The sequence below is a fragment of the Brevibacterium sp. UCMA 11754 genome (genome assembly GCF_021532275.1).
Taxonomy (GTDB): domain Bacteria; phylum Actinomycetota; class Actinomycetes; order Actinomycetales; family Brevibacteriaceae; genus Brevibacterium.
The window spans coordinates 1-113992 of the sequence record NZ_JACBOT010000013.1; the positions used below are offsets into that span (position 1 = coordinate 1).

General features: G+C 62.5%; 109 protein-coding genes, 1 pseudogene and 1 riboswitch (1 of these 111 cut by a window edge). Of the genes and pseudogenes, 42 read left to right on the forward strand and 68 right to left on the reverse strand.

What is annotated here, in order from left to right:
* Positions 1-453 (reverse strand): M48 metallopeptidase family protein (locus tag HX613_RS07475; protein WP_235344763.1); only part of this gene is annotated, 453 nt, incomplete at its 3' end.
* 516 nt (positions 454-969) lie between these two features.
* On the opposite strand from HX613_RS07475, the gene HX613_RS07480 reads away from it, so the two are divergent.
* Complete coding sequence (locus tag HX613_RS07480; RefSeq protein ID WP_235344764.1) at positions 970-1872, forward strand: hypothetical protein; 903 nt, start codon at positions 970-972, stop codon at positions 1870-1872.
* Here HX613_RS07480 and HX613_RS07485 read toward each other — a convergent pair.
* Both HX613_RS07485 and nudC read right to left on the reverse strand, forming a co-directional pair.
* Entirely contained in the window at positions 1849-3888 is a 2040-nt protein-coding gene (locus HX613_RS07485) for an ATP-dependent DNA helicase UvrD2 (RefSeq protein ID WP_235344765.1), read from the reverse strand. The genes HX613_RS07480 and HX613_RS07485 overlap by 24 nt on opposite strands.
* Complete coding sequence (nudC, locus tag HX613_RS07490; RefSeq protein ID WP_235344766.1) at positions 3885-4862, reverse strand: NAD(+) diphosphatase; 978 nt, start codon at positions 4860-4862, stop codon at positions 3885-3887. Before nudC ends, HX613_RS07485 begins: the two co-directional genes overlap by 4 nt.
* Before the next feature lie 105 nt (positions 4863-4967).
* On the opposite strand from nudC, the gene HX613_RS07495 reads away from it, so the two are divergent.
* Positions 4968-6128: an aminoglycoside phosphotransferase gene (locus tag HX613_RS07495; protein WP_235344767.1), complete on the forward strand. Its 1161-nt coding sequence runs from the start codon at positions 4968-4970 to the stop codon at positions 6126-6128.
* Positions 6129-6189: 61 nt separating this feature from the next.
* On the opposite strand, the gene HX613_RS07500 is transcribed toward HX613_RS07495, so the two are convergent.
* Together HX613_RS07500 and HX613_RS07505 are read right to left on the reverse strand one after the other, a co-directional pair.
* A complete protein-coding gene (locus HX613_RS07500; protein WP_235344768.1) occupies positions 6190-9375 on the reverse strand; it encodes an ATP-dependent helicase in 3186 nt (1061 codons plus the stop codon).
* A complete protein-coding gene (locus HX613_RS07505; RefSeq protein ID WP_235344769.1) occupies positions 9375-12668 on the reverse strand; it encodes a PD-(D/E)XK nuclease family protein in 3294 nt (1097 codons plus the stop codon). Before HX613_RS07505 ends, HX613_RS07500 begins: the two co-directional genes overlap by 1 nt.
* Before the next feature lie 97 nt (positions 12669-12765).
* Between HX613_RS07505 and HX613_RS07510 the strand changes: the two genes are divergently transcribed.
* Positions 12766-13359: a TetR/AcrR family transcriptional regulator gene (locus HX613_RS07510; RefSeq protein WP_235344770.1), complete on the forward strand. Its 594-nt coding sequence runs from the start codon at positions 12766-12768 to the stop codon at positions 13357-13359.
* A 91-nt stretch (positions 13360-13450) separates the two neighbouring features.
* Positions 13451-13672: a DUF3107 domain-containing protein gene (locus tag HX613_RS07515; protein ID WP_235344771.1), complete on the forward strand. Its 222-nt coding sequence runs from the start codon at positions 13451-13453 to the stop codon at positions 13670-13672.
* Positions 13673-13798: 126 nt separating this feature from the next.
* Here the strand turns inward: HX613_RS07515 and HX613_RS07520 are convergent, their stop codons facing one another.
* Positions 13799-14431, reverse strand: a complete 633-nt coding sequence (locus HX613_RS07520; RefSeq protein WP_143921393.1) for a ferritin-like fold-containing protein — start codon at positions 14429-14431, stop codon at positions 13799-13801.
* 61 nt (positions 14432-14492) lie between these two features.
* Here HX613_RS07520 and HX613_RS07525 point away from each other — a divergent pair, with 61 nt between their 5' ends.
* A complete protein-coding gene (locus HX613_RS07525) occupies positions 14493-15962 on the forward strand; it encodes a DEAD/DEAH box helicase (protein WP_235344772.1) in 1470 nt (489 codons plus the stop codon).
* A gap of 134 nt (positions 15963-16096) precedes the next feature.
* Positions 16097-17203 carry an acyltransferase gene (locus HX613_RS07530; protein ID WP_268826707.1) on the forward strand — a complete coding sequence of 369 codons (1107 nt, stop codon included), beginning with the start codon at positions 16097-16099 and terminating at the stop codon, positions 17201-17203.
* A gap of 37 nt (positions 17204-17240) precedes the next feature.
* On the opposite strand, the gene HX613_RS07535 is transcribed toward HX613_RS07530, so the two are convergent.
* Complete coding sequence (locus HX613_RS07535; protein ID WP_235344774.1) at positions 17241-18098, reverse strand: PHP domain-containing protein; 858 nt, start codon at positions 18096-18098, stop codon at positions 17241-17243.
* Positions 18099-18177: 79 nt separating this feature from the next.
* Here HX613_RS07535 and HX613_RS07540 point away from each other — a divergent pair, with 79 nt between their 5' ends.
* Entirely contained in the window at positions 18178-19692 is a 1515-nt protein-coding gene (locus HX613_RS07540) for an aminopeptidase P family protein (RefSeq protein WP_235344775.1), read from the forward strand.
* A complete protein-coding gene (locus HX613_RS07545) occupies positions 19689-20765 on the forward strand; it encodes a P1 family peptidase (protein WP_235344776.1) in 1077 nt (358 codons plus the stop codon). Before HX613_RS07540 ends, HX613_RS07545 begins: the two co-directional genes overlap by 4 nt.
* 147 nt (positions 20766-20912) lie before the next feature.
* Here HX613_RS07545 and HX613_RS07550 read toward each other — a convergent pair whose 3' ends face one another.
* Entirely contained in the window at positions 20913-22841 is a 1929-nt protein-coding gene (locus tag HX613_RS07550; RefSeq protein ID WP_235344777.1) for a calcineurin-like phosphoesterase family protein, read from the reverse strand.
* A 189-nt stretch (positions 22842-23030) separates the two neighbouring features.
* Between HX613_RS07550 and HX613_RS07555 the strand changes: the two genes are divergently transcribed.
* Genes HX613_RS07555 through HX613_RS07565 form a run of 3 tightly spaced genes read left to right on the forward strand, consistent with a single transcriptional unit; the run spans position 23031 to position 26009 of the window.
* A complete protein-coding gene (locus HX613_RS07555) occupies positions 23031-24305 on the forward strand; it encodes a magnesium transporter MgtE N-terminal domain-containing protein (protein WP_198395470.1) in 1275 nt (424 codons plus the stop codon).
* 2 nt (positions 24306-24307) lie between these two features.
* Positions 24308-24841, forward strand: a complete 534-nt coding sequence (locus HX613_RS07560) for a DUF1003 domain-containing protein (RefSeq protein ID WP_143921385.1) — start codon at positions 24308-24310, stop codon at positions 24839-24841.
* Positions 24842-24884: 43 nt separating this feature from the next.
* Positions 24885-26009, forward strand: a complete 1125-nt coding sequence (locus tag HX613_RS07565; RefSeq protein ID WP_235344778.1) for an Mrp/NBP35 family ATP-binding protein — start codon at positions 24885-24887, stop codon at positions 26007-26009.
* A 64-nt stretch (positions 26010-26073) separates the two neighbouring features.
* On the opposite strand, the gene HX613_RS07570 is transcribed toward HX613_RS07565, so the two are convergent.
* The gene (locus tag HX613_RS07570) at positions 26074-26538 is read right to left on the reverse strand and encodes a twin-arginine translocase TatA/TatE family subunit (protein ID WP_235344779.1); all 465 of its coding nucleotides are present in this window, start codon (positions 26536-26538) and stop codon (positions 26074-26076) included.
* Between the two features lie 61 nt (positions 26539-26599).
* Between HX613_RS07570 and HX613_RS07575 the strand changes: the two genes are divergently transcribed.
* Positions 26600-26956 (forward strand): MGMT family protein, encoded by a 357-nt coding sequence (locus HX613_RS07575; protein ID WP_235344780.1) that lies wholly within the window; start codon positions 26600-26602, stop codon positions 26954-26956.
* A gap of 36 nt (positions 26957-26992) precedes the next feature.
* Positions 26993-27631 carry an O-methyltransferase gene (locus tag HX613_RS07580; RefSeq protein ID WP_198395466.1) on the forward strand — a complete coding sequence of 213 codons (639 nt, stop codon included), beginning with the start codon at positions 26993-26995 and terminating at the stop codon, positions 27629-27631.
* Between the two features lie 85 nt (positions 27632-27716).
* Here the strand turns inward: HX613_RS07580 and HX613_RS07585 are convergent, their stop codons facing one another.
* From HX613_RS07585 to dapE, 6 genes are all read right to left on the reverse strand, one after another.
* The gene (locus HX613_RS07585) at positions 27717-27887 is read right to left on the reverse strand and encodes a DUF3117 domain-containing protein (protein WP_009881711.1); all 171 of its coding nucleotides are present in this window, start codon (positions 27885-27887) and stop codon (positions 27717-27719) included.
* Positions 27888-28018: 131 nt separating this feature from the next.
* Positions 28019-29254, reverse strand: coding sequence for a hypothetical protein (locus HX613_RS07590; protein WP_235344781.1), 1236 nt, complete (start codon positions 29252-29254; stop codon positions 28019-28021).
* Positions 29251-29520, reverse strand: a complete 270-nt coding sequence (locus HX613_RS07595) for a DivIVA domain-containing protein (protein ID WP_235344782.1) — start codon at positions 29518-29520, stop codon at positions 29251-29253. The genes HX613_RS07590 and HX613_RS07595 overlap by 4 nt, the downstream gene beginning before the upstream one ends.
* Positions 29521-29551: 31 nt before the next feature.
* Positions 29552-30451 carry a dihydropteroate synthase gene (folP, locus tag HX613_RS07600; RefSeq protein WP_235344783.1) on the reverse strand — a complete coding sequence of 300 codons (900 nt, stop codon included), beginning with the start codon at positions 30449-30451 and terminating at the stop codon, positions 29552-29554.
* Complete coding sequence (locus tag HX613_RS07605; RefSeq protein ID WP_235344784.1) at positions 30448-31326, reverse strand: TIGR00730 family Rossman fold protein; 879 nt, start codon at positions 31324-31326, stop codon at positions 30448-30450. The genes folP and HX613_RS07605 overlap by 4 nt, the downstream gene beginning before the upstream one ends.
* A gap of 6 nt (positions 31327-31332) precedes the next feature.
* Positions 31333-32499: a succinyl-diaminopimelate desuccinylase gene (gene dapE / locus HX613_RS07610; protein WP_235344785.1), complete on the reverse strand. Its 1167-nt coding sequence runs from the start codon at positions 32497-32499 to the stop codon at positions 31333-31335.
* Positions 32500-32542: 43 nt separating this feature from the next.
* Between dapE and dapD the strand changes: the two genes are divergently transcribed.
* Positions 32543-33487: a 2,3,4,5-tetrahydropyridine-2,6-dicarboxylate N-succinyltransferase gene (dapD, locus tag HX613_RS07615; protein ID WP_204233808.1), complete on the forward strand. Its 945-nt coding sequence runs from the start codon at positions 32543-32545 to the stop codon at positions 33485-33487.
* A 317-nt stretch (positions 33488-33804) separates the two neighbouring features.
* Here the strand turns inward: dapD and HX613_RS07620 are convergent, their stop codons facing one another.
* The 3 genes from HX613_RS07620 to fdxA all read right to left on the reverse strand — a co-directional run bounded on the left by HX613_RS07620 (position 33805) and on the right by fdxA (position 36741).
* Positions 33805-35088 carry a citrate synthase gene (locus tag HX613_RS07620; RefSeq protein ID WP_235344786.1) on the reverse strand — a complete coding sequence of 428 codons (1284 nt, stop codon included), beginning with the start codon at positions 35086-35088 and terminating at the stop codon, positions 33805-33807.
* Between the two features lie 204 nt (positions 35089-35292).
* Complete coding sequence (gene dapC / locus HX613_RS07625) at positions 35293-36414, reverse strand: succinyldiaminopimelate transaminase (protein WP_235344787.1); 1122 nt, start codon at positions 36412-36414, stop codon at positions 35293-35295.
* A 3-nt stretch (positions 36415-36417) separates the two neighbouring features.
* On the reverse strand, positions 36418-36741 hold the full coding sequence (gene fdxA / locus HX613_RS07630) for a ferredoxin (protein WP_143921374.1): 324 nt from the start codon (positions 36739-36741) through the stop codon (positions 36418-36420).
* A 200-nt stretch (positions 36742-36941) separates the two neighbouring features.
* Between fdxA and HX613_RS07635 the strand changes: the two genes are divergently transcribed.
* Complete coding sequence (locus HX613_RS07635; protein ID WP_235344788.1) at positions 36942-38015, forward strand: GNAT family N-acetyltransferase; 1074 nt, start codon at positions 36942-36944, stop codon at positions 38013-38015.
* Positions 38016-38021: 6 nt separating this feature from the next.
* Here HX613_RS07635 and HX613_RS07640 read toward each other — a convergent pair whose 3' ends face one another.
* The 7 genes from HX613_RS07640 to HX613_RS07670 all read right to left on the reverse strand — a co-directional run bounded on the left by HX613_RS07640 (position 38022) and on the right by HX613_RS07670 (position 49580).
* Positions 38022-39779 (reverse strand): VanW family protein, encoded by a 1758-nt coding sequence (locus HX613_RS07640; RefSeq protein WP_235344789.1) that lies wholly within the window; start codon positions 39777-39779, stop codon positions 38022-38024.
* Between the two features lie 13 nt (positions 39780-39792).
* Entirely contained in the window at positions 39793-41145 is a 1353-nt protein-coding gene (locus HX613_RS07645) for a PIG-L family deacetylase (protein WP_235344790.1), read from the reverse strand.
* Between the two features lie 40 nt (positions 41146-41185).
* A complete protein-coding gene (gene typA, locus HX613_RS07650) occupies positions 41186-43096 on the reverse strand; it encodes a translational GTPase TypA (protein ID WP_235344791.1) in 1911 nt (636 codons plus the stop codon).
* A gap of 227 nt (positions 43097-43323) precedes the next feature.
* A complete protein-coding gene (locus HX613_RS07655; RefSeq protein ID WP_235344792.1) occupies positions 43324-45273 on the reverse strand; it encodes an ABC transporter ATP-binding protein in 1950 nt (649 codons plus the stop codon).
* Positions 45273-46331, reverse strand: coding sequence for an ABC transporter permease (locus tag HX613_RS07660; protein ID WP_235344793.1), 1059 nt, complete (start codon positions 46329-46331; stop codon positions 45273-45275). Before HX613_RS07660 ends, HX613_RS07655 begins: the two co-directional genes overlap by 1 nt.
* Positions 46328-47872, reverse strand: coding sequence for an ABC transporter permease (locus HX613_RS07665; protein WP_235344794.1), 1545 nt, complete (start codon positions 47870-47872; stop codon positions 46328-46330). Before HX613_RS07665 ends, HX613_RS07660 begins: the two co-directional genes overlap by 4 nt.
* A 100-nt stretch (positions 47873-47972) precedes the next feature.
* Positions 47973-49580, reverse strand: coding sequence for an ABC transporter family substrate-binding protein (locus HX613_RS07670; RefSeq protein ID WP_235344795.1), 1608 nt, complete (start codon positions 49578-49580; stop codon positions 47973-47975).
* A gap of 452 nt (positions 49581-50032) precedes the next feature.
* Here HX613_RS07670 and HX613_RS07675 point away from each other — a divergent pair, with 452 nt between their 5' ends.
* Positions 50033-50620, forward strand: coding sequence for a hypothetical protein (locus HX613_RS07675; protein WP_235344796.1), 588 nt, complete (start codon positions 50033-50035; stop codon positions 50618-50620).
* A gap of 34 nt (positions 50621-50654) precedes the next feature.
* Here HX613_RS07675 and HX613_RS07680 read toward each other — a convergent pair whose 3' ends face one another.
* The 5 genes from HX613_RS07680 to HX613_RS07700 form a co-directional block, all read right to left on the reverse strand.
* Entirely contained in the window at positions 50655-51311 is a 657-nt protein-coding gene (locus HX613_RS07680; RefSeq protein WP_235344797.1) for an MBL fold metallo-hydrolase, read from the reverse strand.
* 7 nt (positions 51312-51318) lie between these two features.
* Positions 51319-52389, reverse strand: a complete 1071-nt coding sequence (locus HX613_RS07685) for an NADH:flavin oxidoreductase/NADH oxidase (RefSeq protein ID WP_235344798.1) — start codon at positions 52387-52389, stop codon at positions 51319-51321.
* 29 nt (positions 52390-52418) lie between these two features.
* On the reverse strand, positions 52419-54014 hold the full coding sequence (locus tag HX613_RS07690) for an SLC13 family permease (RefSeq protein WP_235344799.1): 1596 nt from the start codon (positions 54012-54014) through the stop codon (positions 52419-52421).
* A 42-nt stretch (positions 54015-54056) separates the two neighbouring features.
* Complete coding sequence (locus HX613_RS07695; protein WP_235344800.1) at positions 54057-54824, reverse strand: alpha/beta fold hydrolase; 768 nt, start codon at positions 54822-54824, stop codon at positions 54057-54059.
* Positions 54825-54887: 63 nt separating this feature from the next.
* Positions 54888-55529, reverse strand: a complete 642-nt coding sequence (locus HX613_RS07700) for a thymidine kinase (RefSeq protein ID WP_096162928.1) — start codon at positions 55527-55529, stop codon at positions 54888-54890.
* A gap of 140 nt (positions 55530-55669) precedes the next feature.
* Here HX613_RS07700 and HX613_RS07705 point away from each other — a divergent pair, with 140 nt between their 5' ends.
* The 3 genes from HX613_RS07705 to HX613_RS07715 all read left to right on the forward strand — a co-directional run bounded on the left by HX613_RS07705 (position 55670) and on the right by HX613_RS07715 (position 59102).
* Positions 55670-57898: an NADP-dependent isocitrate dehydrogenase gene (locus HX613_RS07705; protein ID WP_235344801.1), complete on the forward strand. Its 2229-nt coding sequence runs from the start codon at positions 55670-55672 to the stop codon at positions 57896-57898.
* Between the two features lie 67 nt (positions 57899-57965).
* Positions 57966-58454, forward strand: a complete 489-nt coding sequence (locus HX613_RS07710; protein WP_235344802.1) for a LapA family protein — start codon at positions 57966-57968, stop codon at positions 58452-58454.
* Between the two features lie 3 nt (positions 58455-58457).
* On the forward strand, positions 58458-59102 hold the full coding sequence (locus tag HX613_RS07715) for a 4'-phosphopantetheinyl transferase family protein (RefSeq protein WP_235344803.1): 645 nt from the start codon (positions 58458-58460) through the stop codon (positions 59100-59102).
* 59 nt (positions 59103-59161) lie between these two features.
* Here the strand turns inward: HX613_RS07715 and HX613_RS07720 are convergent, their stop codons facing one another.
* A complete protein-coding gene (locus HX613_RS07720; protein ID WP_235344804.1) occupies positions 59162-59569 on the reverse strand; it encodes a hypothetical protein in 408 nt (135 codons plus the stop codon).
* Entirely contained in the window at positions 59566-60993 is a 1428-nt protein-coding gene (pdxR, locus tag HX613_RS07725; protein WP_235344805.1) for a MocR-like pyridoxine biosynthesis transcription factor PdxR, read from the reverse strand. Before pdxR ends, HX613_RS07720 begins: the two co-directional genes overlap by 4 nt.
* A 144-nt stretch (positions 60994-61137) precedes the next feature.
* Here pdxR and pdxS point away from each other — a divergent pair, with 144 nt between their 5' ends.
* Genes pdxS through HX613_RS07740 form a run of 3 tightly spaced genes read left to right on the forward strand, consistent with a single transcriptional unit; the run spans position 61138 to position 64191 of the window.
* Positions 61138-62019: a pyridoxal 5'-phosphate synthase lyase subunit PdxS gene (pdxS, locus tag HX613_RS07730; protein ID WP_235344806.1), complete on the forward strand. Its 882-nt coding sequence runs from the start codon at positions 61138-61140 to the stop codon at positions 62017-62019.
* Positions 62016-62597 (forward strand): pyridoxal 5'-phosphate synthase glutaminase subunit PdxT, encoded by a 582-nt coding sequence (pdxT, locus tag HX613_RS07735; protein ID WP_235344807.1) that lies wholly within the window; start codon positions 62016-62018, stop codon positions 62595-62597. Before pdxS ends, pdxT begins: the two co-directional genes overlap by 4 nt.
* Positions 62598-62607: 10 nt before the next feature.
* Positions 62608-64191 (forward strand): helicase HerA-like domain-containing protein, encoded by a 1584-nt coding sequence (locus tag HX613_RS07740; protein WP_235344808.1) that lies wholly within the window; start codon positions 62608-62610, stop codon positions 64189-64191.
* A gap of 29 nt (positions 64192-64220) precedes the next feature.
* Here HX613_RS07740 and HX613_RS07745 read toward each other — a convergent pair whose 3' ends face one another.
* The 7 genes from HX613_RS07745 to HX613_RS07775 all read right to left on the reverse strand — a co-directional run bounded on the left by HX613_RS07745 (position 64221) and on the right by HX613_RS07775 (position 70675).
* Positions 64221-65171 carry a diacylglycerol/lipid kinase family protein gene (locus HX613_RS07745; RefSeq protein ID WP_235344809.1) on the reverse strand — a complete coding sequence of 317 codons (951 nt, stop codon included), beginning with the start codon at positions 65169-65171 and terminating at the stop codon, positions 64221-64223.
* A 7-nt stretch (positions 65172-65178) separates the two neighbouring features.
* A complete protein-coding gene (locus HX613_RS07750) occupies positions 65179-66261 on the reverse strand; it encodes a winged helix DNA-binding domain-containing protein (RefSeq protein ID WP_235344810.1) in 1083 nt (360 codons plus the stop codon).
* 54 nt (positions 66262-66315) lie between these two features.
* Positions 66316-67623 (reverse strand): carboxylesterase family protein, encoded by a 1308-nt coding sequence (locus tag HX613_RS07755; RefSeq protein WP_235344811.1) that lies wholly within the window; start codon positions 67621-67623, stop codon positions 66316-66318.
* A 10-nt stretch (positions 67624-67633) separates the two neighbouring features.
* Entirely contained in the window at positions 67634-68143 is a 510-nt protein-coding gene (locus tag HX613_RS07760; RefSeq protein WP_235344812.1) for a phosphoribosyltransferase, read from the reverse strand.
* A 59-nt stretch (positions 68144-68202) separates the two neighbouring features.
* A complete protein-coding gene (locus HX613_RS07765; RefSeq protein WP_235344813.1) occupies positions 68203-68676 on the reverse strand; it encodes a DUF2087 domain-containing protein in 474 nt (157 codons plus the stop codon).
* Positions 68677-68719: 43 nt separating this feature from the next.
* Positions 68720-69922, reverse strand: a complete 1203-nt coding sequence (locus tag HX613_RS07770) for an IS110 family transposase (protein WP_235344814.1) — start codon at positions 69920-69922, stop codon at positions 68720-68722.
* A 393-nt stretch (positions 69923-70315) separates the two neighbouring features.
* Positions 70316-70675: a YchJ family protein gene (locus HX613_RS07775; protein WP_235344815.1), complete on the reverse strand. Its 360-nt coding sequence runs from the start codon at positions 70673-70675 to the stop codon at positions 70316-70318.
* 76 nt (positions 70676-70751) lie between these two features.
* Between HX613_RS07775 and HX613_RS07780 the strand changes: the two genes are divergently transcribed.
* The 4 genes from HX613_RS07780 (at position 70752) to HX613_RS07795 (ending at position 74266) form a co-directional block, all read left to right on the forward strand.
* Positions 70752-71330 carry an HhH-GPD-type base excision DNA repair protein gene (locus tag HX613_RS07780; protein ID WP_235344816.1) on the forward strand — a complete coding sequence of 193 codons (579 nt, stop codon included), beginning with the start codon at positions 70752-70754 and terminating at the stop codon, positions 71328-71330.
* A 133-nt stretch (positions 71331-71463) separates the two neighbouring features.
* Entirely contained in the window at positions 71464-72105 is a 642-nt protein-coding gene (locus tag HX613_RS07785) for a hypothetical protein (protein ID WP_235344817.1), read from the forward strand.
* 374 nt (positions 72106-72479) lie between these two features.
* Positions 72480-72971, forward strand: a complete 492-nt coding sequence (locus tag HX613_RS07790) for a hypothetical protein (RefSeq protein WP_235344859.1) — start codon at positions 72480-72482, stop codon at positions 72969-72971.
* Between the two features lie 56 nt (positions 72972-73027).
* The gene (locus HX613_RS07795) at positions 73028-74266 is read left to right on the forward strand and encodes an NAD(P)-binding domain-containing protein (protein WP_235344818.1); all 1239 of its coding nucleotides are present in this window, start codon (positions 73028-73030) and stop codon (positions 74264-74266) included.
* Here the strand turns inward: HX613_RS07795 and HX613_RS07800 are convergent.
* Positions 74236-74904, reverse strand: a complete 669-nt coding sequence (locus HX613_RS07800; protein WP_235344819.1) for a hypothetical protein — start codon at positions 74902-74904, stop codon at positions 74236-74238. The genes HX613_RS07795 and HX613_RS07800 overlap by 31 nt on opposite strands.
* Before the next feature lie 114 nt (positions 74905-75018).
* Here HX613_RS07800 and HX613_RS07805 point away from each other — a divergent pair, with 114 nt between their 5' ends.
* Positions 75019-75735: a PIG-L deacetylase family protein gene (locus HX613_RS07805; RefSeq protein WP_235344820.1), complete on the forward strand. Its 717-nt coding sequence runs from the start codon at positions 75019-75021 to the stop codon at positions 75733-75735.
* 38 nt (positions 75736-75773) lie between these two features.
* On the opposite strand, the gene tpx is transcribed toward HX613_RS07805, so the two are convergent.
* The 6 genes from tpx to HX613_RS07835 form a co-directional block, all read right to left on the reverse strand.
* Positions 75774-76274, reverse strand: coding sequence for a thiol peroxidase (tpx, locus tag HX613_RS07810; protein WP_235344821.1), 501 nt, complete (start codon positions 76272-76274; stop codon positions 75774-75776).
* A gap of 79 nt (positions 76275-76353) precedes the next feature.
* On the reverse strand, positions 76354-78576 hold the full coding sequence (locus tag HX613_RS07815; RefSeq protein ID WP_235344822.1) for a bifunctional metallophosphatase/5'-nucleotidase: 2223 nt from the start codon (positions 78574-78576) through the stop codon (positions 76354-76356).
* A gap of 100 nt (positions 78577-78676) precedes the next feature.
* Positions 78677-79648 carry a DUF368 domain-containing protein gene (locus tag HX613_RS07820; protein ID WP_235344823.1) on the reverse strand — a complete coding sequence of 324 codons (972 nt, stop codon included), beginning with the start codon at positions 79646-79648 and terminating at the stop codon, positions 78677-78679.
* Positions 79649-79718: 70 nt separating this feature from the next.
* Positions 79719-80237 (reverse strand): DinB family protein, encoded by a 519-nt coding sequence (locus HX613_RS07825; protein WP_235344824.1) that lies wholly within the window; start codon positions 80235-80237, stop codon positions 79719-79721.
* 2 nt (positions 80238-80239) lie between these two features.
* Positions 80240-80626: a VOC family protein gene (locus HX613_RS07830; RefSeq protein WP_235344825.1), complete on the reverse strand. Its 387-nt coding sequence runs from the start codon at positions 80624-80626 to the stop codon at positions 80240-80242.
* 92 nt (positions 80627-80718) lie between these two features.
* Positions 80719-81552 carry a thioesterase family protein gene (locus HX613_RS07835; RefSeq protein WP_235344826.1) on the reverse strand — a complete coding sequence of 278 codons (834 nt, stop codon included), beginning with the start codon at positions 81550-81552 and terminating at the stop codon, positions 80719-80721.
* Between the two features lie 39 nt (positions 81553-81591).
* Between HX613_RS07835 and HX613_RS22575 the strand changes: the two genes are divergently transcribed.
* Positions 81592-82254, forward strand: a complete 663-nt coding sequence (locus tag HX613_RS22575) for a GNAT family N-acetyltransferase (protein WP_235344827.1) — start codon at positions 81592-81594, stop codon at positions 82252-82254.
* A 91-nt stretch (positions 82255-82345) separates the two neighbouring features.
* Here HX613_RS22575 and HX613_RS07845 read toward each other — a convergent pair whose 3' ends face one another.
* The gene (locus HX613_RS07845; RefSeq protein WP_235344828.1) at positions 82346-84547 is read right to left on the reverse strand and encodes a S1 family peptidase; all 2202 of its coding nucleotides are present in this window, start codon (positions 84545-84547) and stop codon (positions 82346-82348) included.
* A 286-nt stretch (positions 84548-84833) separates the two neighbouring features.
* Positions 84834-86744, reverse strand: coding sequence for an LPXTG cell wall anchor domain-containing protein (locus HX613_RS07850; protein ID WP_235344829.1), 1911 nt, complete (start codon positions 86742-86744; stop codon positions 84834-84836).
* 238 nt (positions 86745-86982) lie between these two features.
* On the opposite strand from HX613_RS07850, the gene HX613_RS07855 reads away from it, so the two are divergent.
* Genes HX613_RS07855 through HX613_RS07865 form a run of 3 tightly spaced genes read left to right on the forward strand, consistent with a single transcriptional unit; the run spans position 86983 to position 88889 of the window.
* Positions 86983-87447 carry an META domain-containing protein gene (locus tag HX613_RS07855; protein WP_235344830.1) on the forward strand — a complete coding sequence of 155 codons (465 nt, stop codon included), beginning with the start codon at positions 86983-86985 and terminating at the stop codon, positions 87445-87447.
* Positions 87444-87764: an META domain-containing protein gene (locus HX613_RS07860; RefSeq protein ID WP_235344831.1), complete on the forward strand. Its 321-nt coding sequence runs from the start codon at positions 87444-87446 to the stop codon at positions 87762-87764. The genes HX613_RS07855 and HX613_RS07860 overlap by 4 nt, the downstream gene beginning before the upstream one ends.
* The gene (locus HX613_RS07865) at positions 87765-88889 is read left to right on the forward strand and encodes a DUF808 domain-containing protein (RefSeq protein ID WP_235344832.1); all 1125 of its coding nucleotides are present in this window, start codon (positions 87765-87767) and stop codon (positions 88887-88889) included.
* 3 nt (positions 88890-88892) lie between these two features.
* On the opposite strand, the gene HX613_RS07870 is transcribed toward HX613_RS07865, so the two are convergent.
* The 8 genes from HX613_RS07870 to HX613_RS07905 all read right to left on the reverse strand — a co-directional run bounded on the left by HX613_RS07870 (position 88893) and on the right by HX613_RS07905 (position 95908).
* Positions 88893-89840, reverse strand: a complete 948-nt coding sequence (locus tag HX613_RS07870; RefSeq protein WP_235344833.1) for an ABC transporter substrate-binding protein — start codon at positions 89838-89840, stop codon at positions 88893-88895.
* 69 nt (positions 89841-89909) lie between these two features.
* Entirely contained in the window at positions 89910-90788 is an 879-nt protein-coding gene (locus HX613_RS07875) for an ABC transporter ATP-binding protein (RefSeq protein ID WP_235344834.1), read from the reverse strand.
* Positions 90785-91891 carry a FecCD family ABC transporter permease gene (locus HX613_RS07880; RefSeq protein ID WP_235344835.1) on the reverse strand — a complete coding sequence of 369 codons (1107 nt, stop codon included), beginning with the start codon at positions 91889-91891 and terminating at the stop codon, positions 90785-90787. The genes HX613_RS07875 and HX613_RS07880 overlap by 4 nt, the downstream gene beginning before the upstream one ends.
* On the reverse strand, positions 91888-92955 hold the full coding sequence (locus tag HX613_RS07885; protein ID WP_235344836.1) for an iron chelate uptake ABC transporter family permease subunit: 1068 nt from the start codon (positions 92953-92955) through the stop codon (positions 91888-91890). The genes HX613_RS07880 and HX613_RS07885 overlap by 4 nt, the downstream gene beginning before the upstream one ends.
* A gap of 85 nt (positions 92956-93040) precedes the next feature.
* On the reverse strand, positions 93041-93535 hold the full coding sequence (locus HX613_RS07890; protein WP_235344837.1) for a SufE family protein: 495 nt from the start codon (positions 93533-93535) through the stop codon (positions 93041-93043).
* Positions 93535-94443 carry a sulfurtransferase gene (locus HX613_RS07895; protein WP_235344838.1) on the reverse strand — a complete coding sequence of 303 codons (909 nt, stop codon included), beginning with the start codon at positions 94441-94443 and terminating at the stop codon, positions 93535-93537. Before HX613_RS07895 ends, HX613_RS07890 begins: the two co-directional genes overlap by 1 nt.
* A gap of 150 nt (positions 94444-94593) precedes the next feature.
* Positions 94594-95382: an alpha/beta fold hydrolase gene (locus HX613_RS07900; RefSeq protein WP_235344839.1), complete on the reverse strand. Its 789-nt coding sequence runs from the start codon at positions 95380-95382 to the stop codon at positions 94594-94596.
* A 31-nt stretch (positions 95383-95413) separates the two neighbouring features.
* Positions 95414-95908, reverse strand: coding sequence for an SRPBCC domain-containing protein (locus HX613_RS07905; RefSeq protein ID WP_235344840.1), 495 nt, complete (start codon positions 95906-95908; stop codon positions 95414-95416).
* Positions 95909-95969: 61 nt separating this feature from the next.
* Here HX613_RS07905 and HX613_RS07910 point away from each other — a divergent pair, with 61 nt between their 5' ends.
* Positions 95970-96428: an NUDIX hydrolase gene (locus HX613_RS07910; protein ID WP_235344841.1), complete on the forward strand. Its 459-nt coding sequence runs from the start codon at positions 95970-95972 to the stop codon at positions 96426-96428.
* A 47-nt stretch (positions 96429-96475) separates the two neighbouring features.
* Here the strand turns inward: HX613_RS07910 and HX613_RS07915 are convergent, their stop codons facing one another.
* From HX613_RS07915 to HX613_RS07925, 3 genes are all read right to left on the reverse strand, one after another.
* Positions 96476-97432, reverse strand: a complete 957-nt coding sequence (locus tag HX613_RS07915) for an iron-siderophore ABC transporter substrate-binding protein (protein ID WP_235344842.1) — start codon at positions 97430-97432, stop codon at positions 96476-96478.
* A 114-nt stretch (positions 97433-97546) separates the two neighbouring features.
* The gene (locus HX613_RS07920) at positions 97547-99046 is read right to left on the reverse strand and encodes an amino acid permease (RefSeq protein ID WP_235344843.1); all 1500 of its coding nucleotides are present in this window, start codon (positions 99044-99046) and stop codon (positions 97547-97549) included.
* A 61-nt stretch (positions 99047-99107) separates the two neighbouring features.
* Positions 99108-100346, reverse strand: coding sequence for an alpha-hydroxy acid oxidase (locus HX613_RS07925; RefSeq protein ID WP_235344844.1), 1239 nt, complete (start codon positions 100344-100346; stop codon positions 99108-99110).
* Between the two features lie 197 nt (positions 100347-100543).
* Between HX613_RS07925 and HX613_RS07930 the strand changes: the two genes are divergently transcribed.
* Positions 100544-101761, forward strand: a complete 1218-nt coding sequence (locus HX613_RS07930) for a Fic family protein (protein WP_235344845.1) — start codon at positions 100544-100546, stop codon at positions 101759-101761.
* 65 nt (positions 101762-101826) lie between these two features.
* Here the strand turns inward: HX613_RS07930 and HX613_RS07935 are convergent, their stop codons facing one another.
* On the reverse strand, positions 101827-102513 hold the full coding sequence (locus HX613_RS07935) for a response regulator transcription factor (protein ID WP_268826709.1): 687 nt from the start codon (positions 102511-102513) through the stop codon (positions 101827-101829).
* A 7-nt stretch (positions 102514-102520) separates the two neighbouring features.
* Positions 102521-103669: a sensor histidine kinase gene (locus HX613_RS07940; RefSeq protein WP_235344846.1), complete on the reverse strand. Its 1149-nt coding sequence runs from the start codon at positions 103667-103669 to the stop codon at positions 102521-102523.
* Between the two features lie 152 nt (positions 103670-103821).
* On the opposite strand from HX613_RS07940, the gene HX613_RS07945 reads away from it, so the two are divergent.
* Both HX613_RS07945 and HX613_RS07950 read left to right on the forward strand, forming a co-directional pair.
* A complete protein-coding gene (locus tag HX613_RS07945) occupies positions 103822-104490 on the forward strand; it encodes a DedA family protein (protein ID WP_235344847.1) in 669 nt (222 codons plus the stop codon).
* Between the two features lie 5 nt (positions 104491-104495).
* A complete protein-coding gene (locus HX613_RS07950; protein ID WP_235344848.1) occupies positions 104496-105110 on the forward strand; it encodes a histone deacetylase in 615 nt (204 codons plus the stop codon).
* On the opposite strand, the gene HX613_RS07955 is transcribed toward HX613_RS07950, so the two are convergent.
* Both HX613_RS07955 and thiE read right to left on the reverse strand, forming a co-directional pair.
* Positions 105064-106035, reverse strand: a complete 972-nt coding sequence (locus tag HX613_RS07955; RefSeq protein WP_235344849.1) for a ketopantoate reductase family protein — start codon at positions 106033-106035, stop codon at positions 105064-105066. The two genes, HX613_RS07950 and HX613_RS07955, sit on opposite strands and share 47 nt — an antisense overlap.
* A 36-nt stretch (positions 106036-106071) precedes the next feature.
* Positions 106072-106752: a thiamine phosphate synthase gene (thiE, locus tag HX613_RS07960; protein WP_235344858.1), complete on the reverse strand. Its 681-nt coding sequence runs from the start codon at positions 106750-106752 to the stop codon at positions 106072-106074.
* 23 nt (positions 106753-106775) lie between these two features.
* Positions 106776-106878: riboswitch (TPP riboswitch) on the forward strand.
* Here thiE and HX613_RS22090 point away from each other — a divergent pair.
* The 5 genes from HX613_RS22090 (at position 106869) to moeB (ending at position 110286) form a co-directional block, all read left to right on the forward strand.
* Positions 106869-107342, forward strand: coding sequence for an FAD-dependent oxidoreductase (locus HX613_RS22090; protein WP_328284927.1), 474 nt, complete (start codon positions 106869-106871; stop codon positions 107340-107342). It overlaps the preceding riboswitch by 10 nt.
* Positions 107276-108055, forward strand: a complete 780-nt coding sequence (locus HX613_RS22095) for an FAD-dependent oxidoreductase (RefSeq protein WP_328284928.1) — start codon at positions 107276-107278, stop codon at positions 108053-108055. The genes HX613_RS22090 and HX613_RS22095 overlap by 67 nt, the downstream gene beginning before the upstream one ends.
* Complete coding sequence (gene thiS, locus HX613_RS07970; protein WP_235344850.1) at positions 108052-108300, forward strand: sulfur carrier protein ThiS; 249 nt, start codon at positions 108052-108054, stop codon at positions 108298-108300. Before HX613_RS22095 ends, thiS begins: the two co-directional genes overlap by 4 nt.
* A 1-nt stretch (position 108301) precedes the next feature.
* Positions 108302-109069, forward strand: a complete 768-nt coding sequence (locus HX613_RS07975) for a thiazole synthase (protein WP_235344851.1) — start codon at positions 108302-108304, stop codon at positions 109067-109069.
* A complete protein-coding gene (gene moeB / locus HX613_RS07980; RefSeq protein WP_235344852.1) occupies positions 109066-110286 on the forward strand; it encodes a molybdopterin-synthase adenylyltransferase MoeB in 1221 nt (406 codons plus the stop codon). Before HX613_RS07975 ends, moeB begins: the two co-directional genes overlap by 4 nt.
* Here the strand turns inward: moeB and HX613_RS07985 are convergent.
* Positions 110224-110607 carry a hypothetical protein gene (locus HX613_RS07985; protein WP_235344853.1) on the reverse strand — a complete coding sequence of 128 codons (384 nt, stop codon included), beginning with the start codon at positions 110605-110607 and terminating at the stop codon, positions 110224-110226. The two genes, moeB and HX613_RS07985, sit on opposite strands and share 63 nt — an antisense overlap.
* Positions 110608-110796: 189 nt before the next feature.
* Here HX613_RS07985 and HX613_RS07990 point away from each other — a divergent pair, with 189 nt between their 5' ends.
* Positions 110797-111468, forward strand: a complete 672-nt coding sequence (locus tag HX613_RS07990; RefSeq protein WP_235344854.1) for a mismatch-specific DNA-glycosylase — start codon at positions 110797-110799, stop codon at positions 111466-111468.
* 84 nt (positions 111469-111552) lie between these two features.
* Here the strand turns inward: HX613_RS07990 and HX613_RS07995 are convergent, their stop codons facing one another.
* Positions 111553-112236, reverse strand: a complete 684-nt coding sequence (locus tag HX613_RS07995) for a mismatch-specific DNA-glycosylase (RefSeq protein ID WP_235344855.1) — start codon at positions 112234-112236, stop codon at positions 111553-111555.
* A 70-nt stretch (positions 112237-112306) separates the two neighbouring features.
* Here HX613_RS07995 and HX613_RS08000 point away from each other — a divergent pair, with 70 nt between their 5' ends.
* Complete coding sequence (locus HX613_RS08000) at positions 112307-112693, forward strand: SRPBCC family protein (RefSeq protein ID WP_235344856.1); 387 nt, start codon at positions 112307-112309, stop codon at positions 112691-112693.
* A gap of 53 nt (positions 112694-112746) precedes the next feature.
* Here the strand turns inward: HX613_RS08000 and HX613_RS22985 are convergent, their stop codons facing one another.
* The 3 genes and pseudogenes from HX613_RS22985 to HX613_RS08010 all read right to left on the reverse strand — a co-directional run.
* Positions 112747-113094, reverse strand: coding sequence for a rhodanese-like domain-containing protein (locus HX613_RS22985; RefSeq protein WP_442862594.1), 348 nt, complete (start codon positions 113092-113094; stop codon positions 112747-112749).
* Positions 113095-113263: 169 nt separating this feature from the next.
* Positions 113264-113967, reverse strand: a pseudogene (locus tag HX613_RS22990) (HesA/MoeB/ThiF family protein); the annotation flags it as partial.
* On the reverse strand, positions 113964-113992 hold the end of the coding sequence (locus HX613_RS08010; RefSeq protein WP_235344851.1) for a thiazole synthase. It continues 739 nt past the right edge of the window; only the last 29 of its 768 coding nucleotides appear in the window; its start codon lies beyond the right edge, outside the window; it ends in the stop codon at positions 113964-113966. The pseudogene HX613_RS22990 and the gene HX613_RS08010, both read right to left, overlap by 4 nt.

Below are 113992 nucleotides of genomic sequence, written 5' to 3' on the forward strand. Positions count from 1 at the left end.
CCTGGAATGCGGGCCGATCTCCAGATGGGCAAGTTCATGGACGATGACTGTCTCCAACACCCAACGAGGCACTGTCTGCAGACGGTGGGAAACCCTGATGTCGCCTGACGACGTCGTCGTCGATGCCCATCGACTGATGTTCTGATTCGTCACCCACCTGATCGACTGCGGACGCAGACGACCGTCGAAATAGCGCTGGCTCATCTCCTCCGCCAGATCGACGAGGTCAGCCGCCGAAGAATGGTCCCTGGCGGCAAGCCTATTGAAGAGATCGGTCAACGACCGAATGTTGTGCTCCACGCTGTATCTCACAGGCGTGCTGAGAACGTACGTATCCACTTCCTTCGAGACCGAGATGGTCTTCTTCCGGCGTGCCGAGCGGCGCACTTCGATCTCTCCGCGGGCAATCGCCCGCAGCACGTCCTCTTCGGTCCATCGCTGTTGAGTTGCCACAGACCCATCATAGGAAATTCAACGGACATTATTTCGTTCGTCTCTAGTTGTGAGTTTCCTGAGTATCGATATTCTGCACTGCCTGCCGGGCTGTCCACAGGCCGAATTGCCCGCCATGAGCACCAGGTGCGGAAGTGACCTACGCTTTCACTCTCCACGGAGCAGCTCCCCCAATCATTCAAGGTGCCTTTTCTCCACAGCTCACGGCGAGATATCCACAGGTTATCCACACGCTGTTGACTCGTCTGTGCATGAACCGACATTGACGGGGCGGCAAATGAAGAATAGGTTCTATGATTGACCCCGGAAAACCCGGAGATGCGTGCGGAAGGGGAAGCTGCACGAGTTTCCGCGAGCGCCTGGGGCACAAAGCGGTTGAGGGCACGTCGGAATGCATTTTCCGGCCTGTCCTCAACTGTTTTCCACAGGGTTTTCCACAGTTCCATCTCGGCCATAGCGGATGTCGTCCACCTTCACTACTGTGGAAGTTCGAGGCGTTCGAGGCGAGGTGGAGACATGTTCCGAATTTTTCCCAGTGTGCCGATCACATGGCGTTCACCATCGTGCGTGCAGTTCGGCGTCGATGATCCTGTCCTCATCGACGGTCTCCTGCCCGCGGATGTCGCTCTCGTCGAGGAGCTGCGGATGGGTGTCGGTTCAGCCCAGTACTACTCTCGAGCTCAGGATCTCGGTGCCGACCTGGGCCGGGCGAGTTCGCTGATCACACTGCTCGATGAAGCAGGCGTCATGGTTCCCGACGATGCCGATGCCGTGATAACGACGAAGAGTTCGCCGCTGTTGGCGACTGCGCAGATCTTCGCCCTCTCGCCTGATCGTGTATCCAGGGTCCTCGGAGATTCGCCGATTCTGGTGGTGGGGCCGCTGAGAGCCGTCACAGAACAGTATCTCTCAGCCTCCGGTTTCGCCATCGCAGAACAGCATCGCGTCGAGGACCTCGATCTGCTGTCCTCACCGCTGGTGATCACAACCTCGTACCTCGTCCCAGACATTCACACTGCCACTTGGCTCACGGATCGCGAGGTCCCGCATTGCCAGGTTGTGATCGGGGAATACTCTCTCGAGATCAGCGGTCTCATCCGGCCCGGGACGACGCCGTGCGCCGTGTGTGAGTGCCTGCGGAGGAAAGACTGCGATGGATCCTGGCTGGACCAGTACCCCCACGTTCGAGCCCTCCCAGACCGCGAGAGTCTCAGCGATCCCTTGTCACGTGGGCTGGGCGCACTCAATGCCGTCCAGATCCTCAGACGATCTCTGCTGCGCCCAGACACCGAGGCGGTGCGCAGAAGCGTCTCTCTGGCCACAGGTATCGGCACAGACGAGGCTCTGTCGTTCCATCCTCGCTGCCAGTGCCGCGTTTCCGTCCCCGACTTCGACCTAATCGACGAGCAGGCTCAGTAACCCTGACCCATAGAGTTCGAGCTTGGTGGCGCCGACTCCAGGGATCTTCGCCAACGATGTCATGTCCTGCGGTCTGATCTCTGCGATCGCGGAGATCGATGTGTCGGTGAGGACGAGATAGGGAGGCAGTCCCTGTTCCAAACCGACACGGGCACGCCATCGTCGCAGTCTGTCGAGGAGTTCGAGGTCGATGTCGGCAGGGCAGTTCGCACACCTGGACAGGGCTCGGTCAACCTGGGATACGAGCACCTTGCCACACGATCTGCAGCGATTCATCGCCACCGAGGTTGCAGTCCGACGGCCCTGACCCACCGTTTGATCGACTCGCCCGAGTTCGCTGAGGAATCGGGACGGCTTACGCGGTCGCTGCTTGGAGTCATGGCGAGACTGTGACCAGTTCAAGCTGAGGTCACGGCCCGCACGAGTCAGCGCCACATAGAACAGACGCCGCTCCTCAGCGACCGTTCGCGGCGTCTGGGCGTAGCTGATGGGCAACAGGCCCTCACTGAGTCCGACGAGGTGCACACTGTCCCATTCAAGACCTTTGGCCGCGTGAAATGAGGCCAGGGTGACACCCTCGATATCAGGGGCGAATTGGTGTTCGGCTCGATCGCTGAGGTCTGCGAGAAACGTTTCCAATGGCACCGGGAGCTCAGATCCTGACTGATGGGTCTCCGCCAGATCGACCAGGGCCTTCAGAGATTCCCATTTCTGTCTGCTTGCCCCTGCCGCGGGTGGTTTGCTCGAGTATCCCAGGGACACCAGCACCTCGGCGACGACCTCCGGCAGGGGCCTGCCGCTCGAGGTGGCGCGGGCCGCTTTCAGCATGAGGACGGCCTCTTTGACCTCCTTGCGCGCGAAGTACCTCTCCCCGCCTCGCAGAACATACGGGATTCCGGCTGCTGCCAGAGCCTGCTCATAAGCCGGACTCTGTCCATTCGTACGGAACAGAACCGCGATGTTTCGCGGACGGCGGCCGGCATTGATCTCGGCAGAGATGGCCTTGACGACCCCGGCGGCTTCAGCGTCATCGTTCGGATACTCGGTCATCGCCGGCTGCTGTCCCTCGGGATTGTCTGTGCGCAGGGTCAGCGCCGAGCGGGATGTGTGCCGAAGCAGATTGTTCGCCGTCGACACAATCGCCTTCGTCGACCGATAGTTGCGGACCAGCTGGATCGTCGTCGACGTCGGCAGTGAGGCGTCTAGGGTCCTCAGCAGTGAAGAATCTGCTCCGGCGAACGAATAGATCGTCTGGGCCGGGTCACCGACTACGCAGAGGTTGTCCCGTGGCCCCAGCCAGCGCGAGAGCACATCATATTGGAGGGGTGAGACGTCTTGGAACTCGTCGACGACGAAGTGTCGGTACTGATCACGAATGTCTGCTGCGATAGCCGGGTATTCTGCGAGAACTCCGTCCAGAACGAGCAGAACGTCTTCGAAGTCCATCAACCGGCCGCGTGTCTTCGCTTCGCTGTATGCCTCGAAGATGCGCACCATGTCTTCGACGCCCAATTGTCCGGGAAGATCGCGTGCGGCGGCTTGAGTGGCATAGTCATCGACACCGAGGAGGGACGCGGCAGCGAATTCGAGTTCAGAGGCCACATCTCGATTCAGCTCCCGGCTGGTCTCGATCCCCATGCTCTGCAGCACTGAACCGAGGATCCCCGCCTTGTTGTCAATGATTCGGGGGAAGTCGCCGGTCGCAAATCGATCCCAGAAGAAGCGCAGCTGCCGAAGAGCTGCCGAGTGAAAGGTTCGGGCCTGGACAGCGGGAACCCCGAGGTCGCGCAGACGAGAGCGCATCTCTCCTGCCGCCTTGGCGGTGAAGGTCAGAGCCAGAACGTGGTTGGGAGGGAACACCTCGGTGGCAATGCCGTAGGCGATGCGATGGGTCATAGCACGGGTCTTGCCCGTCCCGGCTCCGGCCAGGACGATCACCGGTGTGGAGAACTGGGTGGCGACCTCTTTCTGCTCCTCGTCGAGAGCGTCGAGCAGCGCTGCGGCCTGAGCGTTCAAATGTTGTCCAACCAGCTGTAGAGGAGCTGCCCTGCGATCGAGACGAGTCCAGGCGCCCGGACCGTGCCGCGTTCGATGGCTGTGCGCAGTTCCTCACGCGTGAACCAGGTCAGGGTGGCGATCTCAGCCTCGTCGGCAGCGAATTCGAGGCTCGGAGCTTCAGCTGAGAAGCCGAGCATGAGTGAGCACGGGAACGGCCAGGGTTGGGATCCGAGGTACTTCGGGTCCACAACTTCGACGTGGGCCTCTTCGAACACTTCACGAATGACTGCGTGTTCCAAGGTCTCACCGGGTTCGACGAATCCGGCCAGCAGGGAGTAGCGGTCGACTTCCCACGCCGCATTGTTTCCCAGCAACACTCTTTCGACACCGGCCTCGTCCGTGTTGATGATGAGGACGATCACAGCCGGGTCGGTGCGAGGGAAGTGTTCGCTGCCGTTGTCTGGGTCTGTTCTCACCCAGCCGCCGAGGGTGGGACGGGTCGGTTGCCCCGTGCGGGGCGAGAACTGGTGGGCTCTGTGCCAATTGCCCAGGCCCACGATCTCGCATGCCAGGGACACCTGCATGTCATCGAGGGACTCGGCCAGCTGACGCAGCGGCATCCACACAGGCTCGGCGCTGTCGATGCCCTCCCCCGGAGCGGTCAGCAGATCTGTGGCGTCGCGGGCACGCGAAGTCGCCAGCCAGGTGTCGAGTTGGCTGCGACCGGAATCGTCAAGGGAGACCCCGATGTACCGGTTTCCTTCGTCATCGCGGCCGAGGTAGATCTCTGTCTGCCCCTCCGGAACCATTCCGGGATCGGTGATGAACAGGCCCCCGGCCGCCACGAGGAGCGACCCACGATGTTCGAACACGGGTTCTGCTCCGCTGGCCCACAGCTCCTGCAGGTCACCGTCCTGACCACGAGAGAGATGGTCTCGATCGATCCCATGGCGGGCCAGACTGATCGGCTTCACGAGTGGCAGTGGCTTCATGCCCTCCACGATAGCTCAGGGCCCTGACTCAGGAAGTGTGGGTGCTGACACGCTCAACAGCCGAATCTCCGGTCTCCGGCGGCGCCAGACGGTAGATTGGGGAGGGTGAATACCAAGGCGCTCAAGTTGGCAGCTGTCGCGGCGACGATGCTCGAAGACTTTACCCCGACGCAGTGGGTCCCCCTGCCGTCACTGGGGTTGGGAGTCAGAGTGCTGCTTGACGATGGTCAGCAGCAGTTGGTTGCGACGGCACAGACGAGTCTCGATCGATCCGCAGACACCGGTTCGGCCGCTGAAGCTGCTCGAATCTACGACACGATGTACCCGCATGCCGGATTCACCTGGCCCCATCTGCGCGCCATCATCGAGGTTGAGGCCGACTACTTCGATACTTCTGCACCCATCACGGTGACTCTCATCGAACCCTTGCCCGGTGCCCCCGTAGGCGATCAGGCCATCGCTGACATCGCCCGGGCGAGCTCGTTGGCACAGGCCCTGGCTACCCTGCATTCGGCGGCTCCGGAATCGATATCCGAGGCGGGGTTCCCCGTCGAAGACCCGTCTCGTTTCCAGTTTCAGATCTTGGAGCGCCTCGATCAGGCCGCAGCCACGGGCCGGGTGCCGGCGGATCTGCTCCAGCATTGGGAGGAGGAGTTCGAGAAGGTCTCCCTGTGGCGCTTCCTCGCCACCCCCATCCATGGAGCGATCGACGAGACGAGCGTCTACACCGATCAGGAGCGGGTGCTCGCGCTGTCGGGAATCGAACGTCTGCGGGTCTCCGATCCTGCCATCGATCTGGCCGCAGCCTCTGCGCTCATCGACCCTGCCGCTGTCCCGACCTTCTTCAGTGAGTACAGAAACTCACGTCCTCGCGCCGACGAACATGTGATCACTCGTGCCGAACTCTTGGCCGAGTTCGCCGTCCTCGACTGGCTCCTCGAAGCAGTGGATTCCGGCGATGAGGAGGCTGTACAGGACGCAGGTGAACTGCTGTCCTCGTTCAATGACGTCCTCTTCGCGAAGGACACTGCAGCCCCCAACGCCGCTTCCCCTGGTCCGACAGCCGCAAGCTCCGACCACGGCTCAGCTCCAGAAGCGGATGTGCTGCCGGAAGAGCGCGAGTCGGAGTCGGAGAGCAAGCTGCAGTCCGATGCGGGGCTGGAGGCCGAGAACGCCATCGACGAGGCGCCCGAGCCGGACGACGCTCAAACAGATGACGTTGAACCCGACGACGTTGAGCCCGACGACGGAGTTCACCGCCCCTGATGCGAATCTGGTCCAGAGCTGAGGACCGGACCCGTTCGCCCGCTCAAACTGGTGAACCGCCTCATGTGCTGTCGTTGTCCTCCAGCCACGCAATGATCTCGGCTTCCTCCGGAAGCTGAGTGAACTTCACAATGTCGTCGCTGCCGACGAAGTAGAAGGTTCCCGTCACCTCGGTGATTTCGGGATGGACCCGTTGGATGGCGAAACGGTAGAGAGCCAGTTGCCATTTCATCACCTCAAGCGTCTTCTCATCCGGCTGTTTCGAGGTCTTCCAGTCGACGACTTCAGCATGATCGCCGGTGATGAAGACCGCATCGATCTTCCCGGGGACTCTGAATCGGCCGAGGACCAGTTCGAATGACATTTCGATGTGGTCGGCATGCCTGCTCACGAATTCGGAGTCGATGAACGTCTGCTGCAGACGCTCAATCGTGGTTTTGTCGATGGCCTGAACCTGCTGTTCGTCGTCGACGTCGATGCTCGCCTGTCCGAAATGCTGCTCGACCCAGGAGTGGAAGGTGGTACCGATCTCTGCTGCTCGGCTCGGCGGATTCGGGATCGGGCGCAGGGTCTGGGTGATGAACTGCTGTGGGTCTCTGCGCCACGAGACTAGAGCAGTCGCCGACAGTCGATCCGGGACGCTTCCGGTACTTGCTGTGCCTGGGCGGGTGCTGATCCGCAGTGCCTGTCGCGCATATTCGCCCACGAGTCCCGGGTGTTGTGCCAGTTCGTCAAGAGCGGCTGGTGCAGCGGAGCTGACCCATTCGGCCGCACGTCGGGCCGTGGACACACGTTCTGTTCGCGGCACGGGCCAGATGCTTGTCTCGATACGGTCCTCCGCGGATTCTTCGGCAGGTTCCGGCATCTCGACATCGCGCTGCAGCACTTCGATCGCTTCGGTCAGGAACGGGGACGGCTCGTCGGGGTTGGCTCTGGCACCCATCAACTCTGCACCCAACCACAGATAGTGCTTGGCCCGGGTGAATGCGACGTAGGCGAGGCGCCGCTCTTCTTCCTCATGTGCGTCGGCGATGGCTGGTTTGATGAATTCGTTGACCCATTCGTCGAGTGCCTTCTTCGTATCGAAGTCGGCGGTGGAAAGATCATAGTCAACCAGATGGGCGCGGTCACCTCGCAGCGGATATGGCAGAGCGGTTCTATCCATCCACCCCTCTTTGTCACGCGGTTCCGTCGGGAAGTCCTTGACCACCAGTGACGGCACAGCGACTGCATCGAATTCGAGGCCCTTCGAGGCGTGCACTGTCATGATGTCGATCGCGTCGGAGGCGGAATTCGGTTCGGCCACGCTCAGCGAGTCCTTCGCTTCCATCAAGGTCAGCCACTCCAGGAAACCCGGCACCGATGGCTGGTCATCGGTTGCCGAATACTGGCTTGCTGCTGACAGGAAGGAATCGATCGCTGAGCGATGAAGATTGCGCAGCGAATCACTCAGCCCCCAGATGTCGGAGTCGACTCCGGTCTCCGTCATCGCGGTGCGGATGATCGAGGCGATGGTGCCGGAACCGGAACGGACATGACGCAGAGCTCGTGCCAACTTCACCAACCGTTCCAGTGCCATCGAGCTCAGACCCGAAGTGCGGAAGTTGCTCACCATGGCTCGTGCGCCCGCGATATTTGCCGAACCTGCAAGTGCATCGGAGAGATCGACGAGTTCGTCAAGGCCTTCGACGATCGTGGGCTGGTCGATGGCCTCGGGGACGATTCCCGTGCCGTCAGGGCTCTCCCCCAGGAACTCGGTCAATCGCAGATCGTTCTGCTTCCGGGTGAACGTCTGCAAAGCGGCGATGTCTGTGGCGCCGAGACCCAGCAGACGTCCGCTGATCAGCCTCATCAGACTGTCGCCGGCCATCGGGTCGACGGCGGCGGTGAGGACTGCCCGCAGATCGGCGACGAAGGGGTCGCTCAGGAGACCTGAAGAGCCATGCACGTGAACGGCGTGGCCCGCAGCCTCCAGCGCCGCGGCAACGGGCGCAAAGTGGGCACGTTTGCGGCACAGGACCGCCGTCGACGATCCTGCGGGCAGTGTGGCCACCCATTCTGTCAGTGACCGGAGTCCGACAGTGAGGAAGTCGGGATCATGCGCTCCCGAGCTGATATCGATGGCCACGTCACCGTCTTCTGCTCCTATGCGAGCAGTCAGCGGTTTTTCCCGGCTCCCGGCCAGTCCGTCCGCCGTCCGGTTGGCGACCTTCAGGATCGTGTGGTCGTTGCGCCAGCTGGTGCTCAGGGTCAGCGGCGCCACGTTTGAGAAGTCCGCAGAGAAGCGGATCATGTTGTCGGCGCTGGCACCGCGCCAACCGTAGATGGCCTGTCTGGGATCTCCCACAGCTGTCACCGCGGTGGAATGGAACAGATCGCGCAGCAGTTTCAGCTGGGCGACCGAGGTGTCTTGGAACTCATCGAGCAGAACGATTGACCACCGCTGCTGTTCGGCACTGCGAGCGGCCGGCACTTCGTCAAGGATGCGTTGTGCGAACCGAACCTGGTCCGAGAAGTCCATGGCCAAGTTGCGACGTTTGGCGCTCATGTATTCGCCGGCCAATTTCGCTGTCTTGATCTTTGCTTCGAGCTTGGCCCTGTGACCATTGGGATCCACGGGTTTGCCCTTGCTTGAGACCAGTGCCTGCAGACACTGGTCGAGATAGTCAGTGACTTCCTCGACGTCGCGACCGTGGTCATTCATCGCCGCTGCCAGCGAGATGATGTCGGCGATCATCGTCTCTCGTGCGAAGTTGCCGGGGATCTCCTCTGTTGAGGTTGAGTCGATGATCGAGCCGGCGATCGTGTGAGCAGCGGCGTCATCAAGGAGCACGGTCTCGGGTTCGATGCCGACGCTGACTCCGTGCTCGCTGACGATCGAGGCCGCATAGGAGTTATAGGTCGAGACCGTAGGGTTGTCGAGACCAGGAAGGCTCATGTCGGAACCCAGCCCGAGGCTGTGGCGCAGGCGGGCCAAGAGCACCCTGATCCGACCGCCCAGTTCACCCACGGCCTTCCGAGTGAAGGTGAGACCCAAGATCTCTTCGGGCGCGACGAAGCCATTGGCTACGAGCCACACCACCCGTTGGGAGATCACTGTCGTCTTGCCAGAGCCGGCACCGGCAGTGACCTTCATCGACTGCTGAGGGTCTGCTTCGATGATGATTCGCTGCTCTTCGCTCGGGGGGAACGCCTGAGCAGGGTCGGCGGCAGTCAGGCGGGCCAGTTGTTCTGCGGTGAAGCGCATCAGGACTCTTCCAACGTCTGGGGCCCGATTGCCGGGCAGGAGGTGCGCACAGGACAGCTCAGGCATTTCTGAGGCTCGACCCTGGCTGGGAACTGGGCAGCCCGCATACGATCGGAGACACCGTTGATGAGGTCGCGGGCCCAGCCCGGATCCTCGTCGATCTCGAGCGCGGACTGCTCTCTCGTGGTCTGCTTGGAATTGCGCAGGAACACGAGTTCGGCACCATACGCCTTGGCGTCGATGACCTGGTCGTCTCCGATGGTGATGGTCCCGGAGTTGATCGCCTCCTGGTAAACGCCGAGTTGGGCGTGACGGGGCATCTCCTGAGCCTTTACCACGTTCTTTCCGGTTTTGAAGTCGACGATCCGGATGCCGTCTGGGGTCTGCTCGAGCCGATCGAGGCGACCGGTGACCTTCCATTCCTGGCCTTTGTCATCAACTCCGGTGGCGTAAACCTGGGCTTCGACGCCGATGGGTTCACCGGGCGCGGTCTTGATGTATTCGCCGAGGCGGTCGGCCATCTTCATCGCCAAGGTGTGTTCGCGATCTCGCTCCCACTCCGCGTCGAACTCGAGCGTTGTGAACTCCTTGTCCACGAAGTCGCGGATCGACGAGGGCGGGCCCTGCGGGAAGTTCTCCGCCGCGGCGTGGATGATCGTCCCCAAGCTCTGCGCCAGGGAACCTGGCCTGTCACCTCCGTTGCGGGTGAGGAACCACCGCAGCGAGCAGTCGGTGAAGGACTCGACCTGGGACGGTGAGACTCTCACCGTGTCTTCGGAGGTGAAGAGAGGCTCGGATGAGGTGATGTCTTCGGTCTCGCGCCACTGTTCGGGTGGTTCGACCGCAGTGCTCGTGGCAGTCAGTGCCGCCAGCAGCTGTGCCCAGGCATCCACATCTTCCTCGGGTTCTGCCTGTGCCGGGTCGGCTGCGGCTCTCAGCAGCCGTGCCCGGGTGTGCGCAGCCATCTCTGCCAGGGACAGCGGCAGGAGTTCGTCCTCGTGAGTGATCGCGTAGCTGTCCGCATCTTCGGTGCTCTTCGCTGTCCGCGCCGCGATCACGTCGAAGAACGGCGAGGGATTGCTCTCAGCATCGGAGATCGCGGTGACGATGACATGCTCTTCGGCGCGAGTCAGCGCCGTGTAGAAGAGTTCGCCCTCTTCACGCAGATTCTTCCGTTTGGCGTGGGCGTGGTAGCCCGGGTCACCGGTCGCGGTCTCACCAGTCGTCAGCACAGAGCTGAGATCATCGAGCCCGAGGATGCCTCCGCGAAGCTTCGGGTTGGGCCAGACTCCTTCGTTCACCTCGGCAATGATGACGAGCGGGACTCGCAGATGCGCCAGGGACGACGGGGTGCCCACCTGCACGTGATCGTCTGTGCCGGCCCGCGCTGCCAGGGAGTCCTGCGCAATGTCCTGCTCCGCCACGATTCCCGCGAACGAACGTGCTGTGAAGCCGCCACGATCAGAGATCTTCTGCGCCAAGGTGAACAGCCGCAGCACCGAGTCCAGGTGCGAATTCGCCACGGATTCCGGGTCGCGAAGGGCCTCCGACTGCCATTTCTCTGCGACGCCTGAGGCCTCCCAGATCATCCAGAGGGCTTGGTGCGGGTCGACCGATCGCACCTCGGCTGCAGCGTGCAGCATCCGGGAGATCGTGACCAGTCCAGTCGGGGATGCGTCGTCGACATCGTTGCGCAGCGCCTGTGCCAGCGAGGTCGAACTGTTCGCTGCCGGAAACTTCTTTCTCACCACGCGCTTGAACCGTCTGATCTGCACCGGGTCGAGGCGGACATAGACGCTTCCGGCCAGGGCCAGAGCCTGTGCAGCGATCGATTCGTCGTCGGCGAAGTCCGGGGTGCGTGAGAGCAGCTCGAGCAGCGGTGCTGTGGCGGGGTCGACGCTGAGAGGCTGCATGATGTTCGCGGTGGCCACACCGGAGGCACTCAGTTCGTTCGCGACCACTCGAGCTGTCGCTGTGTTGCGACACAGCACAGCCACATCCGACCATGAATGCCTGTCTTCGACGAAGCTCGTCACTCGACGTGCCAGGTACCGGCAGCTCGAAGCGGCGCCCTCGAACACATGGGTCTCCACCGTATCCGGCAGGTCACGCGAATGCGCGAGGACAGCGTCATCAACGACATGGACAACCGCTTCGGCGGCGGAATGGACTGCGGCCTCGTCAGAAGAGTCAACGGCGACCGAGGCGTCATCTGAGGTGCCAGGCCCGCCGCTGGGGCGGGGCATATGGTGCAGGCCCCACCGAGTGGTGATACGACGACCGAAGTCATCGCTGACGTTGACGATGTCGGGCCCTGTGCCCTTCACCTCGGGCAGGATCACGGTGGTGAATCCATCGTCGGCAGCACTGCGATCGATGATCGAGGCATCGGCGCCGTGGAAACGTCCGGTCACGGTCTCCGGACTGCCGAAGAGCGCCAAAGCACTTCCGCGCTCACGCAGCTGCTCAAGCAGACCCCAGCTCGCAGCGGGAAAGTCCTGAACCCCGTCGGCAAGGACCACGGTGGGCACCACATCGGGCGCGAAGGTCCAGGTTCGGCCCGCGGTTACCTCGGCGGGTTCGCGCAGAACCTCGAATGCCGCTCGCGCAAGGACAGTCGCAGAGTCTGTGCCTCCGTAGCCGGGCATGCTCATAATGTCGAGGTATTCGTCGAGAACCTGGGCCACCGCTTCCCACCTCGGATCGTGATGCCGCTCAAGCGCACGATCGAGTACGCTGCGCCCGAAGTCGAACACGAACTCAGGTGTCTGCGCGGGCCCACCGCCGGCGATCGGGGCAGGGACCCGCACACCGAAATCGAACTCCATGACCCTGTTGAGGAAATCTCGGACCTCGGTCCGAAACGCGGAGGTCGATCGCACCTCCGCAGTGATCTCGGCAGGCCAGGCCGGTCCACGACCGTGGCCGAGTTCGTGACCGGCGAGGAGATCGGCGAGGAACACGTCCTGATCAGCGCCCGAGATGAACTCGAGGTCATCGCCGGTCTGCGTCGTGTGAGCAGCGCGCGCAATTCCGTAGGCGAACGATGAGATGCTTCGAGCCGGGGCGGAAGCCAGCACCGCGTCTCTGGGTACGGCGAGACGGTTGCGCAGCACATCAGCATGATCGCGGTTGGGCGTGAGAACCAGCACCGAGGCGGGACTGACCTCGGCCATCAGCTGTGCATACACGGATTCGAGCATCGACGTCTTGCCCGTCCCGGGGCGTCCGACGACTGTCACCGACTCCCCCGCGAGCAGTTTCGCGCTGATCCCATCAGTCACTTCATCCATACTCGTATTCCATCATGCGCCACGGACATGAGAACGATGTGGCCAGACCCGAGCGCGTTGACCGGTCCCGGACCTCGTTTTCGCGTAGCATGAAGGAATGTCAAGCCCGCAACAGAGATTGCCCCGTGAACAGCGCCGTGACCAGTTGGTGGGGGTGGCACGTTCGGTCTTTGCAACTCGCGGATACCGGACCACCTCGATGGACACGATCGCAGAGGCGGCCGGTGTCTCAAAGCCTGTCCTCTACCAGCACTTCGCATCGAAGCAAGACCTCTACCTGGCACTCATAGACGATTCTTCCGCGCACCTCGACACGACGCTCGACGCTGCGATCGGGTCAACCGATGATCCTCATGAGAAGGTCCGTGCCACCTATCGCTCCTACTTCGAGTTCGTTGTCTCCCATCGTGAGGAGTTCATCATCCTCTTCAACTCCGATGTCTACGAACCGGGGGCACAGGAGCGGATCCGCAGCCTGCGAGAACGCACAGCCTCACGTGTCATGACTGCGCTGAAGAGCTACACCGATCTCGATGACATCCAAGCCCGTATGCTGTGCCGGACTCTCATCGGCACCGCCGAGGTCGTCGTCAAGCAGCTCGAGACGACGCCGGAGATCGACGTCGACACCGCCGTCAGCCTGCTCACACAGATGAGCTGGGGCGGCCTCCAGTCCTTCACGACGAAGTGATTGCGAACTCTGATCTGGCGAGGGAAGAAAACACCACCTCGCTGACGTTATGCTGAGGACGACTCACACCACGACCCGTACAAGGAGCACAATGGAAATCAAGATCGGCGTCAAGCAGTCACCGCGCGAAATCGTCATGGATTCAGACGAGACACCGAAGGATCTGGCCGCGCGCATCGAAGAATGCGTCAAGGCCGATTCTCTGCTGTCCTTCACAGACCTGAAGGGACGCCAGGTATTCGTCCCGGCTTCCGCTCTGGCCTACGTCGAGATCGGCACGGAATCTGCCCGTCGCGTCGGCTTCGGTGCCTGAACGACTGCCTGCGCAACGCATCGTGCGCGGATGAGCGCCGCATCTCGGTGAATTCCCCGTGAATAGGTTGAGGGCCCGGTCAGACACCGGGCCCTCAACCTATTCACGGATCTGAATCAAGGAGCTTCAGGCCACCAACCCCAGGGCTGACATCCGCTTCGAGTGGTTGGCCGTCACTGCCGGAATCGATGCCACCACCAGCTCCTCATCGATGCCCAGAAAAGAGTCGGTGAGAAGGTTGCGTGCGCGCCCCAATGTTTCGGCCACGAGCTTGCGGCCCCACAGCGCCAGACGGGAGGCCAGCTGGGTGTCTGCGGCGACGTCGGCGGTCAGACGATTGCGCACATATTCGGTCGCACGTGTATCATCGAGAATTGTAATTGCCAGGCTGTATCCGGGCTCGCTGAGCTCCTCCACGGCCGTGCGGTAGAAGTCATTCATGATTCCGTCGAAGACGAATCCCTTCATGAGACTTTCGTGCCAGTCACGAGGACGAGTCCGTTCAGCCAGCACGGTGAATGTCGGCTCGAAATGCTGACAGAGCTCGACCGCATCCTGGCCCAATCGACTGATGTGCTGCGAGAGCTCTTCGAAGTTCGCAAAGGACAGAGAGGCCAGCCGCGCCAAAGTGACTTTATCGTCCATGTGCACAGCGGTGGTCGCGTTGGTGGCCATTCGTTCGAAAGCGGTCAGCTCGCCGAACGCCAGAAGCGCGAGCGTAGCAGCATTATTACCGGCCAATGGGGCAGAATCGGGCATAACTCAAGAGTACCGGTTCACGACCATGACGAGCGCGAAGGCGCTAAAAGGAGTTTGAAACATGGCGGAGACAGAACCAGATTTCGCTGAGCTTGGAGTTGCTGGACCGATCGTGGCCGCGCTGGCTGCCAAGGGCATCACCCACCCCTTCCCGATCCAGGCGATGACGCTGCCAGTGGCACTGTCCGGAGCCGACATCATCGGACAGGCGAAGACCGGAACCGGCAAGACGCTGGGCTTCGGCATTCCTCTCCTGCAGCGTGTCATCGGCAAGAATGAAGATGGGGCCGTCCCTGTCGATCCCGAGAACACGCCCGAGATGTTGTCCGACTCGACTGAGACACGCCTCCCCCAGGCTCTCGTGGTCGTGCCCACACGGGAACTCGCGAAGCAGGTCGCTGCCGATCTCGTGACCGCTTCCACACAGCGTGACATCGACATCATGACCATCTACGGCGGCATGGACTTCGACCCGCAGATCAAGAAGCTCAAGTCCGGTGTCGATGTCGTCGTCGGCACCCCCGGCCGTCTCCTCGACCTCTACGGACGCAAGGTCCTCCGTCTGCACAAGGTCCGCACAGTCGTCCTCGATGAGGCTGATGAGATGCTCGACCTCGGGTTCCTGCCCGACGTTGAGAAGATCATCAACGCTGTACCCGCGCACCGCCAGACAATGCTCTTCTCCGCCACCATGCCCGGCGCGGTCATCACCCTGGCCCGCCGGTACATGAGCCGCCCGACACATATTCGCGCCCACGATAACGAAGACCTGTCGCTGTTGGGCAAGAACACGGAACAGTTCGTCTACCGCGCCCACTCCATGGACAAGAGCGAACTCGTCGCCCGCATGCTGCAGGCCGAGGGACGCGGACGCACCATCATCTTCACCCGCACCAAGCGCACCGCCGACAAGCTCGCCGCCGAACTCGGCGACCGTGGTTTCCAGGTCAAGCCCCTGCACGGTGACCTCGGCCAGGCCCAGCGCGAGAAGGCCCTGAAGTCCTTCCGCGACGGTCAGGTCGACGTCCTTGTGGCCACCGATGTCGCGGCACGCGGAATCGACATCGACGATGTCACCCACGTCGTGAACTACCAGTGCCCCGATGATGAGAAGACCTACGTCCACCGCATCGGCCGCACCGGTCGTGCTGGCAACAAGGGCATCGCCGTGACCCTGGTTGACTGGGACGACATGCCGCGCTGGCGTCTGATCAACAAGGCCCTCGGAATCGACCATGACGAACCGGCCGAGACCTACTCGACGTCGCCGCACTTCTTCGCCGATCTCTCCATTCCGAAGGGCACAAAGGGTCGTCTGCGCCGACAGCAGACCGAAGGCGCCGAGGACCACTCCGGATCCAAGAAGCCCGAACAGCGCCGAGGCGGGTCCTCAGGACGAAGCGGATCCTCCACAGGTGACGAAGGACCGAAGAAGCCACGACGCAACCGCGAACGTCGACGCACCCGTGGCGGCAAGCCTGTGGGACGCACTTCGAGTGCCCCCAGCGACAGCCAGACCTCCGCGGAATAGGCAGCAAGCCCCAACAGACGCAAGCGAACGAACGGCTCCGACCATTGTGGTCGGGGCCGTTCGTTCATCTTGCGTTCAATTCGTGCCCAGACAATGGCGGAGCCCATGTCGTCCAGCATGAACGAGAGTGAGTTTTGTTCGGTTCACACCGACCGGACGCGGAGTCCGTCGCAGCAGCACCACGGGATGGAATCCGTCCCCAGACACAGACTCAGGAATTCCCTCTCGCCTCCCGGGGCCACCGACATGACGTCGACGTCATGCGGGTCCTGGCTGGACTGACCGTGATGGTCGGCCACTCCGGTGGAGTCCTCATCGGACGCGGTCAGGACGCAGACAGCAATCACGCCTGGCTGTTGGGCCACCTCGCCGAGGCGGTCAATCCGTGGGCGGTCCCGATGTTCTTCATGATCGCCGGCTGGGCGACCCTCGTAGGTGCGCCTCCGAAGTCAGGGGCGAAGGTGTGGGACCGCATCATCCGTCACTTCGTGCCGCTGTTCGCATGGTCGATCATCTTCATCCTCGGCTTCAATCTCTTCGACAGCGACGGTGTCGACGTTCGCCACGATCTGGTCCGAACCTTCCTCGAAGCAGGCCGGCCTGCGTTCCATCTCTGGTACCTCTACGCCTATATCCCGCTCATCCTCGTGTTCGGGACTCTCGTGCTGTTCTGGCGCGGACAGCGGCCGTGGAAGCTCACCGGCCTGGCCGTTGTGCTGGCCTGTTCGAGTGTGTGGGCGCCGTTCGTGCTCGAGCAGCTCGGTTCCAGTCAGGACGCGTGGAAATGGGGCTTTGCAACCTACCAGGTGGTGTACTTCTGCATGGGTGCATTCTTCATCCACTATGCGAAGGATCTGCGTCCGCCGATGTGGACGCTGATACTCGCCTTCGGAGCCTGCGCGGCCGGAGTCTTCTGGTGGGAATCGGACTTCGAGTATCCGATCGCCAATGCGAATCCGCTCATCGTGGGATTGGCGGTCAGCGTCATCCTCATCATCTCCCGCATCGAACTGGGCGAACGCACGAAACGGTTCTTCACCAAACTGGCATCGGCCTCATTCGGCGCATTCCTCGTTCATGTGTTCTTCCTCGAACTGTTCTTCGAGCACCTCTTCGTCATCGAAGCCTCGCCGCTGCTGCTGGTCGTGCAGTATGTGGGCTACCTCGGACTGACCGCGGTCCTGTCCTACGCGCTCAGCCTGACATGGGGAAAGCTGCGGCTGCGCAGGGTCCTCGGTTGAAATCGGAGAGCAGCGGTCGGCACCCAGCGGCTGCGTCTCAGCCCTGAATGAAGTCGACTCCCCCGGGACGGGAGTTCGCACGATCGAGGAGCTTCCCGAACATATGGTCCGAAGTCGAGTGTTCGCCCAGGCGGTTGGGCTTTCCGGTGCCGTGGTAGTCACTCGATCCGGTGATGATGAGGTCGTGGTCGTGGGCGAGCCTGCGCATGACCTCACGCTCGTTCGGCGGGTTGTCACGATGATCGACTTCAAGTCCGTCGAGACCGGCTGCGATGAATTCGGTCATCGCCGTATCGGGGACGACCAGGCCGCGCATCGCGGCGCGCGGGTGGGCGAAGACTGAGACTCCGCCGGCGTCACGAATCAGTGAGATGGCCGTGATGGGGTCGATCGTCGGCAGGCTGACATGGTATTTGCCGTGGCTGGACAGTATCGAGGCGAAGGCTTCGGTACGCGACTCGACGAGTCCTGCAGCCACCAGAGCGTCAGCGATGTGGGGTCGACCGATTGTCGCATCTTCGCCGGAGACGGAGAGGACCGCATCCATGTCGATGGGATAGTCCTCCGCGAGGCGGTCGATGATCAGGTGTGTACGGTCCATACGTGCGCGTCGAGTCTCCTCGACGACTGCTGCCAAGTCGGTGTCATAGGGGTCGTGGAGGTAGGACAGCAGGTGCACGCTGATTCCCTCATGCCGACATGAGATCTCCATTCCCCGAACCAGCCCCAGACCGTAGACCCTGGCGGCAGCCTCCGCAGGCGCCCACCCGGCGGTGGTGTCATGGTCCGTGACGCCGAGTACGTCGATGCCTTCCATCGCCGCTTCGGATATGAGTTCGGACGGGGTTTGAGTCCCGTCCGAGAATGCAGTGTGCACATGGAGATCATTGACCATGCACCCAGTCTATCCGCAGTCGCGCGGGATACTGGTCCTCGTCCCGGCATGGTCTCCAGGCAGTGCCTAGAATGGAAGCATGACAGCCCAGAATGCAGACAGCACCGAGAAGACCCAGGCCCTTGACGATCGCGTCAACAACCGTTCCCACCGCCCCAATTCGCAGGCTTTCCGCGATTTCGTCGCCGAGGGGTGGGACCGAACACCGCTTGACGCCGAGGCTCTCGCCGCAGCCGGATTCACACCCGCCCGACGTGCGAAGGTCTCCGCAGCCTTTCCCGGCGAGCGACTGGTCATCCCAGCTGGTGGTCACAAGGTCCGTTCCAACGACACCGACTACCGGTTCCGTGCCCATTCGGCATTCATCCATCTGACCGGTCTTGAAGCCGACTCCGAGCCGGATGCCGTCCTCGTCTTCGAACCCGAGGACGACACCCACAGCGTCACCCTGTACTTCCGTCCCCGCGCAGGTTCGGACACCGTCGAGTTCTTCTCCGATTCCCGGTACGGCGAGTACTGGGTCGGACCCCGCGCCGATCTCGAGGCGATGTCGACGATGACGGGCATCGCCACCGAGAGCTCAGCGACGGTCGACGATGCGATCACGAAAGACCTCGGTGCGATCTCCGTGAGACTCGTCCGCCAGGCCGATGTCCGCATCGACTCCGTCATCGACGTCGCCCGCACTCAGGTGCAGGCCGATCTCGAGACCTCGGAGGCCGGCGATGCCGAATTGGCCCAGCTGCTGTCCGAGCTGCGACTTATCAAGGACGAGCACGAGGTCGAGGCCCTGCGTGAAGCCGTCTCCATCACCCGCTCGGGCTTCGACAACGTCATCGCCGCTCTGCCCACCGCTCTCGCTCATCGTCGCGGCGAACGCGTCATCGAGACGGCCTTCGAAACGGCTGCCCGATCCGATGGCAACGGCATCGGCTATGACACGATCGCTGCCGCCGGCAACCATGCCTGCACCCTGCACTGGATCCGCAATGACGGTGCGGTCCGGGACGGGGATCTTGTCCTCGTCGATGCCGGTGCAGAGGCCGATTCCCTCTACACAGCAGACATCACCCGCACGCTCCCTGTCTCCGGAACCTTCACCGAGGTCCAGGCCAAGATCTACGACGCCGTGCTCGACGCCTCGGACGCGGCCTTCGCCGTCGCCGCTGACCACGTCAACCGCGAGGTGAAGTTCCGCGAGATCCACGAAGCGGCTATGGAGGTCATCGCCGCCCGTCTCGAGGACTTCGGCATCTTGCCGGTCTCTGCGGCACAGTCGCTGTCGCCGGAGGGCCAGCATCACCGCCGTTGGATGGTCCACGGAACCAGCCACCACCTCGGACTCGACGTCCACGACTGTGCCCAGGCTCGCGCCGAGATGTATCTCGATGCAGCGTTGGAACCAGGCATGGTCTTCACGATCGAACCGGGCCTGTACTTCAAAACCGACGACCTGCTCCTGCCCGAGGAATTCCGAGGCAACGGTGTGCGCATCGAGGACGACGTCCTCGTCACTGCCGACGGCGTCGAAAACCTCTCTGCAGAATTCCCGCGCACTCGCGCAGAGGTCGAAGCCTGGGTTCAGGGACGATGACCATAGGCCCGATCCGGGGCCGGGGAATTCTGGAGATCCCGGGAATCGCTGTGGGCCACGCCGGTCGCTTCGCCCCGGATGGGCTGACCGGGGTGACTGCCGTCCTGCCTCCACCGGGCGCCCGGGTGGGCGTGGACGTCCGCGGCGGCGGCCCGGCCACCCATGAGACCGACGTCATCGCTCCCGGCACTCATTCCTACGGTGCCGATGCGATCGTGATCACCGGTGGCTCCGCCCTGGGACTGCAGTCGGTGAGCGGTGTCGTTCGCACCCTCGCCGAGGCGGGACGTGGATTCCCTGCCCCTGGCCTGACGGGCACCGTCGTTCCACTCGTCCCTGCTGCCGCGATCTTCGACCTCGGACGAGGTGATGGGCCCGTGCGTCCGCCCACGGACTCCGACGGGGCGGCCGCAGCTCGTGCAGCCCTTCGATCCACCCACGATGGGGCAGAGGCCACCGCAGTCAGGGGCAGCCTCGGCGCGGGTCTTGGTGCTCGTTCGGGAATGCAGAGCATGCGCAGCTCTTTGGGATCCGCCTCGATCCGTCTTCCCGGCGGATACCTCGTTGCAGCGCTTGTCGTGGCTAACCCGTTCGGTACGATCGCAACGCCCGATGGCACGCTGTGGGCGCACCCTCTCCTGGATTCCTATGGGTTCGATCTGCCGAGCATCGGGCATCTGCCCGCGCCTCCCACATCCACGGTGGAGGCCACCTCGGCGAAGAATACGACCATCGCCATCGTGGCCACGAACGCGGCGTTGGATCCTGCCCAGGTCACGCGTATGGCCGCTGGTGCCCAGGCCGGAATCGCCCGCGCGATCCGGCCCTCGCACACGCTCTTCGACGGCGACACGGTCTTCGGCATCGCCACCGGTGAAGTGGGACTTCCTGATGACTTCGCGGCCTCGACACGTGACCAGGTGACGATCACGGCAGCTGCCGCGGATGCCCTGAGCCTGGCGGTCATCGATGCTCACGTCGCCGCTGCACCTGTGGACGACTCGTGGGGCCAACCGCCGACACTCAGCGATGTCGCCCCCGAATTCGCGGGGGCCTTCGCCGCACTGCCCTGAGCAGATCACAGCTGCGGCTCGGACAGCCGAATGCAGGCAGAAACCGGGGCGGGCGCCGACATGAATGATGCCGGCGCCCGCCCCAACCTGTGCAGATCTGCTTCAGAAGGCTCGCCGAAATTCAGCAGTCTCGTTCAGGGGAACCGATCAGTTCGAGTCCGCCTGGCGAGCCTCGTCAGAGTCGAGTCCCTTACGGTCGTCTTCGTCGACCTTCTTCTCCTGCTGAGTGCTGAAGCCGTCCTTCGCCAGCTGCCTCTTCGAGGTCTGCGCCGCAGCGGCTTCGTCCTCGACAACGGTGAATCGGATGGTCTCCGTGTACTCACGACCGTAGCGGTCCGTGCCGGTCACTTCGGCCTTGTGGGTGCCGAGATCGAGATCAGTCGGCAGCTCGGCTCGCCACAGGTGCGAGCTTGACTGTCCGACGCTGCCCGATGTCCGCAGGTTCTGCGAGGCCGTGTAGGGATCGGTGTACTCCCAGCCCTTCGCCAGCGACTCGCCCTTACCCGGCTGGGTGTGCTCGGCGACGGTATTCGCCTTGCCATCGAAGCTGACCTCGACCCGAGCATCTGATGTGCCAGCGAGGAAGCTCGATGTCAGCCAGGAGTCGCCCTGCTTGAGGTCCTCGCGGGTCACGACACGCTCGGAGATCGCCTCCGGCTCTTCACCTGCCTTGTCGGCGTCCTGCCAGTCCTGTGCCTTCTGTGCCCAATCGCGCCATTCTGGTGAGTTCACGCCCAGCAGCAGCTGGTGGTCATCGGACTCGTTGCGGACGGTGTAGCGTTCGCTGCGGTCGGAGCCGTCGAACTCAAGGGTTTGGACTCCCGGTTCCGATGCATCACCGGTGAAGGAGTAGGGCAGTCCGTCTGCGTTGAGTCCGCCCGAGTACCAGTCACCGGAGACGGCACCGGCGACGATCTGGGTGTTGGGGAGGGTGTCGATGCCCTCGTCAGCCCATTCCTTGCGCTGTTCGCCGGCCACGAGGTTCTCCTGCGTGTGCGTGTGCCCGCCGACGGTCACCGCATTCGGGTAATCGGAGATGACGTCATAGAATTCTTTGGCATCCTCGGCCACAACTTGTTTGTGTGTCACGATCGGCACGTGGGTCGCGATGACGACGTGGGCGTTGTTCGGCACATTCTTGAGATCGTTTTCGAGCCATTCGAGCTGCTCTGCTCCGATCTTCTCCTTGTACTTCTTCGTCGACTGGTTGCCCGAGTATTCGATGCTGTCGAGGACGACGAAGTGCGTCTTGCCGACGTCGTAGGAGAAGTGGCCGGGTCCGAACTGGTCACGGAAGGTGTCAAGTGCGTGGGCGTCGTCCGGGGAGTCGTAGTCCTGGTCGTGATTGCCGGGAGCAGCACGAACCGGGCCGTTCATCTCAGAGTAGATGTCGCGGAGCTCGTCGTTGAGGCTGAGGTCATCGCCCACATTGTCTCCGAGCAGGAGGACGCCGCAGCCATTGTAGTCGTCACGATCGGCAAGGTCGCCGACGGCGCCGTCACGGGCGTAGCCCATTTCGGTCTTGTCATAGGCCTGGGTGTCGGAGGCGATTGCGCAGTCCTGTTTCGCCGAGGCGGTCGCCGATGACTCGATCATCGGGAAGTTCACGGCCTTCGGGGTGTCGCCTGTCGGTTTGATTCCACCGAACTTGAGCTGTGGCGAACCCTTCGGCAGGTGGTTGTAGCTGAACTGCGCGAAGTTGTCCGAGTCGACCGGGACCTGCCAGCCGGACGGCTGGGTGATCGAGACCGTCATGTTGTCACGAACGGGCAGCTCGTAGGAACCCTTGCCGTCGGTCTGCACAACGTCGACGCCGTTGGTCACCGCGACGTCGGCGATGCCCGTTTCGTCTCCGTCGAGCTTTGAATTCTCGTTGACGTCATCGAAGACCTGACCCTTCAAAGTCTCAGGGTCATCGGCCTGGCCGCGGTCCACCTGCACGTGGCCTTCGTAGAGTTCGGCGGGGGAATCGGCGGCCGCTGCGGAGCTTGCGCCCACCAGCGGCGCCATCAGGGCGAGTGCTGCGCAGGCGCTGACTCCTGTCACCGCACGCGGACGAATTCGTCTTTCAGACATAGAGGTCTCCTTGTATTCGGTAGTGGGAAGTTCTGCCGAGAAAGGACCCTAGGGAGGCTGAGAGACTCCTGTGTGACCTCGGCACGGCCCGTTAATGAACAACAAGTGATGTCGGAATGGCGGAGCTCGACGATCCCGATCCGTGCCGCCTCTCTCACACCAGGTCCATGACCCCGTAGGCTTGAGATCATGAGTGGTCCACCGAAAAGAGTCTTCGTCGCGCGCCTCATCGCCGTCCCCGTCTTCGACCCTCTCGGGGACCAGGTCGGGCGCGTGAGAGACGCCGTCATCGTCTACCGCGCCACCATGCGGCAGTTCCCTCGGGTCATCGGCCTCGTCGTCGAAGTTCCCGGTCGCAGACGCGTCTTCGTGCCGATGGGCAGGGTGACCTCAATCGACTCCGGTCAGGTCATCACCACCGGATTGGTGAACATGCGCCGCTTCGAACAGCGCCGCTCGGAGACGCTGGTGATCAACGACCTCCTCGACCGTCGTCTGCGCTTGCGCGAGGACGACTCCCCCATCCAAATCGAAGACGTCGGCATCGAACAGCAGGTCAACAAGGACTGGGAGGTGACTCGCCTCTTTGTGCGACGAGTCCAGGAACGCAGTGCCTTCTCGGCATTCCGACGGCGTGGTGAGACGATGCAGATCTCCTGGACCGACACCGAGCATCCGGCCGACTCCGACGTCGACCAGGAGGCCACACAGCTCATTGCGGCCTACCAGGATACGAAGCCCGCCGACCTCGCCGATGTCCTGTTCGAGATGAAGCCCGAGCGTCGACTCCAAGTCGCCCGTGCCCTCGACGACGTGCGCTTGGCTGATGTCATCGAGGAGCTGCCCGATGAGACACAGGTCGAGCTCCTCTCCGCCCTCGACACCGAACGTGCGGTGACCGTCCTCGAGGAGATGGAACCCGATGACGCGGCTGATCTCCTCGGCGAGCTCAGCGATGAGCAGGCCGAACGGTTCCTCGCGCTGATGGAGCCCGATGACGCCGAGGATGTGCGCACCCTGCTGTCCTACGACGATGACACCGCCGGTGGGCTGATGACCACGGAACCGGTCATCCTGACGCCGGAGACCACCGTCGCCGAGGCGCTGGCCCATGTCCGACGCGAGGACCTTCCCGCTGCACTGGCGGCAGCGGTCTTCGTCTGCCGGCAGCCCATCGAGACTCCGACGGGCAAGTATCTGGGCATCGTCCACATTCAGGAGATGCTGCGACATCCTCCGCACGAGGCGGTCGGCATCATGCTCGACACGGAGGTCGAGGCGCTGCCTCCGGATTCGCCGTTGGGCGAAGTCACCAAACTGCTGGCGGCGTACAATCTGGTGTCGGTGCCGATCACCGACGAGAACGACCACCTCATCGGTGTTGTCACCGTCGATGACGTCCTCGACGAGCTGCTGCCCGATGACTGGCGGGTCACCGGTCGTGATGATCTCAGGAGGGGATAGCAGTGGCTGCTGACGATTTCGACGTTCCCCGTTCAAGCAAACGCAGACTCCCCAACATCGCGATGTCACCGGAGACCTTCGGCCGTGGTGCCGAGGGCTTCGCCCGGTTCATGGGCACTCCCGCGTTCCTCGTCGGTATGACCGTGTTCTGCGCCGTCTGGCTGATTTGGAACACTCTCCTGCCCGAGTCCTGGCAGTTCGATCCGCGGTCCTTGAACTTCACACTCCTGACGCTGATCCTGTCGCTGCAGGCCTCGTATGCCGCACCGCTGATCCTGTTGGCAGAGAACCGCAGCACAGACCGTGACCGTGTCGAGTTCGAACATGACAGGCAGCGCGCCGAACGCAACCTCGCCGACACCGAGTACCTGGCACGTGAGGTCGCGGCTCTGCGCATCGCCATGCGTGAGGTGGCCACGCGCGACTTCATCCGTTCCGAGCTCAAGGACCTGCTCAAGGAACTCGAAGAGGACGCAAAGGCACCTGAGGACAATCCGATCCGAAGTGACCGCCCCGACGACGAACAGGTAGGCTGAAGGCCCCGAGAACACTGATCGGGAAGAGAAAGGACGTGAACACATGAGTGGGCCATCCGAGGACAGCGTTCGGGAAGCTCTGACAGGCGTCATCGACCCGGAGATCCGCCGCAGCATCGTGGAACTCGACATGGTCGAGTCCATCAGCATCGACGGCGGCAAGGTCACCGTCACCGTTCTTCTCACGATCTCCGGCTGTCCCCTCAAGGACACGATCACCAAGGACACCACGGCGGCGGTGTCCAAGGTCGAGGGCGTCACCGAGGTGGCGGTCGTCCTCGGCACTATGACTCCCGAGCAGCGCACCGCGATGCGCGAGAAGCTCCAGGGCGCCGGCACGAGCCGCGAGGTCCCGTTCAACAAGCCCGACTCCCTGACGAAGGTCTATGCCATCGCCTCAGGCAAGGGCGGCGTAGGCAAGTCGTCGATCACCGCGAACCTCGCTGTGTCCCTGGCCCAGAGCGGACTTCGGGTGGGCGTCGTCGATGCCGACATCTACGGCTTCTCGATCCCGGCCATGCTCGGACTCTCCGGCAAGCCGACCCGGGTCGATGACATGATCATTCCGCAGGTCGCACACGATGTGAAGGTCATGAGCATCGGCATGTTCGTGCCGGCCAACCAGGCCGTCGTATGGCGCGGACCGATGCTCCACCGCGCCCTCCAGCAGTTCCTCACCGATGTCTTCTGGGGCGACCTCGACGTGCTCCTTCTCGACTTGCCTCCGGGCACCGGCGACATTGCGATCTCTGTGGCTCAGCTGCTCCCGGGATCCGAGCTCCTCGTCGTCACCACCCCTCAGCAGGCTGCCGCACAGGTCGCCGAACGTGCAGGTTCGATCGCGACTCAGACCGACCAGCGGCTGGCCGGTGTGATTGAGAACATGTCCTGGATGGAGATGCCCGATGGCACTCGACTGGATGTCTTCGGCTCCGGAGGCGGGGCCCAAGTGGCCGCGAATCTGTCCGAGACGATCGGTTCACAGGTCGAACTGCTGGCTCAGGTGCCGCTGGATACTCAGGTCCGCGAAGGTTCGGACTCCGGAACCCCAGTTGTTCTGGGACAGCCGGACGCCCCTGCCGCGCGGGAATTCGCGTCTCTGGCCTCGACGCTGGCTCATCGCTCACGCGGTCTGTCTGGACGATCTCTGGGCCTCAGCCCCGTCTGATCCGTCTGCTTGTCCCGACCCAGGTCGTCCTGAATCAGGTTGTCCTGATTGAAGTCGTTCTGACTCAGGTCGCTTCGGTATCGAAGGGGGCGTTGACTGAGCGGTCACGCAGGACGGTCTGAGCCTGGAAGCGCTCGATCGGCGACAGGGTCTTCGGGCGGGACTCGGCAGCGGAATCTGCGACGTCCGTGGAGCCTTCGGAATCGATCGCCTGAGCGGGTTTGTCGCTGTCGCCCGTCGACTGCTCCCGAAGCTTCGACTCCCGGATGGCTGAATCCTCTTCGACGAGAGCCTCGCGTACGATCCGACGTGGATCGTACTGGCGTGGATCCAGTTTCTGCCAATCGACGTCGTTGAAGTCATCCCCGAAGTCGCGACGCACGCTGTCCTTCGCGCCCTCAGCCATGCGACGCATCTGGCGCACCAGGTCGCGCAGCTTCTGCGCGTATTCGGGCAGGCGTTTGGGCCCGATGACGACAAGAGCGACTACCACCAGGATCAACATCTCGGTGCCGTTGATACCCAACATGAGAACAAGTCTACCGTGCAGGGCAGTAGGCTCGACTCACGGTCAGCACAGGATCGGTCACATGCCACAGGAGGGAACTGCGCGAATGGACGAGGTGGTCGTGGAACGAGTTCTGCGCATCGTCGAACTTGTGCCGGTGGGAAACGTCGTCAATTACGGGACCATCGGACTGGTCGCCTCCTGCTCACCGCGCTACGTCGGGCGGGTGATGAAGGAATTCGGCTCGAATGTCACCTGGTGGAGGGTCGTCAACGCTGCTGGAGTGCTGCCTGAGGCTCTGCTTCCCACGGCTCGCGAACACTGGGAAGAGGAGGGCACCCCGCACACGCATGAGAAGGTCAGCAGAACAGCCTTCGTCGACGTCGAAGATCTCGAGGAGCTGTGGCGGACCCACGGAATCGATCCCGGAAGCGGTTAGACTGGGAGCCAAATATCAGCCGAAAGGGAGGGTCGATTGTCACGCGAGAACGCAGGTGATCTCACCTTCTCCGAACAGTACAACGGGCCCGATCCGCTCCTGGACGCCGCGCGGGCGCTCTCACACGAGAACGGCCTGGCCCCGGTGTCCCAGACGACGGCGTCGACGCTGACTCTTCTGGCCCGGCTGCTCACACCTGTCGCCGCGGTCGAAGTCGGTACCGGCGCCGGCACCTCGACATTGGCGCTGCTGCGGGGAATGCCCAATGCAGGGATCCTGACCTCAATCGACACGAACTCCACAGCTCAGAGTGCCGCCCGCGATCTCATCGACATGGCAGGCATCCGGCACAGCCGTCTGCGCCTGATGAGCGGGCGTGCCGAAGACGTCCTCCAACGCCTGGCACCGAGCGCCTATGACATGGTCTTCATCGACTCGGAACCAACCAACCTCGAACGCATGATCGAACCTGCGCTGCGTCTGCTCGACGCGCACGGGCTCCTCGTCATCCATCAGACGCTGCTCAAGGGCGGCGTGGCCGACCCCGTCGACCGTTCGCCGCGGACCCAGGCGGCGCGGGGGCTGCTCAACCGGCTGGCCGAACAGGAACGCCTCGAACGCGTCCTGCTGCCCATCGGCCAGGGCCTGCTGATGGTGCAGAAGACCCGGCGGTGAATGCGGAAACAGCAGAGACTCTGCGAAGTCTCTGCTGTTCGTTTCGCTGAGCTGATTGCTCAGCTGGGAAAATGTGCTGTGCTGCTCACTGGCCCAAGGTCTCGGCCAGGGTGTCGTGGAGATCTGTGGCTTCGTCTCTGCTGAGTTCGATCACCAGACGGCCTCCGCCCTCGACTGGGAGCCGCATCACCATGCCTCGACCTTCTTTGGTCACTTCCAGAGGTCCGTCGCCGGTGCGGGGTTTCTGGGCTGCCATGTGGGCTCTTCCTTCCGTTGATTATGCAAAGACGGTTCACGCTCGATGGACCGAATGTTGTACACACGATTATTCCACGATCCGGTCAAGGACGGGTAACCCGATCGAATTATGACATCCGAGCCTGTCCGTCAGGGCGGCAGATCCGCCGGTGGAGTGAAGTGCCACAGGAAGGCGACCCACACGATCTGAAGCAGGACGAACGCGCACACCACCGCCGCCCGGTACCCCCGAGAGCGGACCAGCGACAGGGTCAGCGCCATCGGGAACAGCGGCAGCAGCAGTCGCAGGGTCGAGGTCTGCGGAGTGAAGAAGATGAGCAGGTAGACACCATAGGCCAGACAGAAGTACTGCAGGGTCCGGCCCATCCTGGCCCCCGCTGGGGAGAAGATCAGGGCCAACATTCCCGCGATGACGACGAAGAGGAGCACCGGGCCCAGCGGACCGATGAGACTGTTAGCCTGAGCCAACCACTGCACAAGGTAGGTCGACTCCCCCGTGTGCCATGCCGCCTCGGTATCCGTGTACGCCGTCAACGATCCCGTCGTCAACCACGCGTGGGCGGGGTGGACCAGGGCCGCGACGCACGAGAGCACACCCAGGGACCAGGATCGGACCACCTCGGCGATGGGATACGCATCCTGCTTGCGGTGAGCGAAACGGTCGATGAGGTGCAGCAGCATGAAGAAGGAGAAGGCGACGCCGATGGGGCGAGACAGATCCATCAGAAACACGACGGGTATCGCGCTCAGGTAGCGGCGTTCGACGACGAGGAAGAGCGCGGTGGCCTGCAGGAGGAGCGTCACAGACTCCGCATACCCGGTGGAGAAGATGGCGGCCGGGGGAAAGAACATGACAAGGGCCAGACCCGTCAGGGCCTGTCCCGGGTCCGTGTATCTGCGAAACAGCGCAAGGATGACGATGGCGGCAAGTCCGGCTGCGATCGTCGAGACGATCGGTGAGATCACCTCGTAGCTCAGCCCGGTCACGCTCGAAAGGTTGCCGACCACAGCCGGATGCAGCGGGTAGAACGCCCATTGGTTCTCCGTCACCGCTCCCGACTCATCAGTGGGCAGGATGCTCGGGTAGCCCTCCTTCGCGACTCGGCCGTACCAGCCGCCGTCCCAGAAGTTGAGGAAGTCGTTGAGGGTGGTGGTGACAGGGCTTGAGGACCAGTTCGCCGGGTCCTGGCGCTTGAGGACAGCGGCGAAGATCGAGATGCTCACGACTCGTGAGACGAAGTAGACGGCGATGGCCTGAACCCACACGGGCAGGGTGAGGAACAGGTTGCCGAATCGTGACAGGCGGGAGGAGCTGAAGACTTCAGGGGCGAGGGTGATTCCGGGGAGGTCGTGGGCTCTGCTCATTGCTGCCCGCGTGCGGCTTCCAACTCGTGGATGCGGGTGCGCAGCACTCTCATCGCTTCGTCGACGTCCTCCATGCGGTAGCCCCGCAGGGCGGGCCGGAATGAGAGTCCGTCGAGGTCCTCGGGTGTGAAGTCGTGAGGCAGAGGCTCCCACGCTGCTTCGGTCTCCTCAGCGGATTCGGCGGAGAAGACGTTGAATGTTGCCGCCAGCACGATCACGAGCACGAAGATCGCTGCGGCCACTCCGATCACAATCCACAATGGCATACGGTCATTTTCTCACAGTGGGCTCGCCTGCTCAGCGCAGGCCGCGCACGGTGTGTTCGGGTACCGCATCTCCGATGATCGCCAGGGTCACAGCAAGGGCGTCTGCAGTGGCGCGGACGTCGTGGGTGCGGATCATCGCGGCACCCTTGGCTGCGGCCAGTGCGGTGGCCGCGATTGTTCCGTGCAGTCGCTGCGACGGTTCCACGTCGCCGATGGCCTCACCGACGAAGTCCTTGCGGGAGATTGCCAGCAGCACTCGGAACCGGGTCTCGGTGAACCTCTGAAGTTCACGAAGCAGCCGCAGTGACTGATAGGTGTTCTTCCCGAAGTCAGGTGTCGGATCGATGATGATCTTCTCGGCCGTGACACCGGCGTCCAGGGCCGCCTCGGCCAGCCCGATCACTCCGGCCAGAGTCCGGTCGACGACTTCGCCGGCGGTCAGGCCGTATCGGTTGCGGTGGGCATCGGTGCGCGGAGACAGACCGCCCGTATGCGAGCAGACGATGCCCACGTCGTTCTTCGCTGCGACGGATGCCAGCTCGGGATCGACACCTGCCCAAGTGTCGTTGAGCAGTCCGGCTCCGGCCGCGCAGGCCGCCTCGGCGACCTCGTGACGCCAGGTGTCGACGCTGATGAGCATGGTGGGGTGACTGTGCGCGACGGCCTCGATGACGGGGCAGACACGATCGATCTCCTCGGCGACGGAGATCTCCCGGCCCCGGCCGGCCCGCACCCCTCCGATGTCGACGATGTGCGCACCTTCCTGCGCAGCTGCGGCAACCGCGTCAATGGCCTCTTCGGCGGTGGACGCGGATTCGTAGAACGAGTCCGTGGTCCTGTTGATCACGGCCATGATGGCAGGGCTGCCCGGCCGTGCCTGTGACAGGTCGAAGCCGCCGAGGTGGGGGCTTGGCTGCTCTGCGTCCCTCACTGTCCGTCTCCGTCTCCGGCGTCGGCGATGGCAGTGCCGATGATGTCGACGACTTCATCGATGTCATCAGTGAGGGTGAACAGGTTCATGTCCCGGTCGCTGATGGTGCCTTCGACCAAAAGCGTCGTGGTCATCCAGTCGATGAGTCCCCGCCAGTAGGCGGTGCCGAAGAGCACGATCGGAAACGAGGTGACCTTTCCGGTCTGGACCATGGTGAAGGCTTCGAAGAGTTCGTCGAGGGTGCCGAAGCCACCGGGCATGACAACGAAGCCGCGCGAGTATTTGAGGAACATCGTCTTGCGGACGAAGAAGTAGCGGAAGTTCACGCCGAGTTCGACGTGGTCGTTGAGTCCGGATTCGAAGGGCAGCTCGATGCCGAGGCCGATCGAGACTCCCCCCGCCTCCCGGGCACCCAGGTTCCCGGCTTCCATGATGCCTGGTCCGCCGCCGGTGATGATCGCGTTGCCACGGGCGGCGATTCGCCGGGCGATCTCACGGGCATCCTGATAGGCCTGCGTGTCCGCGCTCAGTCGGGCCGAGCCGAAGATCGACACGGCCGGTCCGATCTCTGCCAGGGAGCCGAAGCCCTCGACGAACTCGGATTGGATCCGCAGCACTCGCCAGGGGTCCTCGTGGACCCAGTCGGAGGTGTCGCGGGATTCGAGCAGGCTCTGGTCCGCTGTGGTCGTGGGCACCTGAGAGCCGCGCAGACGCAGGGACCCTTTGCTGTAGAACGCCGCGTCAATGGGTGCGGACTCATCGGTCGGGGATTCGGCAACGGCCGGATCGTTGGTGGCTGGTTCGTTGGCAGCTGGTTCATTGGCTGTCGGCTCGTTGGCGGTTGGCTCGCCGGCAGCCGGATCGTGCTCGCCCATTGGGTCTCAGCGCCCTTCGAGGTAGTCGCGCAGCGTCCGGGCGGCATCTTCGACCTCTGTGACGGCGACATGCTCATCGGACTTGTGGGCGTACAGGGGGTTGCCTGGCCCGAAGTTCACTGCAGGCACTCCCAGTGCGCTGAACCTCGAGACATCGGTCCATCCCAGCTTCGGTGCGGGCGAGAGCCCAAGTGTGTCGATGAAGTCCTGAGCGATCTCGCGATCGAGACCGGGCCTGGCGCCTTCTGCCGCATCCGTGACGACGACGTCGAAGCCGGTGAAGAACTCGCGCAGGAAGCCCTCTGCCTCGGCCGCGGACCTGCTTGGGGCGAAACGGTAGTTCACTGCGACTGTGCAGGCATCGGGCACGACGTTGCCCGCGACTCCCCCGGAGATCGAGACAGCGGACAGGGATTCACGGTAGTCGAGTCCGTCGACGTTCACGGTCCCGGTTTCGTGCTCGGCCAGGCGTCCCAGTACTTCTGCGGCGGCATGGATTGCGTTGACCCCCATGAAGGCACGTGCGGAATGGGCACGGACCCCGGTCGTGGACACGTTGACCCTGATGGTGCCGTTGCAGCCACCCTCGACGGAAGCGTTCGAGGGTTCTCCGAGGATCGCGAAATCACCGCCCAGCCAGTCGGGGTGGTTGCGTGAGACTCGTCCGAGTCCGTTGAGGGAGGCGTCGACCTCTTCGTGGTCGTAGAAGACCCAGCTGACGTCACGGTTCGGTTCGCGCAGGGCCGCGGCAGTGACCAGCGCCATCGCGACACCTGCCTTCATATCGCAGGCACCTCTGCCCCAGATGACTTCGTCGTCGGTGTAGTCGGCACCGTCCAGGTGCGTTCGCCGAGGAGGAAGGTTGTTCTCCACCGGCACCGTGTCCAGGTGACCGGCCACGACGATGCGTTCGGTATGCCCCAGCTGGGTGCGAGCGACGATGGTGTCTCCGTCGCGTAGGATCTCCAGGTCCGGTCCGGGCCCTGCACCGATGCGGTTGAGCACCTCGGCGACGGCATCGGTGATCGTTGTCTCATTGGCGGAGACCGATTCGATGGCACATAGGCGCCCCGTGAGATCGGCGGGGTTGTTGAGTGCTTCGAACAGGTAATCGGCCAGGTCACCAGTGGGGGTGAAAACGGATTCGGTCTCAGCAGATGGATCGACAGTCATACCGCTTAGCCTAGTACTGCCGCTACCGACTAGTCTTGGTGGCATGACAGAACGCATAGTTTCCGCGCGTGGCCTGGCCACCCTGCACAACGACTCAGTCCTCACCGCCTGGTACCCCACCCTGAGCACGGGAGAAACTCCGGACGCCGCCGAGGAGACCGCCGTCTCCCGTGCGAACACCGACGGGCTCGATGCCCTCGTCGGCACCGATGAGGCCCGAGGCACTCGAACCGAGGTCGTGACCACGACGATCGATCTCGACGCCGGTCCCGCCTCAGCCGCCGATGCCTACCTGCGCCTGCATGCGCTGTCTCACCGTGTGGTCGCTCCCAATGACGTCAACCTCGACGGGATCTTCGGTCACCTCGCGAACATCGTGTGGACCTCCGCCGGCGCCTGCTCTCCGGAGGACTTCGAAACCACCCGCGCTAAGCTGCTGGCCAACGGTCCTGTCGCCGTCTTCGGTCTGGACAAGTTCCCGCGTATGACCGACTTCGTCATTCCCTCCGGTGTCCGCATCGCCGATGCCGATCGTGTCCGTCTCGGCGCACATCTGGCCTCGGGCACGACCGTCATGCACGAGGGCTTCGTGAACTTCAATGCCGGCACGCTGGGCTCGGCGATGGTCGAGGGACGCATCTCCCAGGGCGTCGTCGTCGGCGACGGTTCCGACATCGGCGGCGGTGCCTCCATCATGGGCACCCTGTCGGGCGGCGGCACGCACCGCATCTCGATCGGCAACGGCAGCCTGCTGGGTGCAAACTCCGGTGTGGGCATCTCCATCGGAGACGACTGCATCGTCGAAGCCGGGCTCTACATCACCGCCGGTACACGCGTCACCGTTCCAGGTGACGACGAGACGGTCGTGAAGGCCTCCGAACTCAGCGGTCAGAACAACATCCTCTTCCGCCGCAACTCCGTCACCGGCGCCGTCGAGGCGATTTCACGCTCGTCCAAGGGCATTGAGCTCAACCCCGACCTTCACTGAGCTTCAGGCTCCTGGCCTCTTTGCTGAGCAGGCCGTGAACTGACACCCACGAGGGCGCGTCCACGAAAGTGGGCGCGCCCTCGTGGTGTCTCAACCTCGTGGTGTCTCAACCTCGGACAGCAGGCGTGAGCGTGCCTGCCCGGGCAGACATGACAATACGCCCTACACTCGGCTGCTGAACACCGTCTTGCAACGGGTTGAAGCAGTGCTGAGTGTAGGACGCATTTGACCAGCGGTGCCTAGTGCCACCAGCGGTGCCGGTTACGGCGCAAGGGGTCAGTTACGGCCCAGGCAGCCGGCTGAGAGTGACGGTGCGATCAGCGCTCGTTCATGTCTTTGTAGTCACGCGAGTAGGCACCTGTGTAGATCTGGCGCGGACGGCCGATCTTGGTCTCCGGGTCGTTGATCATCTCGCGCCACTGGGCGATCCAACCCGGAAGACGACCGACGGCGAAGAGCACCGTGAACATATTCGTCGGGAACCCGAGAGCCTTGTAGATCAGACCGGTGTAGAAGTCCACGTTCGGATAGAGCTTGCGCTCGACGAAGTAGTCATCGGCCAGTGCAATCTCTTCGAGCTTCTGTGCCACCTCGAGCAGCGGGTCGCCACCGGAACGGGCCAGGACCTCGTCGGCGGTCTTCTTGATGATCTTCGCCCGCGGGTCGTAGTTCTTGTACACGCGGTGACCGAAGCCCATGAGACGAACGCCGTCTTCCTTGTTCTTCACTCGCTCCATGAACTTCTCGGGACCATCGTCGGAGGCCGAGATCTCCTCGAGCATCGTCAGGACTGCGGAGTTCGCACCGCCGTGCAGCGGACCGGCCAGAGCGTTGACACCGGCGGAGATCGACTGGAACAGGTTCGCCTGCGATGAGCCGACGAGGCGCACCGTCGAGGTCGAGCAGTTCTGCTCGTGGTCGGCGTGGAGGATGAAGAGCTGGTCCATGGCTTTGACGGCCAGTGGGTCCGGCTCGTACTCCTCTGCGGGAACGCCGAAGTTCACGCGCAGGAAGTTCTCGACGAGGCTCAGGGAGTTGTCTGGGTGGATGACCGGCAGACCCATGTTCTTGCGATGGGCAAGCGCAGCGATCGTCGGCATCTTGGCGAGCAGTCGGAATGTGGAGGTGTCGACCTGACCTTCGTCAAAGACATCGAGGTCATCTTGGTAGAAAGTCGACAAAGCCGCGACCGCAGCTGCCACCATGGGCATCGGATGCGCATCGTAGGGGAAGGCCCGGAAGAAGCGACGCAGGTCTTCGTGGACGATGGTGTGACCGCGAAGCCGACCATCGAATGCGTCGTACTGCTCCTGAGTCGGGAGTTCTCCGTGAATGAGGAGGTAGCTGACTTCGACGAAGTTGGAATGCTCGGCAAGCTGCTCGATGGGATAGCCGCGATACTGCAGAACGCCCGCGTCACCGTCGATGTAGGTGATGGCCGAGGAGCTTGATGCCGTATTGGCGAACCCTGGGTCGTAGGTGACCGCGCCGGTGTCTTTCAGCAGAGAGCCGATGCGATATCCGTTGTTGCCGGCCGAAGATGCCACCTCGGGCAGTGTCAGTTCTGTGTCCCCGACCCGCAGACTCGCATCCGATGGCATATGTTCTCCTCAGCTTGGACCCACCTCAAGAACTTCCTGAGGTGTCTTGCACAATTCCCTCAAAGACTACCGATAACTGTCAGAATCAAAAAATCACAGCCACCTGCTGATACTGGCCAGTAACCTACTTGAACTGGCCGCACAGAGGGTTCTCGGGCTCAAATTCGGGTACTGAAGTGACCAGTCTTCTGGCCGCCGGACGGCTCAGCCAGCCGCTCTGTGCAACCGCTGAGCGGCGGCGCGAATACGCTCATCGCTTGCAGTCAGGGCGATGCGCACATGATCGGTGGCGGCCTCACCATAGAATTCGCCAGGACCGGCGATGATGCCGATTTCTGCCAGTTTCGACAGCGAGTCCCAACAGTTGACATCGGCGCTCGACCACAGATAGAGACCCGCACTGGAGTGATCGATGCGGAATCCGTAGGCTTCGAGTCCGCTGCGCAGCAGCTCCCGACGAGTCCGATAGCGTTCCTTCTGCTCGATGACGTGAGCAGTGTCTCGCAGTCCGGCGATCATCGCGGCCTGGACGGGGAAAGGCACGATCATGCCTGCGTGTTTGCGCGACTTGGTGAGATCACCGATGAGCTGACTGTCTCCGGCCACGAAGGCCGCACGGTACCCGGCCAGGTTCGACTGCTTCGACATCGAATACACGCTGAGGACACCGCTGTGATCGTCACCGGCGGCATTGAGAATGCTCGGAGCGGGAGACTCGGATTCCCAATTCAGGAGTCCGTAGCATTCGTCTGAGGCAAGGACGACTCCGGCGCTGCGGGCACGGCGGACGACCTCGGCGAGGGTATCGGTGTCGAGCACCTCCCCGGTGGGATTGCCCGGGGTGTTGATCCAGAGCAGACCGATCCCGTCGAGGGAGGCTCCGGCGGCAATGTCTGCCGCGTCGAGACGGCGGCAGTCGACGCCGGCGATCGTGGCACCCATCTCGTAGGTCGGGTAGGCCGCCGAAGGACAGGCCACGTCCAAGCCGGCCCGGCGCAGCCCCAGCAGGGTGGGCAGCCACGCGACCATTTCCTTCGAACCGATCGTGGGCAGCACCTCGGCGGCGGGATCGACCGAGACCCCATGCCAGTTCTGATACCACCAGGCGATGGCTTCGCGCAGCTCATCCGTACCCGCCGTCGTCGGGTAGCCGTGGGCATCACCGGCATCGGACAACGCGGACTGGATCACCTGTGGTGTGGGATCGACCGGTGTGCCGATGGACAGATCACAGGCGCCGTCGGGATTCTCTGCGGCCCGATTGCGAAATTCAGTGAGCCGGTCCCAGGGGTAGTCGGGCAGGTTGAGGCCGAAGCGAGAAGACATGGCTCAGTCGTGCTGCTGCAGGGGCAGGGCAGAGATGATCGGGTGGTCCAGGCCGGTGTTGCCCAGCTTTGCGGCACCACCTGGCGAACCGAGTTCGTCGAAGAACTCGACGTTGGCTTTGTAGTACTCAGACCACTCTTCGGGAGTGTCGTCTTCGTAGAAGATCGCCTCCACCGGGCAGACCGGCTCGCAGGCACCGCAATCGACGCATTCGTCGGGGTGGATGTAGAGGCTGCGCTCACCTTCATAGATGCAGTCGACCGGACATTCGTCGACGCAGGCCTTGTCTTTCAGATCGACACAAGGCTGGGCAATGATGTACGTCACGAGTACGACTCCTATTAAGACTCAACGAGATTGCACGTATACAGCCTAAGACTACGCCTTCAGACTGTGCAGGGTCCCATCGGGTCGACGTGATCCTGCTTTCACATTCGTGTCCTCCGTCACGCCTGCAGCGACTGCGGCGGCCCCTGGATTAGGCTGGAGGCTCCAGTACTTAAAGGCGTTTCGGCGGAAGGCGACAAGTGGACGATCTGCAGCCCGGCAAAAGAGTGGTCGTGCGGTATTCGCTCGAGCCCGGTGACACGCACTCGACCTCGGATGCCCTCGGCGTCGTCAACAGCGCAGATGAGACATCGGTGGAGATCGGGACCAAACGCGGGCCGATCCGCATACTCCGGGAGCAGATCATGCTCGTCCACGAAGTTCCGCCGGCACCGACGAAATCGGGTCGCACCCATGAGATCGTCTCTGCCGTCGACCTGCGCAGGATCTCTGCCGCGGCGTGGCTGCCTCAGGACATCTCCTGGCTGCACATGGAGAATCTGCGCAATGAGAGCGCCGAGATCGATGCCGACATCGGATTGCTGCAGAAGGGTTGGCTGCTGCGCAGCTCCGAATCGGTGACCAGGCGGGCCAACAGCTGCCTTCCCGTCACTGACACCGGAATGGACTGGGAGCAGAGCCTCGATGCCGTCGAGGCCTGGTACTCAGCACGCCAGAAGCCAAGCTGCATCCAGATCTATTCGAGCGAGGATTCCAAATCGCTCGCCCCGGCGTGCGAAGGTCTGGCACCACTTCTCTCGGCCCGGGGCTATTCTCCCTCTGAGCCGGTGTTTCTGCTGGCCGGTTCCACCGCCGAGGCGGCAGCTGGGGCCGCGCACCCCGGTGACGCGGCCGCACCTGGGCTCTCGATCGACGTCAGCGAGGAACCCAGCCCCCTGCACTATGCGGCGTGGGCCAGTGAGCGCGACCCGGGATCGGATGAGGCCTTCCGTGGGCTCATCGAAGCCTCCGATCCCTGTCAGTTCATCACGGCCTATGCCGACCATCCGGATGGCAGCCGGTCCATGGTGGCCGGTGCCCGAATCGTTGAGCGAAGCAAATGGGGTGTGCTGACGAACCTCGTCACCCATCCGGATCTGCGTCGGCGCGGGGCAGGCCGTTCTGTGGTCCGCGCCGCTGCCGCACTGTTGTCGCAACGAGGAGTACGCTCTTACCTCATTGACGTGGAGGCCAGCAATGAGGCCTCGTTGAACCTCTTCACATCACTCGGTGCCACAGTCCGACACCGGTCATGGTACGCCAGCCGCGGCTGACGCAGATCAGTCCTTGCACTCAACCTTGTTCACCGGCCGGTAGACGGTGACGAATGAGTCCTTCGAGGTCTTGCCCGACTCGATGTCCTTCATCGTCCGCGTGATCTTGATCGACCAGCCCTGCTTCGGAGTCTGCGGCGTGCACTCGGGACCCGAATCGGTCACGGAGCCGGGCGAACTGTGGTTGTAACGGTCCGAGGAGTCCGAGCCGACCTTGAGCTTCTTGTCGCCGAATACCTTCGCGTAGACCTCACCGCCGGACAGATACATGTCGAGAACGATCGGCTGCTTCGATGTGTTCGTGAACTTCATGTCGATGGTCGACCAGTCCAGCGTGGCTTCCCGACCTTCCGGATAGCGGGAGATATAACGCGAATGAGCCTGGTGTTCGTCGAGTTCGAAGCCGGCGAAGAAGGCCGCGTTGAACAGCGTCGTCGACACCTGGGATACTCCCCCGCCGAAGTCTTCCTTCATCTGGCCATCCGAGATGACTCCAGCAGCCTTGTACCCGTTGGCAGCGGTGCGCTGCCCGATGGTTTCGTTGAGGGAGAACTGCTCCCCCGGCTGAACGACTGTGCCGGAGACCTTCTTCGCCGCGACTTTGAGGTTGGTGTCGCGGTTGGGCTCCGAGGAATAGCCGGTTGAGAATTCTGACATCACATCGGAGACGTCGGCCTTCTTCGCGTCCTGCGTGGTGAAGTCCGGCTTCACCGAGGAGAACGTGACCGTGGGCTTGTCGGTCTCGCCCGTGATGGCGTCGGTGACGGCCGTGGTCAGTTCGTCCTTTTTGATGCCGATTCCCGTTTCGGACTCCACTACTTCAGGCTTGCCGTCCTTGATCGTGAAGCTGGCGTCCTTTGCCGGCTTGCCGACGTCCCTGTTGGACGACAGGACACGCTTCTGCAGGTCCTCTTCGTCGAAGACGGGGGCCAGCTTCGAGTCTTTCGGCTCAAAGGTCAGGGTCTTCGCAATCGTTGTGGGGCTGATCGTGAGATCGCCGGCATCGACATCCGAGTCGGCGTCCTTCGCAGGTTCCGCGCGTATGGTCAGATCCTTGCTCACTGCGTCTTCGGCGAAGCCGTCGGCGACGTCCTTCGCCTCGGCGGTGGTGATGTCTGGTTCGACCTTGCTCGCTGCGACCGGCAGTGCATCCTCCGTGCGCAGCCACGAATCCTCGATGGCTGTACGCACCTGTCCGGCATCGACGGTCTGACCGTTGGTGCCGTCTTTGATCTCCGGCTTGGCCTTGACGTAGCTGACCTCGGCGTCGACTGGTTCAACCTCGAGGGATTTCGTCACTTTGCCGGTGGCTTCTTCGAAGGACTCGTTGTCGATGCTGATGACAGGTTCGATTTCGTCATCGCCGAAGAGCCGGTCCCAGATGATGGCCGGGTCCAGTGTGAATCCGGTGGCCCGGCTGATGGTCTCCGGGATGTCGAAGCTGACTCCGGCCTTCTCCGGGTCGAGTTCGGCGGTGGGCTTTCCCGCCTTGAGCTCGATGTTCGCCCCGGCTGTCTCACCCAGCTCCTCTCGCAGAGTCGCTTCGGCCGAGGTGGTGGACTGGCCTCCGATATCGATGCCTGCGACCGTCGTCCCAGGCGACAGGACTCGTCCGGTGAGGAACCCGACCACCAGATAGATGGCCGCGAGTACGAGGATGATGAAGAGCGCGATCAGCCACGGCTTGCGCTTCGGGGTCTCCGTCGTACCCTGCGGGCGACCGCCGGGGTTCGGTGAGGAGTGGGACAGGGTCTGAGTCGGCATAGTTCTCCCGATTCTAACGGGCCGCTTCGGGCCGCCGCACCTTGATGAACGCGAAGACAGCAGCGATGAGCATCGGACCGATCAGCCAGGCTGCTGAGCGCAGCATCCCGGTCACGATGATATCCGCGCCAGGCAGCCACGTCGGCTGGCCGAGGACATAGGAGAGGATGACGATGACGAATGCGGCGATGAGCATCGGCGAGGAACTCAGGTACATCGTCTTGAGGTGCCAAAGTCCGCAGGCCACCAGGAGAAGGGACAGGGCAAGCCCCCAGGGCAGAATGACCGGGGTGCCCGCCAGGTCGAACACACTCACGTTGAGGTGCTGCATGGCGCCGAGGAAGCCGATGAGTACGGCCAGCACGACCGCGTGGGCGTAGGCGAAGAAGCCCGGCTTCTTCGGCTCCCGACGTCGGCGGCGCAGAGGAAGAGCGGCGGCGCCGGCAGCTCCAGCCGCGGTTCCGGCGCCTGAATCCTGTCTCTCACAGGCGTCGATGTCGAGGTCGGTGAGCACATGGGGTGCGGGATCCGAACGCAGCCGCAGGTCAGAGATGGGGGCTCCTGCGCCGATGGAGTAGTACTCGTGGTCGAGGATCTTCATGCCGATGTCGTTCGACAGGGCGAAGAAGGCCCCGGACACCGTCACCTGGGTGCGATGGGCTGCCAAGGCTGCACGTTTGGCGCCGAGGACAGAAGAGATGTCCTGGGCGACGACGATATCGCTCACAGGCGGCTTGGTCGGGATCGTCTGAGCCGGTGCGAAACCGGTGTCGGCAAATCCCGGCTGGTTCGGGTCGAATGTCTCTCGGGCCGCTTCAGCCGGGACATCGACGAACAGGAGTCGCCCGGCCCTCCAGTCGGCTGTGTCGACGGCAGCGACGGTGGCCTCGTGGACGCGCACATGGTCGGGGTGACCATAACCGCCGTTGGAAGCGTAGGTGATGACCGCATGCGGTCGGACTTCGTCGATGACGGCGGCGATGTAGCGAGCAACGGTCGTCAGTTCGGCCGCGCAGAGAGCATTGGCCGGCATGGTCGAAGCGGCGACGGCATGACCATCGGCGCCCCACTCCATGCCGGAGTCTTCGAAGGTGTGGGCGCTGCCGCCCAGGAACAGGTGCTCGCGCACACCCAGGGCAGCCATCGCCTCGGCGATCTCTGATTCCCGCACGCGGGCCAGCCCTGCCCGATTTCCCTCAAGACCTTTGAGGTCAGCGGGGATCACCTCACCGTCCTCACCTCGTGTGGCGCTCAGGACCGTGACCTGCGCCCCCTCGCCGACCAATGCGGCGATCGTTCCTCCGGTCGTGATCGTCTCATCGTCGGGATGAGCGTGCACGAAGAGGATGCGGGGTACGACGGTCATGGGGTCCTGAGCGCTCGAGGTCATACTGTGCTGTTCGAAATCACGCGTTCTGTTTACGCATCTTGGCGTAGGTCTTCGCGCGTTCCTTCGGGTCGAGTTCCAGCTTGCGGATGCGCACTGCACCCGGCGTGACCTCGACGCATTCGTCCTCACGGGCGAATTCGAGGCTTTCCTCGAGTGTCAGTCTGCGTGGCGGAACCAGGTTTTCGAAGGAGTCCGCCGAGGCTGAACGCATGTTCGTCAGCTTCTTCTCCTTCGTGATGTTGACGTCCATGTCATCGGCGCGAGAGTTCTCGCCGACGATCTGGCCGGTGTAGACCTCAGAGGTGGGCTGAACGAAGAAGCTGCCGCGTTCCTGCAGGTTGATCATCGCGTACGGGGTCACGGAGCCGGGACGGTCGGCGACGAGGGATCCATTCGTCCGGAACTCGATGTTGCCGGCCCAGGGTCCGTATCCGGCTGAGAAGGAGTTCGCGATGCCGGTTCCGCGGGTCTCGGTGAGGAACCGGGTGCGGAATCCGATGAGGCCACGTGCGGGGACGGTGAATTCCATCCGGACCCAGCCGGTGCCGTGGTTGGTCATGGTCGACATGACACCCTTGCGGCTGGCCAGGAGCTGAGTGACGGCGCCGAGGTAGTCCTCAGGAACGTCGATCTGGAGCTCTTCGAACGGCTCGTGGACCTTGCCGTCAACCTTCTTGGTGACTACCTGCGGCTTGCCGACGGTGAGCTCGAAGCCCTCACGACGCATCTGCTCGACGAGGATGGCCAGCGCGAGCTCGCCACGTCCCTGGACTTCCCAGGCGTCGGGACGCTCGGTGGGAAGGACTTTGAGGGACACGTTGCCGACGAGTTCCTGGTCGAGGCGGTCCTTGACCATGCGCGCGGTGACCTTGGTGCCCTTTTCGCGACCCGCCAGCGGCGAGGTGTTGATGCCGATGGTCATCGAGATCGCAGGATCGTCGATGGTGATCGCAGGCAGGGGCTTCGGGTTGTTCAAGTCGGTGAGCGTGTCACCGATCATGATGTCGGGAATGCCCGCCACGGCGACGATGTCGCCGGCAGATGCCTCGGTGGCCGGGACCCGGTCGAGGCCCTGAGTCTCCAGGAGTTCGGTGATCTTGACCGAGCTGATGTCATCGCCACGAGCCCAGGCGACCTGCTGGCCCTTGCGCAGGGTGCCGCCGAAGATGCGCAGCAGAGCAAGACGACCCAGGAACGGAGAAGCGTCGAGGTTGGTGACGTGTGCCTGAAGGATGTCGTCATCGTTGATCTCCGGAGCCGGAATGGTCTCGAGGATCGTCTTGAACAGCGGCTCCAGGTCCGGATTGGACGGGGCCTCACCATCGGCAGGCTGTTCGAGCGAAGCGGCGCCGACCTTGGCGGCGGCGAAGACTGTGGGCACGTCGAGCACCGAGTCGACGTCGAGATCGGGGACTTCATCCGCGAGGTCGGAGGCGAGACCGAGGAGCAGGTCCTGGGCCTCTTCGACGACTCCGTCGATGCGAGCATCGGCACGGTCGGTCTTGTTGATCAGGAGGATGACCGGCAGCTTCGCGGCCAGCGCCTTGCGCAGCACGAACCGGGTCTGGGGCAGAGGTCCCTCGGATGCGTCAACGAGGAGGACGACGCCGTCGACCATGGATAGGCCGCGTTCGACCTCTCCCCCGAAGTCAGCGTGACCCGGCGTGTCGATGACGTTGATGACGATGGGATCGTCACCGGCTGAGGGTCCGTTGTAGAGGACCGAGGTGTTCTTCGCGAGAATGGTGATGCCCTTCTCGCGTTCGAGGTCGCCGGAGTCCATGACGCGTTCAGCAAAATCACCGTGTTCGCTGAACACACCTGTCTGGCGGAGCATGGCGTCGACCAGAGTGGTCTTGCCGTGGTCGACGTGGGCGACGATTGCGACGTTGCGACGGTTTTCCCGACGCGTGATGGCTTCAGTCATCAAGAACCTTATGAGCTAGAGAGATTGGTCCGGTGCGGACCCAACAGACCATTATACGGCCACACACTTACCGGAAATGACAGGTGGTGTTCAAAAACGACTGAGAGGAATCCGAATTTGAATGCATTCGGTGGCCGCAGTGTCGAGTGAGCATCCGCTCGAAAGCGAATCCGACCCGTCCACTGCGACCACCGAGTGGTCGCGTTGGCCGCTGAGCTGAACGGAGATCAGGCGTTGGCCGTGGCTTCCAGGACGGCGTCCCTGGCTTCACGACGTTTGCGCTGTTCGCGTGGATCCGGGACCGGGACCGCGGACAGCAGCCGCTGGGTGTAGGGATGGACCGGGTTGGCGACGACCTGGGAACTCTTCCCGATCTCCACGAGGAAACCGTGACGCATCACGGCGATACGCGAGGCGATGCGTTCGATGACAGCCAGGTCGTGGCTGATGAACAGGCAGGCGAATCCGTACTCCTGCTGCAGCCCCTCGAACAGGTCGAGGACCTTAGCCTGGACCGAGACGTCGAGTGCCGAAGTCGGCTCATCGGCGATGAGCAGCTTCGGCCGCAGCGTCAGTGCGCGGGCGATGCCGATCCGCTGTCGCTGACCGCCCGAGAGTTCGTGCGGATAGCGGTTGCGCATCGATGTGGGCAGTTCAACCGCGGTGAGCAGCTCTTCGACGCTCTTGCTCAGCGCCGGCCCCTTCATTCCCTCGTGGAGGTACAGAGGTTCGCCGATGGACTCACCGACGGGCAGGCGTGGGTTGAGCGAGGAACCGGGATCCTGGAACACGATCCCGACTTCCTTGCGCAGGGGCCGCAGCTGCTTATTGCTCAGGCCCTTGATGCTCGTGCCGTTGATGACCATATCGCCTTCGACAGTGGGCAGAAGACCCAGTGCGGCACGACCGATCGTCGTCTTGCCCGACCCGGATTCGCCGACCAGTCCCACAACCTCTCCAGGAGCGACCATCAGGTTGATGTGATGGGCGGCCCGGAAAGCCTTCTTCCGTCCGATCGCCGGATACTCGATCGCGGCATCGCGCAGCTGCAGTGCGGAAGGCTGCGAGAAATCAGCCTGAGATCCCGGGTGGTAGTACGTCTCCGTCGAGTCCATCTCGATGTCGTCGCCGCGCATCGGCTGCCCGGCGGCCTCTGCGGCCTCGGCCAGACCGGAGACTCGGTCTGCTCCGCCCTCGGTCACGAAGGGGCTGAGAGTCGCACTCGGCGGATGAGCGGCCTGATCGCTGCTACTCCCTGCGGCGTCGGCTGTGTCCTCGGCTGTGCCGTGAGCTGCATCTGATTCGTGGATGACTGCAGAGTCCTCGATGTCGGAGAGCTCCGCGCCGAATGCCTCCCCCTCGATACCCGTACCCAAGTGCGGTACAGCCTCGAGGAGCTGTTTCGTGTACGGGTGCTGCGGGTTGTAGAAGATCTCTTCCGCATTGCCAGATTCGACGACTCGCCCTGCCTTCATCACGATCATGCGGTCGGCCATATCGGCGACCACACCCATGTCGTGGGTGATGAGGATGATGCCGGCGTCGAGCTTCGACTTCAGCTCACGCATGAGTTTGAGGATCTCCGCCTGGACCGTGACGTCCAGGGCAGTGGTCGGCTCATCGGCGATGAGCAGCTTGGGCTGGCAGGCCAGAGCCTGAGCGATCATGATGCGCTGGCGCTGTCCGCCCGAGAGCTGGTGCGGGAACGAGTGGAAACGCTCCTCCGGGTCCGGGATCTCGACGAGACGCATCAGTTCGAGAGCGCGCTCCTTGGCCTCAGTAGGGCCGACGTCCAGGTGCACGCGCAGTGTCTCCACGATCTGGAAACCTGCCGTGTAGACCGGGTTGAGCGCCGTCATCGGCTCCTGGAAGATGACGGAGATCTCGTTTCCTCGGATCTGCTGCATCTTCTCCGGCGGCATGCCGATGAGTTCGGTGCCGCCCATCTTGGCCGAGCCGGTGGCCCGACCGTTGCTGGGCAGCAGGCCGAGCAGTGACATGCTCGACTGCGACTTGCCGGACCCGGATTCTCCGACGATTGCGAGCACTTCACCAGCGTTGACCGTGTAGTTGAGTTCCTCAGCGGCCATCCACCATTCGTCGTTGACCCAGAAATTCACTCCCAGGTCTTTGACATCGAGGACCGGTGATTTGGCTGTGCTTGTGGAGTCACTCATCACTTCGCCTCCTCTTTCTGCGTCGTGTTCGCGACCTTGTTCTGGGTCATGCGCTCGGCCTTCTTCATCTTCCTCCAGCTGGGAATGGTCTTCATTCGTGGGTCGAACGCGTCGCGCAGACCGTCGCCGATGAAGTTCACACACAGAGCAATGACGATGATGAACAGACCGGGCCACCAGAACAGCCACGGACGCGTGGCGAAGGACGTCTGGTATTCGCTGATGAGCTGACCCAGGGAGATGCCGGGTGGACTGATGCCGAAACCGAGATAGCTCAAGGCTGCTTCGAGCACGATAGCCTGGCTCATCACCAGCGTGGTGTTGACGATGATGACACCCATGGCGTTGGGCAGCATGTGCTTGAACATGATCCGGAAATCACTGGCCCCGGCCACACGGGCCGAATCGACGAATTCGCGTTCGCGCAATGACATGAAGTCGCCGCGCACGAGTCGTGCCAGCCCGGTCCACAGGATCGCTCCCAGAGCCAATCCGAGCAGTGGTCCGTTTGCGCCTCCGACCAACTTGCCGAGGATCGAACCAATGACGATGACGGGCAGGATGATGAAGCCATCCGTGATGCGCATCAGCAGGGAATCGATCCACCCGCGGTAGTAGCCAGCCAGTGCACCGACGATTGTGCCGATGACGAGGCAGACCAGGCCGATGATGACCATGACGATGATGGAGATCTGCGTGCCCTTCATTACACGCGCGAAGTTGTCACGACCGATGTCGTCCTGCCCGAAGGGATGGTCTCCCAGCGAGAAGAAGTTCGAGAACGACCACGTCGGTGCACCTCCCGGATTGAGGATCTGTCCCGAGGAGGTGTGGTTGTAGATCCACCAACCTGGTATCGGACCAAAACCTACCGAGGAGAAGGCGAAGAGGGCGACGAAGGCGAAGACGCCGATGCTGATCATCGCGCCCTTGTGGCGGAGGAACTTCCGGAAGACGATTTTGCCCTGAGACAGGCCTTCGGTTTCCTTGGCTTCGATCGCATTGTCCCCGACGTCGTCGGGGGCGAGAGCATTCTGTCTGTCGTTATTGGTACTCATGCGTTCACTCGGATTCTGGGGTCGAGGACTGCGTAGAGGAAGTCCGCGACGAGGTTGGCGATGATGGCGAGCAGGCCTGTGATGAGGATGTAGGCCATGATCGGATCGAGTTCGGACTGTCTCATCGAATCGATGAAGAGTTTGCCCATGCCGTTCCAGCCGAAGATCGTCTCAGTGATCACGGCGCCGCCGATCATCGTGATGATGTCGACGGGAATGATCGATGCCAACGGCAGCAGAGCATTGCGCAGTGCATGGCGCATGACGACAGTTCGTTCGTTGAGCCCCTTGGCTCGCGCCGTACGAATATAGTCCTGCCCCATGACCTCGAGCATCGAACCGCGCGTATAGCGGGTGTACGAAGCAAAGGAGATGAGGATCAGAGCGATCGACGGCAGGAGGAGGTGAGTGAACGTGTCCAGGTTCGCTATCCAGAAGTCACCCTCAAGGTTCGGCGTCGATGCGCCGATCGTCGCGATCGGTCGGTTATTGATCGCAGGCTGGTTGGAGTAGTCGCCCCACCCCTGCAGCACACGATCGGCAAAGATGAGCACAGCGACGATGAGGCCGGTGAAGAAGGTGGTGCGCACCGTGTCCCAGGGATCGGGTCCGCGGAACGCCAGACCCACGCCGACGGCCACACCGATCGTCACGATCAGGAGTCCGAACATCCACAGCCAGTTCATCTCCTGGTAGTAGAAGAGGTATTGCAGCGGCATGTACAGCAGAGCCCCGATGACAGCCATAGCCAACGTCGCATAGAGCACTCGCTTGTTCTTCAGCCCTGTCGACAGGAAGGTCATGACCACAGCAGCACCGAGGCCGATGACGACGACTCCCACGATGCCGATGCTCGGCGCCTGCAGCCAACCGCTGGCAAGGATGTAGTAGATCGTCACGAAGGTGATGACCGTGGCTGCGAGGAAGGTGATGAGTCTGCGCTTGCGGCCGCCTCCCAAGGCGCCCATCCAGAACAGTCCCAGCGCAACGCAGACGAGGATTATCGGCACCCAGCTGCTCAGCGTCGGATCGTTGATGAAGTTGTTGATCTCAATCGCGCCGTACTGCTTGAGCAGAACTGCGACCCAGAACACGGGCAGTGAGTACAGGAGGAATGAGACGAAGGTGATGAAGTAGTCGAAGCCCGAGTACTGGCGAATCGCGGAGACCATGCCGACGGCGATTCCGAGCACGATGGCCACGATCGTCGAAGCGGTGATGAGTTTGACCGTGTTGGCGATCGCTCCCTGCAGCTGAGAGGTGACCTCTTGGCCGGATTTCCAAGCGATGCCGAAGTCACATTGCCCGACCACACAGCCGCCCACGCCGGCCAGCCACTTGAAGTAGCGCACGATCGCCGGGGTGTCGAGGTCAAGCAGTCGGCGACGGGACTCGTAGAGTGCCTCGATGTTGGGAGAGGTGCTCGAACGCAGATCCCAGAAGAAGTCGAGGGCGACGTTGAGCAGGAGGTAGAGGACGAATGTCACGACCAGGAGCACGAGGGCTGTCGAGAGAAGTCGCCTGAGGATGAATCTTGTCATTAGGTGTCCGTTTCAATCTTCCGAAAACGCCGCTGTGGGGACCACACAGTGATCCCCACAGCGGATGGGGGTGGAGGAGACCGGCCGCGTCAATGGCGGATCAGTTGGTCTCCCACTCCCAGTAGTTCCAGAAGATGGTCGGCGACACGGTGGTCGATTTCGCATTCTTCAATTTGTCTCGGTAGATAACAAGCTCCGGATGCTGGAACAGCGGCGCACCAAATGCGTCAGTAGTCAACTGCTTTTCCAACTCTGTTGACAGTTTGGCGTGTTCGGACTCTGGCGCACCGACGATTTTGTCAAGAATCTTGTCGGTCTTCTTGCTCGAGTAACCGCCGTAGTTGTTCTGAGCCCCGGTGCGGTAGTTCGCATCAGAGTCAGTAATTCCTGTCGATTCGGACTGCCAGCCGAACAGCGAGACATCGTAAGTGCCATCGCCGAGGCGAGTGCCCCAGTTGACATCTCCGACGTCTTCGATCTTGAAGCCGGCCTTCTCAGCCGATTCCTTGATGAGCTGGAACTCCTGCTGACGGCGTGAGTTCGTGTTGTCATACATCACGCGCACCTTGGGAGCATCGACACCTGCATCCTTGAGCAGCTTCTTAGCACCCTTCAGGTCAACCTCTTTGAGGTCTTCCATCCCATTGCCTTTGATGATTTCGTCATACATCGGCGAGCCGGGAACCTGGTTGAAGGAGTCACGTGTTACCGCATCCGGGTTGAGCGGTTTAATGATCTTATCGACGATGTCCTGGCGAGGAAGGGTCTTGAGGAACGCCTGACGCACCTTCTTCGTCTTCTCTTCGTCGCCGCCATTGGCAGCCGGGTCAAAGGGGCCTTTGTTGTCGAAGGTGAAGTCCACATGTTCGTAAGTCGCACCGTCGGCTGAATCTACATTGACGCCGTCGATGTCTTCGGCTGCAGACAGAACATCGGCGGTCGCCTGAGGCTGGGTAAAGTCAACCTCACCGTTTTCGATTGCTTGAACCATAGCCATTGGGTCACCGTTGTAACGCACTGTGACGGTGTCGACCTTCGGCTTCGTTGGGCCGGTGTACTTGTCGTCAAGTTCAAGTGTGACGTACTGCCCCTCTTCGAACTTGGTCATCTTGTAGGGACCGTTGTGGACGAGGAGGTCTTCGTCTTTGGGCATCGAGGTGAAGTCAAATCCGGTGTTCCAAGTGTTCGAAATCTTGGAAAGTTTCTCCGTGTCCTTGTCCTTAATCGCCTTGAGTATCGCCTGTTTGCCCTTTTCGGGATCGTCAATTCCCAAAGCTTTCTTCGCAACGATGTGGGAAGGGAGCCCTACCCCGTTAGGGCCGATTCCGGCAAAGCCGGTCTGCCAATCAGCGAAGGGCTTGGAAAACTCAAAAGTAGCTTCGGAGCCGTCATCGGAAATCTCAGGGAAGTCCTTCACGAGCTTCGGACCGATCGAGGCCGAGTCGAAGTACACAGTCTTCGCATCATTCTCCTTGACCGAACCGTCGTCGTTGTTGTTCTGATCGACGGTGTTGAAGTTCGACGATGTAGCTGCCCATGTGAGGGCCAGGTCGGCGGCGTCCACAGGGGTGCCGTCAGACCATTTCGCATCATCATTGAAGGTGTACTTGATCTTCAAAGGATCATCAGCGACCTTCTCGAGCTTGCCAAGCGCACCGTCCTGCACCTCGAGGTTGTCGTCGTAATACCCGAAGTTGTCATTCATCATGTAGGTGAGAATGGCGTTCGAGACAGCATTACCGTTCGCTGTCTGAGTATTCATCGAACGGAAGGACTCATTCCAACCAATATTGAGGTTCGATTTCTCTGACGACTTCTCATCGTCTCCGCCGCCGGGGGGTGTGCACGCAGTGAGCACCATTGCTGCTGCGGCAACTGAGGCTCCGGCCGCGAGGAAGCGCTTTTTCACGTTCTCTCCTTGTTGTCATGAGGCTGTTTCGCCTGTGTAGCCACGCCCACAATCCGGGGCGTGATGCGCTCGATCACTCCCTGGTCGGGAGTGTGACCGCGTTCATGTTTTTCACATGGAATGCCTCAAAGTTAATTCACGCGGCAGTGTGACAGAGTCCACATGCTGAGCATATTTCACAATCGTTACCGTTTCGAGATCAAGGGAACATGCACACAACCCGGAGTCTCAGTGGATAGGATGTTCAGGTGGTGAACAGTGAGATAGATCGCAATTCAGGGAACAATCAGCCGACGATCGTGCGGACTACGAGCTCCACGGTGCTCTTCATCGTCATCGCGGGGCTCTGCGTGATCGGCCTGGGCTCAATCATCGTCGGCGACTTCACAACACGAGGCCTGGCTGTGGCGGGAATCCCGGTCGCCATCATCACAGTTGTCTACGCCCTCTACCGGTTTCCTCGCGTCGAACTTGGGCACAATGAGATCTCACTGATCAATCCCCTGAAGTCGGTGCGCATCCCCTGGAACCTCGTCGACGGGTTTGATATCCACTTCGGGCTCGGAGTGCGCACCCATGAGAAGATCTTCTCGTCGTGGCCCTTGGCCAGCCGGGGTAAAAAGATGGAGAAGGACGAGCACGGCATTCGCAGGCTGATGGACAATCCGAATCCCGCTGTCGATACCGTGCTCGACCGCTACTCCGGCCTCAGCGACGAGGAGCTGGCGAACCCTCGCGGCGAACGCACCATCACCACTACGTGGAATTTCGGTATCATCGCCGCGCTTGTGGCCGCCATCATCTGGGCAGGCATCGGCTTCGCCGCCCTGCCCAGCTGATCAGAAGTTCCAGCTGATCAGCTGTTCCGACTGATCACCAGCCGCGTTCGCGCCATTCGGCCAGCTTCGGGCGTTCCTCACCCAGCGTCGTGGAATCACCATGCCCAGGCAGCACCTTCGTCTCATCGGGCAGCTGGTCGAAGACCCGCTCCTCCAGATCGTCCAACAGGGAAGTGAAGCCCTCTGTGCTCCAGGTCTTGCCGGGTCCACCGGGGAACAGCGAATCACCCGAGAAGAGGATGGTCTCTCCCCCGTCGCGCAGCAGCAGGGCGATCGACCCCGGCGTGTGACCGCGGAGGACGATCGCCTGTAAGACGAAGCCGCCGAAGTCTCCGACGTCGAGGTGGTCGACCGTTCGTGTGATCTCCACGCCCTCAGCCGCTGTGATCGCCTCCGCATCATCGCTGCCTGCGATCGTCATCGCGTCGGGGAATGCCGCCGAGGTGGCCGGCAGTGCCCTAATGTGATCCCAATGCTGGTGTGTGGTGATGATCGCCTGCAGCTCAGGGTCCGCCGAGGTGTCCTCGGCTCCCGAGGCGATGAGATCCTTGATCGCCTCAGCATCGTCGGCTGCGTCGATGAGGACCTGGGATCCTGATTCCTTGGCCGTGATCAGGTAGACGTTGTTCGCCATCTCGGACACTGCGATGCTGCGGATGACGACGTGTTCGGTTTCGATAGTTTTCGTCATTGTCGGTTCACCATGCTCCTCTTGTGTACTGCGGTGGATACGGTCCCGGTTCGACTCCGAGATCGTGGGCTGCTCTCTGCGGCCACGCCGGTTCGCGCAGTGCCGCCCGTGCCAGGAAGATCGCGTCGGCCTGTTCCGAGGCCAGGATCGTCTCCGCCTGCTCCGGATCGGTGATGAGGCCGACGCTACCGGTGTTCACGCCTTCTGCGCGGATCGCTGCCGACAGCGGCACCTGGTAGCCGGGGCCGACGGGAACCTTGACCGGGAAGTTGCCTCCGGAGGAGACATCGATGAGGTCGACGCCGCGTTCCTTGAGGTCACGGGAGACAACGACAGCTTCGGCGATGTCGAAGCCGCCTTCGCGCCATTCGCTGGCAGAGAGACGGACGAATACGGGCACCTCCTCGCCCACTGCTGCGCGCACGGCCTGGTAGGTCTCGGTCAGCATTCTCGAACGTCCGGCGAGGTCGCCGCCGTACTCATCCGTGCGTTCATTCGACAGCGGAGACAGGAACGAATGGAGCAGGTAGCCGTGGGCGGCGTGGAGTTCGACGAGGTCGAACCCGGCATCGATGGCTCGGACAGCGGCCGCGGAGAAGGCATCGACCACCTCGGCGATGTCGTCCTTCGTCATCTCCTGCGGCTCTTCGTATCCGGGATAGGCGATGGCGCTGGCACCGAGGGTGGGCCAACCGCCCTCGGACTCGGGGACGCTGCCCCGAGGATTGCCCTCGAAGGGACGGTAGGTGCTGGCCTTGCGGCCCGCGTGTGCCAGCTGCACACCGATGCGACTTCCCTGCGAATGGACGAAGTCAGTGATCGAGGACCAGGCTTCTGCCTGATCGTCATTCCAGATGCCGGCATCTTGAGGTGAGATTCGTCCCTCGGGGAGGACGGCGGAGGCCTCGGTGAGGATGAGCCCGAACCCACCCTGGGCACGCGCGCCCAGGTGAACGAGATGCCAGGTGTTGGGCATCCCGTCCTCGGACTCGCAGGAATACTGGCACATCGGGGCGAGCCAGATGCGGTTGGCGATCTCAGTTCCGCGCATTGTCATGGGTGAGAAGAGTTGAGTCATGCCACCAGTCTGCCAAGATTTCTCGTCGTTCAGAGCACGATGTTGAATACTGGTACGGCCAAGACATACACCGTGACTGTGATGAGAACGAATCCGATGACATTGAGCCACAGTCCGCCTTTGACCATCTGCGCCACCGTCACATACCCGGACCCATAGGCCACGGCGTTGGGCGGTGTCGCGACGGGAAGCATGAATGCGCATGTCGCGGCCAGCGCCACCGGAATCGTCAGCAGCAACGGATCGAGGTCAAGTCCCAGCGCCACCCCGCCGACGACAGGAACGAAGGTGGCCGCGGTCGCGGTGTTCGAGGTCAGCTCTGTGAGGAACAGAATGATCAAGGCGAAGATCGCGACGACGAAGACTGTGGGCAGGACTCCCAATCCGCTCGTGGACTTGCCGATCCACTCAGTCAGTCCCGAGGAGGAGAACTGCGCGGACAGGGCCAAACCACCGCCGAAGAGGAGGAGCACTCCCCAGGGCAGCTTCTCGGCAGTGTCCCAGTCGAGGAGGCGGACTCCACGATTGGCTCCGCCGGGAATGAGGAAGAGGAGGAGACCGATGACCATCGCGATGCCCTCATCGCTGATCGGTGGCTCCTCGAAGATCAGCGGCAGGGAGATCCAGCTGACCGCGGCGAGGACGAACATGCCCAGCACCAGCTTTTCCCCGGTCGACATCGGGCCGAGCTTCTGCAATTCCTCGCGGATGAGTTCCCGGCCTCCAGGGATCTCATCGATCTCAGGCTTGAACAGCACTTTGACCAGAAGGAACCAGGCGATGACCATCATCACGGCCGCCAGAGGGACCCCGACGAGCATCCACTGGGCAAAGCCGATGGAGATGTCGTGGTTGTCCTTGAGATAGCCGACGAGGAAGAGGTTCGGCGGTGTGCCGATAATGGTGCCGAGGGACCCGATCGAGGCCGAATAGGCGATGCCCAGCATGAGTGCTGTGCCGAAGTTGGACTTCACCACGGCGTCGAGCCCGGTGTCGTCCTGACTGTCGTCTGAGTCCGCGGCGTCGGTGCCCGAAGCGTCGGTGACGGCTCCTCCGATGACCTTGCTCACGATCATCAGAACGGAGATTCCGATTGGCAGCATCATCACCGCCGTCGCCGTGTTCGATACCCACATGGAGACGAAGCCGGTGGCGCCCATGAAGCCTGCGATCATCGGTCCCGGCTTGTTGCCCATGACGGACAGCGTGATGAGGGCGATTCGCCGGTGCAGGTTCCATCGTTGCATGGCCAGTGCGATGAGGAATCCACCGAGGAAAAGGAAGATGATCGGGTTGCCGTAGGACGCACCGACGGTGTCCATCTCGACCTCGGTGCCGAAGAAGGGAAAGGCCACGAGCGGCAGCAGAGAGGTAGCCGCGATCGGCAGCGCCTCGGTCATCCACCACACAGCCATCAACACGGCGACAGCAGCTGTCAGCTTCGCGCCGTGCTCGACCCCGTCGGGCATGATCGCGTAGACGAGGGTCGACAGGATGAGCCCGAGCAGGAACCCGGTCCAGCGAATGCGCACCGCCTGCTTGGACAACCCAGGTGCCCTCTCCCCCGGTGAGAGTTCATTGAGCTCGGCGGAGTTGTCGGTTCGTGAGTGCTGTTCCTGAGTCATCTGCGCTCCTCATTGAGCAAGATCGGATGCTGTGGACTACATCTACACCCTACTCAAGAACGCCTCGATGTGGTCGAAGACGATGTCGGGATGTTCGGCCATCGGCAGATGAGCGGCATCAGGGATGACGACCATCGCTGAGTCGGCCACCTGTGCCGCCAGCTCGGCCATGGCCTCGGGGGTGCAGCCCGGATCCTGTGATCCGGCGATGAACAGGCTCGGCGTGGTGACAGCCTCAAGGCGCCCAGTCACGTCGTACTGCGTCACAGCCCTTGCACAGGCGATATAGGCAGAATCATCGATCATTGCCAGGTCCGTGAGGATGGCCGGTCCCGATGCGATGTCTTCGGTGAGGAAACCGGCGGCGAACCACCGGTCGGCGGTGTCGTCGAGCTGGCCGCGGGTGCCGTCCTCGGCGACGTCCTTGATCCGTTCGGCCCAGGATTCGTCGGTGCCGAACTTCGTCGCCGTCGCACAAGCCACAAGACCGGTCAGCGAGTCAGGGTGTTCGAGTGCCAACGTCAGTCCGATGCCGCCCGAGATCGAGACACCGCAGTAGGTGAACTTCTCCACGCCCAGTTCAGCCAGGCTGGTGACGAGGCCTGCTGCGAGATCGGAGACGGTGAAGTCCGCCCCGTCATCGGTTCGAGGCAGTGTGTGACCGGGAAGATCGCTGAGGTAGATCTGGTAGTCATCGGCGAATCTGGCCGCGACTGCGGCCCAGAGGGAGACCCTGGTGCCGAGGGCGTTTCCGAAGACGATGGCCGGTGAACCCGGATTGTCATTGAGGGGGTGGACTGCAATGCGCAAGAGTGCTCCTAGCGAGGTTCGAGATCAGATGAGATGTTCGAGGTCAGGAGTGCTGTTGGAAGGTCAGGAGACCACCGCACTCAGCCTACCGCCCGAGTACTGGAGATAACAGCGTGGGCACAGTGATTCGTAGGTCACCGCGTTGCCGTCGATGGCCACCTGGTCACCGTCGAAGATGAATTGGCCGTCGACGAGCCGTCCGTTGAACATCGCCTTGCGTCCGCAGCGGCAGATTGTCTTGAGCTCTTCCAAGGTGTGAGCAATCTCAAGCAGTCGGGCAGAGCCGGGAAAGGCCTTGGTGCGGAAATCGGTCCTGATCCCGTAGCACATCACCGGCACCGAGGCGTTGGTGGCGATGCGCATGAGCGAATCGACCTGGAGCGGTTCGAGGAACTGAGCTTCGTCGATGAGCAGGCAGGCCACGCGGGCCTTAGGCGTGTCGATGGATTCGAGCAGAGCATCGTGATCGACGTAGTCAGCGTGCTCACGGTAGATGGTCTCAACGTCGGAGCCTGCGGGGATGAGGAAGTCGACTTCTCTGGTCACACCGAGGCGGGAGACGATCTCGCCGGCGCCCTTCGTATCGATGTGGGGTTTGGCCAGCAGCACTCGCTGGCCGCGTTCCTCGTAGTTGAAGGCGGCCTGCAGCAGGGCGGTCGATTTTCCGGAATTCATCGCCCCGTAACGGAAGTAGAGCTTGGCCACCGTCGTCCCCTCACAGTCGTTCGTGATCATTGTCCTGTTGTGTGTGACGAAACAGAACCCTACCGGGAAGCTGAGCACAACCGGGGCAACGGTAGGATGGGGTGGTCAAACCCCAAGACGATGTGGAGTAGTCCATCACCATGGCCAAAATCATTTATACGCGCACCGATGAAGCGCCTCTTCTGGCGACGTACTCGCTCAAGCCGATCATCGAAGCCTTCGCCACCTCGGCGGGCGTCGAGGTCGAGACCCGAGACATCTCCCTGGCCGCGCGTGTACTGGCACAGTTCACCGATCGGCTTCCTGCGGACCAGCAGGTCGCTGATTCCCTGGCAGAGCTGGGCGATCTGGCCAAGAAGCCAGAAGCCAACATCATCAAGCTGCCCAACATCTCGGCTTCCGTCCCCCAGCTCAAGGCCACCATCGCCGAACTCCAGTCCCAGGGCTACGAACTGCCCGACTACCCGGACGAGCCGTCGACCGATGATGAGCGCGATGCCAAGGCTCGCTATGACAAGGCCAAGGGCTCAGCAGTCAACCCGGTCCTGCGTGAGGGCAACTCCGATCGTCGCGCCCCACAGGCAGTGAAGAACTTCGCGAAGGCCCACCCTCATTCGATGGGTGAGTGGTCCTCTGACTCGAAGACCAATGTCGCCACCATGGCCGCCGGTGACTTCCGTGACAATGAGAAGTCCGTTGTCATCCCTGCCGATGACACCCTGCAGATCCGTCTGCGTCCCGCCTCCGGCGAGACCGTCGTGCTCAAGGAGTCGCTGCCGGTCCTCGCCGACGAGGTCATCGACGCCACCAAGATGGATGTGGCTGAGCTCCACAAGTTCCTCAAGGCCCAGATCGCATGGGCCAAGGACGAGGGCATCCTGTTCTCCGTCCACCTCAAGGCCACCATGATGAAGGTCTCCGACCCGATCCTCTTCGGTCACGTCATCGAGGCGTTCTTCCCCGAGGTCTACGCCGAATACGGTGTAGCCCTCGCCGAGGCGGGTCTGACCTCTGACAACGGACTGGCTGCCATCCTCGGCGGGCTCGACGCTCTCCCAGCCGATGTGGCCGACGGCGTCAAGGCCGGTATCGAGAAGGGCATCGCCGAAGGCCCCTCCCTGGCGATGGTGAATTCCGATAAGGGAATCACCAACCTGCACGTGCCCTCCGACGTCATCGTCGATGCCTCAATGCCGGCGATGATCCGCGTGGGCGGCAAGATGTGGAACAAGGACGACGCGACCCAGGACGCCCTGGCCGTCATCCCCGACTCCTCCTACGCCGGTGTCTACCAGACCGTGATCGAGGACTGCCGTGCCAACGGCGCCTTCGATCCGACCACGATGGGCACCGTTCCCAACGTCGGACTCATGGCCCAGAAGGCCGAAGAATACGGCAGCCACGACAAGACCTTCGAGATCGCCCAGGACGGCGTCGTCGAGGTCGTCAACTCCGTCGGTGAGGTCATTCTGTCCCATAATGTCGCCGCCGGTGACATCTGGCGTGCCTGCCAGACCAAGGACATCCCGGTCCGTGACTGGGTCAAGCTTGCCGTCACCCGTGCCCGCCTCTCCGAGACCCCAGCCGTGTTCTGGCTCGACGAGACCCGCGCCCACGACCGCAACCTGCGGGCCAAGGTCGAGGCGTACCTCGGCGACCACGACACCGAGGGCCTCGACATCCGCATCATGAACCCGGTCGAGGCGACTCAGTTCTCGATTGATCGCATTCGCCAGGGCAAGGACACCATCTCGGTGACCGGCAACGTCCTGCGCGACTACAACACCGACCTGTTCCCGATCCTGGAACTGGGCACCTCGGCGAAGATGCTGTCCGTGGTTCCGCTCATCGCCGGTGGCGGCCTGTTCGAGACGGGTGCCGGCGGTTCGGCCCCGAAGCACGTCCAGCAGCTGGTCGAGGAGAACCACCTCCGCTGGGATTCGCTCGGTGAGTTCCTCGCCTTGGCCGAATCCTTCCGCCACGAGTTCAACGTCCACGGCAACGCCCGTGCCGGAGTTCTCGCCGACACCCTCGATGCTGCAACCGGCAAGTTCCTTGAAGAGAACAAGTCGCCTTCACGCAAGGTCGGCGAGATCGACAACCGCGGCAGCCATTTCTACCTCACTCTCTACTGGGCGCAGAACTTGGCCCAGCAGACCACGGACGAGCCGCTGGCCGAGGCCATCAAGCCTGTTGCCGAAGCTCTCGAGACCAACGCCGACAAGATCTCGGCCGAACTCCTCGAAGTCCAGGGAAGCCCTGCCGACCTGGGTGGCTACTACTACCCGGAGGAGGCCAAGCTCGACTCGGTCATGCGGCCTTCGGCGACGCTCAATGAGATCATCTCCACCCTGAGCGCGAAGGTCTGATCTGACTTCTTCAGGTCAGACGCCGCAACACCTCACTCATGCGCCCATCAGCGACTATGATGGGCGCATGAGTACTCAAGACCCACGTGGCGAATCACAGACGCCCGACGAGCTGCTGGCCGAGACGCAGTCCGTGCTCGGCGACGAGGATCCGGCGACCGGCAGCACCCGCGAGGTCGCACCGACTCAGCAGGTTGATCCGACACAGCGCATCGAACCCGAGCAGCAGACCGAACCGACACAGCGCCAGGAACCGACTCCTGCAGGCAAGGATGCCGAACTGGCACAGCTCAAGGGCGGCTCCGGCATGTCGGCGGGAATGTGGGCATCCCTCATCCTCGGCGCCGTCATCGTCGTGCTCCTGCTCATCTTCATCCTGCAGAACAACATCCCCGCCGACTTCCAGTACTTCGGGTGGCAGTTCCAGCTGCCCCTCGGCGTTGCCATGCTCTTCGCCGCGATCGGCGGAATCTTCATCGCCGGCATCATCGGATCCGTGCGCATCTTCGTGCTCAACCGCAAACTGAAGAAGATCTCGAAGGCTCTGGGCCGCTGATACATGGAGTCCCACCCCGGTTTCACACTCCTGCCCTCCCAACTCGATTCGACCATCGTCCTCGCCGACACTGACGCCGAGGCCGAATGGGCTCGCATCGATCTCTCTTCGCTGACGAAGCAGGAGATGAATTATGCGACGGAATTCGAACCCGATGCCGCGGCCACCTGGGCTGCAGGTCGAGTCATCCTCCGTCATGTCCTCGGCACGCACCTGGACCGCGATCCCGCCGACATCGAGATTCGCCTCGACTCGGCCGGCAAACCACGAGTCGAGGAGTGCGAATTCTCCGTGACTCGAGCCAGGCGCTTGGTTCTCGTCGCCGTCGCCGACGATCCCATCGGAGTCGACCTCGAAGCTGTGCCCGAGCATGCGGTTGCCGCCGAGGCGATGGCGTTGCTTCACCCGAAGGAGCGAGCCGAACTCGAGCAGGTCGCAGCCTCCGATCTGGCAACAGATTTCGTGCGCGTGTGGGCCCGTAAAGAAGCCTTCCTCAAGGCTCTGAGCACTGGTCTGGCACGTGACCCTGGGATGGACTACATCGGCGCCGCCGCGTCACCCAGTTCTCCGCACCCCGACGTCGAGATCTTCGACCTGGAGTCAGGTCTGCCCGCGGGCTACCACGCCGCCATCGCGTTCAACCGCTGACGGTCGCTTGCTGAGGGTCACTCTCGGTCAGTCGGGTTCTCAGTCCCAGACGGTTTCGGTCACTCGCTGCGCCTTGTGGCAGCACCGGACGCCTCGTCCTCGGCGAACTCGGGGCCATTGGCTCCGGTGGTGAACACGACGGCAATGGCCAACGAGCCGAGTGCCGTGTAGCCGAGCCAGACGAAGCCTGCCGCCGAGCTGTCGACAAGGGCGAGGATCACGGCGAAGATCGTCGAGACCACCCAGAGCGAGTCGAATATCGCCAGGTACTTCACATAGCTCTTCTCACCCTTGCGGGCGCCGTAGGAGATCTCCGTGGCAGCGCTGAGGAAGAGCAGGACGATCGCCGTGATCGCCAGCCACCTGGGCGCGAGCAGGAATGACTCGACCGCGGGAAGATACGCCCAGAGTGCGACCGCGACGAGCAGTTTGAAGACGCCATCGGCGACGAACCCGAATTTCATCATTGTCCGATCCTACTCAACCGCTCCTGCACCGTCTCCAACGCCTGGTGCAGCACTGCGGCTTCGACGTTCGAGTGGGCGATGACGATACCGTGCCTGACGTCGCTGTCCGCACTCCATCCGGCTGCCAGCGAGGCCACAAGGATCCCTCGCTCTGCAAGGTCGCTGCGAAGCTGTGCCGCGGCGGCCTCTCGAGTCTCGATGACGAGGGTTCGACCTTCGTGGACGAGACCGGGAATCGAACCGACCTGGGCCAGGACCGCCTCGGCGGCTCTGAGCCTGCGCCGACCACGCGAGATTCTGCGACGCAGCCCTCCCGAACTCAGATACGACGCGATCGCTGTCTGCATGACCGGTGAGAACGCCGGACCCAAAGCTGTGCGCATGATGCTCAATCGGCGGCCGAGCTCCCCGTGGGCGATGATGTACCCGGTGGACACGGCAGAGGTCAGCAAAGTTGAGAACGTGCCGATGTGGACCACCTGTGCCGGAGCGTCGGTGGACACCGCGAGATCGTAGAGGGTGGGCACCACTGTGCGGGCGTAGCGGGCTTCGCTGTCGTAGTCGTCTTCGATGACGATGACGCCGGTCGCCTGTGCCCATTCCAGGAGTCTGACCCGTCGGTCGATGGGCATGGTGGTCCCATGCGGGAACTGGTGGTTGGGAGTCACGACGACCGCGCCGAGGTGGCCAGCGGTGCCTTCAGGCAACTGTGTCGTGTCGATCGGCTCGAGATCGCGATCCGACATAGCCTGACGCAGTCCCGGAAATCCGGGGTTCTCGACGCCGATCGCACCCTCGACTCCCGTCGTGAGGAGCAGGCGGAGCCCATCCCGGGATCCGCTGGTGAGGATGATGTCATCGGGGTCCACCCTCATCCCCCGCGTCAGGCGCAGGTGGTCGGCGATCGCCCATCTGGTCTGCGGCTGACCCAACGGATCGATCGGACCCGGATCGATGTCGAGCGAATCACGCCATGCTCTGCGAAACGCGGGTTCCTGCAGCGGGTTGTCTCCGCCGAAGCCGGGACGCAGGTCGACGAAGCTGCGCAGTCTGCGACGTGGAACCTGCGGTGGGCGCATACGCGGATCACGTGTGCGCGCGGTGTTCGGCAGCTCCGGGTTCACCCGTGTGGCTGAGCGTTCGGACGTGGTGAGGAACCCCTCGACGACGAGTTGGGCGTACGCGGTTTCGACGGTCCCACGCGAGACATCGAGGTGGGCGGCCAGACGCCTGCTGGCAGGCACCGGCTCTCCGGGGCGAACCGCTCCGGCGGCGATGAGTCGCCTGATCTCCGCCACCAGCTGATCAGGCAGCGGCGTCGGCACATCCCGGTCGATGTCGATGGGCAGTGCGATCCCGTCGGCCCGGGGCAGGGCTATGTCTGGCGGGGCATCATTGGGGTGCGTCGGCTGAGCTGGAGACATGCATCGATCATACTGGCCTAAAACTTTTCATGTTTTCTGGCACTCCTGGTAAGCCACTTAGGGATCTAGTGTTGTGGTGAACGGCCGTTCTCACGAATCAATTCGCCCTTTCCATCGGGCTCACCGCAAACTGAAAGCACACCAATGACACAGTCACAGACCCTGCTCAACACCGGCCTGGCCCAGATGCTCAAGGGCGGCGTCATCATGGACGTCGTCAACGAAGAGCAGGCACGCATCGCGGAGGCGGCCGGGGCCTCGGCGGTCATGGCGCTCGAACGAGTGCCCGCCGACATCCGCGCTCAGGGCGGAGTGGCCCGGATGAGCGACCCCGACCTCATCGACGGCATCACCGCTGCCGTGTCGATCCCGGTCATGGCCAAGGCCCGTATCGGGCATTTCGTGGAGGCGCAGATCCTCGAGACTCTCGGTGTGGACTACATCGACGAATCCGAGGTCCTCTCCCCCGCAGACTTCGTCAATCACATCGACAAGTCCGTGTTCAAGGTTCCCTTCGTCTGTGGTGCGACCAACCTCGGCGAGGCTCTGCGGCGCATCACAGAGGGCGCGTCGATGATCCGCTCCAAGGGTGAGGCGGGCACCGGTGACGTCTCCGAGGCGATGCGCCACCTGCGGACCATCAACTCCGAGATCAGAGCCCTGGGTGCCAAGAGCGAGGACGAGCTCTACGTCGCGGCCAAGGAGCACGCGGCCCCGTACCACCTGATCAAGCAGGTCGCCGGCCTGGGCCGACTGCCCGTCGTGACCTTCGTCGCCGGCGGCATCGCCACTCCGGCGGATGCTGCGATGATGATGCAGCTGGGTGCCGACGGCGTCTTCGTCGGATCCGGGATCTTCAAGTCCGGAAACCCCGAGGCCCGCGCCAAGGCCATCGTCGAGGCGACCACCCACTTCGACGATCCGATCGCCGTGGCCAAGGCCTCTCGTGGGCTCGGCGATGCGATGGTCGGCATCAACGTCGCAGATGTTCCAGCACCCCACCGTCTGGCGGAGCGCGGCTGGTGAGAGTCGGCGTCCTCAGCCTCCAGGGAGCCTTCCGAGAACACCTCGTTGTCCTCGACTCCCTGGGGGCCACCTCCTGCAAGGTGACCAGGCCGGAGCACCTCGACAACATCGATTCCATCATCCTGCCCGGCGGTGAGTCGTCGGCCATGGTGCGCATCGCCGCCACGACTGAGCTCTTCCCCGCGCTCCGAGAGAAGATCAGTACTGGACTGCCGGTCTTCGGCACGTGTGCCGGGCTCATTCTTCTTTCGGATCGACTCACGGATGCTTCGTTGGACGGTTTCGACCGCCTCGGCGGGCTTGATGTGACTGTAGCTCGCAACGCCTACGGCAGGCAGCGGGAATCCTTCTGCGCGCCGGTACAGATCACCGGCCTCGACGGCGCGTTCGACGCGACATTCATCCGGGCCCCGCAGATTCTGGATCTGGGTTCCGGTGTTGAGGTGCTCAGCGAATACGCCGAGGTGCCCGTGCTGGTGCGCCAGGGCAATATTTGGGGCGGCAGTTTCCATCCGGAGCTCGGGACGGACACGAGGATCCACGAAGAATTCCTGCACAGCCTCGGCGCGACCGTGTAAAGATTGAACCATGACGAATGAGACGCTGCAGAAACTCAAGTCCGGATACACCTTCGATGCGCAGACCTTGGATCTGGGTGTGGCGCTGAGCGAGGACGTACCCGACAAGGACACGCCCATCTCGATCCCTCTGTCGATGCTCAACCGGCACGGACTCGTTGCGGGCGCCACCGGCACCGGTAAGACGGTGACCCTGCAGGTCCTGGCCGAGCAGCTCTCTCGCGCCGGTGTCCCCGTCTTCGCGTCCGACATCAAGGGTGACCTGTCGGGAATCGGTGCGGCGGGCGAGGCTTCTGAGAAGCTGAACAAGCGACTCGAGGCCTCGGGCCAGGAGTGGAGGTCATCGGCCAACCCCACCGAGTTCTACACCTTGGGAGATTCGGGACTGGGAACTCCGCTGCGGGCCACCGTCACCTCGTTCGGACCGATCCTGCTCTCCAAGGTCCTCGAGCTCAACGACACCCAGGAATCGGTGCTCTCACTGGTCTTCCACTATGCCGACACTGCCGGTCTCGCGCTGCTCGATCTCTCCGACCTGCGCGCGGTGCTGAACTTCCTCACCTCCGATGAGGGCAAGGCCGACTTGGAAGACATCGGTGGGGCATCGAAGGCCACCGTCGGTGTCATCCTGCGAAAGATCTCCGAGCTCTCTGCTCAGGGCGGCGATGTGTTCTTCGGCGAACCCGAATTCGACACCGCCGATCTGCTGCGCCTTGACGACAACGGGGCCGGAATCGTCTCGGTCCTCGAGCTCCAGAAGCTCAATCAGTCCCCCGCGCTCTTCTCCACTTTCCTGATGTGGCTGTTGGCCGACCTGTTCCAGGATCTGCCGGAGGTCGGCGATGCCGACAAACCCTCACTTGTGTTCTTCTTCGACGAGGCGCACCTGCTCTTCGCCGATGCCTCAAAGGCGTTTCTGCAGTCGGTGACGCAGACCGTGCGTCTCATCCGTTCGAAGGGCGTCGGCGTCTTCTTCGTCACGCAGACTCCGAAGGACGTACCCGATGATGTGCTGGCCCAGCTGGGTTCGCGCATTCAGCATCAGCTGCGCGCGCATACTCCCAACGATGCCAAAGCGCTGAAGTCGACTGTGCAGACGTTCCCGAAGTCCGACTACGATCTCGAGGAGCTGCTCACTTCGCTGGGTATCGGGGAGGCGATCGTGACGGTGATGGATCCTGAGGGTGCTCCCACGCCCGTGGCTCCGACGAGGATGCGTGCACCCGAGTCGCAGATGGGACCGATGTCCGAGGACGAGATCAAGGCCGCCGTCGCGGCATCTCCGCAGCATGAGAAGTACGGCACTGCCATCGACAACGAGTCTGCTCGCGAGATCCTCACAAAGCGCCTGGAGGCAGGCTCTGAGGCCCATGATGAGGAGCAGGCAGCCACGGACAAGATTGCGTTCCCGGAGGACTCGGCACAGGTCTCCCGGTCGGGATCAGGCTCGCGGTCGTCTTCGGGGTCGAAGCAGAAGGAGGACGACAGCATGTTCTCCAAGGTCGTGCAGTCCTCGGCGTTCAAGCAGTTCACTCGCACTGCGGTCCGAGAGATCACACGCGGAATCTTCGGCACCTCCCGCCGTCGCCGTTGATTCGCCGCTAGTCCGGCGTTAATTCTGAGCTAGCTCGGCGTTAGAACCGCCAGCACGGTTGTTCCGGCCCGCAGGACCAGCCTGCGGCAGTCACCGATGAGGTCCCCGTCGAGCTGGACCTGAGTCGGGGTCTCAAGGCTGATGCTGAGTTCGGTTCCTCGCCAGTAGTGCATCGAGGAGTGGGATGCCGGTCGGCGGTTCACACGGTCCCAGCCGATCTGCGCCCATTCGCCGAGGCGGTCACCGGGTTGCGTCGACCTCAGCTCTACAGACAGAAATTCGAACTCATCTGCACCCACCTCGGCGTGGTCGAACACCGGGATTGGTCCGGCAGGTCGTGAAGTCTTCGCTGCCATCACCGACCACATCTCGGTCACGGTCGTGCCGTTCAACTGTGAGCTGGACGAGTGTGGGTCCATGAGTCGGGCCTTGATCAATGGTGCGAAGAGGGCCCGGCTGGCACCGTAGGCATAGCCGAGAATTCCCATTCTGAGGGCCGCCGGCAATTGTGCCTGCCCGGAGATTGCGATCGCATCTCCCCCGACTCCTGCCAATGACACGAAGTGCTCACGGCGTGAACCACTCGAGGTGAAACAGTCTGCTTCGTTCACAGGCACGTGGCGGATCAGCATCGACTGGAATCCCACATGCGCTTCGACCAATTCCAGCGCATACTCAGCCGATCGGATTCCGATGTGCTTGGACAGGACGTTCGCGGTTCCGGTCGGAATGATGAGCACAGGCACCTGCGCTGCGGCCAGCACCGGAGCACTGGCTCGCAGTGTGCCATCACCTCCGAGCACGACGATGAGGTCTGCACCCCAGTCAAGCAATTGCGAGGTCTGCTCGCTCCCCGGCCACTGCTGTGTCGTTGTTGCACTGCGATACGTGATCCGTTTCCGCTTGAGGACCTCGACGAGTCGGGCGTAGGCGCGCATGGTTCGTGCGTGCTTCGGGTTGGCGAGGATTCCGACCTTCATCGCAGCCTCAGGCGAAGGCCGGATGAGAGGCGGCAACAGCCTCGGCGCGGTCACGGTCGACAGCTTGGTCGTCGAAGGGCTCGATGATCAGGCGTGGTCCGGTCTTACGCGGTGAACGCTTCCACGTTGCCCGTGCCTTGGTGCCGTCGATGAGGGTGTTCTTGAACATGCCGTTGCCGCCGGGGACGACGAGCTTCTCATGCGCCGGATCCAAGGTGGCACTGCGGTCCTTGTAACCGAGGATGATCTCGTCGAATCCGGGCAGCAGCAGGAGTTCGTTCGCCTGTGATTGGCTTTCGTGCAGGCGATCTTCCAATTCGGGCGATTGGTAGTGCTCTCGGTCCTCGATCCTGACCTCGACGATCTCGCCGTCGGCGACGGCTGCGGCGATGGCTTTGCGCACCGGCGTCTTGGGCAGTCCCGTCCACCGTGCGGCGTCATCGATCGTCACGGGCCCATGGCTGAGGACGTAGCGTCGCATCCATTCGTGCAGAGCGGCCTCAGCGTCAAGTTCGACAGGGTTCGGGATCCAGTCGCCGGTGAGAACGTATCTCATATCGTCTTTGCCTTCGACCATCGGTCCCTGCGCGATGATGTTGCGCAGGGCCAGGGTGGTGATGAGGTAGCGTTCGTGACCGTATTCCTCGCCCGCGTGCAGGGGTGCGAAGGCATCGAGCAGCTCCTGGCGGGTCAGGGGGCCGCGTGCTCGGATCGTCTCCTCGGCAAGCACCGCGGCGGCGTCGACCATAGCATCGTCGATGCCGAAGACCTCACGCCGCTTCGCCACGGCTTTCAGGGTCCGCTGTCCGGTCAGCCCGAGAATCCATCCGAGATCTGCGGCCGCGGCCAGGTGGATCGTTCCTCGCTGCGTCCATGTGCGGATGATGTGTCCGGACTCCATCGCCTCACGTACGGCAGCGACCGAGGATCCTGTGCGCAGCGCGATCGAGACCAATGCACCACCCAGTGCCTGAGCTTGGACGCACCCGAGATCTCGGACTACCGAATACGCAGTGACGTTGTCCGACCCTGCAGAATCGACGAGTCCCTGGGAGATCAGACGGGCAGCTGAGACCTGGTGTGAGTCCATGGGCCCACGATAGTCCACGGCACTGACGCGACCTTGAGCTTCCGCGTCGCTGGATCACCCGAGAATGTCGATGAGTCCGGGCACAGGCACCCGCGGCAGTGCCCCGGAGGTGGTGAACCGTCCCCAGATTCGGCGCAGCTCCGGACCGGCGATCTGTGCCGATTCTCCGTAGTCGAGGAAACTGTCATGCCAGACGTCGCCGGGGAACAGCAGCGGAAGATCCCCTGAATGCGCTGCGTCGAAGAAGCTGCCATCACCGCGGGAGACGATGAGGAGGCGTGTGCCTTGGCCGCCCGCCATGCGGTGTCGATCGTAGAATTCTTTGGCTGCACGAGTGTAGACCGCCGAGGTGATGCCTGAGATCAGCGATTCGAGCATCGGGGAAGTCAGATGCCGATTATGGAGTCGACGGAAAGCTGGGACGAAACCGGCGAAGAAGGCGATCTCGCGTTCGGTGCGGGTCATGAGCACGTCGTATTTGCGTGCGGCTTCTGACCATGCTGCGTCGGTGTCGGATTTCGCCGGCAGCGGGTAGTCGCCGTAATGGACACCGAAGCACATGCCAGCGTGCAGTCCACCGACCAAAGCCGCCCTGTGCACTTCGTCCTGTGCAGCGAGGATGTCGTCGACACTGGCGTCGGGGTCGATCTTCTCAGCGACCTTCGCCATGGCCCAGTTCATCGGTTCGGTGCCACCGACGAGTCCCAGTGGCGCCGAGGCCAGGATCACGCGGTGGAAGAGGTCATCGGTCGCCTCGGCGATCATCAGGTGCGCGCAGGCGTCAGCACCGGCGCTCTGCCCTGCGATCGTGACATTGTGCGGGTCTCCCCCGAATGCCGCGATGTTGCGCTGGACCCAGCGCAGAGCCGAGATCTGGTCGAGGAGGCCGAGATTGGAATGTTCAGGTTTGCCCGTTCCCAAGAATCCCAGGACACCGAGGCGATAGGTGACCGAGACGACGATGATGTTCTGTTCCTCGACGAGGGTATGCGGATCGTAGATCTCCGCATCCCCGGCTCCAGCGACATAGGCACCGCCGTGGATCCACACGAGCACAGGCAGCGTTGAGCGGTCTTCGCCAGTGTCCACGGGAGTTGTCACGCTCACCCGCAGACAGTCTTCGCTGGTGGGCAGGCCGCCGAGCTGGTCGAAGGTCATTCCCGCGTTCGGGTCGCGTCGGTACTGCGGACTTCCGGGACCGGGCTCTCTGCCATCGATGACGTCTGCGGGCGGCTCGTCGACGGGATGGGCGAAACGCAGCGCGCGGGCATAGCGAATGCCCCGAGCGCGGATCACGTTGCCGTCGACGTAGGCTCGGACCCGACCGCACGGGGCATCGACGTCCCGCCAGACGTTCATCATGGCCTGCAGCTTATTTGGAGGCGACGACCGGGGGCTCGGCCGACCAGGGGAAGACGATCCACTGATCCGTGCGCTTCCAGACGAAGTCCGGGTCGATGATGGATGCTGACTTTGCGTAGATCACTGCGGACTGGGCTTCGGCGCCGTGCTTCTTCAGCAGTTCGAGGACCAGGGCGAGGGTGCGCCCTGAATCTGCGACGTCGTCGACGACGAGCAGCTTCTTTCCTCTGATGGCCTCGATGTCGAGCATCGGTGCCAGGAGAATCGGATCGGGCAGAGTCTCATGGACATCGGTGTAGAACTCGACGTTGATGGCGTCGGAGAGCTTGAGGCCGAGTGCGTAGGCCAGTGCACCGGCCGGCAGCAGACCGCCACGGGCGATTGCGATGACGATCTCGGGGTCGTATTCGGAGTCTGCGATGGTCTGAGCCATCTCCCTCGCCGACGTACCGAATGTGTCCCATGTGAGGATCTCTTTGTCGTTGAGATCGGTCGAATCGGCGTGGTATGCCTGGCTCATAAAGACTCCTAGTGAATGCCCGTTGTTTACCCGAGCTTCAAGGATACGTGGTCGCCGACTCAGCGCAGAAACGTCTCGAAGGCCGCTGTTTCCTGGCCGAGGCGTTCACTGCGCTCAGGCAGCGAATTGTTCACCCAGTACTGACCGGTGTGCGCATCGCGACTCAGGTATCTGTAGTCGATGAGTTCTCGACGCAGTCGTGCGAAATCCGGATGGAAGGCTTCGAGGATTGAGTTGACGTCCTTCTCGCGGTAGATCCGGTCGGTTTCGAACACTCTGAGGATCTCCAACAGGATGACAACGAGGGCCTTGCGCTTCGAAGGGATGGACACCAGGCGGCCATCGCTCATGAACGTTCTCAACGTTTTGGCCCTGAAGGCATCTGCCTTGGGATCTGTCGGCGGTGATGCGTTGTGGCTCTGATGCTCGTGGACTCGGCCTTCCAGCAGTGCAACGCGGGCGGAGGTGAAGTTCTCCCCAGTTGAGCTCATGCGCTGGCGAACGAGGCGTTTGAAGTCTTTGTGCTTGGTCATGGCGTCTGATCCTCAACAACCAAGTCCCCCGTTACATTCATTGTCAAGCAGCAGCCGGGGTCTTTGTCTCGTAGAAGGCCCCATGCTTAACCATCGCGAACAGGACGTTCAACCGGCGACGAGCCAGACACATCACCGCCGCGTTGTGGCGTTTGCCCTCAGCCCGTTTCCGGTCGTAGTAAGCCTTCGACAACGGATCATGACACGACGCCACCCACGCCGAATGGAACAACGCATTCTTCAACCGCTTGTTACCCGCCCGCGACGGAAACTCGCCCCGTATCGACGTCCCAGAGCGTCGCGTCACCGGAGCAATACCGGCATACGCTGCCAAATGGCCGGGAGTCCTAAAAGCGCTGAAGTCTCCGGCTGCCAGGAGGATCTGGGACGCGGTCTTAACGCCGACTCCCGGCATAGACGTTAAGACCTGAAGAAGAGGGAGCGAATCCGCTAACTCCTCGGCTTCGGCCTCGATCTCTTTACGTTCGGCCTTCAGTGCTTTGATCCGTGACGCATGACGCGGGACCACGGACTCCGATGCCTCGGTACCCGGCACAACGACAGTCTGTTCGGCCAGTGCCTCAAAGATGGCATCGATGAGTGCCGATGGGTCTTTGCGAGTGTGGTTCTTCGCCCATCGCTTCACCCCGGACTTTCCAGCCGACCGCAGCCCAGCCGGCCCGCGATAACGAACCAACAGATCTAACACGATCGTCCTGGTCAGGACCGTACCTTTGAACACGCGCTCCAGTGCAGGATGGATCTGCAGCAACAGGGACCGCAGCCGGTTGATCGCTCTCGTAGTGTCGTGCGCGAGGTCTTCATCCGTGCCGGCCAGGACCTTGAGATTGGCCAGCACATCAGACTCACGGTCAACGGATCGCAGCGTGTGCGGCATGGTTCTGGCGGTGTCGGCGATGATGAACGCATCCCGGGCATCAGTCTTCGCCTGCCCCGGATACAGATCGGCAGCCTTACGCATCGCCAACCCCGGAAGGTAGGCGATATCGGCTCCACAATCCCTGGCAACCGCGACGGCAAGCGCCCCGATTGTGTTGGGCTGATCAACGATGACGAGCACCCGACCGAGCTCGTCCTGCAGCGTCGTAATCACGTCCCGTAGCGCGGCCTCATCCTGCGGGAGTTCGTGGTCGAAGACCCGCTCACCTGCCGGCCCCAGCCCGCACCCGTGATGGCTGGTTTTGCCGACGTCGAGGCCTAACCAGACATCGTATTCGGTGTTCATGACAGTCCTCCTCGACCATCCAAACCTGTGGTCGCAGGTATGTCATGACACCCGATGCTGGCACCCACGTTACGACGAGACCTCAACAGTGTTGGGCCGAGCCCCTATCAGCAGTCAACGCGCGTCCTGGACTCCTGGCGGCAACACCCCCCGGATCATCAATGACAGGGCAAATCAGCCATACCAGGACCAGCGACCAGACCCTGTTTAGGGCCTATCAATAAATATAGGGGCACCCCCCAGCACGAAACCTGGTCAGGAGATCACCGTGACAGGTTCGTCCGAGGATTCTCTCCCCTTCACCGAATGGTCAGTGAGCTGGGATCACGACCGAGGTTGGGCGATGGATGCGCCCCTGCCAACAGTATAGACACAGTTCGTTGGTGATGCCGATCAGTCGATGGCGTCGAGGTAGACCCAGCGACCGGCCCTGCGAACGAATGAGGAGTTCTCCTCAAGTATGTGTTCGCCGATGTGGTCCCTGCAGGTGGCGCGAAAGTGCACCGTTCCCGTTTCCTCGGATTCCGATCCACCTGTCGTGCCGATGATCTTCAGACCCAACCAGGTGGTGTCGGTGTCGAGCCCGATGTCGGCCGGCCTGGTCTTGGCGTGCCAGGTGCGGAAGAGATGGTCTTCGTTTCCGCGGGCGAATGCGGTGTAGCGGGAGCGCATGAGCGCCTCAGCTGTCGTTGGCCATGCCTGTCCGTCCAAGGCGGGACGGCAGCAATCGTCATAGTCGGAGCCGGGCGACATTCCAGAACAAGGGCAGATCATGACTCGATGGTATCTCTGAGGTGCTTGCGGTCCGGTTACATGCCACTATGGACGCATGAGTTCAGTTTTCCTCTCCGGCAACTCCGAGGCCGACGCCCTACTTGCCGATGACCCTTTCGCCCTGCTGATGGGAATGCTGCTGGATCAGCAGGTGCCGATGGAAGTGGCATTCGCTGGGCCTGCGAAGCTTGCTGAGCGTCTGGGCAAGCTCGATGTGGTCGAGATTGCTGAGATGAACCCGGATGAGTTCCTAGAGAAGTTCTCGATCAAACCGGCGGTGCATCGTTTCCCGAAGTCGATGGCGACAAGGGTGCAGAAGCTCGCAGCGGAGATCGTCGACGAATACGATGGCGACACTTCAGCCATCTGGACATCCGGAGACCCGAGTGGTCCCGAAGTTCTCAAACGCTTGAAGAAGCTGCCTGGCTTCGGCGATCAAAAAGCGAAGATCTTCCTGGCGCTCCTCGGCAAGCAGTTCGATTTCAACGCTGATGGATGGCGTGAGGCAGCTGGTGACTACGGTGATGAAGACAGCCGTCGTTCAATCGCCGATGTGGTCAATGAGGACACCTTGCTGGAAGTCCGCGCTTTCAAAAAGCAGCAGAAGGCCGCCGCGAAAGCAGCTAAGAAGTAGGTCCGCCCACTCACGGGCAAGTTATCCACAGATTCAACTTCGCCTGTTCTCAAAGTCACAGTTCTCGCATAATGTAGAGATTCCAGGCGCGATTCGTACATCTGCGCGGAGTTCTCGACCACAGAGGCGTGGAATGAAGACTGGACATGGCAGACGTATCCGCTATCGAACGACGACAGCACTGACGTTGGCAGCGGCACTTGCCCTGCCCCTCATGCTCTCCGGGTGCGAAGACCATTCCCCAGTCGCCGCGCCGACATCGACACTGCCCGCCAAGGATTCTTCCACGGCAACCCCTGCAACTGATCCGCAGCCGGCGATCCCCGCATACGAGACCGAACTCGATTTGAGCCCCGAAGAGACGGAAGCCGTTGAAGGGGCGTTGGTTGCGTTCGAAGGGTTCCTAACGTCAATTAATGGAGCCTACTCAGGTCACTACGAAAAGGTGAAGGACTTCCCTAAATATTCAAGTGGTCAGGCACTTGACTCGATCATCAACGAGGCCGAATCTATCAAGACCCGACAGACAGAATTTGACGGCAAAATCAATCCGATTTCAGTCGAGATATTCGAAGTGTCTGGCTCCCCGGAAGACCAATCCTCACCAAACGTAATTGTTCATTTCTGCGTAGATACTAGTCAATGGTCGTTAACCCAGGCGGGAGTGAAAGCAACCAAGAATCCTGACGGTTTTGTGACAATGGAGCACACAATCTTATTCGATAACGGTACCTGGACGGTTGACAAGCAATCGTTATGGGAGCGCAAGTGTTAGAGCTGAGTTGGCTCAAGACCGTTATTGCTTGTCTCGTCTCAATGGTGCTTCTTCTGCACTTTTCTACTCCGGCGCAGGCCGGGCCAGGGTGCAGCATTGGTGACACCAGTAAATGTGATGTCGTAAAACCACCAGGCCCGCCTCCGCCACCCGGCCCTGCCCCTGGCCCCGGAGGTGGAGGCGGATCTGACAGCGGAGGCGGAGGAGGCGGCAGCGGGTCCGGTGGTGGCGGCTCCGGCGGTGGTGGCGGGAGCGACGGTGGTGGTGGCGGGCTACCCGACTGCGTCCTCGAAGAGGTCGGTCATATTTGTGCGAACCTTCCGGGCCCAGGTCCCGGCCCTGGCCCCGGCGGCGGAGGCGGAGGCGGCGCTCCTGTGAGGCCCGAGCCACCCACCCGTATCCCTGAGTCTCAGTTCCAGACCTTCGACATTCCGGCCCCGACGATTCATGCCTGGCCCAAGGATTGGGCCGTCATCGGCAAGCCGGCTGCCTTCTGGACGGATGCCGATACCAGCTACATCGACATGACGCTGCTGACGTACGCAGTCACGGTGAAGGTCACCCCTGAAAAGTACTATTGGGACTTCGGCGATGACACCGGTGGCACGACATCGAAGACAGGGTCGAAGCCACGGCCAGGCGACGAACCGCAGATTGGTCATGACTATCAGAAGACCGGAACGAAGACTGTCAGCATGACCGCGACGTTCAGAGGCGAATTCTCTGTTGACGGTGGCCCATGGCTGCCCATCGACGGTTTCGCACACGTGGCAAGCAACGACATCTCCATTGATGTCTATCGCTTCCACCGCTACCTCGTTGATGAGGACTGCTACATGAACCCGCGGGGACCTGACTGCAATTGACCATCCGCGGCACTGGTCCGAAGGCAAGAACTCCAGGAACCTGAAACAATGGCCACATGGTGTGCCGTATTTCGGAGTTGCTGGTCGACTCCCATTGGCCGATCGTCATCATCGGCGCAGGTCAGGCTGGCCTTTCGGCTGCTCACTATCTCTGGCGCGACGGACTGGTGCCCGGCAAGGACTTCATCGTCCTCGACGCCGGTGCCGGCCCTGGCGGCGCGTGGCGTGAACGGTGGGATTCCCTGACACTGGGGGCGACGAACCATGTGGCGGACCTCCCGGGATTCCCACTGGGCACACCGGATCCCTCAATACCCGCCTCGGCGGTGGTCTCCGACTATTACTCGCGTTTCGAACGTGAGCTTGAACTCTGCGTCGTCCGACCCGCCGAGGTGGTCACCGTGAAGTCACCCACCCCCGGCTCCGGACCGCTGGAGATCACCTCGAAGATCGACGGTGAACGTGTTCAGCTCACGAGCCGGTATCTGATCAATGCGACCGGCACGTGGACTCATCCCTATGTTCCGTTCGTCCCCGGCATCGCCGAGTTCGAAGGCCGCCAACTTCACACCGCAAACTTCCGCGACGTCGAGGACTTCCGAGGCTTGAGGACTTTGGTCGTCGGCGGTGGCATCTCGGCAACCCAGTTCCTGCTCGAACTCGCGAAAGTCACCGATACGCTGTGGGCCACGCGTCGGCCCCCGAACTTCACCTCACGAGAATTCGACGGCAACTGGGGCCTCGAAGTCGAACGCGCCGTGCGCTCCCGGACCTTGGCCGGACTCGCCCCGGCCAGTGTCGTGCGCACCACGGGCCTGCCCATTCGAAAGGATTTCCAAAACGGCGTCGACTCTGGAGTCCTCGTCTCACGCGGAATGTTCGATGCGGTGCTGCCTCACGGTGTCCACTTTCCCGGGCGAGCCGCCGAGGTACAGACGACCTCGGAAGGACTTGGGCCTTCGGCAAGCGATCACTTGGCGATGCCGGAGTCATGGCAGCCCTTCGAACATGAACGTGTCGAAGAGATCGATGTCATCTTCTGGAACACCGGATTCCGGGCCGCTCTCAACCATTTGGCGCCGCTGCGCCTGCGCACACGAGATGGAGGAATCTCCATGGAAACCGAAGTGTCGGTGAAGAACGACCGACGAATCTTCCTCGTCGGATACGGCTCGGCCAGTTCAACGGTCGGTGCCACCCGTGCGGGACGGATCGCGGCCAGAGAGCTGCTCAAACGCCGCAGAGAAGCGCTGCGCACACGTACTTATGAGAGTGTTGGTGATTCCAGCACCTGATCGGCGAAGCTGACGGTCGGCAAGATCTGCGCGAAGAGCGCGGCGGTGGCTTGGTCACTTGACACCGTGACCATCTCGACGCTGATTTTGTACAGTCGACCATTGTCCGAGATCCCGGCAATGGCTCCGTAGAGCACGGACTCGGTTTCATCGATGGCCCGGATCTCCTGGCGGGCGAGCAGCCCGTGGACTGTCCAGTACGCGCCACCGGGTACAGTCCCGGAGTTCTCCTCCAGAATGCTTGATCGCGATTCCCCGAAGGTCTGTTCCTGTGCTGTATCGATGATACTCTGTGCCGTTTCGTCGTCTGCTTCATAGCAGTTGACGGTGATGATGGCGCCGTTGTCGCGGCTGTAGAGCTGATAGCTGTCGTAGGCGAGGTCGCCGTTCCATTCGCTGTCCATGGCCATCTGCACCTTTACCGGGCATTCGGGACCCAGATCGACCGTCATCTGAGCCATTCCCGCAGGAATTGCAGGGGCATCGGGCTCCGGGGGAGTCTCTCCTTCGGAGCCATCGTCGATGCCGACGCTGACCGGTCGCGAATCGCCCTCGTCTGTACTCACACGCAGGGCCGAGCATCCGGAGAGGGTCAGGCCCAGCACCATCACACTTGCCAGGAGGAGACGCCGATACATGGGCCCGCTTTCGAATGGTGGAGCGGCGCTCTTTCGACAGCGCCACTCATATCGTACCCATCGCAACCCCCGCCTGCTCTGGCACAAGTGTCGCGCGGGGCTTAGCCTTGGACTATGACCGAGCTTCCGATCTTCGATGACGATGATGTCAATCGTCTCCTGTGCATAGTTGCCCACCCCGATGACATGGAATATGGTGCCTCCGCGGCTGTGGCCAAGTGGACCGACCAGGGAAAGTCCGTGTCCTATCTGCTCCTGACTCGCGGTGAAGCCGGAATCCGTGAAATGTCCCCGGAGAAGGTTGTTCCCCTACGAGAAGGTGAGCAGCGACAGGCGTGCACGATCGTCGGAGTGGAGGATCTTGAGATCCTCGACTTCCCAGACGGTCTTCTCGAGCCCAGCCTCGAGCTCCGGCATGCGATCGCGAAGAAGATCCGCCAATTCAAACCTGATGCCGTGATGGTGACCAACTGGGAACTCAAGATGCCGTGGGGCCTGAACCATGTCGACCATCGGGCGGCCGGCATCGCCACGATCGATGCCATCCGTGATGCCGACAATCCGTGGGTCTTCACCCACCTCAAGGACGACGGACTCGAAGCGTGGAAGGCCGACAAGCTGTTGGTCAACGGGGCTGATCCCACGCATGCTGTGGTCCTCGACGACGAACACGTCGACTGGGCCGTGCGCTCGTTGGAGGCTCATGCCGTTTATCTCGAGGCCTTGCCCGACCATCCACTGCCCTCAGACATGATCCCCGGAATCACCTCGGAAGCCGGAACACGGGCAGGCGTGAAATACGCGCTGCCCGTGCAGGTATTCGACATGTAGCACCCGGCGCACCGAAGCGGCGACCGGATCCGACACACTCAGGCGCTGAGTGCGGCGACCGCCGAGTCGTAATCCGGTTCGGTGCCGATCTCGTCGACCAGCTGCTTGTGGATGACGGTTCCCTTTTCGTCGAGGACGACGACTGAACGGGCCAGCAGTCCGGCCAGGGGTCCGTCGACCATGGTCACGCCGAACTCCTTGCCGAAGGCGCTGCGGAACCCGGATGCGGCGACGACGTTCTCAATGCCTTCGGCGCCGCAGAAGCGGGCCTGTGCGAAGGGCAGGTCATTGGACACACACAGCACTGTGGTGTTCTCCAGGCTCGCGGCGAGTTCATTGAACTTGCGCACCGAGGCCGCACAGACACCGGTGTCCACGCTCGGGAAGATGTTGAGTACAACGCGCTTGCCCGTTGTGTCGGCAGAGTTGACTTCGCCGAGGTCGTTGCCCACGAGGCTGAATGCTGGTGCCTGTGTGCCCTTCTCCGGGAGCTCGCCTACAGTCTTGACCGGTGTGCCCTGGAATGCTGTTTTCGCCATGCTTCTCGCTCGCTTTCTATCGTGATCACTGCTGTCGGTTCCCACCCTACGTGAGTTCACCGACACGAGAATCGTTCATTCAGATCCGACCACGGCGGGCGAACCAGACCAATCCTGCTCCGAGTGCAATGATGGCTGCCGCAATCCCGATCGAGGCACCCAGTTCGGCGCCCGTGCGTGGCAGATCGCCGCCGGCATTGGCATTCCCCCTGCCGCTGGAAGAGTCGGATCCCTTGGCATCGTCCATGCCGCTGTCAGAATCCGATCCGTTCGCCGAGGTGGTCCCGCCGTCGGCATCGACCGTGGCGTCAGCGTCGACTGTGGCTTCAGCGTCGATCGCAGAATTCGCACCGTCGTTGGCGGCTGCGTCTTCGTCGCCGTTGGCGCTGTCCGTGCTGTCTGCTCCATCGGCGTTGCCACCGTCGGAAGTCCCGTCCGCCTCTGCCTGGGCATCAGCTTCGGTCTGTGCCGCGGCCTCGGATGACGCTTCGTCATCGTCGCCTGGGTCCTGCGTGGTCGTGACGACCTGCCAGTTCTCATCGTAGAAGTCCGTGGGATCGACAATCTCGTTGTCTTTGACCCAGTCGATGAGGGCCTGACGGACCTCGACCTGTTCGTTGTAGACCTCTTTCAGGTCTCCGACCGGGTAGTCGCCGCCTCCGGACTGACGGTAGTTGTTGATCGCGAGGATGAATGTGTCGTCATCGCCGACGGTATTGCCCTCTTTGTCGGTCAGGTTCTCAATGCGTTCGCCGACCGGTTTGGACACGTTGATGTCGTAGTCGATGCCCGAGAGCGCGTCGTAGTTGTAGTCGGGAATCGGCCGGTCGAGGCCCTCGTCGATGGCGTTGGTTCCATTGACCGGGTCGAAGTCTGCGCCTTCTTCTGTCTGTTTGAAGTAGCGGGCGGAGAACTCGAGGTAGTCGCGCAGTTGTGAACCGTTAATTTCGACTCCGCCGAGGGTGTTGTCGAAGACGTAGAGTCCGGCGACATCGCGGATGGTGATGTCTCCGGCAGGGAACTTCGCTGTGCGGCTGAATGGCGAGGCCTGCGAGATGACGGGCACGTCTTTGTATTCGGTGTCTGCCAACGCGGTCTCTACCGTCTCGGACTGCACCTTTGAGATGAAGTCGAGGATCGCAGTGTCCTCATAGTACGAGGACTCTGCGCTCATCGTCTCGGTCACCGAGCCGATCTTCGTGTTGACGTAGTCGACGGTCTTCTTATGCTGAGAATCGATGAGATCTTTGATCTCCGGATCCTCAGCGACATCACCCTGCGTGGCAAGCGGTGTGGCTTCGGGTTCAGCACTCCCCCAGTCGATCCCCATGTCTTCGAGATTGATGGGCAGGTCCACCTCGGAGACGGACCGCGCCCAGTAGTTGGGCTGGGTGATGAGCGCCTTTGTCCCGTCTTCGCGTGACACGACCTGGCTCGGCTCATCCTGGTGGGTGTGTCCGGCGACGAGCACATCGACCCCGGGAACCTTCGCGACAGAGGTGCTGATGTTCTCCTGCAGCTTCGAGGGGTCCCAGGTCTGGCCTTCGGGATCCTTGCCGGAGTGGGAGAGTACGACGACGATGTCTGCCCCGGCGTCCTTCATCTCCGGGACGTACTTCTTCGCAGTCTCGACGGGGTCATCGAAGTGGACCTTGCCGGAGAGTTTGTTCTTGTCCCAGATCCGGCTGCCTGGGGTCGTCACGCCCAGCACACCGATGGTGATCTCCTGACCGGAGACGTTCTTCTCCACGAGGGTGTAGGGATCGAGGTGGGGCTGATCGTCGTCGTCATTGATGACGTTCGCGCCCAGGACGGGGAAGTTGACCTGCTCCTTGTATTTGGCGAGCAGGCCGAGTCCGTAGTTGAACTCGTGGTTGCCCACGACCTGTGCGTCATAGCCGACGTGGTTGTAGGTTTTGGCCATCGGGTGCGTCTCACCGGTTTCGGTGATGCGTTCCTGCTGCGCGTAGTAGTACGTCAATGGGGTGCCCTGGATCGTGTCACCGTTGTCAACGAGGAGCACCGAATCCTCGCCCTTGACCTCTTTGACACCCTTGATCAGAGTGGAGGCGCGCGACATGCCGAGTTCTTCCCCGACGGGGTAGGGCGCATTGGCGAAGTAGTCCCAGTTGAGGACGTGACCGTGGACATCGGTCGTCGCCAACATGGTGAGTTCGCCCGTGGCCGCTGCCTGTTCCTCGTCCGGAGGCCCGCTGCCCAGCCCCGTCGCCGAGGCGGCTGCCGGGCCAGCAACGATGAGTGTCAATGCCAACGTGGACGAGGCCAAGCTTCGCAAGCGCATAAGTCTCCAGATGTCGTTGTGATTCAGATCTCCCACTCTAATCTGAATTTCGACGACCCTGAGCAAATCCTGAGCGAAATCTGCACAACCTATGTTGCCTCTACTGTTCGACGAGGTTCTCCTTGGCAGTCTTCGACGCGAACTTGGACTCGATGACGATGAGGACAACCACGATTGCCGCACCGATGACGGCGAGAATGATCGGGGCAGCGATCGGGTCGAAGGGCGCGAGCAGACCCCCGGCTTCCGCATCGGATTGCCACGGCCACAGGGCTCTCAGGGAGCCGAGCATCAGACCAGCCATCGCGACCAGAGTCCACCATCGGTGATTGTGCAGTAAGTAGCGCAGGATGTTGACGAACAGTGCCAGGCCGAGGATCGCGCCGAGTCCGAATACAGCGATGTAGACGAGGTCGCGGTCGTCGACCGCGCGCAGAGTGGTGGCGTAGAGGCCGACTGCGAGGAGGAAGAACGATCCCGATACGCCGGGAACGACCAGAGCGCAGATGGCGATTGAGGCGACGAAGAAGACCGCAATGAGTGGTGGGTTCTCAACGTCGGAACCTCCTGCCAGTCCGGTCATCCAGAAGGCGAGAGCCGCAGCGGCGAGAAAGACGAGAATACCCAGCAGCAGAGATTGCCCGCTGCGCGCCGGCAGCATGCGCAATGGGACGGAAATGCTGGCTGCGACGAGTCCGAAGAACAGCCCCTTGGCAAGTTCTGGGTTGGCTGTGACGAAGCCTTCCATCACTCCAGCGATGCTGAGGACTGCTGCCGCCATGCCCAGGAGGACTGGGATGACGAGGAACCAGTCTGTGCGGCGCAGTTCTGCGAGGGCACCGCTCCGCCGGTCAGGGCCGGTGATCACAGTCTTCGCCGCCTTGACCACATGGGCAGCCGAGTCGATGAGCTGGTCGTAGACTCCGGTCACGAGAGCGATCGTTCCGCCGGAGACCCCGGGGACGAGCTCGGCAGAGCCGATCAGGAAACCGCGGAGCAGATCGAGGGGAATCAGAGCTTTGGAACGGGTGGTCTTCACGTAAGAGGGCCCCTCGGAGCTGGAGTTATTCATAGTTCCTACAGCCTACGAGACTCACACTCCCAGGTGCCAACAATAGACTCCATGTCACCGTCGTGGTGTCCTAGTCTCCGGTGGCTCCGTCGATGCTTTCGCGGATGAGATCGGCGTGGCCTACGTGTCGAGCGTATTCCTCGATCATATGGATGAGCACCCACCGAACGTTGAACCGCTCGCCCGAGGACGGTTTACGTGCCATGAGCGTATCCAAGTCATCGATGCCAGCGAGGATTTCCCGCGACTGGTCACAGGCCCTGTCATGCAGACTCAGCAGGTAATCGGGCGTGTCCTCGGCTGCGCTCTCGAAGTCCCAGTCAGGATCGGCCTTCCAGTCAATGCTCGCCCACGGTTCAGAAAGCTCCTGGTCCAGGATGTCCTCGACGAACCATGATTCTTCGACCAGGCTGAGGTGCTTGATGATCCCGCCCAGCGTCAGCGGCGATGCACCGACCCGACGGTTGAGGTCGGCCGAGGCCAGCCCTTCGACCTTTCTGCGCAGCACCGCACGATAGTAGTCGAGGAACTCTTCCAGCCCCTGACGCTCGTTCGGTGCTTCGGTCGGGTCTGTTGGCCGCGGGCTCATGCTCATATTTCGCCCTGTTCGTTCGGTGTCTTCCGACCGATGTCGAAGACATTTCCTTCGGGGTCTTTCAGCGTGGTCCATTCGATGCCGAACTCGGCAAACGATTCAACTTTCTCGGCCCCCAATGCCACCGCACGGTCGACATCGGCGGGATAGTTCGGGTCATCGAGATCGATGTGCAAGGGGTTCTTTCCCTCGCCGCGTTCCTCGACCTTGAGGAAGAGCATGCCGGGAGTCGTCGATTCGCCACTGTGGACGCCGCCGATGCTGGCGACGAATTCGTTCGCGCCGTCATCGAGTTCGGCTTTGAGGAGTTCGGCCCAGAATACCGACTGGGCTTCGACGTCTTTGCAGTCGAAGGTGATGCTCAGCGAGGACAGAGACGCCATGGCTGGTGGTCCTTTCGTAGTGATGTCAGTTTGACCTCACACTCTAGACGCAGGTTGTGACTCGGCGCGGGCCTCCCGACATACTTCAGCTCTCAACCTCGCGGCTGTCGTGCCAGCTGCCGGGACTGGGCGACCAATCGGCCGGCGGAGTCCCAGAGCTCACAATCTTCTTCGAACATGCCGCCGGCGATGTTACGCGTGTACAGCTTCGCCCTGATCCAGCCTGGAGCTGGAACGGCACGAAGATGAGCGGTGAGCTCCATGGTCGGGGCCCAGTTGAAGCGGCCCAGATCGAACATCACCGGCGGGAACGCGTCAAGGAATGCCAGCAGCGCCAGCGAGTCTGGTTCGGTCCCGTCAGCCAAGCGGATCCAACCCTGGAGCAGACCGCGGCCACTGGGTCGACCAGCTGCGAAGCCGGCGGTCTCGGGATCGAGTCTCATATCGTAACGTTTGACCAAGGGAGCGGACTTGACGAAGTCTCCGGGTGCCTCGGCGATGCTGATGCACTGATCCGGGTCCGGCAGCTCTGGTGGGCTGGCTGTGGTCGCGACATCGTCAGGCAGATCAGCGAGGCTGCCCATCGTCGCCAGGGCGGTGATCGTCGGTGCGTCGTTCTGGGACAGATCAACGGCGAAGGTGGCACTGGATCGGCCCTCGCGGATGAGTCGCGTCGCGATGTCGGCTCGGCCGCCCTGGCTGGGGCCCAGGTAGTAGGTCGAAAGGACCAAAGGGTCAGGAGCCTTCGGGCTGTTGCTCCGCAGGGCCTGCGCGGCAATGCTGAGGAGGTATCCGCCGTTGACCGCGCCGGCGACACTCCACTCTCCGTCGAGCTCAGCGCTGAAGCTGGTATCCGACTCGCGTTTGACTGCAATGGCGGAGGCGAACTCGCCCAGGGAAGATTCGCCCGGATTCTTCTGACTCATGTGACACACATTACCAAGGACTGAACAATCGTCCGGTCAGTGAGGTTTGTTGACCTGTCGTTCATTGCCGCGGCGGTAGTTCCCGGTGACACGCGCAAGCAGCTGCTGATCGGATTCGTCGCTGGCACCGAGCTTGGGAATCAATGCAGATGCCTTCTTGCCGCCAAGCTCCATCACGGTTCGGCCGTTGCGCGTAATGATGAGCATGCCGGATTTCGTAATGCGGTAGTCGAATGGGTCATCATCGAGGCCCATCGCTGTCACTCCCCTGTCATCACGTATCCCGTTAGCCTGGTGACCATGAGCATATCCTTGTCACGCCTCGATCCCAATGGTGCCGATCGTTCCGAACTCATCGATTTCTTCACCAGCAATGATTTTCCCTTCCACGTCCGCCCTGAGCGATGGACTGCTGCCGGGGTCGAAGAGCGGATTGAATCCGGTGCTTTTCGCAGTGATGACTACGACACTTTCTGGCTCCAGCATGAACAGTTGGGCAACCTCGGCATAGTGCGACTCGAAGACCTCACTGAAGACACACCTATGTTCGACCTGCGGTTGGCAACGGAGCGTCGCGGGCAGGGACTCGGCACCGAGTGCTTGCGGACCGTCACTGATCATGTGTTCATGACCATGGACGTCGATCGGTTCGAAGGCAATACTCGCGATGACAATATCGCCATGCGTGCCTTGACGCGGTAGTTCTGACCATGAGACGAGTGCCCCTGATCGGAAGACCAGGGGCACTCTTATGAACTCTCAGACGATCACTGGCTGATCGGGTGAGCTATGTTCAGTTCTTCTTGTTCCGACGCATGGTCAGGACAACTGCGCCTCCACCAACAACGAGGAGTCCGGCACCGGCAGCAAGGCCGGTCAGTTCAGCACCGGTGCGAGGCAGATCAGATCCACCGTCTCCACCGTCACCGTCGTCGCTTCCGCCGCCGTTGCCATCTTCATCGGCAACTACGGTGAACGAGCCGGCAAGAGCCTTCTCTTCATCCGTGTCGTTGGCTCCGGTCACCTGCACGTCGTACTTGCCCAGGTAGGCCGAAGGATCGGATGCGTTGGTTCCGTAGATCGAGAAGGCGGCGACACCGTTTTCGTTCGCAGTCTCGTCGAGAGTGATGCCCTCAACATTTTCCGGACCGGCGACAACCTCGAGAGAGACCTTTTCGCCCTCTTCGAAGCCCTCGACCGTGATCTGCACACCCTTGTCCTTCTTCACGAAGTCAGAAGCAGCAACTTCCTTGGGCTCGATGGAGATCTTGCGCTCGGCCGGTGCCTCGCCGTCCTTCGATCCGTCGGAATCAGCGTTGGATTCTGCATTCTTAGCGTCTGCAGCTGCGCCAGCGTCAGCCTCTGCACCAGCGTCGGCTTCAGCACCAGCATCGGCTTCTGCACCTGCATCGGCATCGGCGGTTGCACCGTCGGTGTCGGCGTCTGCTTCGTCAGCAGCAGCTTCCACGGTCACGGTGAACGAGGTTGCCTTCGAGGTACCGGCGTCAGTGGTAGCGGTAGCGGTGTAATCGTACGTACCGGTTTCCGAAGGTGCTTCTGCCGTGAAGTTGCCCTCGGCGTCAGCCGTGACTGTCACAGAACCTTCGGGTGCAGCGTGTACCGCGACAGCCTTCTGAGTACCGGACGCGGGCTTCCAGTTCAGCTCGACCTTGGCATTGGCTTCGGTCTTACCGGTGATCTGTCCGCCTTCGTCAACCTTCTGGTCTTCGACGACTGGGGCATCGGGTGCTTCCGGAGCGTCGGCATCCGCGTCAGCGTTTGCGTCGTCACCGTCGGCAGCGGCTGCCGCATCTGCATCCTTGGCGTCCGCACCAGCATCTGCGTCAGCGTCCTTGGCATCCGCGCCTGCATCAGCATCCGCGTCATCGTCGCCCGGAGGCTCTTCATTCGGATCGGTGAGCTGGAAATCCACGCCCGATTCCGCGATCGAGTGGTCAAGGTCAGCAACCCAACCGAACTGTTTGCCGCTTCCGTCGCCCATCGGGCCTCCGCCGGAGATGACACCGACCGCAGTGTCACCCTGGAAAACTGCACCGCCGGAGTCGCCCGGCTGTGAGAATGGGTCAGACTCTGGAGAGGTAACGCCGAATCCATGTACCCAGTATCCACTGATGCTAGCGAAATCGAACTTGGCGTTGTACTCGGCGTAGACGTCGCCATCGGTCAGGCCTGTCGTACGACCGGACTTCTGGATCGTTCCGTCCTTGTGAGCACCCACCTTGCTGATCTCAGTCGCGAGGCTCGTGGACAGGTCGTCGGAGTCAGCGCTCAACCAATCGGTCACACCGTTCTTCACACCGTACTTCGACTTGTCAACGTTGATGACCGCGAAGTCGATGTCGCTGCTCTGAGCGTTGGCGAGATCTTCCGAGTTCTCGTGCTGACCACTCTCACCGAAGCTGGTGAAGTCCCACTTGCCAAGGACACCAATTCCTGTCAGCTCAGATTTCTCTGATTTGTTTGCGGGAGCCGTCGACGGCCGCTCGGTGTCGTTGACGGTGCTGTCACCGGTGATTACTGCGGTGTCCGGGTCCATGAGCTTCGAACAGTGGCCCGCGGTCAGTACGACAGGATTGCCGTCGCCGTCCCACCCGGAGAATCCGGTCGAGCAGACTCCGCTCGGTGCGCCGCCGGCTTCACCGACCGTGTAGCCAGCGCCACCAACGACGTCATTGCCAGCGTACGCCTTGAGTTCCTTGATGCCCTCGGTGAAGTTGACGTTGTCATACTTCTTCTCGAGGTCCTTCATCTCCGCGGTCTTCTTCTCAACACCGAGATTGAGCTCTCCGCCCTTTGCGCCGTAGGCATTTACGCCTTCGATGTCAGACAGTGCCTTCTGGACCTGAACATCGTTCTGCACATCCAGCTTCTGCGGGCCGTCGGCCAGCGCAGGGGACGCGACGAACGCACTGCCGAGACCGAGCGCCGCTGCGGCGGTCAGTGCCAGCGAACTCTGCACGAGTTTCTTCTGCATACGTTTCCGTTTCTCTTATCAGGAGGTTGCAATATCACAACTTGATGACCTTGGTCACGATAAGGTTACGACCTGCATACAGCGACTACCAAGAAAGTAGACAACAAACTGTGAACTAAATGAACGAAACAACAGATGTTGCTGAAATGATTTGCTGAGCCACTGGGCGGCTCGTTCTCACCAGATTCCTCGGTCTAGCCACAGACACTCGAGCGCCCCCGGTCCGTAGACCAGGGGCGCTCGAGTGAACTCTCAGACGATCATGTGCTGACCGTGTGAGTCATATTCAGTTCTTCTTGTTCCGACGCATAGTCAGAACGACTGCAGCTCCACCAACAACGAGGAGTCCGGCACCGGCAGCAAGGCCGGTCAGTTCAGCACCGGTGCGAGGCAGATCGGATCCACCGTCTCCACCGTCACCATTGCCGTCGTCATCACTGTTACCGTCATCGCCGCCGTCGTTTCCGCCGCCGTTGCCGTCTTCATCTTCGACAACGTTGAAGGAACCGGCAAGAGCCTTCTCTTCATCGGTGTCGTTGGCTCCGGTGACGTTCACGTCGTACTTGCCGAGGTAGACCGAAGGATCGGCTTCGCTCGTGCCGTAGATCGAGAAGGCAGCTGCACCGTTCTCATTTGCGGTCTCATCGAGGGTGATGCCTTCGACGTTCTCAGGACCGGAAGCCACCTTGAGAGACACCTTCTCTCCCTCGTCGAAGCCCTTGACCGTGACGGTCACGCCCTTGTCTTCCTTCACGAAGTCAGAAGCGGCGATTTCCTTGGGGTCAACGTTGATCTCACGCTCGGCTGGAGCAGGAGTCTCGGTCTCTTCCTTTTCAACTGTGACCTGGAATTCGACAGGCTCGGATTCCTGTCCCTCCACAGTGGCAGTTGCAGTGAAGTCGTATTCACCCTCGGCCTTGGGGCCCTCGACTGTGAAGTTGCCGTCCTTGTCGGCCTTGACCGTCTCGGATCCGTCTTCAGCGGCCTGGGTGCCCTTAGCGGCTTCCCACTTGACCTCAACCTCGGCGCCAGCCTCGGCCTTACCGGTCACATCGCCCGTGGGCTCGATGGTCTGGTCTTCAGCCTTGGGTGCTGCCGGAGCCTCAGGGGTCTCGTCGCCTGGCTTCTCAACCTGGAAGTCGACACCGGACTGCTCGAGCGAGTAGTCGAGGTCGGCAACCCAGCCGAACTGGGAGCCATCAGCTGCAGGTCCGCCTCCGGAGATGACACCGACAGCGGTGTCGCCCTGGAAGACGGCGCCGCCGGAGTCGCCCGGCTGCGAGAACGGATCGGACTCAGGTGAAGTCACACCGAAGCCGTGAACCCAACGCCCACCCACGTTCGAGTACTCAAATGGGTACTCTTCGAACGGAATGACGTCGCCTTCGGTCAGACCGGTCGTACGGCCGGACTTCTCAACGGTGGTTTCCTTGTGTGCGCCAACCTTTGCAATGTCGGTGGCGAGGCTCGTCGACAGGTCGTCGGAGTCTGCACTCGACCAGTCGGTGACGCCGTTCTTGACGTTGTACTTTTCCTTGTCAACGTTGATCACAGCGAAGTCGATGTCGGTGGGCTTCGGCTCGGTCCAGTCATCGCTGGGTCCCTCGAGGAGATCGCCGCTGCCGTAGCTGTGGTAGCCCCACTCGCCCACGACACCGAGGCCAGATGGCTTGAATCCTTCGCCGCCATTGGCTTCTGCGATGGAAGGCTTCTCAGTTTCGCCGATTTTCGAATCACCGTTGATCTCGCCGGTGTCTTCAATGACCTTCGAGCAGTGTCCTGCGGTCAGCACGACAGGGTTACCATCGCCGTCCCAGCCGGAGAAGCCGGTGGAGCAAACGCCGCTGCCTGCAGGTGTGTTGGCCTGGTAGCCAGCCCCGCCGACAAGGTCCTTCTTGGCGTAAGGCTTGAGTTCCTTGATGCCGTCGACAATGTTGACGTTGTCGAACTTCTTCTCGAGGTCCTTGATTTCGTCGGTCTTCTTCTCAACACCGAGGTTGAGCTTTCCACCCTTGGCACCGTAGGCATTGACACCCTCGACGCCGGACAGTGCCTTCTGCACCTGCGCGTCGTTCTGCACATCCAGCTTCTGCGGGCCGTTGTCGGCCATGGCAGGGGATGCGACGAACGCACTGCCGAGACCGAGCGCCGCGGCGGCGGTCAGTGCCAGCGAACTCTGAACGAGTTTCTTCTGCATACTCTTAGGTTCCCTTGATCGGATTCACTGTTGCGTTTGCCTGTGCTCTCTTCGACCCAACATTCGAGCGGACGTTTCTGAGAACAGTCTTTCAACCACATGAAAGGTTACGGTTTGGCAACGATGGGAAGCAAGCACAATGGGTGTTGCTGGTGAACACAACTTACAAAACCTGAATTGACACCCAACTCGCCATATTCTCCATGATGCGCTCAAGGCTGGCCGTTATGATCGGTGCATGCTCAACCTCACTGACAACAGACCTTCAGCTACGTTCAGACGTGTGATCGGAGTTGCTGTTCTCGGCCTCATCCTGCCTCTTGCCGCGTGCGGGACAGGCTCCGAGCCCAGCGAACCGACCAGCTCCGCACCCACAGAATCCAACACGCCCTCTGAATCGGCCGATTCTGCGGCCCTTGATCCCACCGGAAAATGGACCTCTCCTGAAGCTGGAGATCCATATCTTGAGTTCTCCGAAGACGGACAGGTAGAGGGAACCGATGGCTGCAACGCAATCAAGACAACGTGGGAAGTCGATGGGGACAAAATCCTCATCTCCTCATTCACCACGACCCAGAAAGCATGTGCGGGCGTGGACACATGGCTGTCCAAAGCATCGTCGGCAACTGTCGAAGGCAACGTCATGAAGATCTCCGACGCCAGCGGGAAGGTCGTCGGCGGACTGGAGAAGGAAGACAAATGAGCAATCCAGTCAACGGCAAGTGGATCAGCACAAAGGATGGGTCCTCAGCGTTCCTCCAATTCGAGGAGGACGGAACGTTGACCGGCAGCGATGGCGGAAATCGGATCTCGACCACTTGGGGAGCGGAGGAGCCAGGAGCGGTCGTCAAACCCTTCGCCACCACACAGCGTGCCGTCATGGGGATGGAAGCCTGGGTAGGACGGGTTCACCGGGTTGAGGCCGAAGGTGACGTACTCACCGTCTTCGACCACAGCGGCAACCACCTCGGCGCGCTGACTCGAGCCGCCGATACAGACGAACCCGACGAAGGACGTTAGATGGCCGGCGGTCTGTTCGCGCTCCTCGATGACGTAGCGGCACTCGTCAGACTCTCGGCGGCGAGCCTCGATGACGTCGCTGCGGGCGCTTCCCGGGCAGGAGTCAAAGCCGCAGGCGTAGTCGTCGACGATGCGGCAGTGACGCCGAAATTCGTTGAGGGCGTCAACCCGAAACGGGAACTGCCGATCATCAAGCGCATCGCCTTCGGTTCGCTGATCAACAAGATCCTCATCATCCTGCCGATCATCCTTCTGCTCAGCGAATTCCTCCCCTGGCTGTTGACTCCGCTGCTGATGGTGGGCGGCACCTATCTGTGCTTCGAGGGCGCGGAGAAGATCTTCGAGAAGTTCGGATGGATCGAACACCACGAAGAACCGAAGAAGGAATCCAAACACGGCAAGAAGAATGACGGCGACGCTGAGAAGAAGATCGTCCGCTCAGCCATCACCACTGACTTCGTGCTCAGCTGCGAAATCATGGTCATCGCCCTCAACGAGGTAGCCAGCGAGGACCTGCTCCCACGGGCCATCATCCTCGTCGTCGTGGCCCTGGCGATCACCATCGGTGTCTACGGTTCTGTAGCCCTCATCGTAAAGATGGACGACATCGGTCTGCACATGGCGCAGAAGGAGAAGCCGAGCACACAGAAGTTCGGCCGGTTCCTCGTCAAAGCGATGCCCAAGCTCCTCGGAGGCCTATCAGTCATCGGCACCTTTGCCATGCTGTGGGTCGGTGGACACATCATTCTTGTCGGTACGGACGAACTCGGATTCCATGCCCTCTACGATTTCGTCCACCACCTCGAAGAGCCAGTGGCCGCGGTCGCCGGAGTCGGCGGATTCCTCGGCTGGCTGGTCAACACGTTCTTCTCACTCATCCTCGGCGCCGTCTGGGGAGGAATCGTGGCTGGTATCGCTATCGGCCTCACCGCTTTGCTGAAGTCGGGAAACAAAGACGACAATGAGCCCTCCGTCCGGGACACGAAGACGGACAATGCGACGACGAGCGACACGAAGACAAACTATGCGAAGTCTCCTGCGGACACGGTCTCGCCTGCCAATCACGGGGCAGGACCTAAGCCGACCTACGCACCCGGCCAGGCCAAAGATGCCTCGGACAGCTGAGTCCTATTTCTCCAGCACGTCTTGGATGTCGCTTTCGGTCATGAGCCAGTCGAGGCTGGCCGGGCTGGCACTGTTGATCGCAGTCGTGAAGTCAGCGCCTACGAACTTTGCGGTTCCGTTTTTCACTGCGGGTAGAGAGTCGAAGCTGGGGTTGTCTTCGACCGTCGACCTCGCGTCGTCGCCCATGTCCCAGATGAAGAGGAAATCGGCATCGAGCTGGTTCAGCTCTTCGGCCGAGAGTGTGAACTTGTTGACCTCTTCGGGAGTCTGATGCTGCCCCGGTTCCAGTCCGACGAGCTCGAGCGGGGCAGCATTACCGAAATAGATGCCATCGGCACGAGGCGAGATGACCTGATAGGTCTTGCCCGCCACACCGAGGTCTTGTCCCATTGTCTTCATCGACTTCTTCGTCGTCGCGATGATCTCATCGACCTCGCCCTTCTTGCCCAGAGCCTCACCGACGACTTCTGCGCTGACGTCCCAGTCGGGGTTGGTCGATTCCGACTTCGGCACCACTACCGGGGCAATATCGGACAGCTGGTCATATACCGCTTTGTCGGTGACGTTCCAAGGGGTGGCGAATATGACATCAGGTTCGTACGACGCCACCTTCTCCACGTCGACCTCATAGGTGTCGCTGACCAGAGAGTCGTCTGCGACATCGTCGAGAACCCCCTGCTGCCAGGCGTTGAGTTGATCGACGCTTGTGGCCACGGCAGCCGGGGTCGTGCCCAGTTGCGCAGAGACGTCCGCCGAGGGTGTGTTGAGTGCGACCACGTTCTTCGGGTCTGCCTGAACCTCGACCTCACCCTTAAGAGTGTCCACCGTCACCGGTGTGACCGATCCTGTCTCATTCTCTCCCGACGAGCCGCTGGAGGCAGGCGCCGAGCAGCCGCTGAGGACCAATGCCCCCGTGGCCAGAGTTGCAACGACGATGTTGGCTCTCTTCATGATGTGCTTTCGATCGGACCAGCAGTTAGAGGGGACCAGCCGGTAGTGGAGATCAGCAGCTAGTGGGGCTCAGCGATCAGCGAAGGTCTTCTTCGGCTTGCCCGGAACGATCATGGGTGCACCGGTGACGGGGTCGTCGATGACAGTGCAGTCGATGCCGAAGACCTGGTGAACCAGTTCTGTCGTGATGATCTGGGCCGGGGCACCCTGGGCCACGATCGCGCCGTTCTTCATCGCGATGATCTCATCGGCGTAGCGGCACGCCTGGTTGAGGTCGTGTAGGACTGCGACAAGGGTGTGGCCGTGTTCGTGATTCAGCTGAGCGAACAGGTCGAGTAGGTCGATCTGGAAGGCCAGATCCAAGAACGTCGTGGGCTCATCGAGGAGCATCAGAGGCGTCTCCTGCGCCAGGACCATCGCGACCCAGACCCGTTGCCGCTGGCCCCCGGAGAGTTCGTCGACCTGGCGGGAGGAGAGCTCTTCGGTGTTCGTTGCACGCAGTGCCGTCAGCACGGCGACCTCATCCTGTTCGGTCCACTGTTTGAGGAACGACTGATGTGGGTGACGTCCGCGAGCCACGAGCTCTGCCACTGTGATGCCGTCGGGTGCGATCGAGGTCTGTGGGAGGAGCCCCAAGCGCTTGGCGATCTGCTTCGTCTTCAACTTCGCGATGTTTCCGCCATCGAGGAGCACCGTGCCCTTCGTCGGCGTCATCAGCCTGGCCAGTGCCCGCAGCAGAGTCGACTTGCCGCAGGCATTGGGGCCGACGATGACGGTGAACTTGCCCGGTGCGATCTCCACGTCGAGGTCGGCGATGACGTGCCGCTGGTCGTAGGCGAGATCGAGATTGCGGGCGGCCAGCGGAGCCGGAGCCGAAGCTGCTGTGTCCGTTGACCTCGTGTCGGTCGTGTCCGGCGTCGTGTCAGTCGTATCAGGTGTGATGCTCATTGTGCCTTCCGAGCTTCTTGGATGAGGAGCCAGATCAGGTAGATGCCGCCGATGCACACGGTGACGACTCCGACGGGAAGTTGGGTCTCGCCCAAGGCATGCTGGGCGATGAGGTCAGCAGCGACGAGCAGAAGTGCTCCGACCGCCGCAGCTGAAAGCAGGCTGGTGCCCTGGGATTTCGCGATTCTGCGCCCGATCTGCGGGGCGGCAAGTGCGACGAAGGCGATCGGTCCCGCGGCGGCGGTGACGACGGCGACGAGAGCTACGGCCACCAGGATGAGACCGGCGCGGACCGGTTCGTTGCGCACGCCGAGCGCCTTGGCGGTGTCATCGCCGAGCTCCAGGGTTCCCAGACCACGTGAGAAGAGCCCACATCCCAGCCCCAACAGCACCGTGCCGATGGCGGCCGGAAGCAGTGTCGACCAGCCCATGCCGTTGAGTGTTCCAGCACCCCAAGTGGCTGCGGCCATGGCGAGGTCGAGGTCAGCGCGCATGATCAGCCAGGTGTTGAAGGCGTTGAGCATAGCGGTCAGGGCGATGCCGACGATGATGAGTCGGAAGCCTTGGACGCCGCCCTTCCACGTCAGAAGGTAGACCACGACGGCGGTGAGTAGGCCGCCGATGATCGCGCCGAAGGCGGTGGAGATGAAGCTGGAGCCGAAGACGATGATGGTGACGATGCCGCCGGTGTAGGCACCGGTGGAGAAGCCGATGATGTCGGGGCTGCCCAGCGGGTTGCGGGTCAGTGATTGGAACACCGCGCCCGAGATGCCCAGGCCGGCGCCGAGGACGATTCCGGCGATGATGCGCGGTGCCCGCCATTCGGCGACGACGGTGTTGACGATGCGCCTGTCGGCCTGTCCGAACAGCCCCTGGAAGACTTCGCCGGGGGTCAGTGAGAACTCGCCGAGCAGCAGCCCTAGGAATCCGCAGGCCAGGGCCAGGAGAGTGACGATCCCGGCTGTGACGACGACGCGCAGATCGATGCGGAAGCCGAGGACTCGCAGCATGGGGCGACCGAAGTTGATCCGCTCCCCCGGCAGAACGCGGTGTCCTGGAACGAGCACGGGGGCGTCACCGATCGGTGCGTTCGATGTCTTCACAGTCCGCTCGCCTTCTTTCTGCGAACGAGGGCGATGAGCACCGGTGCGCCGACGAAGGCGGTGACGACGCCGACCTGGAGTTCGCCCGGTTTCATCACCACGCGTCCGAGCACATCGGAGACGAGGAGCAGGATGGGCGAGAGAATGACGGAGTAGCCTAAGATCCATCTCTGGTCGGGGCCGACGATCCAACGGGCAATGTGGGGAATCATGAGCCCGATGAAGCCGATGGGCCCGGCGGCAGCGGTGGCGCCGCCGGCGAGGAGGGTGACGGCGAGAATGGTGATGATGCGGGTGCGGTTGACCGAGGTGCCGAGGCTGGCGGCCAGATCGTCGCCGAGTGCCACCGCGTTGAGCGAGTGGGCCAAGAACAAAGCGAGTACGATGCCGACGATGATGAATGGGGCGACCGCAGAGACCGTGTCGAACCCGCGGCCGGCGATGGCTCCGACGTCCCAGGCGCGGAAGGCATCGAAGGCTCGTTCGTTCGTGAGCAGGATTCCTTTGGTCAGCCCGGTCAGCACTGCGGCGACCGCGACTCCGGCCAAGGTCAGGCGGATCGGATCGACGCTGTGGTTCCTGCCCGAGGAACCGATGATGTACACCCCGGTCGTGGCCACGAGAGCACCGAGGAAGGCGAACCAGATGTAGCCGTTGATCGACGTGATCCCGAAGAACCCGATGCCGACGGCCACTGCGAAGGAGGCCCCGGCGTTGACGCCGAGGATGCCTGGATCGGCAAGAGGGTTGCGGGTCAGCGCCTGGATGAGCCCTCCGGCCAATCCCAGCCCCATGCCGACGAGGATGCCGAGCACGGTCCGCGGGTAGCGCAGTTCGAGGACGACCAGCTGGTCGTCGCTGCCGCTGGGGTTGAAGAACGCTCCGAGAACTTCCGAGATCGGCATGTCCCGGGTGCCGATGGCCAGCGATGCCAGCACCACGACGATCAATGCCAGAATCGCGACGACGAGCCCGACGGTTCTTTTGACCTTCAGAGCCCGACTCGCCTTCTGGCCGTTCACCTCAGACGGATTCGCCGAGGCGGTGGTGGCGAGACCGGTCATCGGAGGGTTCCTTAGCATCGACTAATTAAGGGCAGGCTAACCACAATCTAGTCGATAACTTCGGCGCATCCAAACGATTTCCCGATCACTGGCCTGTGATCTTGCCGATCCTCTCGGACGTCTGACGCTGAATCCGGGACAGCATGCCGCTCATCCCCCGCAGTCGCAACGGGCTCACGATCTCCGTCATCGACAGCCGCAGAGGCAGGTCAGACGGAATGGACAGGACCACCTCGGCGGTCTGGCCATTGAGCCCTTCGTGGAGGATCCCGGCGAAGCCACGGGTCGTCGGCGCCTCAGGGGGCGCTGAGAAATGCAGCTTCACGATCGCGGCACCGCCCTGCTCGGGGTTCTCGACCTCGGTGACGAGGAAGATCGGCGACTGGCATTCGGGCACCGGCTCGAGCAGTTCGGGATGATCGGTGTAGCGCTGCGGCAGCTCGGGCAGCTCCGAGGCGAATTCGAGCAGCAGCTGCAGCCGATCACCGGATTCGGTCTCGGCGAAGTCCTCGACGATCTCGACCAGGCTCTCCGGCAGATCGGAATTGTCGGCCATCGCGGCGTCTGTGTCGGCAGTCATCAGCGGCTGGGCACCTCGCCGGCCTCTGACCCGGTGACGATGGGAACGCCGACGACATTGCCCCATTCGGTCCAGGAGCCGTCGTAGTTACGGACGTTGGTGTAGCCCAGCAGGTGCTGAAGCACGAACCAGGTGTGGCTGGAACGCTCGCCGATGCGGCAGTAGGCGATGACTTCATCGGCGGTGCCGAGCCCGGCCTCGTCGGTGTAGATGGCCTTGAGCTCCTCGGCTGATTTGAAGGTGCCGTCTTCGTTTGCGGCCTTCGCCCATGGCACCGATGCTGCAGTGGGGATGTGTCCTCCGCGCAGTGCACCCTCTTCGGGATAAGCGGGCATATGGGTGCGCTCTCCGCTGTATTCCTCGGGGCTGCGCACATCGATGAGGGGACGCTTGCCCAGGCTGCCTCTGACCTCGGGCAGGAAGGCACGCAGAGTTGAGTCGTCACGGTCGATGACCGGGTATTCGGTCGGTTCCCGGCGCGGCTTCTCCGTGGACAGTTCGCGTTCCTCGGCCTGCCACTTGGAGCGGCCGCCGTCCATGAGGCGGACGTCCTCGTGACCGAACAGCGAGAAGACCCACAGCGCGTAGGCGGCCCACCAGTTGGATTTGTCGCCGTAGAAGACGATCGTGTCCTCACGTGAGATGCCCTTCGCGGACATGAGGGCGGCGAAGCCCTCACCGTCGACGTAGTCACGTGTCACGGTGTCGTTGAGTTCGGTGTGCCAGTCGACCTTCACCGCGCCGGGGATGTGCCCGGTCTCATAGAGGAGGACGTCCTCGTCGCTTTCGACGATGACCAGTCCGGGTTCACCGGCATGCTCTGCCACCCATTCGGTGCTGACCAGTCGTGATCCGTCTGCGTAGTCGGCGAATTTGGCCGTGGTATCGGCCGGGATCGCTGTGCTCACTCGTTCCTCCTCATGAAGATTGTGATGGTGTGGCTCATTGGACTTCTGTGTGGCTCAACGCCACTGCCCACCAGCATATTCCTCACCAAGTCTGCCCCGATCCCGGGGTGTCGCAGATGAGATCGGGGCGCACCAGGTGAGTTCGTGGCGTCACCTGCGTACGAGGAACGCCTGCAGGGAGGAGACGAACGCCTGCGGCTTTTCTGAGTGGACCCAGTGGCCTGATCCCTTGACGGTGAGCAGGGTCGCGCGGGGGAAGAGGGAGCGCATGAGAGGCAGATCCTCGCGGGAGACGTAGTCCGATGTCTCACCGGCGATCCAGAGCACCGGACCGTCGAAGGTCGCCTCCCCCGTCTCGGGGAAGCCTCCGATCGCGGGCAGGCTCTCATGAAGCAGGGTGAGGTTGGGCTGCCAGGCGTACCCCGCCGAGGTGGTGCGCAGGTTCTGCAGCAGGAATCCCCTGATCGTGTCCTCTGGGATCTTCTCCTGCAGGGCTTCATCGGCGGCGGCGCGCGACTCGATCTCGTTGAGATCGAGTTCGGCGAGGCTCGAGAGCAGATGCTCGAAGACGCCGAGGGACCCGCCTGCAGTGGGGGCGATGTCGACGACGACGAGGTGGTCGATGAGTTTCGGGTGGCGCAGGGCCAGGATCATGGCGACCTTGCCGCCCAGGGAATGACCGACCAGGTGCACGGGCAGATCATCGGGATCAGTCACCGCGGTGATCATTGCGGCCACGGAGTCGGCCATGTCCACGTAGCTGAACTCGTCTGTCCAGTCCGAGTCGCCGTGGTTGGGCAGGTCGACGAGGAGGCTCGAGTAGTCGGGCTCAAGTGATTTGGCGATGGAGGTGAAGTTCTTGCCGCGGCCGAAGAGTCCGTGGAGGAACACGATGCGCTCACCGGTGCTGCCGATGAGTCTGCTGGCGATATCAGTCACGCTTCCAGCCTACCCGGCACGTCTCACCAGGTCATCTGCTGTCGGCGGCCGCCTGTTCCAAGGCCTGCAGCGACTGGTCGAGATAGTCGGGGCCAACGACGGGGAAGCCGCCGAATGCGTCTCGGATCTCCTGTGTTGTGCGTGACCAGTCATAGGTCAGCTTCACCTCGGTGCCGGTGTCCTTCTCTTCGAGGTCGTAGCGCCAGCGCCAGCCACCGGGGGCGACGTGACCGCTCTCATCGGCTTGTCCGGGATCCCATGCGATCGCGCGATCGGGTTCGAACGTTGTCACGGTGTTGTCGATCCGGTAGTCACCGTTCTCGTCATCGAAGTGCATATTCATGGCAAAGATCTGTCCGGTGGCCGTGATCGGCGTCGGATCAATGGCGTCTCGCACCCAGTCCGTGGGTTCGGTGTCCCGGTGCCGAGCCGGATCAGCCAGCACGGTGAAGATCGTATGCGCAGGGGCGTCGATCGTGCGGGTGGCGATGATGTGCTCGTTCGAGTATTTCGGTCCTTCAGTCATCTGATCAGCCTATTCACCGGGCTGCGGCATGGGAAGAGATACTCACAGGTAGGCTGAGTCCATGCACTTCTCCGATTACGACACACGACTTGCCGGGTACGCGGTGATCGTCAACCAGGAGCGGGAAATCCTTCTCAGCTGGTTCAACGGCGGCAACGAACCAGCCCATGCGCTGTGGACTCTGCCCGGCGGTGGAATCGAGTTCCACGAGAGCATCGAGGCAGGCACGATCCGGGAGATTAAGGAGGAGACGGGCTTCGACGCCGAGCTGGTCCGCCCGCTGACGACACACACCTTCACTGAAAATCGCAGCAATGCCGCACGCCGCAGATCGGTTTCGCGTCCGTTCAAGGGAGTCCGCGTCGTCTATGAGGCTCACATCACCGGAGGCATGCTGGGGACTCTCGAGGTCGACGGCACCACGGACCGCGCCGAATGGTTGGCCATCGACTCTCTGGCCGACGTGCGGCACGCCCGCATCATCGATATCGGTCTTGATGCGTGGCGTGCCGCAGTGTGAGGAAGCGTGACGGCCTTGTGAGTGCGATAGCTGCTTGAGTGCGGCTGCTACTTCAGAGCATCCGCGACGAGCTCGGGCATCTTCTCTGCCGCATATGACGCGGAGAGGACCGAGTTCAACGCGAATGCCTGCCGGACGTCGTTGAGATCCTCGGTCAGCACCAGGCTGTGCCCGTCCTCGACTGCCGGAATGCGCTTGAAGCTGGGGTCGTCGGTGACTTCGGAATCGGGGATGTAGATCGGGAAGGCCACGAGCAGGTCCGCGTCGAGATCGTCGAGCTTCTCCTCGGACACTGTGGCGGTGAAGCCCGAGGGCTTGAGGGCCGCGACCTTCTCCGACTGCTTGAACCCGAGATCTTCCATGAACTGCACGCGCTCGGAACCTTCGACATAGGCACCCCAGCCCTCGGAGGTCTTCGCGGCCACACTCACGGATTTGCCGTCGAACTCCGGATGCGCCTCACGAGCCGCCTCGAACTCCTTGTCGAGGTCTGCGAGGAGCTTCTGCCCTTCGTCCTCTTTGCCCAGGGCCTGGGACACCAGGTCGACCTGCTGGTCCATCGTGGTCAGGTAGTTGTCGCCGCCTTCGGGCGCACCCACAGTCGGAGCGATCTCCGAGAGACGGTCGTAGCGTTCCTGTTCACCGGAGCTCTTTGTGTCGAGGATGAGGTCGGGCTCGAGCGCCGCGATCTTCTCATAGTCGGGCTCCATCGTCTCGATGATCTCCGGGGCCTGGTCATAGAGGTCCTCGGCCCAGGGGCCGACTCCCTTGCCGCCGAACTCCACCCAGTCAGAGGCACCGACCGGCTGCACATCGAGGGCCAGCGCGGTTTCCGCATCTCCCCATCCCAGGGCCACGACCTTCTGCGGGTCTTTGGGGACTTCGACTGCGCCGAAATTCGTGTCGATGGTGATACCGGAGGCCGCTTCCTCGTCACCACCACCGCCGCCACAGGCAGCGAGCAGGAGTACGGAGGCGAGCATGGGGGCGAGAATTCTGCGCATGAGATCCTTCTTCGTGAGTTAGGCAAGCCTAGCTTAACGTATGCACATAGCTTCTGCGACAGTCACGCGCGTCGGATGGCAGCAGCGGTTGACAGCGGCGGTTGACAGCGGCGGTCAGCCGAGGCTGCCCGATTCCCGCTCAGGTTTGATCTCGAGTCCGTCGACGCCCATCTCCTCCAGACCCACCGTGCGTGAGCGACGTCCGGTGACCATCCGGTGGATGAGCCACAGCAGCAGGAAGGCGGGCAGTCCGATGTAGGCGGAGGCAACTTCGAGGACCCGTCCCTCGACGATGGCTTGGACGTTCTGGCCGATGATGACGATGACCAGCATGACCAGAGCTATGATCGGTCCGATCGGGAACAGCGGAGCCCGATACGGCAGATCCTTAACATCGTGGCCCTGCTTGATGTAGGCACGGCGGAACCGGAAGTGGCACCAGGCGATGCCGACCCAGACGATGAACCCGGAGAGCCCGGAGACGTTGATCAGCCACGTGTAGGCCCCACCGTCACCCATCACTTCGGAGAGGAACCCGAACAGGCCGATGACCGCGGTGGCCAGCAGGGCCATGACGGGAACCCCGCGTTCGTTGAGTCGGGCGAACAGCCTCGGCGCGGTTCCCTCTTTGGCCATTGCGTAGAGCATGCGGGTCGAGGCGTAGAGGCCGGAGTTGCCGGCTGAGAGGATTGCGGTGAGGATGACGGCGTTCATCACGGATGCGGCCACGGCGATGCCGGCGCGCTCGAAGACAAGAGTGAAGGGCGAGGCCGTGACGTCCTCGTTGTTGGCAGAGGCCAGCAGTGAGGGGTCCGAATAGGGCAGGAGGAAGCCGATGATGATGATTGCGCCGATGTAGAAGAGCATGATGCGCCAGAACACGGTGCGGATGGCCCGGGGCATATCGCGGCGCGGGTTGGCTGACTCGCCTGCGGTCACGCCGACGAGCTCCGTGCCCTGGAAGGAGAAGCCGGCGATCATGAACACGCTGATGATCGAGACCCAGCCACCCACGAATGGCGCTTCGCCTCTCGTCCAGTTGCTCATACCCGGTGATTGCCCACCGATGATGCCTGCGATCATGAGCACCCCGAGGATGAGGAACGCGAGAACAGCGGTGACCTTGATGGCTGCGAACCAGAACTCGCCTTCCCCGAATGCCTTGGCCGAGAGGAAGTTGAGCCCGGTGAGCAGGGCCAGGAAGATCGCGGCCCAGACCCAGGACGGCACGTCCGGCAGCCAGAAGGACATGATGACTCCGGCTGCGACGAGCTCTGCGGCGAGCGTGATTGCCCAGTTGAACCAGTAGTTCCAGCCCATGGCGAATCCGAACGAGGGGCTGACGTACTTCGAACCGTAGGTGTGGAACGATCCAGCCACGGGCAGGTGCGTCGACATCTCACCCAGGGACTGCATGACGAAGAGGACCATGATACCGATCGCAGCATAGGCCAGGAGTGCACCGCCGGGTCCGGCCTGGGAGATCGTGCCGCCGGAGCCGAGGAAGAGTCCGGTGCCGATGGCGCCGCCGATGGCGATCATCTGCAGGTGACGTGACTTCAGCCCCCGTTTGAGTTCGCGGTTCTCCCTCGCCGAGGCGGCTGTTTCGTTCATCGTGTCCCTTGACTGTCGTGCGACCGGCGTCCCGTTCGGGCCCCGGCCATTCTTACCACATTCAGTTGTCGCGGTTCGCAGTGGCACAGACTGGCAGCCCCCGGGCCAGCTGCGGTCCGAGGTCAGCGATGTTCCGGGCGCCCATCAGGCCCATAGCAGTCAGTATCTCTGCTCGGATCAGGTCGATGGCCTTCTCCACGCCGCGCTGCCCGCCGGCCATCAGTCCGTAGAGGTAGGCCCGGCCGACGAGCACGAAGTCCGCTCCGGCACACAGAGCGGCCACGACGTCGGTGCCGGACATGATTCCGGAGTCGAGGATGAGTTCCATGTCCTCGCCGACGGCCGCTCGCACCTCCGCCAGCGCGGTCAGGGAGTCAGGTGCGCGATCGAGCTGGCGTCCTCCATGGTTGGATACGACCAGGCCGTCTGCGCCGATGGACCGGGCCCTGTCGGCATCTTCGGCGGTGAGGACTCCCTTGACGAAGAGCTTGCCCTTCCAGTGCTGACGGATCCACCTGAGGTCATCGAGGTCAAGTGTCGGATCGAACATGGTCCGCGTCATCTCGGCCAAGGACTGCGAGGTGTTCGACAAGGAGGCATATTTCGGCGGTTCGGTGGTGAGGAAGTTGAACCACCAGCCGGGCCGGTAGGAGGCATCGAGAATAGTCTTCAGGGTCAGCTTCGGTGGGATCGAGAGCCCATTGCGGTTATCGCGCAGACGCTGGCCCGTGATCGGAGTGTCGACGGTGACGAGCAGGGTTTCGTACCCGCTGGCTTGGGCTCGCTGAAGCAGGTCGAGGCTGCGCTCGCGGTCCTTCCACAAGTAGAGCTGGAACCAACGGGTGGATCCCGGTGCCGCCTGGGCGACCTCTTCGATCGATCGCGTGCCCATCGTTGACAGCGAGAAGGGAATGCCTGCCTTTGTCGCCGCGCGAACTCCCCCGATCTCACCTTCGGAGTGCATCATCCGCGTGTAGCCTGTCGGGGCGATGCCGAATGGCAGTGCTGTGTGCTGACCGGCGATCGTCGTCGATGTGTTCGGGGCGTCAACTCCGTGCAGGATCCGTGGGAGGAGTTCGACGTCGGCGAAGACCTGACGGTTCTTGCGCAGCGTGTGCTCATCGAGCGCGCCGCCGTCGACGTAGTCGAAGGGTGCCGTGGGGGTCACCCGCTTCGCGATGCGACGCAGGTCCCAGACATCGGCGGCGGAGTCGAGTCGCGCACCCACCCTGTCGAGCCTGGGCAGACCGAACTGCAGGAGAGGGGCGAGTTCCTTCACGTCGGGCAGCTGCCGTTTCATCGTTCTCCTCATCTTCGACACTGAATCTCATCGGGTTTGAGACCCCTGCGAGCACTGTGAGCCTCCGGCGCTCCTAGTATCCTCGGCGTCTCTGAGCTGCGAGTCTAACGAGGGAACCGAGTTCCCCGGAACTGGGATCACCATGAGAGATATTCCCATTTATTTGATTATATGGGCTTATCGACTAGACTATTCCCATGTCCGATTCCGCCGTTCCCGTGCCCGATCCTGCCGTTCACGTGCCAGCAGCGCAGGCAGAGACCAGACCGTGGCGCCAGGAGTTCCGCGGCGGCACGATCGACGACAGAAAATTCGCCGAGGTGGCCGTCTCCATTCCGGCTCGCATCGGCTCGGTCGACCTGCGCCTGCCCTCCGAGCTCGCCGCACGCTCAGAAACCGCGGTCCGCGCGATCTCTCGGCTCGATGCCGAGCACGGTCGCACCCTGATCCCACTGTCCTACCTGCTGCTGCGCAGCGAATCGATCGCCTCTTCGAAGATCGAAGCCGAAGAGGCACCCATCGACGACTTCGTCCGAGCCCTCCACGGTGCGAAGTCCAATTCTTCGGCCACCGCGATGGCCGCTGCAACGGGTGCGCTGGATCTGCTGACATCGGGAGCGATCAATGCCGATGCGGTCTCTCGCGCCCATCGGCTGCTGCTCAAGGACGATGCCGGAGAGGCTCATCTGGCGGGCCGACATCGGCCGATGCAGAACTGGATCGGCGGCTCCGATCATTCGCCCCGTGGTGCGCTCTATGTTCCCCCACCCCCGGAGCTCGTCCCTGAACTCATGGACGATCTGCTGACCTTCGCCCGCCGCGTTGACATTCCCACGATCGCGCAGGCGGCCGTCGCCCATTCGCAGTTCGAAGCGATCCATCCCTTCACCGACGGCAACGGTCGGATCGGACGAGCCTTGGCGGCTGGGATCCTCCACTCACGCGGCGTCACGACCGGAATCACCGTTCCCTTGGCTGCTGCCTTGGTCGAGGTTCGAGACCGCTACTTCGCCGCGCTGAATTCCTATCACTCAGGCGACGCCGGACCGGTCATATCGCTGTGGTCGACGTCATCGGTGATCGCGGCAGAGGAAGCTCAGATGACCGCGCATCGGCTGGCTGAACTGCCTGATGAGTGGGCCGACCTCCTCGGCCATCCACGTGAGAACAGCGCCGCGGCCAGGATCCTGAACTACCTCGCATCGGACCCGGTGTTCACGATCGACGACCTTGAGGACTCATTGAAACTGTCCAGCTCCTCGGCGAACAGGGCGGTCTCTGCACTGATGGAGGCTGGGGTCCTGCGCGGTCTGACCCGTCGCAAGCGCAATCAGATCTGGGGTGCTGGCGATGTGCTGACCGAGCTCGAGGACCTCAATCTGCGCATCGGTGCCCGAGCCCGTTCCGAACTCTGAGAACCTGTCTCGTCAGGATGCTCCGGCTCTCGAGGTCGTGAGCCACCTGGTTGCTCTCCGTCGGATCAGGACTGGTCGAGGTAGTGCAGGACCGCCGCGACCCTCCGGCTCGTGGTCTCCCCTGCGTGCAGCCTGAACTTGTCGAAGATCGAACTGATGGCCTTCTCCACTGAGCTGATGGACACGTAGAGTCGTTCGGCGATACCGCGATTCGACAGCCCCTCGGCCATGGCCTGAAGGACCTCGTTCTCACGCGGGGTGAGCGCCGACAGGGAGTTCTGCTTATCGGACGAGCTCAGCAGCTGCCGGACGACCTCAGGGTCGATGACGGTTCCGCCCTCCGCTATCCGATTGACGGACTCGAGGAAGCGGTCGATGTCGGTGACCCGGTTCTTCAGCAGGTAGCCGACTCCCACGGTCTCGGTGCTCAGCAGTTCGGTCGCATATTCGCGCAGAACGTATTGGCTGAGCACGAGGACTCCGATGTCCGGGAAGCGGCGCTTGATCTCCAGCGCGGCCTCGAGTCCTTCTGTGGTGTGGGTCGGCGGCATCCTGACGTCGACGATCGCCAAGTTCGGGCGATGAGCCGCAACCGCGGTGAGCAGCTGCTGCCCGTCATCGACAGAGGCCACAACTGCGATGCCCTCGTCTTCGAGCAGGCTGCGCACCCCTTCGCGCAGCAGCACCGAGTCATCGGCCAAGGCGACTCTCATCGGGCCGACGCTCGGGGTTCCGACGCTGGATTCAGGCATGCCAGGTTCAGACATAGGGGATCTCCGCTCTCACTGTGGTTCCGACATTCTCTGTGCTCTCAATCGTCATCGTCCCGTCCAATGCTCCGACCCGGCGCGACAGTCCTTTCAGCCCGCTGCCGGCAGGGTCGGCTCCCCCGGTGCCGTCATCGACCACCTCGGCGATGAGCTTCTGATCATCGGCGATCACGCTGATTCGAATAGCCGACGCATTCGCGTGCTTGACCACATTGGTCACCGCCTCCCGCACGACGAAGTACGCAGCAGATTCACTGGCCTGCGATACCCGCCGGGTGGGGACGGCGCTGAGGGTGACCGGGATCGGGCAGTGATCAGCTACCCGGTGGAGGACGGTGCCCAGGCCGTGTTCGTCCAGCGCTGTGGGATAGACCCGCCAGGCGACCTCGCGCATCTCATCGATGAGGTCCTGAGACTGCACGAGGGCGTCGCCGAGGAGGGCGCTGACCTTGTCCTGATCCTTCGCTCGTTGGGCACGTGCGATGAGCACGGACAGGGACACGACATTCTGCTGCACTCCGTCGTGGAGGTCCCGCTCGATCCGGCGCCGCTCCTCATCGATGGCCATGACCACACCGTGACGGGTCATGAGAAGTTGAGTGATACGGGTGTGGGGCGCGTTGGGGCGGCTGGTCTCGGTGAACCTGGAGTCGATTCTGCCGTGCAGCCAATTGGCGAACTCGGCGAGGACGATGACCCCGATGAGGTTGGCGGCTCCATAGAGCACTCCGACGAACAGGGTCGGCTGGCTGATGGTCCAGAAGTCGAAGCCGATGGTGATGCTGCCGCCGATGAACAGTCCCTGGATGAGCGAACCGATCGTGACGAGCAGGAAACCCGTGAGCAGATTGAGCACGGGAATGGCGATGAGGCCCGCAACCACACCGTTGAGGACGAAGAAGCCGCGCTTCATCGGGTCCGAACCCATGATGATGCCGAAGCCCCGCTCCTGCCGGGAGCGTTCCCAGGCCAGGGCCCTCCGGCTCAGTCGCGAGGTAGTGGTGGGGATCGCGGCGAGCAGCAGCGGAAGGCATAGCAGCACACCCCACAGGATTCCCAGCACCGAGGCACGCCAGCGTGCGACGAACATGCGGGATTCTCGGGGAATCCGCGCGGTCAGCGACGTCGGCCAGGGCATAGGTCGATCGTAGCAACGCCGTGCGCCGAGTCCCATGGGTCCGACCGCAGTCTCCGTTTCCGGTTTTCCGCATCTTCGATCCGGGCTCCTGCAGGCGAGACTGCTCTTCGCCGCGTTCCGAGCTCGCCCGTCGGTCAATAGCGTGGATGAGTATGGACCTCGCTTTCGACATCCTCGCCGCAACGCTCGAATCACCGTGGGTGTACCTCCTCGTCTTCGTCATCGCCGGCCTCGACTCCCTGTTCCCGATCGTGCCCTCCGAAACGATTCTCATCACCGCGGCGGCCTATGCGGCCAGCGGAACACCGAACCCGGGCGGACTCCTGCTGGCGGGAGCAGTCGGAGCCCTCGCCGGTGACTTCGCCGCCCACCTTGTCGGGCGCGGGGGTGGCTCCTTGGCGTCCCGGTGGACCCGGCGTCCACGTGCATGTCGGCTACTCGAACGCACCGAGGAGATATTCGCCCGCCGAGGCGGCGCTGTGCTCATCGCGGGACGTTTCGTTCCCGGCGGACGCACGGCCACCACCGTGACCTCGGGGATGCTGAAGTATCCGATCCCTCGATTTCTCGCCTTCGATGCGGCAGGGTGCCTGGCCTGGGCGCTGTATTCGACGGGCATCGGTCTGCTCGGCGGTGTGCTGTTCGAGGATCAGCCGCTGCTCGGGGTGGGATTGGGCATCGGCATCGCACTCGTCATCACCGGTGTTGCTGAACTCACGCGCAGACTTCTGGCCAGGAGGAAAGCCCGATCAGACGAGGATCGGACGGCACACCGAGACTCTGCAGATTGGACAGTCCCAGCCGTTGACGTGGCATCATGAATGGGATGTCTCAAGGTCTCGTGTGGTATGTCAGCTATGGGTCGAACATGCATCGTGACAGGCTCGCCTGTTACCTGCAGGGCGGCCGTCCCCCAGGTGCATTCGTCACCTATCCCGGCGCACGGAACTCGGCTCCGCCGTTGGCAGAGATGGGCATCGAACTTCCCGGATCCATCTACTTCGCCGGCAGCTCCACCGTGTGGGGCGGCGGAGGAATGGCCTTCTATGACCATCATGTCCCGGGCCCCACACCGGCCAAGGCATATCTCATCACTGCCCAGCAGTTCGCCGATGTCGCCGATCAGGAGATGAACCGGCCGCCTTCATCGGACAACCCGCTGGAGACACTGGCCTGCGAACTTCCCGTCGGCTCCGCCCACTCGGTGGGACCGGGCGGGTACGAGACCCTTCTGGTTCTCGACCGCGCAGATTCGATCCCGATGGTGACGTTCACGGCTCCGCACGGATCGGATGCAGTCACCCACACCATCCCCGGTGAACCGTATCTGACGATGCTGCGCCTCGGCGTCGAAGAGGTCATTTCTGTCTCGACCGTCGGTTCAGTCTCGACACTCAACTCTGTCGCAGCGACTCCCCGGCCCGCAGCTGCACAAGTGTGAGGTCGAGCAGTGGTGTCTGCACACCGAGGTCAGCGGCTGTTCGTGCGAGGTGACCGAGGATGTGCTCGGTTTCGCTGGGCAGGCCCGAGGTCACATCGCGATAGAGCGATGAGGTGAATGACGAGCCCTCGGCGGTGAGCATGGCCAGAGTCATGTCCCTGGCCTCGGCCGAGACCGGGTGTCCCCCGGCGCTCGCAACGGCTTCGAGCTCGTCGACGATTCCCACGATGTGCGAGTGTCCGCCAACTGCCATGATCGCTCCGACCGGGGCCCGGAACAGGCAGGTGACGACTCCTGCCGCGGCGATGAAGATCCACTTCTCCCACAGGGCGTCCGTGATGTTCTCAAGGATCTGCAGTCTGTAGCCGGGAACGTCAAGGGCCTCGACGATGGGATCGGGGATGACTCCCCCGTCGAGGTCGCCGATGGTCATGATAGCCAGGTCGGTCATCTGGTGGATGGCTCCGTCCTTGATCGTTCCGACGATCTTGACCAGACCGCCCAGAACTTGGCCGGGGAATTCCTCGGCCAAGCGCTCGATCTGAGCCATGCCGTTGAGGAACGGAATGATGAGGGTGTGCGCCCCCACGGCGGGTCTGAGGTCGTCGATGATCGATTCCAAGCCGTTGGCCTTGACCGCGACGATCACGAGGTCGAAGGGAGTCGAATCCCGGCGATCGGCAGCCGCGGAATCGGCAGCTGCCGGATCAGCCTGGGCCAGCTCGGCGGCGGTGAGGACGGGGATGTGGTTCGTCCGGTCCTCACCGGGGGCGACGAATCGCAGGCCGTTGGCACGCATCGTCTGCGCTCGTGCCTCGCGGACGAGGAACGTGACATCGCGATCGGCTTCAAACAGGCGGGTGCCGAACGCCCCGCCGGTCGCGCCGGCCCCGGCGATGAGTATCTTCACTGTGTGCTCTCCCATGTCAGATGGTTTCCCTTGCAGTTGCGCCGCGCGCTGTCATAACGCCTGTTTGAGTTCCGCAGCCGCGGCCGCGGGGTCCTCTGCTGCGGTCACCGCACGGACGACGACGATGCGCTGCGCACCAGCGGCTCTCACCTCGGCGAGGCGCTCGCCTGCCGAGATCCCGCCGATCGCGAACCAGGGCTTGGATGCGCTGGAGGCGAGCGCGCGCAGGGGGTCGGTGCCGATGGCTGGCCTGCCGGGTTTGGTCGGGGTCTCCCACACGGGACCCAAGCAGAAATAGTCGATCTCGGGGTCCGCCTCGGCGGCATCGGCCTGTGCGATGGAATGGGTCGAGCGGCCCAGGATCACATCCGGGCCGAGGAGCGCGCGGGCCTGTTCGCTGGTGAGGTCGCCCTGGCCGACGTGGAAGACATCGGCGCCGACGAGCAGCGCCACATCCGCGCGGTCGTTGACGGAGAAGAGCTTCCCGTGCCGGTGGGCTGCATCCCTGAGCACCTCGAGTGCTTCGATCTCGGCCCGGGCTTCGAGGCCCTTGTCGCGCAGCTGGATGATGTCGACGCCACCGGCGTAGGCGGCATCGAGGAACTCGGGGAGATCGCCCTGCGCGCTGCGGGAATCGGTGCAGACATAGAGCCTGGCCGTGCGCAGCCGGTCAAGTCGTGTGCCTCTGTCTGTAGCTCTGTCCGTGTCTTGGACTGCGGCGTCCATTGTCATATCTGCGGCCATGCTCCTAGAGTAGAGGAGTTCGCGGGAGCCTCATAAAGGGGCTGAGAGGGCTTTGTGCCGACCGTTCAACCTGATGCGGATCATGCCGCCGGAGGGAGAAGCACGTGCACGTGATTGTTGTGGGAGCTGGAATCATCGGCTTGTCCACTGCCTGGAACCTGCGCCGTCGCGGCGTCAGCGTCACCATCGTCGATCCTGCCCCTGCCATGGGTGCCTCCCATGCGGCGGCGGGAATGCTGGCTCCGGCCGCCGAGGTGGTGTGGGGGCAGACTCCCCTGTATCCGCTCATGCGTGCCTCGGCGGACCTCTACCCGGACTTCGCCGCCGAGCTGACTGCCGTCTCGGGTCATGACCTGGGACACTCGAGCACCGAGACCCTCGTGTGTGCCGGTGACCGGGCCGACCTCGTCTCCCTGCGTGAGCTCATGAACCTGCAGTCCTCTGCCGGTTTCGACGTCTCCCTCATCGCGGGATCCCGGGCCCGTGACCTGGAACCGTCCCTGGCACCCGGGTGTGCGGTGCCGTCACGATACCCGGAGATCATTCGATCGATCCCCGCCGGGTCACCGGTGCACTGATATCGGTCCTCGGTGATGACATCATCCGGGCCCGCGTCACGGGTCTGCACAAGGCAGCCGGGCGCACCGTGGGCGTCGAGCTCGACGATGGGACGAGGTTGACTGCAGATCAGGTCATCGTCGCCGCTGGCGCTTCGTGCAATGACATCGCGGGGGTACCGACGCTGCCTCTGCGCCAAGTATGGGGTGAGGTGATCAGACTCCGGGCACCGAAAGCACTGGACCCACTGCTGACGCGCACGATCCGCGGTCTGGTCAACGCTCGGCCCGTCTACATCGTGCCTCGCCCCGATGGCGAGCTCGTCCTCGGTGCCACGAGCCGTGAGGACGGTCGGTCGGGAACCAACGCCGGCGGCGTCCACCAGCTGCTTCGTGACGCAGAGCGCCTCGTCCCGGCCGTCCTCGACTGCGAGATCACCTACATCACCACCCGTGCCAGACCGGGCTCACCAGATGACGTGCCGATCATCGGACGCATCGATCCCGGCTGTGTGGTGTCCACCGGCTTCTTCCGGCACGGCATCCTCCTCGCCCCGCTGGGTGCGGGCCTCACCGCCGACCTTGCCACCAGAGCCGACACAGCATGGGTGCCACCGGGGTCACTGGCAGCGGTGGGACCGGACCGCTTCGATTCAGAGCACCCACCAGCGGAACCACAGGACGCACAGCAGCACACCGTTTCGATTCAGCAACCAGCAGGGAGTCATCCGTGACCGACACCATCACCATCACGCTCAACGGCGAGCGCCACGCACTCGCCGGTCCCACCACAGCCAAGGACCTCATCTCCGGCATCGTCGACAAGGAGATCGGCGCCGACGGCACCCCCGTCGACGGCAGTCGCCTGGGCATCGCGCTCGCCGTCGACGGTGAGGTCATCAGGCGCGGACAGTGGTCGGGCTTCACTCTGGCCGAGGGCCACAGTGTCGACATCGTCACCGCAGTGCAGGGAGGCTGATATGACCTGGAACGTCGACGAAGTGGCGATGAACTCCCGGCTCGTCATGGGCACCGGCGGCGCAAGTTCGCTGAGCATCCTCGAACAGGCGCTGGAAGCATCGGGCACTGAGCTCACCACCGTGGCACTGCGCCGCTATGACGGCACTGCCCGGGACTCGGTCTTCGCTTTGCTGCAGCGTCTGGGTATCCGTATCCTGCCCAACACGGCTGGATGCTACACAGCCAGGGATGCTGTGCTGACTGCTCGGTTGGCCAGGGAAGCTCTCGAGACGAACTGGGTGAAGCTCGAGGTCATCGCCGATGAGGAGACCTTGCTGCCCGCCCCGGTGGAGCTGTTCCAGGCGGCGGAGGAGCTCGTGCTCGACGGCTTCACGGTCTTCGCCTACACGAACGACGATCCGGCGCTGGCCAAGAGGCTCGAGGATGCCGGGGTTGCTGTGGTCATGCCTGCCGGCGCTCCGATCGGCAGCGGGCTGGGCATCCTCAACCCGCACAACATCGAGACGATCGTCAGCCGCGCCCAGGTGCCTGTGATCCTCGATGCCGGAATCGGCACCGCCTCTGATGCGGCTTTGGCGATGGAGCTCGGCTGTACCGCCGTCCTGTTGGCCTCTGCGGTGACCCGGGCACATGATGCCAGGGCCATGGCTCGGGCGATGTCCCTTGCCGTGGAGTCCGGTCATCTGGCTGCCCATGCCGGGCGCATCCCAAAGCGACCGTTGGCTCTGGCTTCATCGACCTTCGACGGGATGGTGACCCCGAGATGAGCGCGGTGGACAATCCGGGCCCGCTGGTCGAACCGCTTGATTCTCTGAGCCCACGGGAATTCGAACGCTACGCCAGGCATCTGAGCCTGCCGGGTATCGGGGTCGAAGGACAACGCCGGTTACGGGCCGCCTCGGCGCTGGTCATCGGTGCGGGTGGCTTGGGTGCCCCGGTTCTGCACTACCTGGCTGCGGCCGGGATCGGAACGATCACGATCATCGACGACGATGTGGTCGAAGCCTCGAACCTGCAGCGCCAGGTCCTTCATCGTGGTGCCGACATCGGTCGAGCCAAGGTGGATTCCGCCCGTGACGCCCTGCTGCGCCTCGATCCGCTGCTCGAGGTTCACGCAGTTGCGAAGCGCTTGAGTCCCGCCAATGTGCTCGAACTCTTCGCGTCTCATGATCTGGTGCTCGACGGCGCAGACAACTTCGCGACCCGGTATCTGTCCAATGATGCGGCCGAACTCACCGGCACCCCACTGATCTGGGGCACGATCTTTCGCTTCGCCGGACAGGTGAGCACCTTCGTTCCCGGGCACGGGCCGATGCTGCGCGACCTGTTCCCCGACATCCCCGAGGCCGATTCCGTGCCCAACTGCGCCGAAGGCGGTGTCCTCGGGGTGCTGTGCGGAACCATCGGTTCGGCGATGGCCACGGAGGCGGTGAAACTCATCTGCGGCATCGGCACTCCCCTGATCGGTCGCCTGCTGCGCTATGACGCACTGGAGTCCGACTACTCCACGCTGAGGTTCTCACCGGATCCTGATCGCGAACCTGTCACCGACCTCGCCGAGGTGGCTGTGGCCTGTGCGGCTGCCCGTGCAGAAGCAGACGGTGACGGTGCAGATCGGGAGGACGAGATCGGTGTCGATGAGTATCTGGCTGATCCTTCCTCCGCCCTTCTCATCGATGTGCGGGCCGATTGGGAGCGCCATCTGGCATCGATACCCGGATCCGTCCACCTGCCGCTGGGTGTGCTGCAGGTCGAGGGTGGCCCGCGGTGGAAACTCTTGTCACGCTGTTACCTCGCGAGGTCGTCATCCACTGCAAGTCGGGGGCCCGCTCCGCTCAGCTGCAGGCCGCCTCTGCGCGATGCGGCACCGGAGTCCGTGCGTCTGCGGTCCCTGGACGGCGGCATCGATGCGTGGTCGGCCTCAGAGCATGAGACTGTTCAGTCGTCTGGCCAGACCGCGGTGTCCGGCTCTCATCACACGTGAGTGCATCCACGTTGCCACGGGACGCAGCATGCGAATCGACAAGCGCGAAGTGGTCACACACCACACGGAGCTGATCGTGGTGATCGGGCCCGTCTGCTCCAGCGACCACACACCGGTCCCCCTCAGATCACCGGTGGCGGAGAACGAGACGAAGCTCGGCGGGTCTGTGTCCTGAAGTTCGATTCCGAAGCTCAAGGTGACTCCGATCGGGCTCTCCACCTGAATTTCGGCGCGGCGGCCGGGCACGTTCCTGTCATCGACGGGGACCGCCACGGGCAGGCCCGGCCACCACTGCGGCCACGACTTGACATCGGAGAGCACGGACCAGACCTCTGTCGGACTGGCATCGACCCTCCACGTGTTCTCGAAGTGGAAGGGGCTGACTCACCGGCGTGCGGTCGCACGTGCTGATGAGTCTGCTGCCCGTGTTCGTGCGTCATGGGTCTCCCGATGGTCCTGAGGCGACGGGCGCTGATTCGTCCGTTCTGACTCGACGGTAGTGTGGACAGCGTGATTGAGGAAAGTTTCATCAGCTCCCGCCGACCATCGCCCTTAGGCGGACGAAAGCCGACGAAGGACGACCTCGCTGAGTTCGCCACCGACAATCCCGACGCCATCGATGACGTTCTCCCCGTGCGCTCGGGTGAACTCTCGATGCTCATCGTCGGAATCAACCCGGGCCTGTGGACGGCCGCGGTCAATGCACCCTTCGCCAGACCGGGAAATCGCTTCTGGCCGTCTCTGCATCAGGCAGGTCTGACCGATCACCTCGTCGACGCCTCCCTGGGCCTGGCCGTCGAGGACGAGGCACAGCTGCTGGCACGCGGCATCGGCATCACCAACCTCGTGGGACGGGCCACGGCTCGGGCCGATGAGCTGGACAAGAAGGAACTGCGCGAGGGTGCGGCCAGGCTTGTCCGCCGACTCGACGACATCCGCCCCAAGGTAGTCGCAGTCGCTGGGATCACGTCGTTCCGGATCGGATATTCCCTGCCCAAGGCCCACCTCGGCGAGCAGGACACACGTCTCTCATCGATGGCTGGCCCGAGGGTATCGACCTTCACGTCGTACCTCAGCCCAGCGGCCTCAATGCCCATTTATCAGGTTCCGGACCTAGCCCGGATCTGGCGTGATGTGTGGAGAGCATCGAGGACTGAGGCAGCTGCTCTGATGCGGTCGTGACGATTTGCTTTCTAGTGCGGTGGGCGAAGTGCTCCCGCAACGTGCGAATCATAGGATTCGGGAGCACACATTCGCTCCACCGCACTAGAAGCAATCGGTCACGACCGCATCAGAGCAGCTGCTCAGTCCTCGATGCTCTCCCCACACATCACGCCAGATCCGGGCTAGGTCCGGAACCTGATAATGGGCATTGAGGCCGCTGGGCTGAGGTACGACGTGAAGGTCGATACCCTCGGGCCAGCCATCGATGAGAGACGTGTCCTGCTCGCCGAGGTGGGCCTTGGGCAGGGAATATCCGATCCGGAACGACGTGATCCCAGCGACTGCGACTACCTTGGGGCGGATGTCGTCGAGTCGGCGGACAAGCCTGGCCGCACCCTCGCGCAGTTCCTTCTTGTCCAGCTCATCGGCCCGAGCCGTGGCCCGTCCCACGAGGTTGGTGATGCCGATGCCGCGTGCCAGCAGCTGTGCCTCGTCCTCGACGGCCAGGCCCAGGGAGGCGTCGACGAGGTGATCGGTCAGACCTGCCTGATGCAGAGACGGCCAGAAGCGATTTCCCGGTCTGGCGAAGGGTGCATTGACCGCGGCCGTCCACAGGCCCGGGTTGATTCCGACGATGAGCATCGAGAGTTCACCCGAGCGCACGGGGAGAACGTCATCGATGGCGTCGGGATTGTCGGTGGCGAACTCAGCGAGGTCGTCCTTCGTCGGCTTTCGTCCGCCTAAGGGCGATGGTCGGCGGGAGCTGATGAAACTTTCCTCAATCACGCTGTCCACACTACCGTCGAGTCAGAACGGACGAATCAGCGCCCGTCGCCTCAGGACCATCGGGAGACCCATGACGCACGAACACGGGCAGCAGACTCATCAGCACGTGCGACCGCACGCCGGTGAGTCAGCCCCCTTCCACTTCGAGAACACGTGGAGGGTCGATGCCAGTCCGACAGAGGTCTGGTCCGTGCTCTCCGATGTCAAGTCGTGGCCGCAGTGGTGGCCGGGCCTGCCCGTGGCGGTCCCCGTCGATGACAGGAACGTGCCCGGCCGCCGCGCCGAAATTCAGGTGGAGAGCCCGATCGGAGTCACCTTGAGCTTCGGAATCGAACTTCAGGACACAGACCCGCCGAGCTTCGTCTCGTTCTCCGCCACCGGTGATCTGAGGGGGACCGTGTGTGGTCGCTGGAGCAGACGGGCCCGATCACCACGATCAGCTCCGTGTGGTGTGTGACCACTTCGCGCTTGTCGATTCGCATGCTGCGTCCCGTGGCAACGTGGATGCACTCACGTGTGATGAGAGCCGGACACCGCGGTCTGGCCAGACGACTGAACAGTCTCATGCTCTGAGGCCGACCACGCATCGATGCCGCCGTCCAGGGACCGCAGACGCACGGACTCCGGTGCCGCATCGCGCAGAAGCTGCACGGCCTGAGCGGAGCGGGCCCCCGACTTGCAGTGGATGACGACCTCGCGAGGTAACAGCGTGACAAGAGTTTTCCACCGCGGGCCACCCCTCGACCTGCAGCACACCCAGCGGCAGGTGGACGGATCCGGGTATCGATGCCAGATGGCGCTCCCAATCGGCCCGCACATCGATGAGAAGGGCGGAGGAAGGATCAGCCAGATACTCATCGACACCGATCTCGTCCTCCCGATCTGCACCGTCACCGTCTGCTTCTGCACGGGCAGCCGCACAGGCCACAGCCACCTCGGCGAGGTCGGTGACAGGTTCGCGATCAGGATCCGGTGAGAACCTCAGCGTGGAGTAGTCGGACTCCAGTGCGTCATAGCGCAGCAGGCGACCGATCAGGGGAGTGCCGATGCCGCAGATGAGTTTCACCGCCTCCGTGGCCATCGCCGAACCGATGGTTCCGCACAGCACCCCGAGGACACCGCCTTCGGCGCAGTTGGGCACGGAATCGGCCTCGGGATGTCGGGGAACAGGTCGCGCAGCATCGGCCCGTGCCCGGGAACGAAGGTGCTCACCTGTCCGGCGAAGCGAAAGATCGTGCCCCAGATCAGTGGGGTGCCGGTGAGTTCGGCCGCATCATTGGACAGATACCGGGTCGCGAAGTTGTCTGCGCCGTCGAGCACCAGATCATGAGACGCGAAGAGTTCGAGCACATTGGCGGGACTCAAGCGCTTCGCAACTGCGTGAACCTCGAGCAGCGGATCGAGGCGCAGCAGGGCGTCACGGGCGGAATCCACCTTGGCTCGACCGATGTCGGCACCACGATGAAGGACCTGGCGCTGCAGGTTCGAGGCTTCGACCACATCGTCGTCGATGATCGTGATCGTTCCGATCCCGGCCGCAGCCAGGTAGTGCAGAACCGGGGCACCCAAGCCACCCGCACCGATGACCAGCGCCGAGGCGGCCCGTAACCGGCGTTGTCCTTCGACCCCGATACCCGGCAGGCTCAGATGCCTGGCGTAGCGTTCGAATTCCCGTGGGCTCAGAGAATCAAGCGGTTCGACCAGCGGGCCCGGATTGTCCACCGCGCTCATCTCGGGGTCACCATCCCGTCGAAGG

What these genes read in the sequence shown, in the direction of transcription:
- HX613_RS07480 (WP_235344764.1), top strand. Translation starts at nt 970, where the DNA reads ATGTTCCGAATTTTTCCCAGTGTGCCGATCACATGGCGTTCACCATCG.
- nudC (WP_235344766.1), bottom strand. Translation starts at nt 4,862, where the DNA reads ATGAAGCCACTGCCACTCGTGAAGCCGATCAGTCTGGCCCGCCATGGG.
- HX613_RS07500 (WP_235344768.1), bottom strand. Translation starts at nt 9,375, where the DNA reads ATGCGCTTCACCGCAGAACAACTGGCCCGCCTGACTGCCGCCGACCCT.
- HX613_RS07505 (WP_235344769.1), bottom strand. Translation starts at nt 12,668, where the DNA reads ATGGATGAAGTGACTGATGGGATCAGCGCGAAACTGCTCGCGGGGGAG.
- HX613_RS07510 (WP_235344770.1), top strand. Translation starts at nt 12,766, where the DNA reads ATGTCAAGCCCGCAACAGAGATTGCCCCGTGAACAGCGCCGTGACCAG.
- HX613_RS07515 (WP_235344771.1), top strand. Translation starts at nt 13,451, where the DNA reads ATGGAAATCAAGATCGGCGTCAAGCAGTCACCGCGCGAAATCGTCATG.
- HX613_RS07520 (WP_143921393.1), bottom strand. Translation starts at nt 14,431, where the DNA reads ATGCCCGATTCTGCCCCATTGGCCGGTAATAATGCTGCTACGCTCGCG.
- HX613_RS07525 (WP_235344772.1), top strand. Translation starts at nt 14,493, where the DNA reads ATGGCGGAGACAGAACCAGATTTCGCTGAGCTTGGAGTTGCTGGACCG.
- HX613_RS07535 (WP_235344774.1), bottom strand. Translation starts at nt 18,098, where the DNA reads ATGGTCAATGATCTCCATGTGCACACTGCATTCTCGGACGGGACTCAA.
- HX613_RS07540 (WP_235344775.1), top strand. Translation starts at nt 18,178, where the DNA reads ATGACAGCCCAGAATGCAGACAGCACCGAGAAGACCCAGGCCCTTGAC.
- HX613_RS07545 (WP_235344776.1), top strand. Translation starts at nt 19,689, where the DNA reads ATGACCATAGGCCCGATCCGGGGCCGGGGAATTCTGGAGATCCCGGGA.
- HX613_RS07550 (WP_235344777.1), bottom strand. Translation starts at nt 22,841, where the DNA reads ATGTCTGAAAGACGAATTCGTCCGCGTGCGGTGACAGGAGTCAGCGCC.
- HX613_RS07555 (WP_198395470.1), top strand. Translation starts at nt 23,031, where the DNA reads ATGAGTGGTCCACCGAAAAGAGTCTTCGTCGCGCGCCTCATCGCCGTC.
- HX613_RS07565 (WP_235344778.1), top strand. Translation starts at nt 24,885, where the DNA reads ATGAGTGGGCCATCCGAGGACAGCGTTCGGGAAGCTCTGACAGGCGTC.
- HX613_RS07570 (WP_235344779.1), bottom strand. Translation starts at nt 26,538, where the DNA reads ATGTTGGGTATCAACGGCACCGAGATGTTGATCCTGGTGGTAGTCGCT.
- HX613_RS07575 (WP_235344780.1), top strand. Translation starts at nt 26,600, where the DNA reads ATGCCACAGGAGGGAACTGCGCGAATGGACGAGGTGGTCGTGGAACGA.
- HX613_RS07585 (WP_009881711.1), bottom strand. Translation starts at nt 27,887, where the DNA reads ATGGCAGCCCAGAAACCCCGCACCGGCGACGGACCTCTGGAAGTGACC.
- HX613_RS07590 (WP_235344781.1), bottom strand. Translation starts at nt 29,254, where the DNA reads ATGAGCAGAGCCCACGACCTCCCCGGAATCACCCTCGCCCCTGAAGTC.
- HX613_RS07595 (WP_235344782.1), bottom strand. Translation starts at nt 29,520, where the DNA reads ATGCCATTGTGGATTGTGATCGGAGTGGCCGCAGCGATCTTCGTGCTC.
- HX613_RS07605 (WP_235344784.1), bottom strand. Translation starts at nt 31,326, where the DNA reads ATGGGCGAGCACGATCCGGCTGCCGGCGAGCCAACCGCCAACGAGCCG.
- dapE (WP_235344785.1), bottom strand. Translation starts at nt 32,499, where the DNA reads ATGACTGTCGATCCATCTGCTGAGACCGAATCCGTTTTCACCCCCACT.
- dapD (WP_204233808.1), top strand. Translation starts at nt 32,543, where the DNA reads ATGACAGAACGCATAGTTTCCGCGCGTGGCCTGGCCACCCTGCACAAC.
- HX613_RS07620 (WP_235344786.1), bottom strand. Translation starts at nt 35,088, where the DNA reads ATGCCATCGGATGCGAGTCTGCGGGTCGGGGACACAGAACTGACACTG.
- dapC (WP_235344787.1), bottom strand. Translation starts at nt 36,414, where the DNA reads ATGTCTTCTCGCTTCGGCCTCAACCTGCCCGACTACCCCTGGGACCGG.
- HX613_RS07640 (WP_235344789.1), bottom strand. Translation starts at nt 39,779, where the DNA reads ATGCCGACTCAGACCCTGTCCCACTCCTCACCGAACCCCGGCGGTCGC.
- HX613_RS07645 (WP_235344790.1), bottom strand. Translation starts at nt 41,145, where the DNA reads ATGACCGTCGTACCCCGCATCCTCTTCGTGCACGCTCATCCCGACGAT.
- typA (WP_235344791.1), bottom strand. Translation starts at nt 43,096, where the DNA reads ATGACTGAAGCCATCACGCGTCGGGAAAACCGTCGCAACGTCGCAATC.
- HX613_RS07655 (WP_235344792.1), bottom strand. Translation starts at nt 45,273, where the DNA reads ATGAGTGACTCCACAAGCACAGCCAAATCACCGGTCCTCGATGTCAAA.
- HX613_RS07660 (WP_235344793.1), bottom strand. Translation starts at nt 46,331, where the DNA reads ATGAGTACCAATAACGACAGACAGAATGCTCTCGCCCCCGACGACGTC.
- HX613_RS07665 (WP_235344794.1), bottom strand. Translation starts at nt 47,872, where the DNA reads ATGACAAGATTCATCCTCAGGCGACTTCTCTCGACAGCCCTCGTGCTC.
- HX613_RS07670 (WP_235344795.1), bottom strand. Translation starts at nt 49,580, where the DNA reads ATGATGAATGACAACTTCGGGTATTACGACGACAACCTCGAGGTGCAG.
- HX613_RS07680 (WP_235344797.1), bottom strand. Translation starts at nt 51,311, where the DNA reads ATGACGAAAACTATCGAAACCGAACACGTCGTCATCCGCAGCATCGCA.
- HX613_RS07685 (WP_235344798.1), bottom strand. Translation starts at nt 52,389, where the DNA reads ATGACTCAACTCTTCTCACCCATGACAATGCGCGGAACTGAGATCGCC.
- HX613_RS07690 (WP_235344799.1), bottom strand. Translation starts at nt 54,014, where the DNA reads ATGACTCAGGAACAGCACTCACGAACCGACAACTCCGCCGAGCTCAAT.
- HX613_RS07705 (WP_235344801.1), top strand. Translation starts at nt 55,670, where the DNA reads ATGGCCAAAATCATTTATACGCGCACCGATGAAGCGCCTCTTCTGGCG.
- HX613_RS07710 (WP_235344802.1), top strand. Translation starts at nt 57,966, where the DNA reads ATGAGTACTCAAGACCCACGTGGCGAATCACAGACGCCCGACGAGCTG.
- HX613_RS07715 (WP_235344803.1), top strand. Translation starts at nt 58,458, where the DNA reads ATGGAGTCCCACCCCGGTTTCACACTCCTGCCCTCCCAACTCGATTCG.
- HX613_RS07720 (WP_235344804.1), bottom strand. Translation starts at nt 59,569, where the DNA reads ATGATGAAATTCGGGTTCGTCGCCGATGGCGTCTTCAAACTGCTCGTC.
- pdxR (WP_235344805.1), bottom strand. Translation starts at nt 60,993, where the DNA reads ATGTCTCCAGCTCAGCCGACGCACCCCAATGATGCCCCGCCAGACATA.
- pdxS (WP_235344806.1), top strand. Translation starts at nt 61,138, where the DNA reads ATGACACAGTCACAGACCCTGCTCAACACCGGCCTGGCCCAGATGCTC.
- HX613_RS07740 (WP_235344808.1), top strand. Translation starts at nt 62,608, where the DNA reads ATGACGAATGAGACGCTGCAGAAACTCAAGTCCGGATACACCTTCGAT.
- HX613_RS07745 (WP_235344809.1), bottom strand. Translation starts at nt 65,171, where the DNA reads ATGAAGGTCGGAATCCTCGCCAACCCGAAGCACGCACGAACCATGCGC.
- HX613_RS07750 (WP_235344810.1), bottom strand. Translation starts at nt 66,261, where the DNA reads ATGGACTCACACCAGGTCTCAGCTGCCCGTCTGATCTCCCAGGGACTC.
- HX613_RS07755 (WP_235344811.1), bottom strand. Translation starts at nt 67,623, where the DNA reads ATGATGAACGTCTGGCGGGACGTCGATGCCCCGTGCGGTCGGGTCCGA.
- HX613_RS07760 (WP_235344812.1), bottom strand. Translation starts at nt 68,143, where the DNA reads ATGAGCCAGGCATACCACGCCGATTCGACCGATCTCAACGACAAAGAG.
- HX613_RS07765 (WP_235344813.1), bottom strand. Translation starts at nt 68,676, where the DNA reads ATGACCAAGCACAAAGACTTCAAACGCCTCGTTCGCCAGCGCATGAGC.
- HX613_RS07770 (WP_235344814.1), bottom strand. Translation starts at nt 69,922, where the DNA reads ATGAACACCGAATACGATGTCTGGTTAGGCCTCGACGTCGGCAAAACC.
- HX613_RS07775 (WP_235344815.1), bottom strand. Translation starts at nt 70,675, where the DNA reads ATGTCGCCCGGCTCCGACTATGACGATTGCTGCCGTCCCGCCTTGGAC.
- HX613_RS07780 (WP_235344816.1), top strand. Translation starts at nt 70,752, where the DNA reads ATGAGTTCAGTTTTCCTCTCCGGCAACTCCGAGGCCGACGCCCTACTT.
- HX613_RS07785 (WP_235344817.1), top strand. Translation starts at nt 71,464, where the DNA reads ATGAAGACTGGACATGGCAGACGTATCCGCTATCGAACGACGACAGCA.
- HX613_RS07795 (WP_235344818.1), top strand. Translation starts at nt 73,028, where the DNA reads ATGGTGTGCCGTATTTCGGAGTTGCTGGTCGACTCCCATTGGCCGATC.
- HX613_RS07800 (WP_235344819.1), bottom strand. Translation starts at nt 74,904, where the DNA reads ATGTATCGGCGTCTCCTCCTGGCAAGTGTGATGGTGCTGGGCCTGACC.
- HX613_RS07805 (WP_235344820.1), top strand. Translation starts at nt 75,019, where the DNA reads ATGACCGAGCTTCCGATCTTCGATGACGATGATGTCAATCGTCTCCTG.
- tpx (WP_235344821.1), bottom strand. Translation starts at nt 76,274, where the DNA reads ATGGCGAAAACAGCATTCCAGGGCACACCGGTCAAGACTGTAGGCGAG.
- HX613_RS07815 (WP_235344822.1), bottom strand. Translation starts at nt 78,576, where the DNA reads ATGCGCTTGCGAAGCTTGGCCTCGTCCACGTTGGCATTGACACTCATC.
- HX613_RS07820 (WP_235344823.1), bottom strand. Translation starts at nt 79,648, where the DNA reads ATGAATAACTCCAGCTCCGAGGGGCCCTCTTACGTGAAGACCACCCGT.
- HX613_RS07825 (WP_235344824.1), bottom strand. Translation starts at nt 80,237, where the DNA reads ATGAGCCCGCGGCCAACAGACCCGACCGAAGCACCGAACGAGCGTCAG.
- HX613_RS07830 (WP_235344825.1), bottom strand. Translation starts at nt 80,626, where the DNA reads ATGGCGTCTCTGTCCTCGCTGAGCATCACCTTCGACTGCAAAGACGTC.
- HX613_RS07835 (WP_235344826.1), bottom strand. Translation starts at nt 81,552, where the DNA reads ATGAGTCAGAAGAATCCGGGCGAATCTTCCCTGGGCGAGTTCGCCTCC.
- HX613_RS07845 (WP_235344828.1), bottom strand. Translation starts at nt 84,547, where the DNA reads ATGCAGAAGAAACTCGTGCAGAGTTCGCTGGCACTGACCGCCGCAGCG.
- HX613_RS07850 (WP_235344829.1), bottom strand. Translation starts at nt 86,744, where the DNA reads ATGCAGAAGAAACTCGTTCAGAGTTCGCTGGCACTGACCGCCGCCGCG.
- HX613_RS07855 (WP_235344830.1), top strand. Translation starts at nt 86,983, where the DNA reads ATGCTCAACCTCACTGACAACAGACCTTCAGCTACGTTCAGACGTGTG.
- HX613_RS07860 (WP_235344831.1), top strand. Translation starts at nt 87,444, where the DNA reads ATGAGCAATCCAGTCAACGGCAAGTGGATCAGCACAAAGGATGGGTCC.
- HX613_RS07865 (WP_235344832.1), top strand. Translation starts at nt 87,765, where the DNA reads ATGGCCGGCGGTCTGTTCGCGCTCCTCGATGACGTAGCGGCACTCGTC.
- HX613_RS07870 (WP_235344833.1), bottom strand. Translation starts at nt 89,840, where the DNA reads ATGAAGAGAGCCAACATCGTCGTTGCAACTCTGGCCACGGGGGCATTG.
- HX613_RS07875 (WP_235344834.1), bottom strand. Translation starts at nt 90,788, where the DNA reads ATGAGCATCACACCTGATACGACTGACACGACGCCGGACACGACCGAC.
- HX613_RS07885 (WP_235344836.1), bottom strand. Translation starts at nt 92,955, where the DNA reads ATGACCGGTCTCGCCACCACCGCCTCGGCGAATCCGTCTGAGGTGAAC.
- HX613_RS07890 (WP_235344837.1), bottom strand. Translation starts at nt 93,535, where the DNA reads ATGACTGCCGACACAGACGCCGCGATGGCCGACAATTCCGATCTGCCG.
- HX613_RS07905 (WP_235344840.1), bottom strand. Translation starts at nt 95,908, where the DNA reads ATGACTGAAGGACCGAAATACTCGAACGAGCACATCATCGCCACCCGC.
- HX613_RS07910 (WP_235344841.1), top strand. Translation starts at nt 95,970, where the DNA reads ATGCACTTCTCCGATTACGACACACGACTTGCCGGGTACGCGGTGATC.
- HX613_RS07915 (WP_235344842.1), bottom strand. Translation starts at nt 97,432, where the DNA reads ATGCGCAGAATTCTCGCCCCCATGCTCGCCTCCGTACTCCTGCTCGCT.
- HX613_RS07920 (WP_235344843.1), bottom strand. Translation starts at nt 99,046, where the DNA reads ATGAACGAAACAGCCGCCTCGGCGAGGGAGAACCGCGAACTCAAACGG.
- HX613_RS07925 (WP_235344844.1), bottom strand. Translation starts at nt 100,346, where the DNA reads ATGAAACGGCAGCTGCCCGACGTGAAGGAACTCGCCCCTCTCCTGCAG.
- HX613_RS07930 (WP_235344845.1), top strand. Translation starts at nt 100,544, where the DNA reads ATGTCCGATTCCGCCGTTCCCGTGCCCGATCCTGCCGTTCACGTGCCA.
- HX613_RS07935 (WP_268826709.1), bottom strand. Translation starts at nt 102,513, where the DNA reads ATGCCTGAATCCAGCGTCGGAACCCCGAGCGTCGGCCCGATGAGAGTC.
- HX613_RS07940 (WP_235344846.1), bottom strand. Translation starts at nt 103,669, where the DNA reads ATGCCCTGGCCGACGTCGCTGACCGCGCGGATTCCCCGAGAATCCCGC.
- HX613_RS07945 (WP_235344847.1), top strand. Translation starts at nt 103,822, where the DNA reads ATGGACCTCGCTTTCGACATCCTCGCCGCAACGCTCGAATCACCGTGG.
- HX613_RS07950 (WP_235344848.1), top strand. Translation starts at nt 104,496, where the DNA reads ATGTCTCAAGGTCTCGTGTGGTATGTCAGCTATGGGTCGAACATGCAT.
- HX613_RS07955 (WP_235344849.1), bottom strand. Translation starts at nt 106,035, where the DNA reads ATGGGAGAGCACACAGTGAAGATACTCATCGCCGGGGCCGGCGCGACC.
- thiE (WP_235344858.1), bottom strand. Translation starts at nt 106,752, where the DNA reads ATGACAATGGACGCCGCAGTCCAAGACACGGACAGAGCTACAGACAGA.
- HX613_RS07975 (WP_235344851.1), top strand. Translation starts at nt 108,302, where the DNA reads ATGACCTGGAACGTCGACGAAGTGGCGATGAACTCCCGGCTCGTCATG.
- moeB (WP_235344852.1), top strand. Translation starts at nt 109,066, where the DNA reads ATGAGCGCGGTGGACAATCCGGGCCCGCTGGTCGAACCGCTTGATTCT.
- HX613_RS08000 (WP_235344856.1), top strand. Translation starts at nt 112,307, where the DNA reads ATGACGCACGAACACGGGCAGCAGACTCATCAGCACGTGCGACCGCAC.
- HX613_RS22985 (WP_442862594.1), bottom strand. Translation starts at nt 113,094, where the DNA reads ATGAGTATCTGGCTGATCCTTCCTCCGCCCTTCTCATCGATGTGCGGG.